102 protein-coding genes (2 of these 102 cut by a window edge) are annotated in these 112,971 nt (G+C 66.3%); 61 read left to right on the top strand and 41 right to left on the bottom strand.

All coding sequences use genetic code 11. The features are described 5' to 3' along the window. The 4 genes from G9Q80_RS14660 to recO form a co-directional block, all read left to right on the top strand. Positions 1-480, top strand: the 3' portion of a protein-coding gene (locus tag G9Q80_RS14660) for a DMT family transporter (RefSeq protein WP_088714458.1). 411 nt of this gene lie to the left of the window's left edge; only the last 480 of its 891 coding nucleotides appear in the window; its start codon lies off the left edge, out of view; the stop codon is at positions 478-480. An 88-nt stretch (positions 481-568) separates the two neighbouring features. Further along, positions 569-1,477 (top strand): GTPase Era, encoded by a 909-nt coding sequence (gene era, locus G9Q80_RS14655; RefSeq protein ID WP_043142320.1) that lies wholly within the window; start codon positions 569-571, stop codon positions 1,475-1,477. Beyond that, the gene (locus G9Q80_RS14650; protein ID WP_043142323.1) at positions 1,477-1,806 is read left to right on the top strand and encodes a DUF1491 family protein; all 330 of its coding nucleotides are present in this window, start codon (positions 1,477-1,479) and stop codon (positions 1,804-1,806) included. Before era ends, G9Q80_RS14650 begins: the two co-directional genes overlap by 1 nt. 134 nt (positions 1,807-1,940) lie before the next feature. Beyond that, positions 1,941-2,666, top strand: coding sequence for a DNA repair protein RecO (recO, locus tag G9Q80_RS14645; protein WP_088714544.1), 726 nt, complete (start codon positions 1,941-1,943; stop codon positions 2,664-2,666). Here recO and G9Q80_RS14640 read toward each other — a convergent pair. After that, entirely contained in the window at positions 2,650-3,036 is a 387-nt protein-coding gene (locus G9Q80_RS14640) for an META domain-containing protein (RefSeq protein WP_157903796.1), read from the bottom strand. The genes recO and G9Q80_RS14640 overlap by 17 nt on opposite strands. Before the next feature lie 92 nt (positions 3,037-3,128). Here G9Q80_RS14640 and pgsA point away from each other — a divergent pair, with 92 nt between their 5' ends. From pgsA to G9Q80_RS14620, 4 genes are read left to right on the top strand one after another with little or no spacing between them, the layout of a single operon-like run. Next, a complete protein-coding gene (gene pgsA, locus G9Q80_RS14635) occupies positions 3,129-3,794 on the top strand; it encodes a CDP-diacylglycerol--glycerol-3-phosphate 3-phosphatidyltransferase (RefSeq protein ID WP_043142325.1) in 666 nt (221 codons plus the stop codon). Next, positions 3,794-4,039 carry a molybdopterin converting factor subunit 1 gene (gene moaD / locus G9Q80_RS14630; protein WP_043142327.1) on the top strand — a complete coding sequence of 82 codons (246 nt, stop codon included), beginning with the start codon at positions 3,794-3,796 and terminating at the stop codon, positions 4,037-4,039. Before pgsA ends, moaD begins: the two co-directional genes overlap by 1 nt. Before the next feature lie 5 nt (positions 4,040-4,044). Next, complete coding sequence (locus G9Q80_RS14625; RefSeq protein WP_069207966.1) at positions 4,045-4,488, top strand: molybdenum cofactor biosynthesis protein MoaE; 444 nt, start codon at positions 4,045-4,047, stop codon at positions 4,486-4,488. 49 nt (positions 4,489-4,537) lie between these two features. Next, on the top strand, positions 4,538-5,308 hold the full coding sequence (locus tag G9Q80_RS14620) for an FCD domain-containing protein (RefSeq protein WP_069207965.1): 771 nt from the start codon (positions 4,538-4,540) through the stop codon (positions 5,306-5,308). 153 nt (positions 5,309-5,461) lie between these two features. On the opposite strand, the gene G9Q80_RS14615 is transcribed toward G9Q80_RS14620, so the two are convergent. From G9Q80_RS14615 to G9Q80_RS14605, 3 genes are all read right to left on the bottom strand, one after another. Further along, the gene (locus G9Q80_RS14615; protein ID WP_043142333.1) at positions 5,462-5,935 is read right to left on the bottom strand and encodes a hypothetical protein; all 474 of its coding nucleotides are present in this window, start codon (positions 5,933-5,935) and stop codon (positions 5,462-5,464) included. Between the two features lie 184 nt (positions 5,936-6,119). Next, positions 6,120-7,454 carry an ammonium transporter gene (locus tag G9Q80_RS14610; RefSeq protein WP_074622329.1) on the bottom strand — a complete coding sequence of 445 codons (1,335 nt, stop codon included), beginning with the start codon at positions 7,452-7,454 and terminating at the stop codon, positions 6,120-6,122. 30 nt (positions 7,455-7,484) lie between these two features. Next, entirely contained in the window at positions 7,485-7,823 is a 339-nt protein-coding gene (locus G9Q80_RS14605) for a P-II family nitrogen regulator (protein WP_043142336.1), read from the bottom strand. A gap of 253 nt (positions 7,824-8,076) precedes the next feature. Here G9Q80_RS14605 and G9Q80_RS14600 point away from each other — a divergent pair, with 253 nt between their 5' ends. Continuing rightward, positions 8,077-10,230 (top strand): transglycosylase domain-containing protein, encoded by a 2,154-nt coding sequence (locus G9Q80_RS14600; protein WP_088714456.1) that lies wholly within the window; start codon positions 8,077-8,079, stop codon positions 10,228-10,230. A gap of 241 nt (positions 10,231-10,471) precedes the next feature. Further along, complete coding sequence (locus G9Q80_RS14595; RefSeq protein WP_157903795.1) at positions 10,472-11,263, top strand: abortive infection family protein; 792 nt, start codon at positions 10,472-10,474, stop codon at positions 11,261-11,263. Positions 11,264-11,495: 232 nt separating this feature from the next. Here G9Q80_RS14595 and G9Q80_RS14590 read toward each other — a convergent pair whose 3' ends face one another. Together G9Q80_RS14590 and G9Q80_RS14585 are read right to left on the bottom strand one after the other, a co-directional pair. Continuing rightward, complete coding sequence (locus G9Q80_RS14590; RefSeq protein WP_043142341.1) at positions 11,496-12,083, bottom strand: MlaC/ttg2D family ABC transporter substrate-binding protein; 588 nt, start codon at positions 12,081-12,083, stop codon at positions 11,496-11,498. A gap of 13 nt (positions 12,084-12,096) precedes the next feature. Beyond that, the gene (locus tag G9Q80_RS14585) at positions 12,097-12,912 is read right to left on the bottom strand and encodes an MlaA family lipoprotein (RefSeq protein WP_232786269.1); all 816 of its coding nucleotides are present in this window, start codon (positions 12,910-12,912) and stop codon (positions 12,097-12,099) included. Between the two features lie 127 nt (positions 12,913-13,039). Between G9Q80_RS14585 and G9Q80_RS14580 the strand changes: the two genes are divergently transcribed. The 6 genes from G9Q80_RS14580 (at position 13,040) to G9Q80_RS14555 (ending at position 18,960) form a co-directional block, all read left to right on the top strand. Then, the gene (locus G9Q80_RS14580) at positions 13,040-14,770 is read left to right on the top strand and encodes a type I secretion system permease/ATPase (protein WP_074622325.1); all 1,731 of its coding nucleotides are present in this window, start codon (positions 13,040-13,042) and stop codon (positions 14,768-14,770) included. Beyond that, positions 14,767-16,071, top strand: a complete 1,305-nt coding sequence (locus G9Q80_RS14575; RefSeq protein ID WP_043142348.1) for an HlyD family type I secretion periplasmic adaptor subunit — start codon at positions 14,767-14,769, stop codon at positions 16,069-16,071. Before G9Q80_RS14580 ends, G9Q80_RS14575 begins: the two co-directional genes overlap by 4 nt. Positions 16,072-16,225: 154 nt before the next feature. Beyond that, positions 16,226-16,690, top strand: a complete 465-nt coding sequence (locus G9Q80_RS14570; protein ID WP_088714543.1) for a RidA family protein — start codon at positions 16,226-16,228, stop codon at positions 16,688-16,690. Further along, on the top strand, positions 16,690-17,439 hold the full coding sequence (locus G9Q80_RS14565) for a glycerophosphodiester phosphodiesterase family protein (RefSeq protein WP_088714455.1): 750 nt from the start codon (positions 16,690-16,692) through the stop codon (positions 17,437-17,439). The genes G9Q80_RS14570 and G9Q80_RS14565 overlap by 1 nt, the downstream gene beginning before the upstream one ends. Positions 17,440-17,473: 34 nt before the next feature. Further along, complete coding sequence (locus tag G9Q80_RS14560) at positions 17,474-18,673, top strand: GNAT family N-acetyltransferase (protein ID WP_088714542.1); 1,200 nt, start codon at positions 17,474-17,476, stop codon at positions 18,671-18,673. Further along, a complete protein-coding gene (locus tag G9Q80_RS14555) occupies positions 18,670-18,960 on the top strand; it encodes a 4a-hydroxytetrahydrobiopterin dehydratase (RefSeq protein WP_088714454.1) in 291 nt (96 codons plus the stop codon). Before G9Q80_RS14560 ends, G9Q80_RS14555 begins: the two co-directional genes overlap by 4 nt. Before the next feature lie 48 nt (positions 18,961-19,008). Here the strand turns inward: G9Q80_RS14555 and G9Q80_RS14550 are convergent, their stop codons facing one another. Then, complete coding sequence (locus G9Q80_RS14550) at positions 19,009-19,494, bottom strand: peroxiredoxin (protein WP_043142356.1); 486 nt, start codon at positions 19,492-19,494, stop codon at positions 19,009-19,011. Between the two features lie 83 nt (positions 19,495-19,577). Between G9Q80_RS14550 and G9Q80_RS14545 the strand changes: the two genes are divergently transcribed. The 3 genes from G9Q80_RS14545 (at position 19,578) to G9Q80_RS14535 (ending at position 22,447) form a co-directional block, all read left to right on the top strand. Then, the gene (locus G9Q80_RS14545) at positions 19,578-20,783 is read left to right on the top strand and encodes an NAD(P)/FAD-dependent oxidoreductase (protein ID WP_088714453.1); all 1,206 of its coding nucleotides are present in this window, start codon (positions 19,578-19,580) and stop codon (positions 20,781-20,783) included. Further along, complete coding sequence (gene rsmD, locus G9Q80_RS14540; RefSeq protein ID WP_088714452.1) at positions 20,780-21,346, top strand: 16S rRNA (guanine(966)-N(2))-methyltransferase RsmD; 567 nt, start codon at positions 20,780-20,782, stop codon at positions 21,344-21,346. The genes G9Q80_RS14545 and rsmD overlap by 4 nt, the downstream gene beginning before the upstream one ends. Positions 21,347-21,466: 120 nt before the next feature. After that, positions 21,467-22,447 (top strand): MBL fold metallo-hydrolase, encoded by a 981-nt coding sequence (locus G9Q80_RS14535; RefSeq protein ID WP_088714451.1) that lies wholly within the window; start codon positions 21,467-21,469, stop codon positions 22,445-22,447. Positions 22,448-22,539: 92 nt separating this feature from the next. Here G9Q80_RS14535 and G9Q80_RS14530 read toward each other — a convergent pair whose 3' ends face one another. Both G9Q80_RS14530 and map read right to left on the bottom strand, forming a co-directional pair. Next, positions 22,540-22,908 (bottom strand): thiol-activated cytolysin C-terminal domain-containing protein, encoded by a 369-nt coding sequence (locus tag G9Q80_RS14530; RefSeq protein ID WP_043142367.1) that lies wholly within the window; start codon positions 22,906-22,908, stop codon positions 22,540-22,542. 233 nt (positions 22,909-23,141) lie between these two features. Further along, positions 23,142-23,951: a type I methionyl aminopeptidase gene (map, locus tag G9Q80_RS14525; protein ID WP_043142370.1), complete on the bottom strand. Its 810-nt coding sequence runs from the start codon at positions 23,949-23,951 to the stop codon at positions 23,142-23,144. 222 nt (positions 23,952-24,173) lie between these two features. Here map and G9Q80_RS14520 point away from each other — a divergent pair, with 222 nt between their 5' ends. The 4 genes from G9Q80_RS14520 (at position 24,174) to G9Q80_RS14505 (ending at position 27,536) form a co-directional block, all read left to right on the top strand. Next, complete coding sequence (locus G9Q80_RS14520; protein ID WP_088714450.1) at positions 24,174-24,833, top strand: histidine phosphatase family protein; 660 nt, start codon at positions 24,174-24,176, stop codon at positions 24,831-24,833. 74 nt (positions 24,834-24,907) lie between these two features. Further along, on the top strand, positions 24,908-25,963 hold the full coding sequence (locus G9Q80_RS14515) for a saccharopine dehydrogenase (protein WP_088669273.1): 1,056 nt from the start codon (positions 24,908-24,910) through the stop codon (positions 25,961-25,963). Further along, complete coding sequence (locus G9Q80_RS14510) at positions 25,960-27,090, top strand: saccharopine dehydrogenase family protein (RefSeq protein ID WP_074622316.1); 1,131 nt, start codon at positions 25,960-25,962, stop codon at positions 27,088-27,090. The genes G9Q80_RS14515 and G9Q80_RS14510 overlap by 4 nt, the downstream gene beginning before the upstream one ends. After that, positions 27,087-27,536, top strand: coding sequence for a hypothetical protein (locus G9Q80_RS14505; RefSeq protein ID WP_088714449.1), 450 nt, complete (start codon positions 27,087-27,089; stop codon positions 27,534-27,536). Before G9Q80_RS14510 ends, G9Q80_RS14505 begins: the two co-directional genes overlap by 4 nt. Positions 27,537-27,677: 141 nt before the next feature. Here the strand turns inward: G9Q80_RS14505 and G9Q80_RS14500 are convergent, their stop codons facing one another. Genes G9Q80_RS14500 through G9Q80_RS14490 form a run of 3 tightly spaced genes read right to left on the bottom strand, consistent with a single transcriptional unit; the run spans position 27,678 to position 30,025 of the window. Continuing rightward, positions 27,678-28,805 (bottom strand): CaiB/BaiF CoA transferase family protein, encoded by a 1,128-nt coding sequence (locus G9Q80_RS14500; RefSeq protein ID WP_088714448.1) that lies wholly within the window; start codon positions 28,803-28,805, stop codon positions 27,678-27,680. Then, complete coding sequence (locus G9Q80_RS14495; RefSeq protein WP_043142386.1) at positions 28,802-29,476, bottom strand: DsbA family protein; 675 nt, start codon at positions 29,474-29,476, stop codon at positions 28,802-28,804. The genes G9Q80_RS14500 and G9Q80_RS14495 overlap by 4 nt, the downstream gene beginning before the upstream one ends. 36 nt (positions 29,477-29,512) lie before the next feature. Continuing rightward, positions 29,513-30,025, bottom strand: a complete 513-nt coding sequence (locus G9Q80_RS14490) for a DUF721 domain-containing protein (RefSeq protein ID WP_043142389.1) — start codon at positions 30,023-30,025, stop codon at positions 29,513-29,515. 94 nt (positions 30,026-30,119) lie between these two features. Here G9Q80_RS14490 and mutY point away from each other — a divergent pair, with 94 nt between their 5' ends. From mutY to G9Q80_RS14475, 3 genes are all read left to right on the top strand, one after another. Continuing rightward, on the top strand, positions 30,120-31,166 hold the full coding sequence (gene mutY / locus G9Q80_RS14485) for an A/G-specific adenine glycosylase (RefSeq protein WP_088714447.1): 1,047 nt from the start codon (positions 30,120-30,122) through the stop codon (positions 31,164-31,166). Between the two features lie 54 nt (positions 31,167-31,220). Continuing rightward, entirely contained in the window at positions 31,221-32,354 is a 1,134-nt protein-coding gene (locus G9Q80_RS14480; RefSeq protein ID WP_088714446.1) for an alkane 1-monooxygenase, read from the top strand. Between the two features lie 279 nt (positions 32,355-32,633). Next, positions 32,634-33,554 (top strand): manganese-dependent inorganic pyrophosphatase, encoded by a 921-nt coding sequence (locus G9Q80_RS14475; protein ID WP_088714445.1) that lies wholly within the window; start codon positions 32,634-32,636, stop codon positions 33,552-33,554. Between the two features lie 110 nt (positions 33,555-33,664). Here G9Q80_RS14475 and sfsA read toward each other — a convergent pair whose 3' ends face one another. Beyond that, on the bottom strand, positions 33,665-34,387 hold the full coding sequence (sfsA, locus tag G9Q80_RS14470; RefSeq protein ID WP_088714444.1) for a DNA/RNA nuclease SfsA: 723 nt from the start codon (positions 34,385-34,387) through the stop codon (positions 33,665-33,667). 48 nt (positions 34,388-34,435) lie between these two features. On the opposite strand from sfsA, the gene G9Q80_RS14465 reads away from it, so the two are divergent. The 4 genes from G9Q80_RS14465 to G9Q80_RS14450 all read left to right on the top strand — a co-directional run bounded on the left by G9Q80_RS14465 (position 34,436) and on the right by G9Q80_RS14450 (position 37,473). After that, positions 34,436-35,170: a competence/damage-inducible protein A gene (locus tag G9Q80_RS14465; protein ID WP_088714443.1), complete on the top strand. Its 735-nt coding sequence runs from the start codon at positions 34,436-34,438 to the stop codon at positions 35,168-35,170. A gap of 86 nt (positions 35,171-35,256) precedes the next feature. After that, positions 35,257-35,994 carry a GNAT family N-acetyltransferase gene (locus G9Q80_RS14460; protein WP_088669281.1) on the top strand — a complete coding sequence of 246 codons (738 nt, stop codon included), beginning with the start codon at positions 35,257-35,259 and terminating at the stop codon, positions 35,992-35,994. Beyond that, positions 35,991-36,560 (top strand): peroxidase-related enzyme, encoded by a 570-nt coding sequence (locus tag G9Q80_RS14455; protein WP_069207949.1) that lies wholly within the window; start codon positions 35,991-35,993, stop codon positions 36,558-36,560. The genes G9Q80_RS14460 and G9Q80_RS14455 overlap by 4 nt, the downstream gene beginning before the upstream one ends. After that, complete coding sequence (locus G9Q80_RS14450) at positions 36,532-37,473, top strand: OmpA family protein (protein ID WP_088714442.1); 942 nt, start codon at positions 36,532-36,534, stop codon at positions 37,471-37,473. Before G9Q80_RS14455 ends, G9Q80_RS14450 begins: the two co-directional genes overlap by 29 nt. Before the next feature lie 9 nt (positions 37,474-37,482). Here G9Q80_RS14450 and G9Q80_RS14445 read toward each other — a convergent pair whose 3' ends face one another. After that, positions 37,483-38,388 (bottom strand): LysR family transcriptional regulator, encoded by a 906-nt coding sequence (locus G9Q80_RS14445; protein WP_043142413.1) that lies wholly within the window; start codon positions 38,386-38,388, stop codon positions 37,483-37,485. Positions 38,389-38,596: 208 nt separating this feature from the next. Here G9Q80_RS14445 and G9Q80_RS14440 point away from each other — a divergent pair, with 208 nt between their 5' ends. Next, positions 38,597-39,037 carry a DUF4399 domain-containing protein gene (locus tag G9Q80_RS14440; protein WP_088714441.1) on the top strand — a complete coding sequence of 147 codons (441 nt, stop codon included), beginning with the start codon at positions 38,597-38,599 and terminating at the stop codon, positions 39,035-39,037. 75 nt (positions 39,038-39,112) lie between these two features. Here the strand turns inward: G9Q80_RS14440 and G9Q80_RS14435 are convergent, their stop codons facing one another. Together G9Q80_RS14435 and G9Q80_RS14430 are read right to left on the bottom strand one after the other, a co-directional pair. Further along, complete coding sequence (locus tag G9Q80_RS14435; protein WP_088714440.1) at positions 39,113-39,673, bottom strand: type 1 glutamine amidotransferase domain-containing protein; 561 nt, start codon at positions 39,671-39,673, stop codon at positions 39,113-39,115. A 77-nt stretch (positions 39,674-39,750) separates the two neighbouring features. After that, positions 39,751-41,775 carry an NADPH-dependent 2,4-dienoyl-CoA reductase gene (locus tag G9Q80_RS14430; protein ID WP_088714541.1) on the bottom strand — a complete coding sequence of 675 codons (2,025 nt, stop codon included), beginning with the start codon at positions 41,773-41,775 and terminating at the stop codon, positions 39,751-39,753. 147 nt (positions 41,776-41,922) lie between these two features. Between G9Q80_RS14430 and G9Q80_RS14425 the strand changes: the two genes are divergently transcribed. From G9Q80_RS14425 to G9Q80_RS14405, 5 genes are read left to right on the top strand one after another with little or no spacing between them, the layout of a single operon-like run. Continuing rightward, the gene (locus G9Q80_RS14425; protein WP_088714439.1) at positions 41,923-43,014 is read left to right on the top strand and encodes a hypothetical protein; all 1,092 of its coding nucleotides are present in this window, start codon (positions 41,923-41,925) and stop codon (positions 43,012-43,014) included. A 50-nt stretch (positions 43,015-43,064) separates the two neighbouring features. Further along, positions 43,065-44,060 (top strand): deoxyribose-phosphate aldolase, encoded by a 996-nt coding sequence (deoC, locus tag G9Q80_RS14420; protein WP_088714438.1) that lies wholly within the window; start codon positions 43,065-43,067, stop codon positions 44,058-44,060. Between the two features lie 4 nt (positions 44,061-44,064). Next, positions 44,065-44,355 (top strand): hypothetical protein, encoded by a 291-nt coding sequence (locus G9Q80_RS14415; RefSeq protein WP_069207943.1) that lies wholly within the window; start codon positions 44,065-44,067, stop codon positions 44,353-44,355. Next, positions 44,352-44,711, top strand: a complete 360-nt coding sequence (locus tag G9Q80_RS14410; RefSeq protein ID WP_088669286.1) for a hypothetical protein — start codon at positions 44,352-44,354, stop codon at positions 44,709-44,711. Before G9Q80_RS14415 ends, G9Q80_RS14410 begins: the two co-directional genes overlap by 4 nt. Further along, complete coding sequence (locus G9Q80_RS14405) at positions 44,708-47,041, top strand: aldehyde dehydrogenase family protein (RefSeq protein WP_088714437.1); 2,334 nt, start codon at positions 44,708-44,710, stop codon at positions 47,039-47,041. The genes G9Q80_RS14410 and G9Q80_RS14405 overlap by 4 nt, the downstream gene beginning before the upstream one ends. Positions 47,042-47,066: 25 nt before the next feature. Here G9Q80_RS14405 and G9Q80_RS14400 read toward each other — a convergent pair whose 3' ends face one another. Together G9Q80_RS14400 and G9Q80_RS14395 are read right to left on the bottom strand one after the other, a co-directional pair. Beyond that, positions 47,067-47,282 (bottom strand): helix-turn-helix domain-containing protein, encoded by a 216-nt coding sequence (locus tag G9Q80_RS14400; protein WP_074622298.1) that lies wholly within the window; start codon positions 47,280-47,282, stop codon positions 47,067-47,069. Then, entirely contained in the window at positions 47,282-47,824 is a 543-nt protein-coding gene (locus tag G9Q80_RS14395; RefSeq protein ID WP_088714436.1) for a DUF2975 domain-containing protein, read from the bottom strand. Before G9Q80_RS14395 ends, G9Q80_RS14400 begins: the two co-directional genes overlap by 1 nt. 79 nt (positions 47,825-47,903) lie before the next feature. Here G9Q80_RS14395 and G9Q80_RS14390 point away from each other — a divergent pair, with 79 nt between their 5' ends. From G9Q80_RS14390 to rlmH, 3 genes are all read left to right on the top strand, one after another. Then, complete coding sequence (locus G9Q80_RS14390) at positions 47,904-48,452, top strand: hypothetical protein (RefSeq protein WP_088714435.1); 549 nt, start codon at positions 47,904-47,906, stop codon at positions 48,450-48,452. Between the two features lie 142 nt (positions 48,453-48,594). Then, positions 48,595-48,948, top strand: a complete 354-nt coding sequence (rsfS, locus tag G9Q80_RS14385; protein WP_088714540.1) for a ribosome silencing factor — start codon at positions 48,595-48,597, stop codon at positions 48,946-48,948. A gap of 3 nt (positions 48,949-48,951) precedes the next feature. Further along, positions 48,952-49,422, top strand: coding sequence for a 23S rRNA (pseudouridine(1915)-N(3))-methyltransferase RlmH (gene rlmH, locus G9Q80_RS14380; RefSeq protein WP_088714434.1), 471 nt, complete (start codon positions 48,952-48,954; stop codon positions 49,420-49,422). Positions 49,423-49,425: 3 nt separating this feature from the next. On the opposite strand, the gene G9Q80_RS14375 is transcribed toward rlmH, so the two are convergent. Further along, the gene (locus G9Q80_RS14375; protein ID WP_088714433.1) at positions 49,426-50,229 is read right to left on the bottom strand and encodes an undecaprenyl-diphosphate phosphatase; all 804 of its coding nucleotides are present in this window, start codon (positions 50,227-50,229) and stop codon (positions 49,426-49,428) included. A 227-nt stretch (positions 50,230-50,456) separates the two neighbouring features. On the opposite strand from G9Q80_RS14375, the gene G9Q80_RS14370 reads away from it, so the two are divergent. From G9Q80_RS14370 to mtgA, 5 genes are all read left to right on the top strand, one after another. Continuing rightward, positions 50,457-51,893, top strand: a complete 1,437-nt coding sequence (locus G9Q80_RS14370) for an NAD(P)-dependent oxidoreductase (protein ID WP_069207938.1) — start codon at positions 50,457-50,459, stop codon at positions 51,891-51,893. A 134-nt stretch (positions 51,894-52,027) separates the two neighbouring features. After that, positions 52,028-52,795: a hypothetical protein gene (locus tag G9Q80_RS14365; protein ID WP_133066373.1), complete on the top strand. Its 768-nt coding sequence runs from the start codon at positions 52,028-52,030 to the stop codon at positions 52,793-52,795. Further along, positions 52,792-53,241 (top strand): GFA family protein, encoded by a 450-nt coding sequence (locus G9Q80_RS14360; RefSeq protein ID WP_232788160.1) that lies wholly within the window; start codon positions 52,792-52,794, stop codon positions 53,239-53,241. The genes G9Q80_RS14365 and G9Q80_RS14360 overlap by 4 nt, the downstream gene beginning before the upstream one ends. Before the next feature lie 91 nt (positions 53,242-53,332). Beyond that, positions 53,333-57,868, top strand: a complete 4,536-nt coding sequence (gltB, locus tag G9Q80_RS14355; protein ID WP_088714431.1) for a glutamate synthase large subunit — start codon at positions 53,333-53,335, stop codon at positions 57,866-57,868. A 250-nt stretch (positions 57,869-58,118) separates the two neighbouring features. Further along, positions 58,119-58,856: a monofunctional biosynthetic peptidoglycan transglycosylase gene (gene mtgA, locus G9Q80_RS14350; protein ID WP_088714430.1), complete on the top strand. Its 738-nt coding sequence runs from the start codon at positions 58,119-58,121 to the stop codon at positions 58,854-58,856. A gap of 63 nt (positions 58,857-58,919) precedes the next feature. Here mtgA and G9Q80_RS14345 read toward each other — a convergent pair whose 3' ends face one another. The 5 genes from G9Q80_RS14345 to G9Q80_RS14325 all read right to left on the bottom strand — a co-directional run bounded on the left by G9Q80_RS14345 (position 58,920) and on the right by G9Q80_RS14325 (position 75,887). Then, entirely contained in the window at positions 58,920-70,268 is an 11,349-nt protein-coding gene (locus tag G9Q80_RS14345; protein WP_088714429.1) for a DUF7933 domain-containing protein, read from the bottom strand. A gap of 317 nt (positions 70,269-70,585) precedes the next feature. Further along, entirely contained in the window at positions 70,586-71,794 is a 1,209-nt protein-coding gene (locus tag G9Q80_RS14340; protein WP_168246491.1) for a type II secretion system F family protein, read from the bottom strand. Beyond that, positions 71,791-73,275 carry a GspE/PulE family protein gene (locus G9Q80_RS14335; RefSeq protein WP_232788159.1) on the bottom strand — a complete coding sequence of 495 codons (1,485 nt, stop codon included), beginning with the start codon at positions 73,273-73,275 and terminating at the stop codon, positions 71,791-71,793. Before G9Q80_RS14335 ends, G9Q80_RS14340 begins: the two co-directional genes overlap by 4 nt. Positions 73,276-73,362: 87 nt before the next feature. Further along, positions 73,363-75,258, bottom strand: coding sequence for a type II secretion system secretin GspD (gspD, locus tag G9Q80_RS14330; RefSeq protein WP_043142460.1), 1,896 nt, complete (start codon positions 75,256-75,258; stop codon positions 73,363-73,365). Positions 75,259-75,413: 155 nt separating this feature from the next. Next, positions 75,414-75,887, bottom strand: a complete 474-nt coding sequence (locus tag G9Q80_RS14325; protein WP_088714427.1) for a type II secretion system protein N — start codon at positions 75,885-75,887, stop codon at positions 75,414-75,416. A 116-nt stretch (positions 75,888-76,003) separates the two neighbouring features. Between G9Q80_RS14325 and G9Q80_RS14320 the strand changes: the two genes are divergently transcribed. After that, on the top strand, positions 76,004-76,516 hold the full coding sequence (locus tag G9Q80_RS14320) for an outer membrane protein assembly factor BamD (RefSeq protein WP_074622289.1): 513 nt from the start codon (positions 76,004-76,006) through the stop codon (positions 76,514-76,516). A 7-nt stretch (positions 76,517-76,523) separates the two neighbouring features. Here G9Q80_RS14320 and G9Q80_RS14315 read toward each other — a convergent pair whose 3' ends face one another. Further along, complete coding sequence (locus G9Q80_RS14315; RefSeq protein WP_184757121.1) at positions 76,524-77,510, bottom strand: DMT family transporter; 987 nt, start codon at positions 77,508-77,510, stop codon at positions 76,524-76,526. A 133-nt stretch (positions 77,511-77,643) separates the two neighbouring features. Between G9Q80_RS14315 and G9Q80_RS14310 the strand changes: the two genes are divergently transcribed. Together G9Q80_RS14310 and G9Q80_RS14305 are read left to right on the top strand one after the other, a co-directional pair. Then, the gene (locus tag G9Q80_RS14310; RefSeq protein WP_088714426.1) at positions 77,644-78,582 is read left to right on the top strand and encodes an ABC transporter ATP-binding protein; all 939 of its coding nucleotides are present in this window, start codon (positions 77,644-77,646) and stop codon (positions 78,580-78,582) included. Next, positions 78,579-79,340, top strand: a complete 762-nt coding sequence (locus G9Q80_RS14305) for an ABC transporter permease (protein ID WP_043142467.1) — start codon at positions 78,579-78,581, stop codon at positions 79,338-79,340. The genes G9Q80_RS14310 and G9Q80_RS14305 overlap by 4 nt, the downstream gene beginning before the upstream one ends. A gap of 12 nt (positions 79,341-79,352) precedes the next feature. Here G9Q80_RS14305 and G9Q80_RS14300 read toward each other — a convergent pair whose 3' ends face one another. Both G9Q80_RS14300 and G9Q80_RS14295 read right to left on the bottom strand, forming a co-directional pair. After that, positions 79,353-80,153 (bottom strand): alpha/beta fold hydrolase, encoded by an 801-nt coding sequence (locus G9Q80_RS14300; RefSeq protein WP_088714425.1) that lies wholly within the window; start codon positions 80,151-80,153, stop codon positions 79,353-79,355. Beyond that, positions 80,153-80,752 carry a 2-hydroxychromene-2-carboxylate isomerase gene (locus G9Q80_RS14295; protein ID WP_088669299.1) on the bottom strand — a complete coding sequence of 200 codons (600 nt, stop codon included), beginning with the start codon at positions 80,750-80,752 and terminating at the stop codon, positions 80,153-80,155. Before G9Q80_RS14295 ends, G9Q80_RS14300 begins: the two co-directional genes overlap by 1 nt. Before the next feature lie 99 nt (positions 80,753-80,851). On the opposite strand from G9Q80_RS14295, the gene G9Q80_RS14290 reads away from it, so the two are divergent. Together G9Q80_RS14290 and G9Q80_RS14285 are read left to right on the top strand one after the other, a co-directional pair. Continuing rightward, positions 80,852-81,859 (top strand): ribose-phosphate pyrophosphokinase, encoded by a 1,008-nt coding sequence (locus G9Q80_RS14290; protein WP_043142475.1) that lies wholly within the window; start codon positions 80,852-80,854, stop codon positions 81,857-81,859. 16 nt (positions 81,860-81,875) lie between these two features. Then, a complete protein-coding gene (locus tag G9Q80_RS14285; RefSeq protein WP_088714424.1) occupies positions 81,876-82,367 on the top strand; it encodes a hypothetical protein in 492 nt (163 codons plus the stop codon). Positions 82,368-82,382: 15 nt separating this feature from the next. Here G9Q80_RS14285 and G9Q80_RS14280 read toward each other — a convergent pair whose 3' ends face one another. The 9 genes from G9Q80_RS14280 to G9Q80_RS14240 all read right to left on the bottom strand — a co-directional run bounded on the left by G9Q80_RS14280 (position 82,383) and on the right by G9Q80_RS14240 (position 90,921). Next, positions 82,383-82,730 (bottom strand): H-type lectin domain-containing protein, encoded by a 348-nt coding sequence (locus G9Q80_RS14280; protein WP_088714423.1) that lies wholly within the window; start codon positions 82,728-82,730, stop codon positions 82,383-82,385. 70 nt (positions 82,731-82,800) lie between these two features. Continuing rightward, the gene (locus tag G9Q80_RS14275; protein ID WP_069207926.1) at positions 82,801-83,451 is read right to left on the bottom strand and encodes a MarC family protein; all 651 of its coding nucleotides are present in this window, start codon (positions 83,449-83,451) and stop codon (positions 82,801-82,803) included. 98 nt (positions 83,452-83,549) lie between these two features. Continuing rightward, positions 83,550-84,773 carry an MFS transporter gene (locus G9Q80_RS14270; RefSeq protein ID WP_088714422.1) on the bottom strand — a complete coding sequence of 408 codons (1,224 nt, stop codon included), beginning with the start codon at positions 84,771-84,773 and terminating at the stop codon, positions 83,550-83,552. 99 nt (positions 84,774-84,872) lie between these two features. Next, positions 84,873-85,304, bottom strand: coding sequence for a F0F1 ATP synthase subunit epsilon (locus tag G9Q80_RS14265; RefSeq protein WP_043142492.1), 432 nt, complete (start codon positions 85,302-85,304; stop codon positions 84,873-84,875). A 55-nt stretch (positions 85,305-85,359) separates the two neighbouring features. Next, positions 85,360-86,784, bottom strand: a complete 1,425-nt coding sequence (gene atpD / locus G9Q80_RS14260; protein ID WP_088714421.1) for a F0F1 ATP synthase subunit beta — start codon at positions 86,782-86,784, stop codon at positions 85,360-85,362. 19 nt (positions 86,785-86,803) lie between these two features. After that, complete coding sequence (locus G9Q80_RS14255; RefSeq protein ID WP_043142497.1) at positions 86,804-87,685, bottom strand: F0F1 ATP synthase subunit gamma; 882 nt, start codon at positions 87,683-87,685, stop codon at positions 86,804-86,806. Positions 87,686-87,697: 12 nt separating this feature from the next. Further along, positions 87,698-89,233 (bottom strand): F0F1 ATP synthase subunit alpha, encoded by a 1,536-nt coding sequence (gene atpA / locus G9Q80_RS14250; RefSeq protein WP_043142500.1) that lies wholly within the window; start codon positions 89,231-89,233, stop codon positions 87,698-87,700. Beyond that, entirely contained in the window at positions 89,234-89,800 is a 567-nt protein-coding gene (locus G9Q80_RS14245; protein WP_043142504.1) for a F0F1 ATP synthase subunit delta, read from the bottom strand. It lies immediately after the preceding gene. A gap of 380 nt (positions 89,801-90,180) precedes the next feature. After that, positions 90,181-90,921, bottom strand: coding sequence for a methyltransferase domain-containing protein (locus tag G9Q80_RS14240; protein WP_043142507.1), 741 nt, complete (start codon positions 90,919-90,921; stop codon positions 90,181-90,183). A 68-nt stretch (positions 90,922-90,989) separates the two neighbouring features. Here G9Q80_RS14240 and gloB point away from each other — a divergent pair, with 68 nt between their 5' ends. From gloB to G9Q80_RS14225, 3 genes are all read left to right on the top strand, one after another. After that, complete coding sequence (gene gloB / locus G9Q80_RS14235) at positions 90,990-91,751, top strand: hydroxyacylglutathione hydrolase (RefSeq protein WP_043142508.1); 762 nt, start codon at positions 90,990-90,992, stop codon at positions 91,749-91,751. Between the two features lie 149 nt (positions 91,752-91,900). Then, on the top strand, positions 91,901-94,231 hold the full coding sequence (gene clpA, locus G9Q80_RS14230; protein WP_043142511.1) for an ATP-dependent Clp protease ATP-binding subunit ClpA: 2,331 nt from the start codon (positions 91,901-91,903) through the stop codon (positions 94,229-94,231). Further along, complete coding sequence (locus G9Q80_RS14225; protein WP_088714420.1) at positions 94,228-95,202, top strand: M23 family metallopeptidase; 975 nt, start codon at positions 94,228-94,230, stop codon at positions 95,200-95,202. Before clpA ends, G9Q80_RS14225 begins: the two co-directional genes overlap by 4 nt. A gap of 41 nt (positions 95,203-95,243) precedes the next feature. Here G9Q80_RS14225 and G9Q80_RS14220 read toward each other — a convergent pair whose 3' ends face one another. From G9Q80_RS14220 to G9Q80_RS14210, 3 genes are all read right to left on the bottom strand, one after another. Continuing rightward, positions 95,244-98,705: a peptidoglycan -binding protein gene (locus G9Q80_RS14220; RefSeq protein WP_088714419.1), complete on the bottom strand. Its 3,462-nt coding sequence runs from the start codon at positions 98,703-98,705 to the stop codon at positions 95,244-95,246. Between the two features lie 3 nt (positions 98,706-98,708). Then, on the bottom strand, positions 98,709-99,884 hold the full coding sequence (locus G9Q80_RS14215) for a biopolymer transporter ExbB (protein WP_043142514.1): 1,176 nt from the start codon (positions 99,882-99,884) through the stop codon (positions 98,709-98,711). Between the two features lie 175 nt (positions 99,885-100,059). Further along, entirely contained in the window at positions 100,060-100,593 is a 534-nt protein-coding gene (locus G9Q80_RS14210; RefSeq protein ID WP_043142651.1) for a gamma-glutamylcyclotransferase, read from the bottom strand. A gap of 66 nt (positions 100,594-100,659) precedes the next feature. Between G9Q80_RS14210 and G9Q80_RS14205 the strand changes: the two genes are divergently transcribed. Both G9Q80_RS14205 and G9Q80_RS14200 read left to right on the top strand, forming a co-directional pair. Further along, positions 100,660-101,571: a DUF2125 domain-containing protein gene (locus G9Q80_RS14205; protein WP_157903794.1), complete on the top strand. Its 912-nt coding sequence runs from the start codon at positions 100,660-100,662 to the stop codon at positions 101,569-101,571. Positions 101,572-101,623: 52 nt separating this feature from the next. Beyond that, positions 101,624-102,895, top strand: a complete 1,272-nt coding sequence (locus G9Q80_RS14200) for an acetylornithine deacetylase/succinyl-diaminopimelate desuccinylase family protein (RefSeq protein WP_088714417.1) — start codon at positions 101,624-101,626, stop codon at positions 102,893-102,895. Positions 102,896-102,965: 70 nt separating this feature from the next. Here the strand turns inward: G9Q80_RS14200 and panC are convergent, their stop codons facing one another. Together panC and panB are read right to left on the bottom strand one after the other, a co-directional pair. After that, on the bottom strand, positions 102,966-103,808 hold the full coding sequence (panC, locus tag G9Q80_RS14195) for a pantoate--beta-alanine ligase (RefSeq protein WP_088714416.1): 843 nt from the start codon (positions 103,806-103,808) through the stop codon (positions 102,966-102,968). Further along, positions 103,805-104,638 carry a 3-methyl-2-oxobutanoate hydroxymethyltransferase gene (gene panB / locus G9Q80_RS14190; RefSeq protein WP_088714415.1) on the bottom strand — a complete coding sequence of 278 codons (834 nt, stop codon included), beginning with the start codon at positions 104,636-104,638 and terminating at the stop codon, positions 103,805-103,807. Before panB ends, panC begins: the two co-directional genes overlap by 4 nt. Before the next feature lie 183 nt (positions 104,639-104,821). On the opposite strand from panB, the gene G9Q80_RS14185 reads away from it, so the two are divergent. From G9Q80_RS14185 to G9Q80_RS14155, 7 genes are all read left to right on the top strand, one after another. Then, positions 104,822-106,291 (top strand): ABC transporter substrate-binding protein, encoded by a 1,470-nt coding sequence (locus tag G9Q80_RS14185; protein ID WP_069207918.1) that lies wholly within the window; start codon positions 104,822-104,824, stop codon positions 106,289-106,291. A 266-nt stretch (positions 106,292-106,557) separates the two neighbouring features. Further along, positions 106,558-107,952, top strand: a complete 1,395-nt coding sequence (locus G9Q80_RS14180; RefSeq protein WP_088714414.1) for a hypothetical protein — start codon at positions 106,558-106,560, stop codon at positions 107,950-107,952. 5 nt (positions 107,953-107,957) lie between these two features. Then, the gene (locus G9Q80_RS14175; RefSeq protein ID WP_088714413.1) at positions 107,958-108,842 is read left to right on the top strand and encodes an alpha/beta fold hydrolase; all 885 of its coding nucleotides are present in this window, start codon (positions 107,958-107,960) and stop codon (positions 108,840-108,842) included. 51 nt (positions 108,843-108,893) lie between these two features. Continuing rightward, positions 108,894-109,835 carry an ABC transporter permease gene (locus G9Q80_RS14170; RefSeq protein WP_069207915.1) on the top strand — a complete coding sequence of 314 codons (942 nt, stop codon included), beginning with the start codon at positions 108,894-108,896 and terminating at the stop codon, positions 109,833-109,835. Then, complete coding sequence (locus G9Q80_RS14165; RefSeq protein WP_088714412.1) at positions 109,832-110,647, top strand: ABC transporter permease; 816 nt, start codon at positions 109,832-109,834, stop codon at positions 110,645-110,647. The genes G9Q80_RS14170 and G9Q80_RS14165 overlap by 4 nt, the downstream gene beginning before the upstream one ends. Further along, complete coding sequence (locus G9Q80_RS14160) at positions 110,644-112,284, top strand: ABC transporter ATP-binding protein (protein WP_088714411.1); 1,641 nt, start codon at positions 110,644-110,646, stop codon at positions 112,282-112,284. The genes G9Q80_RS14165 and G9Q80_RS14160 overlap by 4 nt, the downstream gene beginning before the upstream one ends. A 195-nt stretch (positions 112,285-112,479) precedes the next feature. After that, positions 112,480-112,971, top strand: partial view of an SDR family NAD(P)-dependent oxidoreductase gene (locus G9Q80_RS14155; protein ID WP_069207913.1) — the 5' portion only. It continues 240 nt past the right edge of the window; 492 of the gene's 732 nt are visible here — the first part of the coding sequence; the start codon lies at positions 112,480-112,482; the stop codon falls past the right edge of the window.

Here is a 112,971-nt window from a genome sequence, read left to right as displayed (position 1 = left end):
CTGATCATCCGCCCCTCGCCCTCGGGGATCGAACCCAACGCCGTCTTTGCCCTGCTCGGCATGATCGGTTTCGCGGGCCGCGACGTGGCCACCCGCACCGCGCCCGCCCATATCCGCCAGTCGCAACTGGGTGTGCTCGGCTTTGCCGTGGTCACCTTCGCGGGCCTCGTCATAATGGCCTTCGAACCTGCGCCCAGCCTGCCGACCCTGCCCGCCACGGCGATGATCTGCGGCACGGCCGTGGCCGGGGTGATCGGCTATACCGCGCTCACCACCGCCATGCGCACCGGCGAAGTCTCTGTCGTGGCCCCCTTCCGCTATTCCCGCCTGCTGGTGGCGCTGGTCCTGGCCTACACGGTCTTCGGCGAACGCCCCGACACGATGACCCTGAGTGGCGCGGCGCTGATCGTCGCCTCGGGCATCTACTCGCTCTGGCGCGACGGGCGGAAACGGGCCACCATCAGCCGCGCAGCTCCCTGAGACCGCCCGCCACATGCGAATCCTCTGGCCTTGACGCCTCATCTGGCCTAGGGGAGGCACTTCGAAATCGCATTCGGACAGATCTGTCATGACCACACGCGCCGGCTTCATCGCCCTGATCGGAGAGCCCAACGCAGGCAAATCCACCCTCACCAACGCGATGGTGGGGGCCAAGGTCAGCATCGTGACCCACAAGGTCCAGACCACCCGCGCCCGCATCCGTGGCGTCGCGATGGAGGGCGACAGCCAGCTGGTCTTCGTCGATACACCGGGCCTGTTCAAACCGCGCCGCCGGCTGGACCGCGCGATGGTGGCCGCCGCCTGGGGCGGCGCGGCGGATGCCGATGTCATCGTGCTGCTGATCGAGGCGCACCGCGGCATCACCGAAGGCGTCGAGAGCATCCTCGAAGGCCTGAAGGACCTGCCCCGGAACCGCACCGTTGCCCTCGCCATCAACAAGATCGACCGCGTCGAGGCGCCTGCCCTCCTGGCCCTGACCCAGGCCATGAACGAGCGATACGAATTTGCCCGGACCTTCATGATCTCCGCCGAAAAGGGCTACGGGATCGAGGACCTGCGGCACTGGCTCGCCGACGAAATGCCCGAAAGCCCCTGGCTCTACCCCGAAGACCAGATCGCCGACCTGCCGATGCGCATGATCGCCGCCGAGATCACGCGCGAGAAGCTGACACTGCGCCTGCACCAGGAACTGCCCTACCAGCTGACCGTCGAGACCGAGAACTGGGAAGAGCGCAAGGACGGCTCCGCCCGCATCGACCAGGTGATCTATGTCGCCCGCGATGGCCACAAGGGCATCGTCCTGGGCCACAAGGGCGAGACGATCAAGGCCATCTCCAAGGCCGCCCGCGAGGAACTGACCGAGTTCCTCGGTCGTCCCATCCACCTCTTCCTGCAGGTCAAGGTCCGCGAGAACTGGCTCGAAGAGGCGGAGCGCTACTCGGAAATGGGGCTCGACTTCCGCGACGGCAACGCCTGATGGCGCGGCTGACCGCGCGGTTCTGGGTGGATGCCTACCTGGCGCGCCTGCGCCTGATGGACATCCCCGCCTTCGTCACCGCCCACGGCGACGACACCGCCGGCGCCGTCCTGGTCAAGCTCAACACGCTCGACGGTCAGGCCCGCGCCTTCACCCGCGGCTTCGACCTCGCCAGCGGCGACCGCAAGTGGACCGACCTCACCTCCGGCCAAGAAGCAGAGGTCGACGAGACGATCACCCGCCAGCGCCGTTTCGATCCAGACCTCTGGGTGATCGAGGTCGAGGACCGCCTTGGCCGCCACCTGCTCGACGATCCCACCCTGGCCTGACCAGCAGGCTTCTTCTTGGCAGAAATACCCCTGCCCGAGGCCCCGCAAAGGGGCCGAGACACCCTGCGCAGCCGCAGGCTGCACATTTGGATCACGGCTTGCCAATCGGCGCGCGCGGGCCGATCTTTCACGACATGGACTGGCGCGACACGGGCATTCTTCTCAACACGCGGAAACACGGCGAGACCTCACTGATCCTCGAGGTCTTCACGCCGCATCATGGTCGCCATGCTGGCGTTTTGCGGGGCGGCACCTCGCGCAAGCTGGCGCCGCATCTGCAACCCGGCGCCCAACTCGACCTGTCGTGGCGGGCGCGGCTCGAGGATCACATCGGCAGTTTCACCGCCGAGCCCGAACGCTCGCGCGCCGCCGCCGCGCTGGGGGACCGGCTGGCGCTGGCCGGACTCAACGCGGTCACCGCGCTGCTGGCCTTTTGCCTGCCCGAACGTGAACCACACCCCGCGCTTTACGACAGGTCCGAAAAACTACTGGATCTGCTGGATCGCCCGGATCTCTGGCCGCTGGCCTACCTGCAATGGGAACTGGCGCTGCTAGAGGAACTGGGCTTCGGCCTCGACCTGACGCAATGCGCGGTCACCGGCGCGATCGAGGGGCTGGACTATGTCTCGCCCCGGTCGGGAAGGGCTGTCACCGCCCTGGGCGCCGGGGAATGGGCCGACCGGCTGCTGCCCCTGCCGCCGGTCCTGCGGGGCGAGGGCGAGGCCGGGGATGAAGAAATCCTGACCGCCTTGGAAACGACCGGGTTCTTCATGGAAAACCGGCTGGCGGCGGAATTGCGGGACAAACCTCTGCCACCCGCGCGGGCCGCCCTGATCGCCCGGCTCAAGGCGCGGGGCTGAACACCAGCTCGCCGCCCGCCGCGTCGCGCAATACCAGTTGGTCGTCGCGCAATTCGGCCTGCGTCACCTGCTGCAGCGCCATGACAAAGGCGTTTTCCTGTGCCAGTTCGGGGCAGGCCCGGCGGGTCATCCGCAACGGGCCAAAACTCAGATCGGGCCATGCCCCTTCGACCTTGCCGCCAAAACTGTTGCAGGGCGCCTTGCCGTTCACCGTGCCCGGCGTGGTCAGGTCCAGCGAGGCGTCGAAATCCACCGACGCGCCACCCATGCTCTGCAGCACCCAGCGCGCATTTTCAGGATGCAGGGTCATGCCCGCCCAGGCGCCCGGGACAAGCGCCGAAAGAAGTCCCGCAAGGATGAGTCCACGCATGTTGCCCCCGCTTTGCCTCACCCAAAGGTGGGGTGTCGGGACAGTGCCTGCAAGCCTTCCCCCTTCCCCGAGAACCGGATAGAGAGACTGCGATGAAACTGACATTGCCCAACCTTCTCACCATCCTGCGCCTGCTCGCCGCGCCCGGCGTTGCGGTGATGTTCCTGTATTTCTCACGCCCCCTGGCGGACTGGGCCGCGCTGATCCTCTTCCTGGGGGCCGCGGTGACGGACTGGCTGGACGGCCACCTGGCGCGCAGCTGGCAACAGGAAACCAAGCTGGGCGCCATGCTGGACCCGATCGCGGACAAGGCGATGGTGGTCATCGCGCTGATGGTGATCGTCGGGTTTTCCTCCTGGTCGCCCTGGCTGGTCCTGCCGGCCACCGTGATCCTCTTCCGCGAGGTCTTTGTCTCGGGCCTGCGGGAATACCTGGGCGACACCGCCGGAACGCTGAAAGTCACCAAGCTGGCCAAGTGGAAGACCACCGCGCAGATGGTGGCCATCGCGGTGCTCTTTGCACAGGGCGTGTTTGAGCACTACCTTGTCATGTCGAGCATGGGCATGGATGACCAGATTATCGGCCAGATTCTCGACGGTGAGATCGAGGACGAGATGGGCCTGCGCTGGAAACTGCAGGGCATGATCTGGTCCGGAAAAGGCGGGCTGACCCTGCTCTGGATTGCCGCCGCGCTGACGCTGATCACGGGGTGGGACTATTTCCGCAAGGCCTTGCCCTTTCTTAAGGAGGATCGCTGATGGACGTGCTGTATTTTGCCTGGGTGCGCGAAAGGATCGGTCTGCCCCGCGAAAAGGTCGAGACCGAGGCCGCGACCGTGGCCGCGCTGGTCGAGGAACTGCGCGCGCGCGAAGACCGCTATGCCGCCGCCTTCGAAGACCTGAGCGCCCTGCGCGTGGCCGTCGACCAGGAACTGACGGATTTCGATGCCCCGCTGGCGGGGGTGCGCGAAGTGGCCTTCTTTCCGCCGATGACCGGGGGCTGAGGGCCATGCGTGTCGTTGTTCAGGAGGCCCCGTTCGATTTCGGCGCCGAGGCGGCGGGCTTTGCCGCGGGTCGGCACGACATGGGCGCGGTCGTCACCTTCACCGGCATCGTCCGAGACCTGCAGGGCGGCGGGCTGGAGGCGATGGAGATCGAGCACTATCCCGGCATGACCGAGAAAGCCCTTGAAAAGATTGCCAAAGAGGCGGTCGAGCGTTGGGCGCTGGGGGATGTGCTGGTGATCCACCGTCATGGCCGGATGGAACCCGGTGAACAGATCATGATGGTCGCGACGGCGGCGCCGCACCGCAAGGATGCCTTCGAGGCGGCGGAGTTCCTGATGGACTACCTGAAGTCGCGGGCGCCGTTCTGGAAAAAAGAATTCAGCGCGGAATCAAAGGCTTGGGTCGCGGCGCGGGACGAGGATGAGGACGCGTTGCGGCGGTGGTAACAACCGGTCGGTTTTGGTAACTTCTCCTGACCAGCGGAAGGAACGCGCGATGCCCTTCGAAAAAGTCCAGGCCGAGAAGCTCTCGAAGACCGTTGTCCGGCAGATCGAACTGCTGATCCTACGCGGTGTGCTGCGCCCCGGCGAGCGCCTGCCCTCGGAACGCGACCTGTCGGAACAGCTCGGCGTCTCGCGGCCCTCGCTGCGCGAGGCAGTGTCGGAACTGCAGGCGCGCGGGTTGCTGACCTCCAAGGCCAGCGCGGGCATCTTTGTCACCGGCGTCCTGGGGTCGGCCTTTTCCGAACCGCTGATCCAGCTTTTCGCCAATCACGACGAGGCGGTCTTTGACTACCTGTCGTTCCGGCGCGACCTGGAAGGACTGGCCGCGGAACGCGCCGCGATTCACGGCACCGACAGCGATCTTGCCGTGATCGCAGCGGTTTTCGCCAAGATGGAGGCGGCCCACGTCAAGCGGAACCCGGCCGAGGAGGCCGGGCTGGACGCCGAGTTTCACCTGGCGATCATCGAGGCCAGCCATAACGTCATCATGCTGCACATGATGCGGTCGATGTACCAGTTGCTGCGCGAGGGCGTGTTCTACAACCGCCAGGTCATGTTCAAGCAACGCACCACAAGGGCCAGCCTGCTGGATCAGCACCGCGCCATCAACGACGCGCTGCAGGTGCGCGACGCCGCCGGGGCGCGGGCGGCAGTCGAGGCACATCTGGACTACGTCGAGGCGGCGCTGAGCGCGGACAGGACCGCCGAAAAGAACGAGGCCATCGCCCGCCAGCGGCTACGCCGGGAAAGCGAGCGCCGCTAGGCTGCGGCGCGGGGAGCGGTCAGGAAGACTGACCATCGGGCGCGCCCTATCCCCAAGGCCGCCACAGAGCCACAGATCGGGACGCGGCCAGCGCATCATGTACGTTTTGTACAAAACGTACATCGTTTTCAGCATTTTGTACAAAACACCCGCTCAGGTTGTTTCGCAGGACTCTTCGCCCGGCACACGGAGCAGGAAGCGCCGCACGGCATCCTGATGTTCGGTCGCAATCCCGGCGCGGGCAATGACCCATTCCGCCGCTTCGGAGATGTCCAGCGTCACGATCGTGTTCTCTTGTTTGCGCACACCGGACAGTTCGAAATAGGTGGCCGACATCCGCATCATGCCAAAGTTGGTGTCATTGCTGACGACATAGGCGGCCAGGGACCCGGTCTCTCCGAAGCCCAGCGCCTTGAGCCGCGCGGAATAGCGGCGCATGTCTTCGCCGGTGAACCGCGCCATATCAGTCTTGCGCATGTCGAAGACCACCGGACGGGTCATGTCCGCGGCAAGACCGCCGGCAGCCCGGACCGCGACAAAGGCCTCGATCGACTCGTCCAGATCGACCTCGCCCGACAGGTGCCAGTACCGGATGCCCGGCACCTCCAGAAAGTCGTGAGATATCATCGGGCCTCTCTGATCGCCGACCGGGTTTCCCCAAGGGAAATCAGAATTTCAGGGCCTCTGCCCGGATGCAAGCCCGCCAGGGGGAAATCCGGAAACAAAGGCAGGTTTCCGATACCCCTTGACGAAAAAACCCGGGCGCGAGCGCCCGGGCCAGTGGTCACAAAAGCTGAGAGGAAGGAGAACCTCAGCCCTTGGAGAACTCGGGGTATGCCTCCATACCCAGCTCGGCCATGTCGAGACCGGTGATCTCTTCCTCTTCCGAGACACGGATGCCCATGACGGCCTTGAGGATGACCCAGACGATCAACGATGCGACGAAGGTGAACACACCGTAGCCGATGATGCCGATGATCTGCGTCGAGAGGCTGGCGTCACCGTTGTAGAAGACCACGGCAATGGTGCCCCAGATGCCGGCGCAGAGGTGCACCGGGATGGCGCCGACCACGTCGTCAATCTTGAACTTGTCCAGCATCGGCACGGCGAAGACCACGATGACACCGCCGATGGCACCGATCCAGAGCGAGCCGAAGAGCGTCGGCGCAAGCGGTTCCGCGGTGATCGAGACCAGGCCCGCCAGGGCGCCGTTCAGGACCATCGTCAGGTCGACCTTCTTGTACATGATCTGGGTCAGGATCATCGCGGCGATGGCACCGGCTGCGGCGGCCATGTTGGTGTTGGCGAAGATGCGCGACACGTCCGACACGTCACCCACGGTGCCCATTGCCAGCTGCGAGCCGCCGTTGAAGCCGAACCAGCCCAGCCACAGGATGAACGTCCCCAGGGTTGCCAGCGCCAGGTTGGAACCCGGGATCGGGTGCACCTTGCCGTCCTTGCCGAACTTGCCGATCCGCGGGCCAAGTACGATGGCACCTGCGAGCGCGGCCCAGCCACCGACCGAGTGCACGACCGTCGAGCCGGCGAAGTCGGAGAAGCCCATTTCGGACAGCCAGCCGCCGCCCCACTGCCAGGAGCCGGAGATCGGGTACATGACACCGGTCAGCACCACGACGAAGACCAGGAAGGGCCACAGCTTGATCCGCTCGGCCAGCGCGCCCGACACGATCGAGGCGGTGGCGGCGACAAAGACCAGCTGGAAGAAGAAGTCCGAACCGATCGAGGCGTAGTCAAGCGCCGCGTCTGCGGCAGCCACGCCAACTGGGTCCAGCACGGTCGGGCTGAAGAACGGGCCGATATAGCCGGTCATGATCCAGCCGTCGCCCGGGTACATCAGGTTGAAACCGATGAGCCAGTACATGATCGCGGCAACCGAGTAGAGCGCGATGTTCTTGGTCATCTGCATGGTGACGTTCTTGGACCGCACCAGGCCGCCTTCGAGCATGGCAAAGCCCGCGGCCATGAAGAACACCAGGAAACCCGCCATGCAGAACAGCAGGGTCGTCATGATGTAGGGGCCGATCTCGTCGAAACCGGGCGCTGCGGCCTCGGCGTCCTGTGCCAGGCCCATGCTCGGCAGGGCCAGCAGAAGCGCGGCCGGCGCAAGCGTCTTGAGAAGTTTCATGTCGTTATCCCTCATGATGAACTGCGCGCCTCAGAGCGCGTCTGCGTCGGTTTCGCCGGTGCGCACGCGCACGGCTTGCTGAACGTCGAGCACGAAGATCTTGCCGTCACCGATCTTGCCGGTCTGCGCGGTGGTCTTGATGGTCTCGATCACCTGGTCGGCCATCGACGACGACACGACGATTTCAAGCTTGATTTTCGGCACGAAATTCACGGCGTATTCTGCGCCGCGGTAGATTTCGGTATGGCCGGACTGAGAGCCGAAGCCCTTGATTTCCGTTACCATCATGCCGCGCACGCCGATGCCGGTCAGGGCTTCGCGCACCTCTTCCAGCTTGAACGGCTTGATCGTTGCAATGATCAGTTTCACCTTGGTCCCCTTCGGTCTGGCAGGGTCGCCCCTGCATTGCACCCGCAGCAAAACTGGTCCGGGACCTCGAAATGAAGGGATCGGCCCGAAATTCGGGCGAACTTTCGGGCCAAAGAGTCTAATTTTTAGGCGATCAGTATTCGACGCACATTATTTAATCGAAAAATAAACCCGCCTGACGTTCAGCGATGGTCAACATTCCCGGCCGGGACAGGTAGAGTCGGGGCCAAAGAAGAGTGACGGGCAGATCTTGATGAGTTCCTCGAAGGGCAAATCCGGCCGCTTGGTGGCCGATCGGCGCTATCCGCGCAAGGCCGGGCAATCCGCCGCAAAGCCGGCGCAAGGCCGCAAGACCAAAACGCGGCGCAAACCCGCCCGGCGGCAGCGGCGCGGCGGCATCCTGGGCTTTTTCGGCGCTATCCTGCGCTGGATCCTGCGGCTGGTCTGGCGGGTGACGTTGTCGGCGACGGTGGTCGTGGCGCTGATCCTGGGATCGGCGGTGCTGTATGTCTACAGCGGGCTGCCCGAACTGTCGGAGGTGACGGACGGGCGCGCGCGGGGCTCGGTGACGCTGCTGGACCGGGACGGCAAGGTCTTTGCCCTGCGCGGCGACCAGTTCGGCGGCGCGGTGACCGCGGACACCGTGTCCGAGCACCTCAAGAACGCCGTGGTGGCGACAGAGGACCGGCGGTTCTACTGGCACTTCGGTGTCAGCCCGCGCGGCGTGGCCAGCGCCATCCGCATCAACCTGCGCGAGGGGCGCGGGCCGCTCTCGGGGCACGGCGGCTCGACGATCACGCAACAGACCGCGAAACTGCTGTGCCTGGGCGTGCAGTACGACCCCGACGAGTGGGAGTCAGAGGCCGACTACGTCGCCGACTGCCGTCGCGGCTCGTTGTCGCGCAAGGCGCAGGAGGCGATCTATGCCATCGCGATGGAGGCCAAGTACACCAAGGACGAGATCCTTTCGATCTACCTCAACCGCGCCTACATGGGCGGCGGCGCCTATGGCGCCGAGGCCGCCGCACAGCGCTATTTCGCCAAGCCGGCGGCGGCGCTGAACCCGGCAGAGGCGGCGATGCTGGCGGGGCTGCTCACCGCGCCCTCGACGCTGGCGCCCACCTCCAACCTGCAGCGCAGCCAGGACCGCGCGGCCACGGTGCTGCGGCTGATGTACGACCAAGGTTATCTTGGCGAAGAGGACATGCGCCACTACCAGGAGAACCCGGCAGTGCTGGCGCAGGGCGCGCGCAACCTGGGCGGCGGCTATTTCGCCGACTGGATCATGTCGTCGGACATGGACTACCTGATCGGCGACACGACAGAGGACGTGATCATCGAAACCACGCTGGACCAGCGCATCCAGCGCGCCACCGCCAGCGCGGTCGACAAGATCTTTGCCGAAAAGGTCCGCGAGGGATCGAAGGCGCAGGTGGCGGTGATCGTCATGTCGGCGGACGGCGCGGTGCGCGGCATGGTCGGCGGACGCGACACCGATGCCACCGGCCTGTTCAACCGCGCCACGCAGGCGGTGCGCCAGACCGGATCGGCCTTCAAGCCCTTCGTCTACGCCACGGCGCTGGAACTGGGCTATTCGCCGCTGGATACGGTTGTCGACGAACCCTATTGCCTGAACATCCCCGGCTCGGGCCAGTGGTGCCCCGAGAACTATTCGCGCCGGCATTACGGCCGGGTGAGCCTGGCCGAGGCGCTGGAGAAGTCACTGAACATCCCGGCGGTCAAGGTCTCGGAAACCGTGGGCCGTGACCTGGTGCTGCGGGTGGCGCGCGATTTCGGCATCTACCGCGAACTGGCGGACACGCCGGCGCTGGCGCTGGGTGCCGCCGAGGCGACCCTGCTGGAGATGACCGGCGCCTATGCGGGCATCCTGAACGGCGGGTCGTCGGTGCGGCCCTACGGCCAGGAACTGATCCGCTACAAGGGTGCCACCGATCCGCTGATGGAGGCCAGCGGCGGCATGGGCGAACGGGTGATCCGCGAAGAGGCCGCCCGCCAGCTGGTCTGGATGATGCGCCGGGTGGTGGCCCAGGGCACCGGTGGCCGCGCCGCCCTGCCCGACCGCCAGGTCGCCGGCAAGACCGGCACCAGCCAGGAGGCACGCGACGCCTGGTTCGTGGGCTTTACCGCCGATTACGTCGCCGGGGTCTGGATGGGCTATGACGACAACACGCCCCTGACTGGCGTCACCGGCAGCGGCCTGCCCGCGGAAATCTGGCACGAGGTCATGCTGCGGGTCCACGACGGTCTGCCGGTGAGCCCGCTGCCGATGATGGAACCGGTGCCGCCCAAGGTCCCCGAGCCGGAGCCCCAGCCGGTTCCCCGGCAGCCTCAGCGGCGCGATTCCATCCTGGAACAGGTGTTGCGGGACATCCTGGGCGGCAACTGAGGCCATCTGCCCGCACATCGGAAAAGCAACGGGGTGGCCCCAGGGCGGCCAGCTCTTTGGAGGAGATGGTGCGCGTGAGACCCCGCAGTGGGGCCGGAGCGCAATAACCGCTTTGAGTCCCCTTTGACCGATGCAGCCGTTTCCTCGAATGTCCGGTGTCCGGATGGTTCAAACAATCGAGACCTTGCGCGTGGGTCACCACTTGGTCCACATTCGGACATCCTTTTTTCGAGGAAAGCTAATGACCTATGGCGATTTCGGTGAACCTGAGATTCCTGAGGACCTTTTTGAATGTGCACTTTTTCTAAGAAACAACATCATTGGTCTGACGACTAAAGGGGGGTCGGAGACCGCGTACAAATTAGCCAGAATAAGGCTAATGGAAGACCCGGCGAGCAAGCGGCTTCTGCCGAACTTTGTGCGATTCTCAAATGATGCCGCTTCTGTGCAGTCAGCATTATCGAGCGTCGCAAGTGGTTCAGGTTCGTGGGCTATTCGCCGAGGCCACGTTACTGACGCCTTCATACCGGTATTGACCTTCCTCGAGTCAGGTGGCGGTGCGGCAGACGCCACGATCACAGACGGTCTTGATGTCTATGATGCTCCTGCTGTCCAAGCTTTTTGGGCGAAGGCTTTGGAGAGGCGAACAACGGACCCTGATGGCGCCGTGACCGCCGCTAGTACGCTCCTTGAAGAAGTCTGCAAACACATCATCGAGGACAGCGGTGCAAAGTGGGAGGCAAAATGGAATGTGCCAAAACTCTATTCTGAAGCCGCAAAAGTTTTAAAGCTCGCACCATCGCAGCACCAAGAAGAAGTGTTCAAAACGATTCTGGGAAACTGCCAGAGCGTCGTTCAAAGTATTGGTTCTTTGCGCAACAAAGGTGGTGATGCCCATGCTGGGGGGCGCTCACGAGTTCCATTCAAGCCGCGTCATGCCGCTTTGACGGTTAACCTTTCTGGGTCCATGGCCCTGTTTCTGATTGAAACTTGGCAAGCGAGAGTTGAGGAACAACGGAGCAGCGATCAATAGTGGCGGCAGATTCCTGCAGCAGACATTAGCGCAGCCTCAGTGAATGACCGCTCCGTCCCGCACACCTGACATTCATCGCAACCCTCTCCCGCGTTTTTTTTCGGGAGAGGGTTTCCTGTCATCGGGCTGTCCTGAAAGGCTCTGAGCTCCGCACTGCATCAATTGATGCAGAGGACCAGCCCCAGGGGGACCGGCCCGTTTCCATTCGGTGGGCAGGACGCGTGGGCGCGGCTCAGCCAGCCCGGCGCAGGTCGGCGATCAGCTGGTCGATGTTGCCACGGCGGGCATCCAGCATGGCGCCGATCTCTTCCTTTTCGGATAGCAGCATGTCGGCGCCTTCCACGAAGAGGTTGTAGAACCGGTTCGAGTCGGACACGCGGAAGGCGGTTTCCAGCGTCTTGGACCCGCTCATGTGGGCCACGCAGCGCACCTCGTAACCGCGGCTGATCGCATGGACCGACTGCACCTCGATGCGCCCGCCCTGGAACTCGCGGAACCGCTTGCCGTACTTGCGCGCGATGTAGCCGGTGAAGGCCTCGGTAAAGGCCTTGCGCTGCGCGTTGCTGGCGCTGCGCCCGGCAACCCCCAGCACGTTGGCGGCGATCAGCGGCGTGTCACCGTATTTCTTGAACAGCCGCTCGAACTCACGGTACATCGACGCTTCGGACTTGCCCGAGGCGATGACCGTATTGATCTCGTTCACGAGGTTGTGCACGAGGTTCGCGGCCTGCTGCCCGGTCAGGGCAAGAGCGGGCATGGCTGGCATCGCGGCGAGGGCTGCGCCCGCCGCGATGAAATGGCGACGGTTGAGATGGGTCATCACGGGACTCCTCCTAGAAACCTTCAGTGTCGACGGCGAAGGGATCGAAATCCGCCCCCGGCGCCTCTTCGCCCAGTTCGTAGCGGCGCTGTTGCAGGTAGATCAACCGCAACTGGGTATAGCTGTCGGCGCTGTCGTAGAGAACCGAATCGACGGTGCCGCTGAACTGGCTGCGTTCACCGAACTTGTCGATGGCCTTTGCGACCGTGCCGATATACCGATCTGGAGTCGGAACCACGTATTTCAATGGATCGGTGAACAGGTCGACCACGTCACCGGCGGCATCCCGCTCGGTCGACGGCCCCAGCAGGGGCACTTCGAGGTAGGCGCCCTCTGGCACGCCCCAGACCGCCAGGGTTTCGCCGAAATCGGTCTCGTCGGGCTTGAGGCCCCATTCATTGGCCACGTCGAACAGGCCGCCGACACCGATGGTCGCGTTCAGCGTAAAGCGCATGGTGTTGCTGGTCGCGCGCAGCAGGCGCCCCTGAAGCAGTTGGTTGACCACGGTCTGCGGCAGCGACACCGTGTCGGCAAAACTGGAAACGCGATCCTGCACGAAGGGCGGCACGGTCTCGGCGTAGCCCGGTCCATCGCCGCTGAAGAAGGTCTTGTCGACCTTCTTGTTGAAGTCGTGCACCTTGCGGTTCTGCGTCTCGTAGGGGTCGTGGATGCCCCCCGGCGCGCCCTCGGGCCCCGGGACGGAACAGCCCGCGATGCCCAGAACGACGGTCAGAACCACAACCGGCCTTACATTCACCATCAACCCCCAGTCCTCTTCAAACCCCTTGGGAAAGCCGCGCGCCTTCCGTAAAAGGGTAGGTAATTTCATCTCCGCCCCTTCCCAACGAAGGATCCCGGAATCCCCGGCCATGTGGCACAATAGCGACATGAGACGGGACAGGGTTTCACTGTCACCGATTCCGGCCCAAGACACAACGAAGGGCTGATACAGGCATATGAGCATGGCACAGAAAGACACCGGCCGCGACGAATTGCGGGCAGCCCGCAGGCAAAGCCGGCCCTATTACTGGTTCGTCGGCATCTTCAGCTTTTTCGTCAACATGCTGATGCTGACCGGGCCGATGTACATGCTGCAGGTCTATGACCGCGTGCTTGGGTCCCGGTCCGAGGCGACGCTGATCGCGCTGTCGGTGCTGGTGGTCTTCCTTTATTCGATGATGGGCCTGCTGGACTACGTCCGGGGCCGTATCATGGGACGGGTTGCCGCGCGCTTCCAGGCGGCGCTGGACCTGCGGGTCTTCGACGCCGTGCTGCGGCGCGCGGCAGTGCAGAACGACGAACTGGCCCAGACCGGGCTGCGGGACCTGGAATCGGTGCAGCGGCTGATGTCCTCGCCGGTGCTGATGGCCTTCTTCGACATTCCCTGGACGCCCTTCTTCATCTTCGCGATCTTCATCTTCCATCCATGGATGGGCTTTCTGGCGATCTGCGGCGGCCTGTTCCTGATCGCCGTGACGCTGATCAACCAGACGGTCAGCAAGAACCCGACGCAGAAATCCAACATCGCCGTGATGCAGGCGGAACGCACCTCGGACCAGATCCGCGCCGAGGCCGAGATGGTGCAGGCGCTGGGGATGCGCGGCGATGCCTTTACCCGCTGGATGCAGGCGCGGTCGCAGGCGCTGTCGGGACAGATCCATTCCGCCGACCTGACCGGCACCTTCACCACGATCACCAAGACCTTCCGGATGCTGCTGCAATCGGCGATGCTGGGCCTGGGTGCCTACCTCGTCCTGCAAGGAGAGCTGACACCGGGCGCGATGATCGCCGGGTCGATCCTGATGGGCCGGGCGCTGGCGCCGATCGAACTGCTGATCGGGCAATGGGTGCTGGTGCAGCGCGCGCGCAAGGGCTGGGACAACCTGGCCCAGCTTCTGACCGAGGTGCCCGAGGCCGGAACCCCCACCGCCCTGCCGAAACCCAAGGCCAAGCTGGACGTCCAGCAGTTGACCGTCGTCGCCCCGGGCGAACAGCAGGCGGCGCTGCGGCTGGTGTCCTTCAGCGTCGGGCCGGGCCAGGCCTGTGGCGTGATCGGGCCGTCGGGCGCGGGCAAGTCGACGCTGGCGCGTGCCCTGACCGGGGTATGGCGCCCGGCAGGCGGCAAGATCCGGCTGGATGGGGCATCCCTGGACCAATACGGCGCCGAGACGCTGGGCAAGCACATCGGCTACCTGCCGCAGCGGGTGACGCTGTTCGATGGCACCATCGCCGAGAACATCGCCCGCCTGTCGCCCCAGCCCGATGCCGAAAAGGTCGTCGAGGCGGCGATGAAGGCCGACGCGCACGAGATGATCCTGAAATTGCCGCAGGGGTATGATACAAGGGTCTCGGCCGCCGGCGGACGGCTGTCGGGCGGCCAGATGCAACGCATCGGGCTGGCCCGTGCAATGTACGGCGACCCGGTGGTGCTGGTCCTCGACGAACCGAACTCGAACCTCGACAACGAGGGGTCCGAGGCCGTCAACAAGGCGATCAAGACCTTCAAGGCAGAGGGTAAGATCGTTCTGATCATGGCCCACCGCCCCGCCGCCATCAAGGAATGCGACCTGCTTCTGATGCTTGAAAACGGCGGGCGCGCGGCCTTCGGGCCCAAGGACGAGGTGTTGCAGGCCATGGTCAAGAACCACCAGCAATTGCAGAAAGCCGGACCGGGAGGCGTCAGATGAGCCCCGAAAAACAGTTTTCCCTGCGCATGCCGATGATCTTCGGGATCATCGGCCTGACGATCCTGGTGGGAGGCTTCGGCACCTGGGCGGCGACGACGAATATCTCGGGCGCCATCGTGGCCTCCGGCCAGATCGAGGTCGACCAGAACAGGCAGGTCGTGCAGCACCCCGACGGCGGCGTGGTCGCCAAGATCCTGGTCGACGAGGGCGACACCGTGACGGAAGGCCAGGTGCTGATCCGGCTGGACCCTACCCTGTTGCTCTCCGAGCTGAACATCATCGAGGGCCAGCTGTACGAGATCATGTCGCGGCGCGCCCGCCTGCAGGCGGAACGGGACGCCAAGGACGAGATCGTCTTTGCCGAGGAAGTGCTGAACCGCGCCGTCACCGACCCGGAGGTTGCCGAACTGGTCGAAGGTCAGCGCAACCTCTTCTTTGCCCGACGCGACTCCGTCGAAGGCGAGATCGGGCAGCTTCGCAAACGCTCAGACCAGATCGCCGACCAGGTGATCGGCATCCTCGCCCAGCAGGAGGCGCTGGCGCGCCAGCTGGAGCTGATCAAGGAAGAGCTGGTCAACAAGGAGGAACTGCGTGCGCAGGGCCTGGTGCGGGCGCCGGAAATCCTGGCCCTGCAGCGCGAGGAAGCGCGGCTGGCCGGATCGGTGGGGGAACTCAAGGCCTCGAAGGCACAGGCCGAGGGCCGCATCACCGAAATCGACATCCAGATCCTGAGCCTGCAGACCAAGCGCCGCGAAGAGGCGATCACCACTCTGCGTGACCTGCAGTTCCGTGAACGCGAACTGGCGGAAAAACGGCTTGCCATCCGTGAGCGGCTGAACCGGCTGGACATCACCGCGCCGGTGGGCGGGGTGATCTACGGGCTGACGATCTTCACCCCGCGGTCGGTCATCCGTCCGGCGGACCCGGTGCTGTTCATCGTGCCGCAGGACCGCCCGCTGGTGATTGCCGCGCAGGTCGAACCGATCCACATCGACAAGCTTTTCGTCGACCAGGAGGTGAGTTTGCGCTTTTCCTCGCTCGACCAGCGACAGACGCCGGAACTGTTCGGCCGGGTCGTGCAGATCTCTGCCGATGCCTTCGAGGACCAGAATTCGCGTGTGCGCTATTACCGGGCCGAGATCGTGCTGAACGAGGGCGAGATCGACCGCCTGCCCGAGGGCGCGGCGCTGATCCCCGGCATGCCGGTCGAGGCCTTCATCCGCACCGAGGACCGCACGCCGCTGGCCTACCTGGTCAAACCCTTCACGGATTATTTCGCCAAGGCCTTCCGCGAAAGCTGAGGGGCCCGTTGAAGCGGTTTGGACACCGCTTCAACGCCTTTGCAAAGGCGTTGGGCAAGGCTCTTTCCAAGAGCCTTGCGGCGCGCGGTCTCGGCGCTTGCGCCCGCATTCCGGCGCCGTTAGCGTGGCCGCGAAATCCGACGAGGAACGCATCATGACCAACGCCATCGACGCCCGCCTGGCCGAGCTGGGCCTGACCCTGCCCGACGCACCGGCCCCCGCCGCCAACTACGTGCCCTACGTCCTGTCGGGCAACCTGGTCTTTGTCTCGGGACAGATCAGCATGAACGCGGACGGGCTGATCACCGGCAAGCTGGGCGCCGGCCTGAGCGTCGAAGAGGGCGCCGCCGCGGCTCGTGCCTGCGCGCTGAGCCTCCTGGCTCAGGTCAAGGCGGCCTGCGGTGGCGACCTCAGCCGCCTCAAGCATGTGGTCAAGCTGACCGGCTTCGTCAATTCGACAGATGATTTCACCGACCAGCCCAAGGTCATCAACGGCGCCAGCGACACGCTGGTCGAGATCCTGGGGGATGCCGGCCGGCACTCGCGCTCGGCGGTTTCGGCCGCCGCGCTGCCGCTGGGTGTCGCCGTCGAGATCGAAGGCATCTTCGAGATCGCGTGATGGTGCCCCTGCCCGCGGCCTTTCTGGACCGCCCGATTGCCCACCGGGCCCTGCACGGGCCCGGGCGGCCCGAAAACTCGCGCGCGGCGATCCACGCGGCGATGGACGCGGGCTATGGCATCGAGATCGACCTGCAACTGTCGAAAGACGGACAGGCGATGGTCTTTCACGACTATGCGCTGACCCGGCTGACCGGGGCCAGCGGGCCGATCCAGCAACGCAGCGCAGCCGACCTGTCGGGGCTGACCCTGCTGGGCGGGGACGAGGGCGTGCCGCGTTTCGCCGAGGTGCTGGAGATCGTCGGCGGCGCCGTGCCGCTACTGGTCGAACTCAAGGACCAGGACGGGCGGATGGGGCCGAACGTGGGGCGGCTGGAACGTGCCGCCGCCGAGGCCGCACAGGGTTATCGAGGCCCGCTGGCCTTCATGTCCTTCAACCCGCATTCGGCGGCCGAGATGGCGCGGCTCTGTCCCGATCTCCCGCGTGGGCTGACCACCTGCGCCTGCACGCCCGAGGATCACCCGACACTGAGGGCCGAGGCCCGCGCAGAGCTGCGCGAGATGCCGGGGATCGAGGAGATGGGCGCCGGGTTCATCAGCCACGACCACCACGATCTGAACAGCCCGCAGGTGGCCCGGCAAAAGGCGCGCGGGCTGAACGTGCTCTGCTGGACGATCCGATCGCCCGAAGAGGAGGCGCAGGCGCGGCAGGTCGCCGAGAATGTGACCTTCGAGGGGTACATGGCTTGATCGGCGCGCAAGGGATGCCAGATTGAGCGATGTCATGACGGATCAAAGCCAGACCCCCACCCTGACCGTCGAAGTGCTGTCTTCGCTGGACCAGATCGCCGCCGCGACCTGGGACGCCTGCGCCTGTCCCGAGGCTGCGGACGGCGGGCGCCCCAACGATCCCTTCACCACGCACCGCTTTCTCAAGGCGCTGGAGGACAGCGGTTCAGTCGGGGCGGGCACCGGTTGGGACCCGCGTTACCTTGTGGTCCGCGACGGGGAAGAGACGATTGCCGTGGCGCCGATGTACGGCAAAAGTCACAGCCAGGGCGAATACATCTTCGATTTCAACTGGGCCCATGCCTACGAGGGCGCGGGCGGGCGGTACTATCCGAAACTTCAGATCGCCGTGCCCTTTACCCCCGCCACGGGGCGGCGGTTCCTGACCAAGCCCGGGCACGAGGTTGCGGGCATGTCGGCGCTGGTGCAGGGCGCGGTGCAACTGGGGGCCGAAAACCGCCTGTCTTCGATGCACGTTACCTTCTGCACCGAGGCAGAAGCCATCGCGGGCGAGGAAATGGGGCTGCTGCGCCGCACCACGCAGCAGTTCCACTGGCAGAACCACGGCTACGCGGATTTCGACGCCTTCCTGGCCTCGCTGAGTTCGCGCAAGCGCAAGAACATCCGCAAGGAACGCGCCCGCGCGCAGGATTTCGGCGGCGAGATCGAGATGCTGACCGGCGACCAGATCCGCCCCGAGCACTGGGACGCCTTCTGGGTCTTTTACCAGGACACCGGCAGCCGCAAATGGGGCACCCCCTACCTGACGCGGGCCTTCTTCGAGGCGGCGCATGAGACCCTGCGCGACGACATCGCGCTGGTCATGTGCACGCGTGACGGGCGGCCCGTGGCCGGGGCGCTGAACTTCATCGGGCGCGATGCGCTTTACGGGCGTTATTGGGGCTGTGTCGAAGATCACCCCTGCCTGCACTTCGAGGCGTGCTATTATCAGGCCATCGACCTTGCCATCGCACTGGGGCTGGCCACGGTCGAGGCCGGGGCGCAGGGCGAACACAAACTGGCGCGCGGCTACCTGCCGCGCCAGTGCCATTCGCTGCACTGGATCGCCGACCAGGGCTTTGCCGATGCGGTGGGGCGCTACCTCGACGCGGAGCGGCGCGCGGTGGACGAGGACATCGAGGTGCTGACCGCTTACGGCCCCTTCCGCAAGGACAGACAGGAGGACCACGAATGACTGAGAAACTGTCGGACACCGCCCGCAAGACCGTGCTGGAACCGCTGCTGGAGTCGGGCTGGGAGATGGTCGAGGGGCGCGACGCGATCGCCAAGACCTACCAGTTCAAGGATTTCACCGAGGCCTTTGCCTGGATGACCCGCGCGGCGCTCTGGGCGGAAAAATGGAACCACCACCCGGAATGGTTCAACGTCTACAAGACCGTGCAGGTGACCCTGTCGACGCATGACGTGGGCGGGTTGTCCTCGCTGGACGCCAAGCTGGCGCGCAAGCTCGACACCCTGTGACAGGTGGCCTGACGGCCCGGCAGGAACGCCGGGCCAATGGGTCGGGGATCAGATCGCCTCGACCAGCGCCTCACCGGAGGAATTGGTGCAGCCGCGCGTATCCTCGACGTTCAGAACCGTCACCTTGCCGTCCTCGACCAGCATGGTGAGACGTTTCAGTCGGTCGTAGAACCCGATCTCGGGCACCGAAAAATCCATGCCAATGCTCTTGGCAAAAGAGGCATCGAGATCGCCGAGCATGGTGATCCCGGCCTCTTCAGCGCCGCTGGACTTTGCCCAGGCCGCCATGACGAAAACATCGTTCACCGCAACGCCGATGATCTCTTCGACACCTTTCGCCGCCAGCTGATCCTTGACCCGGATGATGCTGGGCAGATGCGCCTGGTCGCAGGTGCCGCTGAAGGCGCCCGGAAAGCCCACGATTGCCACTTTGCGCCCCTTGGTCAGGTCGCTCAGCTTGACCTGTTCGGGGCCCTCGTCGCCCATACGGGACAGAGTTGCCTCGGGGAGGCTGTCACCTGCGGAAATTGCCATTATCCTGTCGCTCCTGCGAATTGCGTTTCTCTGATGCAGGACTATAGGGTGACGCGGGCAAAGGAAAACCGGAGGGCGGAAATATGAGCGATGTCGTGGTGATCGGCGCAGGACAGGCGGCGGCCTCTCTGGTGGCGCGGCTGCGGTCGAAGGGGCACGAGGGCAAGATCACCCTGATCGGCGAAGAGCCGGTGCCGCCCTACCAGCGCCCGCCGCTGTCCAAGGATTACCTGCTGGGCAAGATGGAGCTGGAACGGCTGTTCCTGCGGCCCGAGACCTTTTACGCCGAGAACGGCATCGAGTTGCGGACCTCTGACACGGTGGTGTCCATCGACCGGGCCGACAAGACCGTGATCGCCGGCGGAGAGGCGATTTCCTACGACCATTGCGTGCTGTGCACCGGATCGGTACCGCGCCGCCTGCCGGGCGCCATCGGTGGCGAGCTGGAAGGCGTGCATGTCGTCCGCACGTTGCACGACGTGGACAGGATGGCCCCCGACTGCACCGAGGGCAAGCGCGTGCTGGTCGTCGGTGGCGGCTATATCGGGCTGGAGGCCGCGGCGGTCTGCACCAAGCTGGGGCTGACAGTGACGCTGGTCGAGGCTGCGGACCGCATCCTGCAACGGGTCGCCGCGCCGGAAACTTCTGCCTGGTTCCGCGAATTGCACCAGGCGCGGGGCGTGGACCTGCGCGAGGGCGTGGGCCTGAAACGGCTGATCGGAGAGACCCGCGTGACCGGCGCCGAGCTGGCCGATGGCACCGTTCTGGACGTGGATTTCGTGATTGTCGGCGTCGGCATCACCCCCGCCACCACTCTGGCCGAGGCTTGCGGGCTGGAGATCGACAACGGCATCGCGGTCAATGCGCATGGCCAGACCAGCGATCCGGCGATCTGGGCGGCGGGCGATTGCGCCTCCTTCCCGCAGAACGGCCAGCGGATGCGGCTGGAGTCGGTGGGCAATGCGATCGACATGGGCGAACTGGTGGCCGACAACATCATGGGCGCCGGGCGCGATTACGTCGCCAAGCCCTGGTTCTGGTCGGATCAATACGACGTCAAGCTGCAGATCGCCGGGCTGAACGCCGGCTATGACCGGATCGTGGTCCGCGAGGATGGCGAGGCCCGCGCGCATTGGTACTATGCCGGTGACACGCTGCTGGCGGTCGACGCGATGAACGACAGCCGATCCTACATGGTCGGTAAACGGCTGATCGAGGCGGACAAGAGCCCCGACCCGGCAGCGATTGCCGACCCGGAAACGAACCTCAAGGCATTGCTGAAGGCGTGAGGATCGTCGCGGGTGACTGGCGCGGGCGGCGGCTGGCCGCCCTGGGCAAGGGCGATGCGGGCGCGCATCTGCGCCCCACCACAGACCGCGTGCGCGAGGCGCTGTTCAACATGCTGGGCGGCGGGCGTTTCGGAGATCCGTTCGACAGGACCCGCGTGCTGGACCTCTTTGCCGGGACCGGCGCGCTGGGGCTGGAGGCCCTGTCACGCGGAGCCGAGAGCGCGGTTTTTGTCGATGACGGGCGCGTGGCGGGCAAGTTGATCCGCGAGAACATCCGAACGCTGGGCTGTGGCGACCGCGCCCGGCTGATCGGCCACAATGCAACGCGACTGCCCCTAGCGGATGCACCCTGCGACCTGGTCTTTCTCGACCCGCCCTATGGCAAGGCGCTGGGAGAAAAGGCGCTGGCCTCGGCCCGGGCGCAGGGCTGGATCGCGCCGGGCGCGCTGGTGGTCTGGGAAGAGAAGGCGGCGCAGGCGGCGCCCGAGGGGTTCGACCTGTTGGACACGCGGCGCTATGGCGACACGCATGTGACGCTGTTGCGGGCAACGGCGCAGGCGTGAGCCGAAGCCCTGGCGCGGGGTCAGCGGAACGGATGAGCATCGTCTCTTGCCAAGCCGCTGGAAGTTTCGCGTCTTGATGGTATCTTCCCATTCAAATGCATGAATGATTGGGAGGTATCCATGTCCATCTTTCGCCCTTCGCGCCGTGACCTGCTGAACATCGCGGCCCTGTCCCCGGCGCTGGCGCTGCCGGCTCTGGCGGCCTCGCCCGCCCGCGCGCAGACCCTGGGCGCGCCCGCCGGGGCCAACCCGGCGCATTTCCGGTTCCAGCTGGGCGAGGCGGTGCTGACCGTCGTTTCGGACGGGCACCTTGAAATCCCCGCCAACGGTCTGGGCGTGAACGCCGACCCCGAAGAAGTAAAGGCTTTCCTCGAAAGCTATTTCCTGTCGACCGAGACCAATTATTCGCACACCAACCACCTGGTGATCGAGCTGGGCGAGGCCAAGGTGTTGGTCGATGTCGGTTCGGGCAACCGGTTCCTGCCGACGGCGGGCAAGCTGATGGAGAACCTCGGCGCGGCGGGGATCGACGCCAGCGAGATCACCCATGTGGTCATCACCCACGCCCACCCGGATCACGTCTGGGGCATCCGCGACGATTTCGACGAGGCAATTCTGCCGGACGCCCAGTTCTTCATCGGCGGGACCGAGCGCGACTTCTGGTTGCAGGACGGTCTGGTCAACAGCGTGCCCACCGAGATGCAGCAATTCGTCGTCGGCGCGGTGAATTCGTTGAACGTGGACGGTGCGGAGTGGACCGTGGTCGGCGACGAGGCGGAAATCGCGCCGGGCATCCGGGTCATCGACACGGCCGGCCACACCATCGGGCACATGTCGGTGGTGGTCGAATCCGGCGGCAAGCAGTTGATCGCCCTGGGCGACAGCATGAACCACGCCTGGATGAGCACCGTGCGCCCCGAGTGGGTCAGCAATTTCGACATGGACGGTGAACAGACCGTGGCCACGCGCAAGCGCCTGCTGGACATGGCGGCCACGGACAGGATGGCGGTGCTGGGTTATCACTTCCCCTTCCCCGGCGTGGGGCACATCGCCGCCGAGGGTGACGCCTATCGCTTTGTTCCGGCGCTGTGGCAGTGGTGAGAGTGTCCCAACGCAAACAGGATGTCTGAGAAAACAAAGCCGGGGCCCGGAACGGGACCCCGGCAGCCTGCATCACGCATCGGCCCAAGCGGTCACATGCCCGAGCATTTCGCGTTCAGCGTCGTTCCCGACAAGGTCAGGTTGAGGTCTTCCGGTCCGTCAAAGCCCTTCTCGCAGACCGTGCTCCACGACGCGATGAACCATTCCTCTTGCGCCGACACGAACATGTTGGTCGAGTCCTCCGGCACGCGGATGCATTTCTGGGTGCCTGCGGTGAAATTGCCCGAATGGGTGTGAACCCGTCTCCCTCCCTCATCGTAATCCACCTCGAACCGGGCGACGAAGGCGCCATCGTTCTTGACGCAAACGCGAGAGTCGGCGGCCTGCGCAACATCGGGAACAAAAAGCGAAAAGGCAAAGGCCATCGGGGCGGCAACCGCCACCTTGCAAAAATCGAACATTCAGAGATCTCCCTTGAGATTATGGTTGGTCAACAGACAAAACCACGACATTCCGTCGAAACAACTTATGCCGGAATGCGCCACAAGAGATACCACCTTACGTAGCGTCACGCAATCAGTTCGGGAAAAGCTCGGTCAGCATTCGCCTTTGCAAGCCCAAAGCCAAAGGCAAAGGACAGCCCCGGAACAACGCCAAAGCGACGCCCCTATTCGGCATTGGGCAAATTTTCGGGTCAGTAGGTCGGGTGGAACAGCCCTGCGGGCGAGAGGGTAAAGATCTCGACCCCGTCTGCGGTCACGCCCACCGAATGTTCGAACTGGGCGGAAAGCGACTTGTCCCGGGTGACGGCGGTCCATTCGTCGGCCAGCACCTTGGTTTCGGGGCGGCCGAGGTTCACCATCGGTTCGATGGTGAAGAACATGCCCTCTTCCAGTACCGGCCCGGTGCCGGGGCGCCCATAGTGCAGCACGTTGGGCGGCGCGTGGAACACCTGCCCCAGACCGTGACCGCAGAAATCGCGCACGACGGACATGCGGTTGGCCTCCACAAAGGTCTGGATTGCATGACCGATGTCACCGAAGGTGTTGCCGGGCTTGACTGCCTCGATCCCCGTCAGCAGGGAATCATGCGTGACCTGGATCAGGCGTTCCGCTTTGCGGCTGAGCTTGCCCGCGACATACATCCGGCTGGTGTCGCCGTACCAGCCGTCGACGATCACGGTCACGTCGATGTTCAGGATGTCGCCGTCTTTCAGCTTCTTGTCGCCGGGGATGCCGTGGCAAACGACGTGGTTGACGCTGATGCAGGTGGCGTGCTGGTAGCCTTTGTATCCGATGGTCGCCGAGGTGGCGCCCTCTTCGGTCACGCGGCGTTCGATGTAGGCGTCGATAGCGCCGGTGGTCTGGCCCGGTTCGACCAGTTCCGCCACCTCGTCCAGCAGCTGCGCGGCCAGCCGTCCGGCCACGCGCATTCCTTCGAAATCCGCCTGGGTATGGATGCGGATGCCGTCGCGGGTCAGTCGATGTCCAGCCTTGTCTTTCACGTCGCGTCCTCTGCTTTTGCCCCTATCTAACGGGCGAAGACGGGATTTGCCAGTAGGGGCGCGGTGCAACGGGCGGCCAACAATGGTCAAAGCCGCATTTGACGGCGCCCGGACCGGGGGCGCCCCTGCGCTGCCCCGACGATTTCCCCCACCCCGCCCGGGTAGGCCTTTCGCTTCGCGTCGGCGCGGCGTATCAGCCGGGCAAAAGAGCGGAGTTTCTCCATGTCCTTCATTACCCTGGTCCGCCACGGGCAGGCCAATTCCAACGCCCGGGACGAAGGCAGCTATGACCGGCTGAGCGAACTGGGCTGGCAGCAGGCCCGCTGGCTGGGCGGCTATTTCGAGCAGACGGGCGAGAAATTCGCCCGCGTCTACTCGGGCACGCTGCGCCGTCATCGGGAAACCGTCGAGGGCATCTCACCCGAGAGCCTCGCCGCGCCGGTGCAGGACGCCCGACTGAACGAACTGGCCTATTTCGACATGACGCAACTGATCGAGGCCCAGCACGGCATCGCCATTCCCGGCGACCGGGAGGAATTCATCCGCCACATGCCCCGGCTGCTGGCGCTCTGGCGCGATGGCGCCATCGAAGGGGCTCCGGAAAGCTGGGAGGCTTTCGAGACCCGCGTGACCGAAGCCCTGACCGAGATCGCGGACGGCGAGGGCTGCGCATTGGTGGTGACCTCGGGCGGGCTGATCGGCATGGCCATGCGGGTCATCATGCAACTGGAGCTGAAGGCGATGGCACATCTGTGCCTGGCCATCGAGAACAGCTCTCTGCACCGCATCCAGCCGCTGGCCACCGGCCTGGCCATGACCCAATTCAACGCCCTGCCCCATCTCGACAGCGCAGAACGACAGCACGCCCGCAGCCACCTGTAAGGTGCGAGCAGAGGAAAATCCTTGCACCCCGGCCCGCGCGCAGGTTCTCTGCCCGGCAAACATCAGGAACGCACATGACACATCTGTGGATCCGGGCGGAAAGCCGCCCCAACGAGGAACGCACCGGCATCACCCCCGCAGGCATCACCGCCCTGCGCGACAAGGGGATCCGCGTCACCGTCGAGGACAGTCCGACCCGCATCCTGCCGATCGACGATTTCGCCTCGGCCGGGGCCACCATCGTGCCCGAGGGCAGCTGGCCCGAGGCTCCGCGCGACGCGATCATCTTTGGCCTCAAGGAACTGCCCGAGGCGGACACGCCGCTGGTGCACCGCCACATCATGTTCGGCCACGCCTACAAAGGGCAATCGGCTGGCGCGCGCCTTTTGAAACGCTTTGCTGCCGGGGGCGGCGCGCTTTACGATCTGGAATACCTGGTGGATGAAAACGGCCGCCGGGTTGCGGCCTTCGGATACTGGGCCGGCTACGCGGGCGCGGCGGTGTCCCTGTTGGCCTGGGCCGCGCAGGCGGATGGCAAGACCTGCCCCCCGGTCCACACATGGAACGATGCGAACATGCTGCAGGACGATCTGCGCGCGGCGCTGGACATTGCGCCCTGCGGCTCGGCCATCGTGATCGGCGCCCTGGGCCGCGTCGGCAGCGGGGCGCGGGATCTCTGCGCGCAGATGGATGTGCCCGTCACCTGCTGGGACATGGCAGAAACCGCTCACGGCGGCCCCTTTCCGGAAATCCTGGATCACGGGGTGTTCCTGAACTGCATCCTGGCGACCGAGGGCGTGCCGGTCTTTGTCCCGCGCGATTCCGTTGACAGCCCCCGCGCTCTGCGCGTGATCGGCGATATCGCCTGCGACCCGGACAGCCCCTTCAACCCGATCCCGATCTACGACGCGGCGACAAGCTGGGCCGCGCCCGTGACCCGCGTCTGCGAGGCGCCGCCGCTGGACGTGATGGCGATCGACAACCTGCCCTCGCTTCTGCCGCGCGAATCCTCGCTGGATTTCGCGGAACAACTGCTGCCCCACCTGCTGACGCTGGATGCCATCGACACGGGCGTCTGGGGACGGGCGCATGAGACCTACCTGAAACACAAACCGGAGGAACGCACATGACCATCCATTGGTGCGGCACCGGCCTGTCGGCCGTGCCCGGCCTGCGCCGCCTGATCGAAAACGGCCACCCCGTGACCGTCTGGAACCGGACAGAGGCCAAGGCCCGCGAGGCCGTGGGCGACCTGACCGATGACATCCGCGCCTTCGACATCGCGGCCCTGGGCGCGGTGCTGCAAAAGGGCGACGTGATCGTGTCGATGCTGCCCGGCGACTGGCATGTGCCGCTGGCGGAACTGGCGCTGGAAAAAGGCGCCGATTTCGTCTCGTCCAGCTATATCGCGCCCGAGATGCGCGCCCTGGATGAACGCGCGAAACAGGCTGACGCCAGGCTGGTGAACGAGGTCGGCCTTGACCCGGGCATCGACCACCTGATGGCGCATTGGCTGATGGCCGACTACCGCGCCTCGGAGGCCTTCGATCCGGACAACGCGCTGTCCTTTACCTCCTACTGCGGCGGCGTCCCCAAGATCCCCAACGCCTTCCGCTACAAGTTCAGCTGGGCACCGGTGGGTGTCCTGAAGGCGCTGCGCTCGCCCTCGCGCTCGATCCGGCAATTCTCCGAACTGAACGTGAACCGGCCCTGGGACGCGCTGTCGCGCTATGATGCACCGCTGCCCACACCCGAAAGCTTCGAGGTCTATCCGAACCGCGACAGCCTGCCATTCATGGCGGAATACGGCTTCGAGCAAGGCTGGAAGGTCAAGGACTTCGTCCGCGGCACCCTGCGCCTGAACGGCTGGGCCGAGGCCTGGGCCGACATCTTTGCCGAGGCCGGCACCGCGACGGATGACCGCCTGCAGGAAATCGCGGACAAGCTGCTGCAGGAAAACGCCTACGACGAGGGCGAACCCGACCGCGTGGTGCTCTGCGTCGCGCTGGAGGCCGCGAAGGACGGCGTGCCGGTCTATCACAAGACCTATGTCATGGATGCCTGGGGCGATGAGCGCAGTTCCGCAATGGCGCGACTGGTCTCTGTCCCGGTGTCGCTGGCGGTGGAATCGGTGCTCAACCGCGAGGTTCCGGCCGGTGTCAGCGCGGCGCCCTCGGACCCGAAACTGGTCGAGCGCTACATGGGTGCGGTGCAGACGCTGGCCCAGCACCTGGACGTGGTGGATCACCTGGCATGAAACGGCTTGCCCTGATCGCCGCCCTGATCGCCGGCCCCGCCTGGGCCGGGGATGTCTGTCATGACATCGACGCCAGGCTGGGCTGGCAGGATGCCGATTTCCCGGCGGGGCTTGTTCAGGACGTCCGGTCCACCGGCTTCTGGTCGGTGGAACCGGGATTGACCCCGGCGGGAACTCAGGGTCACGGCGGTCTGGACGCCAAGGCCCTGGCCGCGCGTCCCGAGGCGCGCCCGCAGGTCAGCGCCTCTCACGGCGCGCTGCTGGTCCGCTTCGAGGTGGCCGGCGCCGCGCAGGAAATGGAGTGGAAGCGCTTTCACGGCGCCATCCAACAGGCCGGGGCCTTCAACATGAACGTCGACAGTATCGCCTTTCGCATCAACGAGGACGACGCGGACCTGGCGGACAACGACGGCGTGCTGACCGTCTGTTTCCGCTACATCGACTGAACGCCTGACACTCCGGCGCCGCCGTCCAGGGCGCCCGGCCCATGTTTCTTTGGGCCCCAAATACCTCTGGGGGTGAATGCGCGGCACGCGCAGAGGGGGCAAAGCCCCCTGCCCCGCGCTCAACCGTCGCGGCGGTGCGGGTTAGCTGCCCGCATCCCCCAGCTTTGGCGCCGGATGGTCCAGGACCAGCTCCGCGTCCGAGAACCGGAAGGGCGCGCGCACGCCCGGTACGCCCTCGGGCGCGATCTGCAATCCCCGTGCCACGACCTGCGGATCGGCAAAGACCTCTGCCATGTCGTTGATCGGACCGGCAGGCACGCCCTGCGCCTCGCAGGCGGCCAGCAGGTCGTCCCGCGTGCGCTGGCGCGTGGCCGCCATCAGGCGGTCGATCATCGCCTCGCGGTTGGCGACCCGGTCGGCATTGCTGGCAAATTCCGGTGCCTCGGCCATATCGTCCAGTCCCAGCAGGCGGCAGAGCCGTTGGTACTGCGCGTCGTTGCCGGTGGCGATGATGATATGGCCATCAGCGCAGTCAAAGACCTGGTAGGGCGTCAGGTTGGGGTGATAGTTGCCCGTGCGGCCCGGCGGCGTACCCGTGCTGAGATAGTTCAGCGCCTGGTTCGCCATCGCCGCAACCGCACAATCCAGCAGCGCCATGTCGACGTGCTGGCCCTTGCCGGTGCGTTCACGCTGATGCAGGGCGGCAAGGATGCCGGACACCGAGTAGAGCCCGGTGAACAGGTCGGTGATCGCAACGCCCGCGCGCTGTGGCTGGCCGTCCGGATCGCCGGTGATCGACATGAAACCGGACATGCCCTGGATGATGTAGTCATAGCCCGCGCGATGCGCGTAAGGCCCGTCCTGCCCGAACCCGGTAATCGAGCAGTAGATCAGGCGCGGGTTGACGGCGCTCAGGCTGGCATAATCCATCCCGTATTTCGCCAGCCCGCCGACCTTGAAATTCTCGATCAGGATATCGGCGCCGGCGACCAGGTCGCGCATGCGCGCCTGGCCCTCGGCGCTGGTCAGGTCGACCACCTCGGACCGCTTGCCCCGGTTGCAGGAATGGAAATAGGCCGCCGAGGTATCGCCGTCACGCTCGATGAAGGGCGGACCCCAGTTGCGCGTGTCGTCGCCCTGGGGCGCCTCGATCTTGATGACCTCTGCGCCCAGATCGGCCAGCGTCTGGCCGGCCCAGGGGCCGGCCAGGATGCGTGCCAGTTCGATGACCCTTACGCCTTCGAGGGGGCCGCGTGGTGCCGATGTCATTCGCCCAGCTTGTCGTCCAGGATCTCGGCGAACTCGTCGTAGCTCATGTTCGTGTACTTCTTGCCGTCGATCACGAAGCTGGGCGTCGAGTTGATGCCATGCTCAGAGGCGTTCTTCTGGTACCAGGCCACCAGGGTCGAGATCTGGGCGGTATCGTTCAGACAGGCCTCGATCTGGTCGCCTTCCATGCCGGCCAGGCGCCCGATCTTGCGCAGCTCGTCGACCACCGCGGCCTCCGAGCCCTTGCGCGCCCAGTCCTGCTGGCCCTTGTAGATCAGGTCGGTGATGCCAAAGAACTTTTCCTCGCCGCCGCAGCGGGCGATCAGCGAAGCCCAGACGCCGACCTTGTCGAAATAGACTTCGCGGTAGATGAATTTCACCTTGCCGGTGTCGATATAGTTCTCTTCCAGCTTGGGGATCAGGTTGGCATGGGCCGAGGCGCAGTGCGGGCAGGTGTAGGAGGCGTATTCGATCACCTCGATCGGCGCATCCGCATCGCCCTTGACCATCTCGACGACGGTCGAGGTGTCCACGTCCGGCGACTGCGCTTGGGCGGCACCGGGCAGGCGCACGTCGGCAGCCCCGGTCTGTCCGGTCCCCTGGGTCATGTACCACGCACCACCGGCGATCATTGCCAGCGCCACGGCGCCCGCGGGAAGAATGGATTTCATGTCGTAAGCCTCTTTCCTGTCGGTCCTGGGGCCAGGTCAGTCCCGGCCCGTCCTCGATATGACGTTTGCCGCCAGACGTTCAAGCGCCGCGCGCAAATCCGCGTCGCCCACCTGTTCGGCCTCTGCGCGGGCCCGGGCCTGCACCTCGGGTGAGGGCATCGCGCCCGCGCTGTCCTTCTTGCGGTATTGGAAATCGACCTGCCCTTCGGCAAAGCCGGTGGCCGCGGTCTGCGTCACCCGCACCCGCGAAATCGCGTTGTATCCATAGACCGCGTTGATCCGCGCGCGGATTTCTTCCTTGCGCATCTCGACCATCGGGGCGCGTGCTCCGGTGGTCAGCAAGGTCAGCGTGCCGCCGAAGCCGCCCTTGGAATAGCTGACTTCCACCGGGCGGGCGATTCCGGCCAGATCGGCGCCGGCAATCTCCTCCCAGTGGGTCAGCACGCGGGTCTGGGCGAATCCCCGCCCTTCCGCCGCCTGGCGGATGCGCCCCTGCAAAAGCTTGGAGGCGCTTGAAAACCCGTATGTGGTGGTCTTGCGTCCGGCCACGTTTGACTCCCTTTACCGCGCGCTATTCTAGTGGCACGGCAGGGCGGCGCCAGCCCCCTTCCCACACGGAGTTTCACCCTTGCGTGATGAGCCCATGCCCCGACCCGACCCACAGGCGCTGCTTGACTGGTACGACCGGCACGCGCGCGCCCTGCCCTGGCGCGTCGGCCCCGCCGCCCGCCTGCGCGGCGAGCGTCCCGACCCCTACCGGGTCTGGCTGTCCGAGATCATGCTGCAACAGACGACCGTGGCCGCAGTACGGGATTATTTCCACGCCTTCACCACGCGCTGGCCGACGGTGCAGGCGCTGGCGGCGGCGCAGGATGCGGATGTCATGGCCGCCTGGGCCGGGCTGGGCTATTACGCCCGGGCCCGCAACCTGCTGAAATGCGCCAGGGTGGTGACGGATGTGCACGACGGCATCTTTCCCGCCGATCATGCCACGCTGCTGACCCTGCCCGGTGTCGGCCCCTATACCGCCGCCGCCATCGCGGCGATCGCCTTTGACGATCCGCAGACCGTGGTCGACGGCAACGTGGAACGTGTCATGGCACGGCTCTTCGACGAACACACGCCCCTGCCCGCCGCCAAACCAATCCTGACCGATCACGCTGCCCGGCTCACCCCGCGGGACCGCCCGGGATGCTACGCTCAGGGGGTCATGGACCTTGGCGCCACGATCTGCACCCCCAAACGACCGGCCTGCGGGCTGTGCCCCTGGCGCAAGTCCTGCGCCGCCTGGGCGGAGGGGACCGCCGCCGAACTGCCCAAGAAGGCGCCCAAGAAACGCAAGCCCACCCGCCTGGGCATCGCCTACCTGGCGCGCCGGATCGACGGCGCCTGGCTGCTGGAACGCCGCCCGGACAAGGGCTTGCTGGGCGGGATGCTGGGCTGGCCCGGCTCGGACTGGGGCGAAGAGGCCCCGCAGGACAATCCGCCGATCCGCGCCGAATGGAAGACCCTGAACGCCGAGGCGCGCCACACCTTCACCCATTTCCACCTGCGCCTGACGGTAAAGACCGCCCTGGTGCCGCTGGATCGCCGACCGCTTCGCGGAGAATTCATCGAATTGCCCGATTTTAGCCCTGCCGATCTGCCAACGGTGATGCGCAAGGCCTTTGACCTTGCGCAAGGACAGTGATCGCCCGCGCATGGCAAATCGGGCATAATCGGTGAGAGAAACCGGAGCAGTGACATGATCCCCGCCGCCCAGGTCGCGAAATTCTCCGCAGCGCTGCCCTTTTGCCTGTCCTTCATCCTGATCCCGCTGGTCTGGACCGGCGCCGTACTGGGCGGCTGGTGGATCGCGCTGACGCCGCTTTGTGCGTGGTATCTCTTTTCCGCAATCGACATCGCCGTGGGCCTGAACACGGAAAACGCCGACCTGGACACCACCGAGGACCAGCTGTTCTGGTATCGGCTGCTGACCCAGGTCTGGGTGCCGCTGCAGGCGCTGACGCTTTTCGGCCTCGTGGCCTTTGTCAGCAGGGCCACTCATCTGAACGGGCTGGAGAAATTCGGCGTGATGTTCGGCACCGGCGTGATGACGGGTACGGTGGGCATCGTCTATGCACATGAACTGCTGCATCAGCGCAACCGCCTGGAACGCTGGCTGGGGGATATCCTGCTGGCGATGGTGCTCTACTCGCATTTCCGCTCGGAACACCTGCTGGTGCACCACCGCTACGTCGGCACGCCGCGCGACCCGGTGACGGCGCGCTACAACGAGGGGTTTCACCGCTTCTATCCGCGCGTCCTGCGGCAAAGCCTGCTGTCCTCCTTCCGGGCCGAGACAGCCATGCTGGCGCGCAGGAAATTGCCCTGGCATCACCGCTCCAACCCCTTCTGGCGCTACTGGGCACTTCAGGGCGCGATGCTGGCGCTGGCGCTGGGTCTGGGCGGCTGGACCGGGCTGGTCCTCTTCCTGGTGCAGGCGGGCGTGGCCATCTGGCAGCTGGAAGTCGTCAATTACGTCGAACACTACGGCCTGACCCGCAAACACCTGGGCGAGGGCAGATACGAACATGTCCTGCCGCGCCACTCCTGGAACGCGGAACACCGGGCGACGAACTGGCTGATGATCAACCTGCAGCGCCACTCCGATCATCACTACAAGCCCGACCGGCGCTTTCCCCTGCTGCAGACCTACCCCGAACACGAGGCGCCGCAACTGCCCTACGGCTACCCGGTCATGGCCATCGCCGCGATGATCCCGCCGCTCTGGCGCCGGATCATGAACCCGCGGGTGCGGGCCTGGCGGAAACGCTATTACCCGGAGATTACCGACTGGAAGCCCTACAACCGGGCGAGGACGCCGCTGCCCCGTTGACCCTCGCCCCCCGCACCCCCATGTCCCTGAGCTTGTTTGCTGGTGACTCCTGAAGCCTTTTGCCCTTCACCGTCCTGCGACGCCTCCGGGATACCGGCGCCAGTCGAGGGGTGGCGGGCGGGCGATGGGCCCGAAGGGGCCGAGTCCCGTCCGGCCCCCACCTAATCGGCAGATGAGGGAGGGTTCCCAAGGTCGCACCCCATTCGTCCGGGGTGACATCTTGCTGCGTCGCGGCTATGAGGCGGCCAAAATCGACGTTTCCACGGAAAGAGGATTCCCATGACCACGCAGGTTTTCGGCCACAAGTCCCCCGACACCGACAGCACCGGCAGCCCGATCATCTGGGCCTGGTATCTCAACGAAGTCAAAGGCGAGGCCGCCAAGCCGGTCCTGCTGGGCGAGCCCAACACAGAGGCCGCCTTCATGCTGAGCCACTGGAACCTCGACAAGCCCGAGATCATCTCGGACGTCGCCGCCGACGCGCCGGTCGTCATCGTGGACACCAACAACCCCGCGGAACTGCCTGCCTCGATCAACTCGGCCGACATTCGCGCCATCATCGACCACCACAAGCTGGTCGGCGGCCTGGAAACCAAGGGGCCGATCGACATCACCGTGCGCCCGCTGGCCTGCACCGCCACCATCATGGTCGACCTGATGGGCGACGATGCCGCCAAGATGCCCAAAGAGATCAAGGGCGCGGCGCTGACCTGCATCCTCTCGGACACGATGGAATTCCGCTCGCCCACCACCACCGACCATGACCGCGCCGTGGCCGAGAAGCTGGCCGCCGACCTGGGCATCGATGTCTCGGATTATGCGGCACAGATGTTCGCCGCCAAGTCCGACGTCTCGGCCTTTTCCGATGCCGAGCTGATCCGCATGGACAGCAAGGAATACGAGGTCGACGGCGTGAAATTCCGCGTCTCGGTGCTGGAAACCACCGCGCCCGAGATCCCGCTGGACCGCAAGGCCAGCCTGATGGAGACCATGAAGACCGTCTGCGCCGAGGACGGCGTCGATGACGTCCTGCTCTTCGTCGTGGACATCCTCAAGGAAGAGGCCACCCTGCTGGTCCCCAACGACCGCGTGAAAGGCGTGGCCGAAAAGAGCTTTGGCGCCAGCGTCGCGGGTGACAGCGTTGTCCTGCCCGGCATCATGAGCCGCAAGAAACAGATCATCCCGAACCTCAAGGTCTGAGGATCGGCGCCCGTTGCGGGCGATCCGGATCTGAATATTGGACGGGGGCCTGCGCCCCCGTTCTTCTTTTTCGGATGGGGGCTCTGCCCCCATACCCCCGGAGGTATTTTTCAGCCCAAAGAAACGGCGGGGTTCAAAAAGGGCATTGGCGCGCCGAGCGTGACCCCCTCTGGCGAGATTTGGCAGCCCAGCGCCAACACCTCGATACCCGCCTCCCGCGCGCCGGCAAAGGCCGCCGCATAGTCCGGGTCGATATCCGCCGCCAGGGTGACCCGGGTGCAATCCGTGCGCTGGACGAGATAAAGCATCACCGCGCGGTGCCCCTGCCCCACCATCGCCGCCAGTTCACCAAGGTGTTTCGTACCGCGCGCCGTGACGCTGTCGGGAAACTCGGCAAGGCCGGGCGTGCGCGAGAGCGTCACGGATTTCACCTCGACATAGCAATCGGGGCGGCCCGCGCCGCTCAGCAGAAAGTCGATACGGCTATTCTCGCCGTATTTCACCTCTGGCCGGACAAGCTCGTATGCATCCAGGCCTTCGACCTCGCCCGCCATCAGGGCGGTCTTCAGCACACGGTTGGGCACGCCGGTATCGACGCCTGTGAAATGGCCTCCGGCGTGTTCGACCAGGCGCCAGGCCCATTTCAGTTTCTTTTTCGGATCGTCATTGGGTTCCAGCCAGATGCGCTGGCCCTCGTCCTTCAGTCCCAGCATGCTGCCGGGGTTGGCGACATGGGCCGTTACCTCTCGCCCGTCCTCCAACAGGCAGTCGGCGAGAAAGCGTTTGTAGCGGCGGATCAGGGTCGCGGGGACCAGGGGGGTTTGAAAGCGCATGGCTGCCGCCTATACCCTCTGGAACACACCGCGCCAAGGAGCTTGCCCATGCCCAATCCCACCGCCGCCATGCTGGTCATCGGGGACGAGATCCTGTCGGGGCGCACCCGCGATGCCAACATGCATCACCTGGCACAGGAATTCGCCAAGCACGGCATCGACCTGAAAGAGGTCCGCATCGTGTCTGACGACCGCGACGCGATCGTGGCGGCGCTGAACGCGCTGCGGCAGGGGTATGACCATGTCGTGACCTCGGGCGGGATCGGCCCGACCCACGACGACATCACCGCACCCTGCGTGGCCGAGGCATTCGGCGCGGCGATCAGCGTCCGCGACGATGCACGTGCGATCCTGCAGGAACATTACGACCGGCAAGGATCGGAGCTGAACGAAGCGCGGTTGCGCATGGCGCGCATTCCCGATGGCGCCACCCTGATCGAAAACCCGGTTTCGGCGGCGCCGGGGTTCACGCTGGGCAACGTGCATGTCATGGCGGGCGTGCCGGCGGTGTTCCAGGCGATGGTGTCCAGCGTGCTGCCCAAGATGACCGGCGGACAGCCCCTGTTGTCCCAGACCCTGCGGATCGAACGTGGCGAAGGCGACATCGCCGGGCCACTGAGCGCCCTGGCGGAACGGTTCACGGACCTCTCCATCGGGTCCTACCCCTACCAGCGCAACGGCGTCTACGGCGCCAACGTGGTGATCCGGGGCCCCGATGGCGGGCGGATCGACGCCGCCATGTCCGAGCTGAGCGCGCTGTTCCCCGAGGCGGTCGCCCACTAGGTGCCGCACGAAAGGCGCGCACGCCGCATGGACAGCCCAACCGGCAGCGGCCATAACGGGATAAACCTCAATTTCGGGCCGCCGCAATGACCGACGACCTTTCCGATTACTTCGAGGCACTTGATGCCACCTGGCCCGCGGCATCGCGGGTCGAGGCCGGGCCGTGGCTGTTGCGCGAAGGGCGTGGCGGCGGCAAGCGCGTATCCGCCGCAACCGCGCATGGATCATGGGATGGCGACGACCTCTCAGCGGCAGAGGACGCCATGCGCCTCATGGGACAGGCCCCGCTGTTCATGGTCCGCCCCGAAGACGCCGCACTGGACACAGCCCTGGCGGCGCGAGGCTATGAAAGGATCGACCCGGTGCAGCTGTGGTCGGCACCGATCGAGCTTTTGACCGACCTCAGGTTGCCGCGCGTCACCGCCTTTGCGATCTGGGAGCCGCTGGCCATCATGCGCGAGATCTGGGAGGCGGGCGGCATCGGCGCCGAACGCCAGCGGGTGATGGACCGCGCGCCCCTGCCCAAGACCGGGTTGTTCGGCCGCGTGTCGGACAAGCCCGCGGGCGCCGGGTTTTGCGCGATCCATGACCGCACCGCGATGGTCCACGCCTTGGAAATCGCGCCCGAGCACCGGCAGAAGGGGCTGGGCGGCTGGATGATGCGCTGTGCCGCGCTTTGGGCGGCACGGAACGGGGCGACCCGCATCGCCGTGGCCGCGACCGAGGAAAACACCGGCGCCAATGCGCTTTATGCAGCCTTGAAGATGGAGGTCGTGGGGCACTACCATTACCGCATCCTGAACGGCGACTGCGAGGAAATGTGACCGACGCCCTGCCCACCGCGCTCAACCTGCCTATGGTCGATCCCCTACCGGAGGCCACGCAGAAATATTTCGATGTCTGCCAGGACAAGCTGGGCCTCGTGCCCAATGTCCTCAAGGCCTATGCCTTCGACATCGACAAGCTCAACGTCTTTACCGCCATGTACAACGACCTGATGCTGGCGGACAGCGGGCTGACCAAGCTGGAACGCGAGATGATCGCGGTTGTCGTCTCCTCGGTGAACAAGTGCTTTTACTGCCTGACCGCGCATGGCGCCGCCGTGCGAGAGCTGTCGGGCGATCCTAAGCTGGGCGAGATGCTGGTGATGAACTGGCGGGTGGCGGACCTGAACCACCGCCAGCGCGCCATGCTGGGGTTTGCCGAGAAGATGACCAAGGCCAGCGCCGAGATCGCCGAATGGGATCGCGAGGCCCTGCGCGATGCCGGTTTCTCGGAACGCGACATCTGGGACATCGCCAACGTGGCGGGGTTCTTCAACATGACCAACCGGGTTGCCAGCGCCACCGACATGCGTCCGAATGACGAGTACCACGCGCAGGCGCGCTAAGGCGCTGGCACTGGGCCTGGTGCTGGTGGCGGGCAGTGCGGCGGCGGTCGAACTGACCTTGCCGCGCGGTGCGCAACAGAGTTTCGGCACCGTCCAGTCGCCTGGGGCCTATTCAATGCCGACCGGTCCGTGGAAAAACGGCTACCTGCCCGTGGAACGGGTCGAAGGCCGGATCGAGGTCGCCGCCTGGCATCTGCCCGACAGTGACGAGACGCCCTTTCAACTGGCACAGCCGCTGCGTGACAGTCTGGTCGAGGAAGGCTTTGAAATCCTGCTGGATTGCCGGGCGCGGGCCTGTGGCGGCTTCGACTTCCGTTTTGCCACGCTGGTTCTGCCTGCGCCGGAAATGTTCGTGGACCTGAGCGACTATCATTTCATTTCCGCGATTTCGGACAAGGAAGGCGCGGTCTCGATCCTGACAAGCCGCGATGCGCGCGCCGGGTACATCCAGATCATCCGCGCCGGCGGCAGCGTCGGAGAAATCCGGCCCAGCGCACCGGTGGACCCGGTGCCAGTCGTGCCCGCGCGGCCGCGCGAGGACATCATACAATCGCTGGAGAGCAGCGGCCACGTGATCCTGCGGGACCTGCTGTTCCGCTCGGGGTCCACCGCGCTGGGAGAGGGGCGCATCGCCTCGCTGGATGCCATCGCCGCCTATCTGGCGGCGAACCCGTCTCGGCAGATCCTGTTCGTCGGGCACACGGATGCGACGGGGTCGCTGGAGGCGAACAGGCGGGTGTCGTTGCGCAGGGCCGAGGCGGCGATGAGCTACCTGCGCGACCGGCACGGCACGCGGGCGGCGCAGATCGGTGCGGAGGGGGTTGGATACCTGGCCCCGGTCGCGTCGAACCTCACGCCCGAGGGGCGCGAGGCAAACCGCCGGGTCGAGGCGGTCCTGATCTCGACGGAGTGACGCGCGGGCCTACCAGGCCTGCGGTCCCTTTTCGGCAAAGGCATGTACCAGGAAGTCGATGAAGGCGCGGACCTTGGGCTGGGTAAACCGACCCGGAGGATAAACCGCGTAGATGCCCTGCGTTTCCACCGGCAGATCAGGGATCGCGTCCTCGACCAGACCGGCCTCCATCGCTTCGTGATAGAGGTAGGAGGGCAGGTAGGCGATGCCCAGGCCCGCGATGCAGGCGTTCAGCAGAGACTGGCCATCGTTGACCGTCAGCCATCCGGCCGTGCGCACCTGGCGCTTTTCGCCCGAGGGCGCGGTCAGCTTCCAGACATTGCCAGAGGACTGGTTGGAATAGTGCAACAGTTTGTGTTCGTTCAGGTCGTCGATCCGCTGCGGGCGGCCGAACTTCTGGAAATAGGACGGCGAGGCGATCATGCGCTTTGTGGTATCGGTCAACTTGCGCGCACGCAGCGTCGAATCCTCCAGCTCGCCGATCCGGACCGCCATGTCGAAGCCTTCCGAGATCAGCTCGACGTAGCGGTTGTTCAGCACCATGTTGACGGTGATGTCGGGAAACTCGGCCAGGAATTCGCCCAGCACTGGACTAAGGTGATTGACCCCGAAATCCGTCGCCACGGAAATGCGCAGCAACCCAGAGGGCGCGGATTGCATGGAGGTGACCAGCGCATCCGCTTCTCCGGCATCGTTCAACACCCGGCGCGCGCGGTCGTAGTAGGCCAGGCCGATCTCGGTGGGCGAGACCCGGCGCGTCGTGCGGTTCAAAAGGCGCGCGCCAAGCCGCGCCTCCAGGCTGGACACATGTTTTGACACGGCAGACTTGGAGATGCCCATCTTCTTGGCCGCATCGGTGAAACCGCCCTGGTCCACGACAGTGGCAAAGGCCTCCATTTCGGTCAGACGGTCCATTCAGGTCTCCATTCCAAGGTCTTTCGTTCTGCAAGCAATGCTTTTGAACTGGGGCGCAACTTGGGCAAGGAGGGGACAATTGAGGGGTATTGCGTTGCGCTGTCTGCGACGGGGAAACACAAAAAGCCTGACCGGAATCGCGCAAAAGTGTAGCCTGAGCCCCTGAAGGCAACTTCGACAGAACTGATTTTCAGGGAGGATCCACCCCATGTTTCGTTCAATGCTCTGCGCCGCCGCCCTGGCGGTGGCACCCTTGGCCCTCATGGCCGACGGTGTGCCCGCGCCAGAGGGCGCCAAGGTCTATTTCATCAACATCGCCGACGGCGACACGGTGCAAAGCCCCGTCACGGTCCGGTTCGGCCTATCCGGCATGGGCGTGGCCCCCGCCGGGATCGACAAGGACAACACCGGCCACCATCACATCCTGATCGACCGCGCCCCCTTTGGCGAAGGGGCCGAGGATGGCGAATTTGCCAACTACGGCATCCCCGGCGACGACAACCACCGCCACTTCGGCGGCGGCCAGACCGAGGTCATGCTGGGGCTGGACCCGGGCACGCATACGCTGCAGCTGGTGCTGGGGGACATGAACCATATCCCGCACGACCCGCCGGTCGTCTCGGACCAGATCACCATCACGGTGGAGTAACCGTTTTCCGCAAGGACGAAGGGCGCGCCGCGACTGCGACGCGCCCTTTTTCAGGGTCCGGTCAAAAGATCCGCATCAGGCCGCCTTGCGGCTATGATGACCCTCTTCGACTTCTTCCACGATCTTGGCGACGAAGGCGTCGAGGTCCCCCGGATTGCGGCTGGTGACGATGCCGCTGTCCGCGATCACCGGTTCATCCATGACCCGCGCACCCGCGTTCTTCAGGTCGGTCCGGATCGAGGGGTAGGCCGTCATTTCACGGCCTGCCACGATATCGGCCTCGATCAGCACCCAAGGCGCGTGACAGATCGCGGCGATCACTTTGCCCTGCTTGGCAAAGGCCCGCACCAGCGCCGTCACAGGCGCCTCGACGCGCAGCAGATCCGGGTTGATCTGCCCGCCGGGGATCACCAGCGCATCGTATTGCGTGGCGTCGGCATCGGCGATGCGCAGGTCGGCGCCCGTCGGGCGCCCCCAGTCGCTGCCTTGCCATCCTGTCGCGGCCTCGCCGTCGAGCGTGGCGACATGGACCGTCGCGCCCTTGGCACGCAGCTGGTCGCGGGGAACTTCGAGCTCTGACTGTTCAAAGCCGTGCGTGGTGACGATGAGGATCTTTGCGTTGCCGATATCGGCCATGACAAACCTCCTTGCTTGCGTTTCGGTTACAGGAGGAACGCCTGCAACCGGCGCATGTTCCAAGAAGGCCCTTGCCGTCAGAGTGCGGCAGCCAGCCGCGTGCCCTGGTCGATGGCGCGCTTGGCATCCAGTTCGGCGGCCACGTCTGCGCCACCGATCACATGGGTCTCGATGCCCTTCGCCTCCAGCGCATCGGCCAGCGTCCGTTCGCTGACCTGCCCGGCACAAAGAACGATGGTATCGCAGGCGATCACCTCGGGCCGTTCGCGCGCCTCGCCATAGCTGACATGCAGGCCCGCGTCGTCGATGCGCTCATAGTTCACCCCGCTGCGCATCTCGACGCCCTTCATCTTCAGCGCGGCCCGGTGAATCCAGCCGGTTGTCTTGCCAAGACGCTTGCCCGGGCGTTCCGCCTTGCGCTGCAACAGCACGACCGCGCGTTCGGCGGGATCGGGCTGCGGCCCTTCGGGAGCCAGGCCCGACCGCGCCTCGGCCGGGTCCGTCACGCCCCATTCGCGCATCCAGTCGGGCAGGCTTTCTGTCGGGCTGTCCCCGGTCACGAGGAATTCAGCCACGTCGAAACCGATCCCGCCCGCGCCGATGATCGCCACCCGCTTGCCGACCTCTGCACCATCGCGCAGCACGTCGACATAACCCCTGACCGAGGGATGGTCCTGCCCCGGTATCTGCGGATCGCGCGGCAGGACGCCGGTGGCCACGATCACGGCGTCAAAACCTGCCAGGGTGTCGACTGTTGCCTCTGTGCCAAGGCGCACTTCGACGCCCGTGGCCGAGGTCATGGCAGAGAACCAGTCGACCAGGCCGTCGAACTCCTCCTTGCCGGGGATCTTGCGGGCCATGTTCAGCTGTCCGCCCAGGGTATCCGCCTTGTCGAACAGAACCACCTTGTGCCCGCGCTCCGCCGCCGTGATCGCAGCAGACAGGCCGGCAGGACCGGCCCCCACGACCGCGACATGACGGGGTGCCTCGGCCGGTTCAACCACCAGCTCCGTCTCGAACGCCGCCTTCGGGTTCACGAGGCAGGTCGAGACCTTGCCGGCGAAGGTATGGTCAAGGCAGGCCTGGTTGCAGGCGATACAGGGCGCGATGAGGTGGGATTGCCCCGCTGCCGCCTTGGCCACGAAATCAGGATCGGCGAGGAAGGGCCGCGCGAGGCTGACCATGTCGGCACAGCCCTCGGCCAGCACCTGTTCCGCCACCTCTGGCGTGTTGATCCGGTTCGAGGTGATCAGCGGCACGCCGACCTTGCCCATGAGCTTCTGCGTCACCCAGGCAAAGGCGCGGCGCGGCACGCTGGTGGCGATGGTGGGCACCCGCGCCTCGTGCCAGCCGATGCCTGTGTTGATGATATTGGCGCCCGCCGCCTCGACCGCCTGCGCCAGTTGCACGACCTCGTCATGGGTCGAGCCATTGGGGATCAGGTCGATCATCGAAAGACGGAAGATAAGTATGAAATCCTCGCCCACCGCCGCGCGCACCCGGCGCACCACCTCGATGGGCAGGCGCATCCGGTTCTCATAGCTGCCGCCCCAGCCATCGGTGCGCTTGTTGGTATGTGTGACAAGGAACTGGTTGAGGAAATACCCCTCGGACCCCATGATCTCGACCCCGTCATAGCCTGCCTCGCGGGCGCGGGCAGCAGAGGTCGCGATATCCGCGATCTGTTTCTCGATGCCCACCTCGTCCAGCTCATGCGGCGGGAAGGGAGAGATCGGCGATTTCACCGGCGAAGGCGCGACGCAGTCGGGGCCGTAGGCATAGCGCCCCGCGTGCAGGATCTGCATGGCAATCTTGCCGTCCGCCGCGTGCACACGGTCGGTGATCATGCGGTGGTTGGCGATGTCCTCGGGCGTGAACAGGCCCGCCGCGCCCGGAAAGACCCCACCCTCGCGGTTGGGCGCCATCCCCCCCGTCACCATCAGGCCGACCCCGCCGCGCGCCCGCGTGGCATAGAATTCCGCGACCCGGTTCCAGTCGCCCCGTTCTTCGAGGTTGGTGTGCATCGACCCCATCAGCACGCGGTTCTTCAGCGTGGTGAAACCAAGATCGAGCGGGCGCAGCAGGTGCGGATAATCTGTCATCATGTCCTCCCGGGGTCCTCGCGGCCACCTCACATGATGCACCTGACGCTGTCACGATCAACGTCACGTCATGGCCGCCGCGCGAAGACCGCTTTACCCCATGCCGCCGCTGCGCTAGCGCAAAGAGGCGCAGCACTGGAAGACCCGATGAGCGATTTCGCCACCCTCAGCCTCGACGGCAGCGGCCTGTCCCGCCTCCCGCGCGTGCGGGTCGCGAAACGGGCCGAGGACTACCTCGAACGCTTCGACGCGACGACGCTGTGGCTGGAGGCTGTCTGGCACGATGGCGCGGTTGTCCTGATCTGCCCGCGGCTCAACAACCTGGACCGCACGGTGGCGCGGGCCCGGTTCACCCTGGACGGCACAGAGGTGCGCCCGCGCTTCAAACGCTATTACCGCCATACCCTGATCCGCCTGCCCGCCAGCGCCCAGCCGGAGCGTGTCGCGGTCGAGATCGGCGACTGGCGCGGCGAAACGCCCGTCAATGGCCCCGACAGCACGCTGGACGGGCGCAACGTGCTGATGACCCTGTCCAAGGACAACCACCCGGACTGGATCGAGGATTGGGCGCGCTTCCACATCGCGCATCACGGCGCAGACGCTGTGCTTTTCGTGGACAATGGATCGAAAACCTGGGGCATCGACCAGATCCGTCCGGCGCTGGAACGGGCGGGCTTTGCCAAGATCATCATCCTGTCGACGTCCCTGCGTTACGGGCCGCGCGGGTTGCCGCCTTTCATCAACGCGGAACTGTTCCTGCAGACCGGCGTCCTGAATGCGCTGCAATTCCGGTTCCTGCAGGGCGCGCGCGCGGTCCTGAATTGCGACGTGGACGAACTGGTGATGACGCCGGGCCGGACGGTCTTCGATGCCGCTGTGCAAAGCCGCGCGGGGTTTGTCCACTTTCCGGGGCGCTGGGTGCATCCCGCGCCGGAGGCAGAGGGTTGGTCGTGGCACGCCCGGCACAGCCACCGGGACGAGCCGGTCAAGACATGCCCGCCAAAATGGTGCGTGGTGCCCGGCGGCCCCCTGCGTGGCTATCAATGGCGCGCGCATGAACTGGAACGGCTGCCCTTTGCACGGCGCTTCCAGCTTGACAACGCCTGGTTCTACCACTGCCGGAACATCACCAACGGCTGGAAATCGCTGAAACGCACGCAGGTGCGCGGCGACACCGTGCCGGACCCGGGATTGCAGGAGGCGCTGGCCGCAGCGGGCCTGCCTCAGCGTTCCGCTTGAAAACCCCTGCCGCCGGGGGCAGGCTGACCGCGAACCAGTTTGGAGGGCGCATGACACCCGTCACCGCCAAAGGCGACAAGACCGCGCAACTGCCGCAGCTTCAGGATGCGCGAAACCCCGGCATGTTGCTGGACATGGATTGGGTCCGCGCCGCCCGCGCCAACCGTTCGGCCATCGAACGGCGCGCGGCCACCCTGCCGGGCCGCCGCTCGGTCAAGAAGGAGTATCAGGCCGCCTGGCTGGCCCGCGCGGCCTCCTGCATCGACCTGACGACGCTGGCGGGGGACGACACGCCGGGCCGTGTCGCCCGGCTTTGCGCCAAGGCCCGCCATCCGGTGCGCGCCGATCTGCTGGAGGCGCTGGGGCTGGAGGGGCTGACCGTGGGCGCGGTCTGTGTCTACCACGACATGATCGGCCCGGCGCTGGCGGCCCTGCAGGGCTCCGGCATCCCGGTGGCCGCCGTGTCGACCGGCTTTCCGGCGGGGCTGTCGCCCTTTTGCCTGCGCGTGGCCGAGATCGAGGAAAGCGTGCAGGCCGGGGCGCAGGAGATCGACATCGTCATCTCGCGCCGCAAGGTCCTGACCGGCGACTGGCAGGGGCTCTATGACGAGATGCGCACCTTCCGCGCCGCCTGTGGCGAGGCGCATGTCAAGGCGATCCTTGCGACCGGCGAACTGGGCACGCTGCAGAATGTCGCCCGCGCCAGCCTCGTCTGCATGATGGCGGGGGCCGATTTCATCAAGACATCGACCGGCAAGGAAAGCGTCAACGCCACCCTGCCCGTCAGCCTAGTGATGATGCGGGCGATCCGCGCCTATCACGAGGCCACGGGCTATCGTGTCGGCTACAAGCCCGCGGGCGGGATTTCCAAGGCCAAGGATGCGGTGACCTATCTGGCATTGGTCAAGGAGGAACTGGGCGACCGCTGGCTGCGTCCCGACCTCTTCCGCTTTGGCGCCTCGTCGCTCCTGGGCGACATCGAACGGCAGCTGGAACACCATGTCACCGGGGCCTATTCGGCTTCGTGGCGGCACGCGGCGGGGTGAGGCCATGCAGATGACACCGCAATGGTCGCTGATGATGGTCGCCGTCTTCCTCGTGATGGGGGTCAGCAACTGGCGGCGCCGGCGCCTGAAGCGCGCGGCGCGGGACCTGCCGACACGGCTATTCCGCCAGCTGGGGCCGGAACCGGAATTCGACTTACCCGACAGCCCGCCAGAGGGGCTTGAAGACTTCGCCGCCCTGCAAAGGCGCAGCCTGCGCGTACAGCACTGGGTCTGGGGGCTGGCGCTGCTCTGGCTGGTCTATGTCATCTACCTGGCAATGGGGGCCACGCAATGAAGCCCGCTCCTATCGCCCTTGCCGCGCTGGGCCTTGCGACACCCGCTCTGGGCCAAAGCTATGCCTGCGCGCCCTGGGGCGCGGCGTCGGACAAGGCCCCGATAGCCGCGATCACCGTCAGCCAGCGGATGATCACCATCGAGCAGGGCGGGTTGAAGACCACGGCACGCATGGCGCAGGCTACGTTGAAACGCCGGGTTTTCCTTGCCGAGGATGCGGCGCTGGTCGTCTACGGAGATGCGGTTCTGAACGCCGGGCAACCGCCCGCCTTCGGGGATCGCGTCACCCTTCAGCACCTGCGTTACGACGCCACGGCACCGAACCTGGCGCAAACCGCCTGCGAGAGGCTGAAATGAGCATCAAAGAGATCTTCGAAAGCATGGACTACGGCCCCGCCCCCGAAAGCGCCGGGGATGCGCTGGCCTGGATCGTCGACCAGGGATCGCGGTTCGGCCATTTCATCAATGGGGCCTTTACCGAGGCGGGCGAGGGGTTCGACAGCCGCAACCCGGCAACGGGAGAGGTACTGGCGACGCTGACCCAGGCGACACAGGATGACGTGGACGCCGCCGTCGCCGCCGCCCGCGCGGCCCAACCTGCGTGGGAAGCGCTGGGGGGACCGGGCCGCGCGCGCTATCTCTACGCGCTGGCGCGGCTCTTGCAGAAGCACGCGCGGCTGTTCGCGGTACTGGAAACGCTGGACAACGGCAAGCCGATCCGCGAAAGCCGCGACATCGACATTCCGCTGGCCCAGCGGCATTTCTACTATCACGCGGGCATGGCACAGCTGATGGACAGCGAGCTGCCCGACCGGCAGGCGCTGGGGGTTTGCGGGCAGATCGTGCCGTGGAACTTTCCGCTGCTGATGCTGTCGTGGAAGATCGCCCCGGCGTTGGCCACCGGCAACACGGTGGTGCTGAAACCCGCCGAATGGACCTCGCTGACCGCGCTTTTGTTCGCCGACATCTGCCAGCAGGCCGGGCTGCCAAGGGGCGTGGTCAACATCGTCACCGGCGACGGCCGCGTGGGTGAGATGATTTGCGACGCGGACGTGGACAAGATCGCCTTTACCGGCTCCACCGAAGTGGGGCGCAAGATCCGCCAGGCGACGGCGGGGCGCGGCATCGGCCTGACACTGGAGCTGGGGGGGAAATCGCCCTACGTGGTCTTCGAGGATGCCGACCTCGACAGCGCCATCGAGGGGCTGGTGGATGCGATCTGGTTCAACCAGGGACAGGTCTGCTGCGCCGGGTCGCGGCTGCTGGTGCAAGAGGGTGTGTCTGACGCTTTCCACGACCGGCTGCGCGCGCGGATGGACAAGCTGCGCATCGGCAACCCGCTGGACAAATGCATCGACGTGGGCGCCATCGTCGACCCCGAACAGCTGCGCCGGATCGAGGGCATGGTGTCGGGCGCCGAGGGCACGGTCTATCGCGCCAACTGCCCCCTGCCCGAGGGCTGTTACTACCCGCCCACGCTGGTCTCGGGGCTGTCGCCCGCCTCGCCGTTGATGCAGGAAGAGATCTTTGGCCCGGTGCTGGTCTCTTCGACATTCCGCACGCCTGCCGAGGCGGCCGCGCTGGCCAATAACACGCGCTATGGCCTTGCTGCCAGCGTCTGGTCCGAGAACATCAACACCGCGCTAGACGTGGCGCCGCAACTGGCGGCGGGGGTCGTCTGGGTCAACGGGACCAACATGTTCGACGCCGCCGCAGGCTTCGGCGGTGTCCGTGAAAGCGGCTTTGGCCGAGAAGGCGGCTGGGAGGGCCTGCGCGCCTATACCCGCGCCCGGGGCGAACCCGGGACCTTGTCCCCGGTCGAGGCCTATGCCGGCGACAGCGCCGAACCGCAGCCGGTCGACCGCACCGCCAAGCTCTATGTTGGTGGCAAGCAGGCGCGTCCCGACGGCGGCTATGCCCGCAGCATCTACGACGCGGCGGGCAAGCTGATCGGCCAGGCGCCGATCGCCAACCGCAAGGACATCCGCAACGCCGTCGAGGCCGCGCGCGGCGCGGGCGGCTGGGCCAAGGCCACGGCCCATAACCGTGCACAGGTCTTGTATTACATCGGTGAGAACCTCTCGGCCCGGGCGGGGGAGTTCGCGGCCCTGATCGACCGGCTGACCGGCAGCGACGGCGGCGCGGCAGAGGTCGAGGCCAGCGTGAACCGGCTGTTCACCGCGGCCGCCTGGGCAGACAAGTTTGACGGCGGCGTGCGCAGCGTCCCCATGCGTGGCGTGGCCCTTGCGATGAACGAACCCTGCGGGGTTATCGGCGCGCTCTGTGCGGACGAGGCCCCGCTCCTGGGGCTGGTCTCGGTCATGGCCCCCGCCATCGCGATGGGGAATCGGGTGGTGCTGGTCGCCTCCGACCCCTTCCCGCTGGCGGCATTGGAGTTCACTCAGGTTCTGGAAACCTCGGACGTGCCCGGGGGCGTGGTGAACATCCTGACCGGATCACATGCAGAGCTGGCCCCGGTGCTGGCGTCGCATATGGACGTCGAGGCGGTCTGGTCCTTCTCCTCCAGCGATCTGTCGGAGGTGATCGAGAGCGCCTCGGCGGGTAATCTGAAACGGACCTGGGTCAACGACGGGCGCGCTCGCGACTGGCTGAACGCCGGGGACGCACGCGATTTCCTCGAGCAGGCGACCGAGGTCAAGACCGTCTGGGTGCCCTACGGCGCATGAGCGGTGTGGCGGGGCAAACCCCGCCCTACGCCTCACCTTCTGGCAGGGCCTCCAGCAGGTCGCCGGGCTGACAGTCGAGAACCTCGCAGATCTTTGCCAGCGTCTCGAAACGGATGCCCTTGACCTTGCCGGATTTCAGCAGGGAAATGTTCTGCTCGGTGATGCCCACACGCTCGGCCAGCTCGCGCGAGCGCATCTTGCGCCGCGCCAGCATCACGTCCAGCCGCACGACGATCTGCATCAGACGAATCCCTCGTTCTCGGACCGGAGCGCCACCGCCTGGCTGGTGACCAGCCCGACGATCAGCATCATGCCCCCCGCAAGGACAAAGCCCAGGTCAGCCGAGGACACGGCAAGCGAGACCATCCTTTGCCCTGCGGGCGCCCCCAGGGTCAGCAAGAGTGTTTCGACCGGATGGCCCAGAAGACCCACCGCCGCCTGCGCGAGAAAGCCCAGACCGATGTGCCGCAGCGCGTGAGCCGCCGTTGGGGTCAGCGCGGCGTCACCCGCGTAGCAGGCAAAAAGCCGGCTCATGTGCCAAAGGGTGTAAGACACGGCACCCAACGCAATCCAGGCTCCGGCCACCAGCGCCATCCGGCTCGCCAAGCCGAGGGTGCGCCCGCCCATGTCCAGCCCAAGCGCGTCGGCACGATTGGACACAAGGAACGCCGGATCGGCGGCAACCCATGCCACAAGCCCGAGGAGCACCGTCATCGCGATGAAGGACAGCCCGCGCAGAACCTGGGCGGCGCGGCGCGTGGCACGGGGAAGTTGGTAGGTCATATCGAGGTCCAGCTTGCTATTTAATCAACATTACTTAATGTAAAACGATAAAAATTGATTCCACAAGAGGAGATTCTTCGTGCTTCGCCTTATCCCCATCCTCGCCCTACTGAGCGCCTGCACGGCGCTCGTACCGCAGACCCTGCAAGACTTGCGCAAAGTCGATCCGCTGACCGCCGACCCGGTGGATTTCCAGATCCATCTGCACCTGCCGGAGGGCCTGGATCTTCTCCCTGACTCGGCGCGGCTGACCCTCACGGCGGTTTCGGCCCGGGGCGCGTTCGACGAGAGCTTTGTCCTGCGACGCCGGGACATGCGGGACGGATCGCTGATTCTTACCGTCGCGCCCGCCGACCTCGACGGCCTGCGTGCAGCACAAGCCCGCGCCCGCACATGGAAAACCGAGGCGCCAGAACGCACCTCCGGCTCGCTGGAGATGTCCTTTGGCCTTTGCCTGCACGGCTCGGGGCCAGACATGGATGCGCCCGTTTCCGCCGATATCGTCCTGGAAAACGGTGGTCAGGCGCGACCCCTGTTGCGCCCGCAACCCGTTGGCCGCTACCTGAAAACGCTGAAGGCACGGGCAGATACGCCCCCTGTCCCCTGCCCCTCTGCCACGCGACATTGAGAATTTACATTTCCGATGCTATCTTTAAAGCATGCCCATGCGCCCGGGCTTGGGGGGGCGCGTAGCGACACAGGAGGACATTGTCCTGTCTTCGACGACACTTGCGGCGCATGCCGCTGATCAAGGCCGGGGCATTTCGGCCATGACACAGAGCGAAACGACCGCCGAGAGCATTCTCGCGGCAGTGCTCGAAACACTCTCCGACAACAAGGCAGAGGATATCGTGCAGATCGACCTGCACGGCAAATCCTCGGTGTGCGATTACATGGTCATCGCCACCGGCCGCTCGTCGCGCCAGGTCGCGGCGCTGTCGGAAAAGCTGTCAGATGAACTCAAGCAGCGCTTCGGTGTTCTCTCCACGATGGAGGGCAAGGATACCGGGGACTGGGTGCTCATCGACGCGGGGGACGTGGTTGTCCATCTCTTCCGCCCCGAAGTGCGTGAGTTCTACCAGCTGGAAAAGATGTGGGCTCCGGTGGCAGGCAACCAGGCCTGAACGGTGCGCATACATCTTTGCGTGGTTGGCCGGCTCCGGAAGGGGCCGGAAAAGGCGCTTGTCGATGATTACCTGACACGTTTCGACCGCACGGGCCGGGCGCTGGGCCTTGGTCCGGCGCAAGTGATCGAGGTCGAGGACCGCAAGGGCGGCGGCATGGCGGGTGAGGCCGCTCTGTTGCGCCGCGCGATCCCCTCGGGTGCACGGATCTGCGCGCTGGATGAGCGCGGCCACATCTGGTCCTCGCCCGAGTTTTCCGGAAAACTGGCAGACTGGCGTGATGGTGGCGCGCAGGACCTGGCCCTTGTCATCGGTGGCGCCGACGGAATCGACCCCGCCCTGCGGGCCGAGGCGCAGGACCTGATGTCCTTTGGTCGGATGGTCTGGCCACACATGCTGGTGCGGGTCATGCTGGCCGAACAGCTATACCGCGCCGCCTCGATCCAGGCGGGGGCGCCTTATCACCGGGTGTGACGTTCAGGCGTAGGCGATCCAGAGCAGGATCAGCCCCAGGATCACCCGGTAGATGACATAGGGTGTAAAGCTGACAGAGCGCAGGAGCCGCATCATCAGCCAGAGCGCCCCCAGCGCAGACAGAAACGCCAGAGCCGCCGCAATCGCACCATCACGCGCGGCCTCGGCATCGGCGGTCGCGATGACCTCGGCCCCCAGCAACGCGGCTGACGCCATGATCGTCGGGATCGACATCAACATGGCCAGCTTGGCGCCGTCGTGCCGGTTATAGCCCAGGTGGCGCGCCGCGGTGATGGTGATGCCGGACCGCGAGGTGCCCGGGATCAAGGCCACGGCCTGCCACAGCCCCATGATGATGGCATCCCGCAGGTTCCAGTCGCTGTCCGCCTTGTCCTGCGCCCCTTTCATGTCCGCCCAGTAGAGGACAAGACCGAAGACAAGCATGGTCCACCCGATCACCGCCGTCGAGCGCAGCATGTCGTCCAGCCCCGAGAGCTTGAGCGCCAGTCCGAAGAGGATCACCGGGATGGTGGCCACAAGCAGCAGGAAGGCGAGGCGCGCGCCCGGCGTGTCCATGCGCCCCGTCATGAGCCGCAGCGTGCCCTTGGCTGCATCCTTAACGTCGGCTCGGAAGTAGAGGATGACAGCCAGCAAGGTTCCCACGTGAACGGCCACGTCGATCACCTGGCCCTGGTCCTGCATCCCCGTCAGGTTCGGCAAGAGAATCAGGTGGCCCGAGGACGAGATCGGAAGGAATTCGGTAACCCCCTGTATCAGGGCGAGAATCAGCAGTTGCGTGAAAGCCATTGTCGGGGTCCAATCAAAGCTACGCGCCTTGGTATAACTCCTTGTTTCAGAGCCGAAAGTGGCAATTTAGGTCCGATTTGGACCTATTTTTGGCAGCCGCATGTGGTTTTGAGACGTCAAAAACGGGAATATTCTGGATATAGGTCAGCATAACTGACTTTCATTCCAAGCCAAGCTTCTGTAAGGAGGCGCGGACGATCTAGGGATTACCTGCAAAGGGTGGATGAATGGCGAAGCAGCCGATGCTGAAATTTGTGTCCGTGGGGCGGGAGATGCCGGTCAAGCGGGAGGCCGCGGAGCGCCGGACGGATTTCGACGAGATCTATGCGGAATACGCCGATGCGAAGGCCAAGGAACAGGCCGCGCGCTGCAGCCAGTGCGGCGTGCCCTATTGCCAGAGCCACTGCCCGCTGCACAACAATATCCCCGACTGGTTGCGCCTGACCGCCACGGGCCGCCTTCAGGAGGCCTATGAGGTCAGCCAGGCCACCAACACCTTCCCCGAGATCTGCGGCCGCATCTGCCCCCAGGACCGCCTCTGCGAAGGCAACTGCGTGATCGAACAATCGGGTCACGGCACGGTGACCATCGGCTCGGTCGAGAAGTACATCACCGATACCGCCTGGGAAGAAGGCTGGGTCAAGCCCGTGACCCCGGCACAGGAACGCTCCGAAAGCGTCGGCATCATCGGCGCCGGCCCCGGCGGGCTGGCCGCAGCCGACATGCTGCGCCGCGCCGGCGTGCAGGTCACCGTCTACGACCGCTACGACCGCTCGGGCGGGCTGCTGACCTATGGCATCCCCGGCTTCAAGCTGGAGAAAGACATCGTGATGCGCCGCAACAAGCAGCTCGAAGAGGGCGGCGTGCGCTTTGTGATGAACTGCAACGTGGGCGAAGACCTGTCGTTCGAGGAAATTCGCGCACAACATGATGCGGTCATCATCGCAACCGGCGTCTACAAGTCGCGTGACCTGGGCGGCCCGGGCGCGGGTGCCAAGGGCATCGTCAAGGCGATCGACTACCTGACCGCCTCGAACCGCGCGTCGAACTTTGGCGACAGCGTGCCGGAATTCGAAAGCGGCGAGCTGAACGCAAAGGGCAAGAAGGTTGTCGTGATCGGCGGCGGCGACACGGCGATGGACTGTGTCCGCACCGCGATCCGCCAGGGCGCCACCAGCGTCAAATGCCTGTATCGCCGCGACCGCGCCAACATGCCAGGGAGCCAGCGCGAGACGCAGAACGCCGAGGAAGAAGGTGTGGTCTTCGAATGGCTGACCGCGCCCAAGGGCTTCAAGGGTGAGCCGGTCAATGCCGTGATGGTCGAGAAGATGCGCCTGGGCGCACCGGACGCCACCGGCCGCCAGCGCCCCGAGGTGATCGAGGGATCGGACTACGACGAGCCCGCAGACCTGGTCATCAAGGCGCTCGGCTTCGAGCCCGAGGAACTGCCGACGCTCTGGGGCTGCCCCGAGCTGGAAGTGACCCGCTGGGGCACCATCAAGGCAGAGTTCACCAGCGGCCGCACCGCCCTGCCCGGCGTCTATGCCATCGGCGACATCGTGCGCGGCGCAAGCCTGGTGGTCTGGGCGATCCGCGACGGTCGCGACTGTGTCGAGGCCGTGTTGCAGGACCTGAACTCCAAGGGAGCTGTCGCCGCGGAATGACCGGGACGGTCTGTACGTTTTGTACAAAACGTACAGCGTTTCCAGCATTTTGTACAAACAGGCAAGGGTTGGTTAACCAAGGCGCAGGCGGCGCCGGAATGGGTCAGAAAGGCTGTCTCATGTGGCTCGAAAGATTGACCAAGGGTAAAGTCTCGACCGCGCTTTGCGCCGGTCTGGCGGCGCTTGCGCTGCTGGGCGGAGCCGGCGCGGTCCAGGCCCAGGGCGGGCTGTTCACCCCGCCCGAGGGCTGCGAGACCTACCTGACGGTGCAATCCCGCAGCTGCGTCGTGACCAACCACTATGTCTGCCCGCAGATCGACCCGGATCACAGGTTCCGCACCGATTTCGGCGAGGCCGGTCCCTATTTCACCAGCCGCATCGACGATGACGGCCAGTGGATCGAAAGCGGCCCGCCCGACGATCCGACCCGCACCCGGACGGTGCGCCCGATCCCCGATCCCGGCAGCATCTCCGAGCTGGTCGAAAACGGCATCGACAGTTTCGATTTCACCCAGCGGTCGACGCTCGACGGGCCGACCCGTGTCACCGGGTTCGACCGGATCATCGGCGAAATCGAGATCGACGGCGAAAAGCTGTACCGGACCGAGTTCGAGATGACGCGCCGCGATGCCTCGGGGCGGGTGATCGAACATGTCCGGGGGCGCGAATACGTCTCGGACAAGCACAAGCGGTTCTTTGCGGGCTTTGCCGCCGACGTCACGGAGGACGAGCGCCAGGCCAACGCACGCGACCGCAGCCCGGTGGAGTTCATCTATCCCGGCGAACAGGGGTTCCGTGGCATCTATCCGCGCCACGACTGCGACCTGATGAGCGGCCTGGAGGGGGTTGAGCCGGGTTGGGGTCACCCGCTTGGCACCAGCACAGCGGAGGACCGGGCATGAGCGCGCGCAGCGGGGGCTGCATGTGCGGCGCGGTCCGGTTCACCGCGCGCGATGTGCCGGCGCAGGCCGGGGCCTGTCACTGCGAGATGTGCCGCCGCTGGACCGGCTCGGCGCTGATCGGCGTGACCGTGCCGCTGGAAAACGTGACCTGGGAGGATGAAACCCACCTGGGCCGCATCCAGTCCAGCGACTGGGCGGAACGCGGGTTCTGCATGCGCTGTGGCTCGGGGATGTTTTTCCGGGTGACGATGGAATCCGCCTACTCCGGCGACCTGGAACTGCCCATCGGCGTCTTTGACGAGGCCGACGGTTTCGAGATGACGAACGAGATCTACATCGACGTGAAACCCGACAGCTTTGCCTACGAGGGCCAGGCCGGGCGCAAGTTGATGACGCGGGCCGAGTGCCACGCGAAATTCGGCGTTCTTGCCGAACAGACGGACTGAAAGACTTTCGGCCCGCCCCCGTCACCGGGACGCAGGCCATCACAGCGATGCCGGGCCGCGACGTGCGGTCCATGAACGGAGGGCTTGAGCCATGACCAAATACGATGCCGACTGGGTGCGGGCCGAGGAAGCCAAGCGCAAGTGGATGAGCGAAAACGGCATGTACCACGAGAGCGAAGAGCACAGCTCTTGCGGCGTGGGCCTTGTCGTGAACCTGGACGGGAAACCGTCGCGGCGCGTCGTCGAGGCGGGGATCACCGCGCTCAAGGCGATCTGGCACCGGGGTGCCGTGGACGCCGATGGCAAGACCGGCGACGGCGCGGGCATCCACGTCCAGATCCCGGCTCCCTTCTTTTACGACCAGGTGCTGCGCACCGGCCACACGCCGCGCCGCGACGAGATGATGGCCGTGGGCCAGGTCTTTCTGCCGCGCACCAACTTCGGCGCGCAGGAAGCCTGCCGGACGATCGTGGAGACCGAGGTCCTGCGCATGGGCCACTACATCTATGGCTGGCGCCACGTCCCGGTGAACGTCGAGTGCCTGGGTGAAAAGGCCAACGCGACCCGCCCCGAGATCGAGCAGATCATCATCTCGAACGCCAAGGGCGTGGACGAGGAGACCTTTGAGCGCGAGCTTTACGTGATCCGGCGCCGGATCGAGAAGGCGGCGGCAGCGGCGGGGATCACCCAGCTGTACATCGCCTCGCTGTCCTGCCGGTCGATCATCTACAAGGGCATGATGCTGGCCGAGCAGGTCGCGGAATTCTATCCCGATCTGCAGGACGAGCGGTTTGAATCGGCCTTCGCGATCTACCACCAGCGCTATTCGACCAACACCTTCCCGCAGTGGTGGCTGGCGCAGCCGTTCCGGATGCTGGCCCACAACGGCGAGATCAACACGCTCAAGGGCAACACCAACTGGATGAAGAGCCACGAGATCCGGATGGCCTCGGGCGCCTTCGGGGACATGGCCGAGGACATCAAGCCGATCGTGCCCAATGGCTCGTCGGACTCGGCGGCGCTGGACGCGGTGTTCGAGGTGCTGGTGCGCGCCGGGCGCAATGCGCCGATGGCCAAGACGATGCTGGTGCCGGAAAGCTGGTCCAAGCAGGCGGTGGAACTGCCGCAGGCCTGGCGTGACATGTATTCCTACTGCAACTCGGTGATGGAGCCCTGGGACGGCCCCGCGGCACTGGCGATGACCGATGGCCGCTGGGTCTGTGGCGGGCTGGACCGCAACGGTCTGCGCCCGATGCGCTATGTCGTGACCGGCGACGGGATGCTGATCGCAGGCTCGGAAATCGGCATGGTGCCGACGGACGAGGCGACGGCGCGCGAAAAGGGCGCGCTGGGACCGGGCCAGTTGATCGCCGTCGACATGAAAGAGGGCAAGCTCTACCACGACGTCGAGATCAAGGACAAACTGGCCGCCGCGCAGCCTTTTGGCGACTGGGTCGGCAAGATCACCGAACTGGACGAGCCGCTGGCCGCCGTTACGGAAAAGTCGCTTTTCGAGGGCGCCGAATTGCGCCGCCGCCAGATCGCGGCAGGTTACACCGTCGAGGAGCTGGAACAGATCCTGGCGCCCATGGCCGAGGACGCCAAGGAAACGCTGGCCTCGATGGGCGATGACACGCCCTCGGCGGTCCTGTCCAAGAAGTACCGGCCGCTGAGCCACTACTTCCGCCAGAACTTCAGCCAGGTGACGAACCCGCCGATCGACAGCTTGCGCGAATTCCGGGTCATGAGCCTCAAGACCCGCTTCGGCAACCTCAAGAACGTGCTGGACGAGGACAGCAGCCAGACCGAGATCCTGGTGCTGGACAGCCCCTTTGTCGGCAACGCGCAGTTCGACGAGTTGAAGAACCATTTCAACGCGCCCTGCACAGAGATCGACTGTACCTTTGCCGCCGGTGAAGGCGCCCTGCGCGAGGGCCTGGCCCGCATCCGGGCCGAGGCCGAGGACGCGGTGCGCTCGGGCTCGGGCCACCTGATCCTGACCGACGAGCACAGCGGTCCGGGCCGGGTCGCGATGCCGATGATCCTGGCCACCAGCGCGGTACACAGCCACCTGACGCGCAAGGGGCTGCGGACCTTCTGCTCGCTCAACGTGCGCTCGGCAGAATGCATCGACCCGCATTACTTCGCGGTGCTGATCGGGGCCGGCGCCACCATCGTCAACGCCTACCTGGCCGAGGACAGCCTGGCGGACCGCATCAACCGCGGCCTTCTGGACATGACCCTGACCGAGGCGGTGGCCCGCTACCGCGAGGCCATCGACCAGGGCCTGCTGAAAATCATGTCAAAGATGGGCATCTCGGTCATCTCTTCCTATCGCGGCGGCCTGAACTTCGAGGCCGTGGGGCTGAGCCGTGCCATGTGCGCGGAGTACTTCCCCGGCATGATCTCGCGCATCTCGGGCATCGGGGTCAGCGGCATCCAGCACAAGGCGGAGCAGATCCACGCGCTGGCCTTTGAGCGCGGCCAGGACGTGCTGCCCATCGGCGGTTTCTACAAGGCGCGGAAATCCGGCGAGACCCACGCCTGGGGCGCGCAGACCATGCACTTGATGCAGGCCGCCTGTGACCGCGCCTCTTACGAGATGTGGAAGCAGTATTCGAACGCGATGCAGTCGAACCCGCCGATCCACCTGCGCGACCTGCTGGCGATCAAGCCGCTGGGCAAGGCGCTGCCGATCGAAGAGGTCGAAAGCATCACCTCGATCCGCAAGCGGTTCGTGACGCCGGGCATGTCTCTGGGCGCGCTGAGCCCCGAGGCGCACAAGACGCTGAACGTGGCCATGAACCGCATCGGCGCCAAGTCGGACAGCGGCGAAGGCGGCGAAGATCCGGCGCATTTCGTGCCCGAGCCCAACGGCGACAACCCCAGCGCCAAGATCAAGCAGGTGGCATCGGGCCGCTTTGGCGTCACCGCCGAGTACCTGAACCACTGCGAAGAGCTTGAAATCAAGGTGGCCCAGGGCGCCAAGCCCGGTGAGGGTGGCCAGCTGCCCGGCATGAAGGTCACCGACCTGATCGCGCGGCTGCGGCATTCGACAAAGGGCGTGACGCTGATCTCGCCCCCGCCGCACCACGATATCTATTCCATCGAGGACCTTGCGCAGCTGATCTACGACCTCAAGCAGATCAACCCGCGCTGCAAGGTGACGGTCAAGCTGGTTGCGTCGTCGGGCGTGGGCACCATTGCCGCCGGCGTGGCCAAGGCCGAGGCCGACGTGATCCTGATCTCGGGGCACAACGGCGGCACGGGCGCCAGCCCTGCCACCTCGATCAAATATGCCGGCCTGCCCTGGGAAATGGGTCTGACCGAGGCGCACCAGGTGCTGGCGATGAACAACCTGCGCGAGCGGATCACGCTGCGCACGGACGGCGGCCTGCGGACCGGCCGGGACATCGTCATGGCCGCCATGATGGGCGCCGAGGAATACGGCATCGGCACCGCCGCGCTGATCGCGATGGGCTGTATCATGGTGCGCCAGTGCCAGTCGAACACCTGCCCGGTGGGCGTCTGCACCCAGGACGAATCCCTGCGCGCCAAGTTCACCGGCAATGCCGACAAGGTGGTGAACCTGATCACCTTCTACGCGCAGGAAGTGCGGGAAATCCTCGCCGAGATCGGCGCACGTTCGCTGGACGAGGTGATCGGCCGGGCCGACCTGTTGAGCCAGGTCAGCCGCGGGTCGGACCACCTGGACGACCTGGACCTGAACCCGCTGCTGATCCGTGTCGACGGGTCGGATGACATCGTCTACGACCGCAACAAGCCCCGCAACCCGGTGCGCGACACGCTGGACGCGGAAATCGTGCGGGACGGCCAGCGCTTCCTGGAAGACGGCGAAAAAATGCAGCTGTCCTACGCGGTGATGAACACGCACCGCACCGTGGGCACCCGCGTCAGCAGCCACATCGTTCAGAAATTCGGGATGCGCAACGCACTGCAGCCGAACCACCTGCACGTCAAGCTGACTGGCAGCGCCGGCCAGTCGCTGGGCGCCTTCGCGGCGCCGGGCCTCAAGATCGAGGTTTCGGGCGATGCCAACGACTATGTCGGCAAGGGCCTGTCGGGCGGTCTGATCGTCGTGCGTCCGCCGCTGGTCTCGCCGCTGAACGCGGCCGAGAACACGATCATCGGCAACACGGTGCTTTACGGCGCCACCGACGGACACCTCTTCGCGGCGGGCCGCGCGGGCGAACGTTTCGCGGTGCGCAACTCGGGCGCCAAGGTGGTGATCGAGGGCTGCGGCTCGAACGGCTGTGAATACATGACCGGCGGCGTCGCGGTGATCCTGGGCAGCATCGGCGCCAACTTCGGCGCCGGGATGACCGGGGGCATGGCCTATATCTACGACCCCGAGGGCACGGCGCGGCAGATGATGAACATGGAAAGCCTCGTCACCTGCCCGGTCACCGTGACCGCCTGGGAAGACCAGCTGAAAGGCCTTATCGAGCGCCACGTCGAGGAAACCGCGAGCCGCAAGGGCAAGGACATCCTGCAGAACTGGGACCTGGAAAAGGATCATTTCGTGCAGGTCTGCCCGAAGGAGATGCTGAACAAGATCTCTCATCCGCTGGGGATCGAGGGCGACCTCGCGGTGCCGGCGGAATAAGGCGACAGCGGAACGGTCACGAAGGGGCCCGGTCACATCGACCGGGCCCTTTTGCGTCTTGGCAAGGTCGGACCGGGGGCGCTGCCCCCGGACCCCCGAGGTACTTGGAAAACCAAAGAAGGGCAGGAGGTGCGCCCGGGCTTCTTTGGTTTCGAAAATACCTCGGGGGAGTCGCGCCCTGGCGCGACGGGGGCAGAGCCCCCGTTTTCCGGAGATTGGCGCCGCCGCGCCGCTGGGGTAGAGATCAGGCATGGCGACCAAGGCGAAGAAACCGGCGCGCAAGCGCAAGACGAAGGGCAAGGCGGTGCAACGCCCCCGCCCGCTGGCCTTTCTGCGGCGCTGGCTCTTGCGGGCGTTGCTGGGCGCGGCGGTGCTCGCGGTGCTGGTGGTGCTGCTTTTCCGGGTCATCAACCCGCCCGTCACCCATACCATCTGGTCCGAGGCGCGGCGTCTGGGCGGGGTGGAACGCAGCTGGGTCGAGGTGGACGGAATCGCGCCGGTGATGCTGCGCTCTGCCGTGGCGGCGGAGGACGCGAATTTCTGCACCCACTGGGGGTTCGACATGGGCGCCATCCGTGCCGCGATCGAGGACGGCGCCCGGCGCGGCGGCAGCACGATTTCCCAGCAGGTGGTCAAGAACGTCTACCTCTGGCAGGCGCGCAGTTATCTCCGCAAGGCGCTGGAGGCTCTGATGACCCCGCTGGTCGAGGCGCTCTGGCCCAAGCGGCGTATCCTCGAGGTCTACCTGAACGTGGCCGAGTTCGACGAGGGGGTCTTTGGCGTGGACGCGGCGGCGCGGCACTATTTCGGCGTGGCGCCAAGGGACCTGAGCCCGCGGCAGGCGGCCCTTCTGGCCGCTGTCCTGCCGAACCCCAAGGCGCGCGCGGCGGATCGGCCCAGTGCCGCGCTCAACCGGCGTGCACAGGCGATCATGGACGGTGCCGCGCTGATCGCGCAGGACGGCCGCGCCACCTGTTTCGAGAACTGAAAACGGCCCGGCGATGACCGCCGGGCCGTTTCCTGATCGGGTCGCTGATCGGACCGTCCTTCCTCAGAAGTCCAGCTGCAGCCCGTGTTCCAGTTGCAGGGTCTGCTGCGCCGGCATCGAGAGCCGCGTCACCACCGAGCCGAGACCATTGGCAATCGGGCGCTCGCGCTTGATGTTGAAGGTGAACCGGCGGGTTTCGTCGATCTTCTCGACGTCCACCTCCAGCCCCCAGGTCATGCCGCTGGCGATGTCCCGGCGCTCCCAGGCCAGGGCCAGGCCCAGGCCACAGTCCGCCTCGTCCTCGTAGGAGGACAGGGTACAGGACAGGCGCGGCGTGAAGGCGGTGCGCATCTGGTCGGCCAGGGCCTCGGCCCCGCCGGGCGCGCCCAGGCTTTCGAATCGGATTTCCGCCGTGGCGCGGGCGCCCTGGAAGTCATCCAGCCGGATCGCGCCGGTGTGGGTCAGGCCCATCTGGCGGGCCGTCACGTCCGCGTCCCCTGCCCGGGCATAGGCCAGGTCGAGGCCGACGCGCGGTTTCATCACGAAGCCGTCGAATTCGCGCTGCCCCGAGATGCCGATACCCGCGAAGCCGGCCAGGTAGCTGTAGTCGCCGGTTGCGTTGATCGGCGCAGTGGCCGCGTCAAAGTCGATGTCGAAGCTGTGCCGCCCGGCGGCCCCGGCCATGTAGTAGTCCAGGAAGAGGCCCTGTCCAAAGCCGCGGGCACCGTAGACACCGCCGTTGACTCCGAACCCGTCGATCGAGCCGTCCCCCAGCCCGCTGACATCCGTCCGGCTGTAGTAGCCACCCAGGAAGTAGCCCGCGATGGAGGTGTCGCTGGTGAAGCGTTCCTTCTGCCAGGCGAACTGCAGCAGAGCCTGCACGCCCGTGTCCTCGGTCTTGTTCAGCGAGAAGGTCCCGTCGAGGATCTCTCGGCTGCCGGAGGCGCAGTTGTAGCGATCGCTGCCGAAGGTGCCGTGCGCGTTGCCGGTGGCATCCTGGATCTGGATGCTGCCGTCGACGTCAAAGGCCTGAAGCGTGCCACAGGGCAGGTCACGGCCCGCCTGCAGCCGATCCAGAGCGCCTTTTGCCATGCGGCTGAAGGCCCGCGACTGGGTGTCGATGGTTTCTGACAGGTCATCCTCGAGGATTTCCGTCAGCGGTTCGCGGATCTGGTCGACAAGGTCGTCGGTGATGGTCACGGCGGCCAGCGGCAGAGGCGCACCGTCATAGCGCGTATCCACCGAGGCCACGGTGGCCGTGGGCTGACAACTGTGCGTCCCTTCGACCTTTTCGTCGTCGATGGCCCGGATCGTCAGCGCCTGCGGCGTGGCGTAGTTGGCCGCGGTGAAGGTGATCGTGGCCGGGGCGACCGTACACTGGTTGTCGCCCGCAAAGCTGAGCGTGACCGGCGCGGTCGGCGCCCCCAGCAGGACGAAGGTCATGGTGGCATCGTCGCCGCCGCCCTCGTTGGTGGTGAGATCGACATTGGTCACGGCGATATCCGCAAAGTCATCGTCGGCGATGGTCGCGGTCTGGGTCAGCGTGCTGCCCAGCAGGGTCGTCAGGTCGCCCGAGACCAGGCCGTTGACCGTCAGGACAACGGTTTCCGGGCCTTCAATGTCGCCGTCTTCCAGCACCGGAACTGTGATGGTGACCGAGAGGGCACCCGCCGGGATCGTCGCCGTTCCCGACAGCGCGGTGAAATCCGCGCCCGAGGTGGCGGTTCCGCCGACGCTGTAGCTGACCACCGTGTCCTGGGTCGAGACACGCGCCTGCGTCAGGGTGAAGGTCACGTCGGTGGGGGTGCCGGTATTGGCCTCTGCACCATCGGTGGCCGCGCTCAGCGTGACCGCGTTTTCGGCGCATTGGGTCATCGGGATGTTGTTGCCGATGACATAGGGATCCCCCGGTTCGATCACGAAGCTGGTGTAGAACGCCGGGTTAGCCGCCAGCGAGGTGTCCGCCAGGAAGCCGGTCGCGCCGTCCTCGGACGAGCCGATGACCCCGGGGTTCGACGGCAAGAGCGACGTCAGGTCCAGCGTGCCCGAAGAGGTGCGCGTGGTGCTGGGGATACCGACGGCGGTCGGATAGACCAGCGACATGCTATAGGTGCCGGGGCGCAGCGCGAACCACTGGAGTTCGCCTGTCGATCCGTCCCGGGTGATGTTGATGAAGTTCGTGGTGCCCAGCGTGCTGTTGGACCCCGATGGCCCGGTGACGGTGAACCCGCCGCCCGGGATGATGCGGCCGTCATCCTCGCAGTAGAAATAGCCCTGCGGGTCGAAGTCCTGGTCATCGGGGATGCCGTCGCCGTCACGGTCGCCGGTTTCGAACAGGTCCGGGATGCCGTCGCCATCCGCATCGGGCAGCGGGGTCGGGTTCGGTGTGCCGGTCAGGTCGGCGGTCACGGTGATCGGCGCGGCCGCGGTGGCGAGGTTGCCCGCCGCATCCGCCGCGGCGCCCGCATCGACCGAGATTTCCACCGGGCCGTCGTGGTCCGGCGTGACGGTAAAGCCGTAATCCGCACCGCTGCCGGTCAGCAGAGACGCCGTGCCGTTGGTGATCTGGACCGAAGTCAAGGCAAAGCCCGTCACGTCCTCGGAGAAGGTCAGCGTAACCGGGAAGGGATCGGCTTGTGCCTCCAGCGGTCCGGCCAGGGTGGCGGTCGGGATCTGGGCGTCCTTGACAGCGGTATCCGTGGCGTCGAGGCCGGTGTTGCCCGCCGGATCGGTCAGGGCGACGGTCAGGGTCAGGGTGCCGTCGTTCAGCCCGCTGAGGTCCAGCCCGGCGACCTGGTCCGTCGCCGTGGCGATGGCACCGCCGCCGGTGACATCCGTGCCGCCGCCGTCCGAGGTGATGGCATAGGTGAAGGTGGCGCCCACTTCGGCCCCGGCGAAGGTAAAGCCGACAGCCGCCTGGTTGGTGTTGTTCACCGGGTCCTGGTCGAAGGTCACGGCATAGCCGGCGGGCGCGGTGGCGTCCTTGGTGGCCGTGGCCGTGGCCTGCGGCGCCGGGTTGCCGGCGGCGTCCGAGGCATCTGCCGTAAGGGTCAGGCCCCCGTCGGAGAGGCCGGAAAGATCCAGCGTCACGGTCCAGGTGCCGGCACTTATGGTTGCGGTGCCGGTGACGCTGGTGCCGCCATCGCCGACCGCGACCGAAACCGGCGCGCCATCGGCCAGCCCGGTCGAGGTGCCCGAGACGACAACCGCGCCGGCCTCTGCCGCGTTGATCACGCCGTCAGCCGTCAGCGGGATGTCGATGGTCAGTTCGGGCGCGGTGGCATCCTTGAGCGCCTCGTCCGTGGCGTCGAGGCCGGTGTTGCCCGCCGGGTCGGTCAGGGCGACGGTCAGGGTCAGGATGCCGTCGCTCAGCCCGCTGAGATCCAGCCCGGTGACCTGGTCCGTCGCCGTGGCGATGGTGCCGGTGCCGGTGACAGGCGCGCCGCCGCCGTCCGAGGTGATGGTGAAGGCATAGGTTGCCCCGACCTCGGCCCCGGCGAAGGTAAAGCCGGTAGCGGTCTCGTTGGCGACATTGACCGGATCGTCATCCAGCGTGGCGGTGTAGCCCGAGGGCGCGACCGTGTCCTTGGACGCGCTGGCGGTGGCCTGCGGCGCCGGGTTGCCCGCCGGGTCGGTGGCGTCGGCGGTGACGCTGAGCGCGCCATCGGCGAGGCCGGTCAGGTCCAGCGTCAGGGACCATGTGCCGCCGGTGACGCTGGCCGTACCGGTGATGCTGCCGCTGGCGGCATCGGCGACCGCGATGGCCACGTCGGCGCCGTCGGGAAGGTCGCTGGAGGTGCCGGAGATCACGACCGTTGCCGCCTCGGCGGCGTTGATCACGTCATCGCCCTCGATCGGGGTGTCGATGGCCAGGATCGGGGCATTGGTATCCTTGGTCGCGGTTGCCGTCGCGGACCCGCCGGTGTTGCCCTTGAAGTCGGTCAGCGTGACGCTCAGCGTCAGGGTACCGTCGGCCAGGCCGGAGAGGTCAAGGCCCGTCACCTGCTGGGTCGCGCTGGTGATCGTGCCGGACCCGGTGACCGGCGTGCCGCCGCCATCGGAGGTGATGGTGTAGTCAAAGGTGACATCCGTCCCGGTCACGCCCGGCCCGACCTCTGCATCGGCAAAGGTAAAGCCGATGGCGGCCTGGTTGGCGATGTTCACCGGGTCCTGGTCAAAGCTCGCGGAATAGCCCGCCGGGGCGGTCGTATCCTTGAGGAAGACGGTCGTCGCCGAAGAACTGTTGCCAGAGCTGTCGGTGACCTCGGCGGTCAGGGTGATGGTGCCGTCCGCCAGCCCGGAAAGGTCGAGCGCGCCGGACCAGCTGTGGAAGGCGCCGGGACCGGCGGTCAGGCCGGTGGTGACGGAGACGGAGCCCGCCGCGCCATCGGTGGCGGTGATGACCACCTGCACCGCGTCCGCCGCGTTCAGGGCGACGCCGGAGGCGGTGAATGCCGCCGCCTCGGCGGCGTTCACGGCGTTGGCATAGAGGCTGTCGGCCACGGTGGGATCGGGGTCCTGGATCTCGATCGAGGGGGCCAGCCCGTCCTTGGTGATCGTGGTCACGGCAGGAACCGCCGGGTTGCCCGCCGCGTCCGTGACATCGGCGGAGAGGTCATAGTCGCCGTCGGCCAGGGCCGAGATGTCGAAGCTCAGGCTGTAGGTGCCGCCGTTGACCGCAGCCTCGCGGTAGTAAACCGCCGCGCCGCCGGTATCGCGCAGGATCAGGCGCACGATGGTGCCGTCGACCACGCCCGTCGCCGTGCCCGAGACGGTGAAGGCCCCTGCCTCGGCGGTGTTGACGACGTCATCGCCCGCGATGGGCGTGTCGATGGTGACGGTCGGAATGCCCGTGTCCTTGCTGGCCGAGATGGAGGCCTGGGGCGCCGGGTTGCCTGCCGGGTCGGAGGCGTCCGCGGTCACGGTCAGCGGTCCGTCCGCCAGCCCTGAAAGATCCAGCGTGAGGGACCAGGCAGTGCCCGTGATGGTCGCGGTTCCCGAGACGACGCCCGCGGCGCCATCGGAGACGGCGACGCTGACGACGGTGCCGTTCGGCAGATCGACCGACCCGCCGGAGACCGTCACCGAGGCGGCCTCGGCCGCGTTGACCACACCGTCACCGGCCAGCGGCGTGTCGATGGCGAGGGCGGTGGGCGCGGTTGCGTCCTTGGTCGTCGTGTCGGTGGCATCGGGGCCGACATTGGTGGCCGCGTCGGTCAGGACCACGGTCAGGGTCAGCGTGCCGTCCGGCAGGCTGCTGACGTCGATGCCGGTGATCGTGTCGGTCGCCGATACGATTGTGCCGCTGCCGGTCACGCTGCCTGCGCCGCCATCGGAGGTGATGGTATAGGCGTAGTCCGCCCCCACTTCGGCCGCCGCGAAGCTAAAGCTGACCGCCGCCTGGTTGGCAATGTTCACCGGGTCCTGATCGAAGGCCACGGTATAGCCGGTGGGTGCCGTAACGTCCTGCGCGGTGCCCGAGACGGTGATGTCATAGGGCGCCTCGTCCACGTCGTCATTGCCCAGCGAGAGGTCAAAGCCGAACGGCAGCGTCGTGGTCGGATCGGTCTGGATCGCCGTGGCGGGCGTGTAGAGAATGGTGATCGTGGTATCGCCGCCGATCGGCACGGTGGTTGCAAGCGGCCCGGTGATGCTGTCCACCACCACGTTGGTTTCGCCCGAGATCACAGGCGCGGCGGCCAGCGTAAGGGCATCGGTGCCGGTGTTCGAGACGGTCAGGACAAGGCTCTGCTGCGTGCCCGCGTCCAGCGTGCCCTGGTCAAGGGTGCCGCCGTCGGCCACGGCGCCGCCGATGGAGCCGCTCAGCCCGATCTCGGGGGTGATCACGGTCAGCGTGTCGGCGGCGGTGCCGGAGTTGCCCAGCACCGAGGTCAGGTCGCCCGTGGTGTTCACGAAGTCCCCGGCGGTCGCGGGGGTCACGTCGACGCTGATGGTACAGGTGGTCGGCGCCGGTGCGCTGCCGCCGGTGTAGCTAATGCTGGAGGCCCCGGCATTCGCGGTCAGCGTGCCGCCGGTACAGGTGGTCGAGGCATTGGGCGTCGCCGCCACCACCAGGTCCGTCGGCAGCGGATCGGTGAAATCGAGCCCGCTGGCGTCAAGGATGGAACCGCTGTTGTCGATGGTGAAGGTCAGGGTCGCGGACTGGCCCAGGTTGATCGTGTCGGGGGCAAAGACCTTGGTGAAGACGGGCTGCGGCACGACGGTCAGTGTCGCGTTCGCGGTGCCCGAGTTGCCCAGCGAGGAGGTCAGGTCACCGCTGGTGTTCACCTGGGCGCCCACTGCCGTGCCGGTCACGTTCACCGCGACGGTACAGGTGGCCCCGGCGGCAATGGATCCGCCGCTGTAGCTGATCGTGCCCGCGCCGCCCGTGGCGGTGATGGTGCCGCCGGTACAGGTGGTCGAGGCCGCCGGCGTCGCCGCGACCTGCACGCCCGCGGGCAGGTTGTCGGTGAAATCCAGCGCCGTGGCGTCGATGATCGAGGGGCTGTTGTCGATGGTGAAGGTCAGCGTGGTTTCAAAGCCCAGCGCGATGGCGGGGTCGGCAAAGCTCTTGGCAAAGCCGGGTTGCGGCATCACGAAGAGGACATCGGTCGCCGGGCCGGAATTGCCCATCGAAGAGGTCAGGTCGCCGCTGGTGTTGGTGTAGTTGCCGGCCGCGGCCGCAACCACGTCGACCGCGATGGTACAGGCACCGCCCGCCAGCTGCTGGCCGCCGGTCAGCGAAATCGACCCGCTGCCCGCGTTGGCGGTCACGGTGCCAGAACAATTGTTCACGACATTCGGGCTGGAGGCGACGACCATACCCGCCGGAAGGTTGTCGGTGAAGGCCAGGCCGGTGGCGTCCAGCGTCGCCGGGCGGTCATTGTCGATGGTGAAGGTCAGCGTGCTGACCTGGCCCGCACCCAGGGTGTCCGGTGCAAAGACCTTGGTAAAGGCGGGCGGCGGCACGACGGCCAGCGCGTCCGAGGCACTACCCGAGTTGCCCAGGCTGGAGGTGAGATCCCCCGAGGTGTTGTTCAGCAGGCCGGTGGTGGTCGCGGTCACATCCACCTGGACCGTACAGATCGACGAGGCGGCGACCGTGCCGCCGGTATAGGAGATGGTCCCGCTGCCGCCGGTGGCGGTAATCGTGCCACCGGTACAGGTGGTCGAGGCATTGGGCGTCGCCGCGACCTCGGACCCGGCGGGCAGGTTGTCGGTGAAGTCCAGCGCCGTGGCGGCCAGGATCGACTGGCTGTTGTCGATCTCGAAGACCAGCGTGGTCGAGAAACCGTCGGCGATCAGGCCAGGGGTGAATTCCTTGTCGAAACCGGGCTGCGGCACGATGGTCAGGTTTGCACCCGCGTTGCCGGAATTGCCGGCCGAAGAGGTCAGGTCGCCGGTCACATTCGCGACAGAACCAACCGCGGTGGCCAGCACGTCGACCGTGACGGTACAGGTGGCCCCGCCGGCGACGGTGCCACCGGAATAGCTGACCGTGCCCGTCCCTTGCGTGGCGGTGAGGGTGCCGCCGGTACAGGTGGTCGCGGCATTGGCGGGCACGGCAACCAGCATCCCCGCGGGGAGGTTGTCGGTGACGTCCAGGCCGGTCGCCGCCAGCGATGCGCCGCTGTTGTCGATGGTCAGGGTCATCGTCGTGGTCTGGCTCAGCGCGATGGCGCTGGCGGCAAAGCTCTTGTCAAAGAGGGGCTGCGGCTCGGCCGTCAGCGTGTCCGACGCGGGGCCGGAATTGCCGCTGCTGGAGGTCAGGTCGCCGCTGGTGTTGACATGCGCGCCCGCCGTCGTGGGCGCTACGTCGACAGAGACGGTACAGGTCGCGCCAGCGGAAACGGTGCCGCCGGTATAGGTGATCGTCCCGCTGCCGCCGGTGGCGGTCAGCGTGCCACCGGTACAGGTGGTCGCGGCATTGGGCGTGGCGGCCACCACGAGCCCGGCGGGCAGGTTGTCGGTGAAGTCGAGGCTGCTTGCCGCGAGGGTCGAGGCGCTGTTGTCGATGGTGAAGGTCAGCGTCGAGGCTTGCGACACGAAAACCGTGTCCGGTGCAAAGGACTTGGCAAAGGTCGGGGCGGGCTGAACGTCGAGATCTGCCGAGGCGGGCAGCGACGTGGCGATGCCGCCGACAAAAAGCTGGCTGGAGGTGTTGGTATAGGTGCCGGGCGCGGCCGCCGCGGGCACGTTGATGGTGGCGGTCAGGGTACAGGTCTGCCCCGCATCGATGCTGCCCCCCGAGAAGGTCAGGATCGAGGTGCCGGTGAAACTGCCGCTGCCGCAAGCGGCGCTGGCCGACAGCCCGGTCGCCGTCGCGCCGGACAGCATGGCGTCGAGGTCATCCGAGAACGAGACGTTGGACGCGCCGACCGCGCTGCTGTTGACGATGTCGAAGGTCAGGACCGCGCTGCCGCCTGCAACGGTGTCATCGTCGAAGGACTTGGCAAAGCCCAGCGCCAGCCCGGCACCGATGCTCAGCGTGTCGGTGGCCGCCGCGCCGGTGACGCCCAGGCCCGCGATCGTGCCGGTGACGCCGCTGGTGGTGTTGACCGCCGTGCTCAGCGGTGTGGCCGCCGCGGGCACGGTGACCGCCAGTCCGATGGTGCAGCTGGACCCGGCGGCGAGCGAAATGTCCGATACATCGACCAGCGAGGTGCCCGTGCCGGTCAGGGTGGCGCCGCAGGTGTTGGACAGTGTGCTGTCATAAAGCGTCCCGGTGAGCATCGCGCCAAGGTCGTCGGTAAAGGCGACCGAGCTGGCGACGCGCGTCGTATCGAGGTTCGTCACGGTAAATTCCAGCGTGACCTGTTCGCCGGGGGCAACCGGATCGTCGGTAAAGCTCTTGGCCAGGCCGATCCGCTCGTTCTGCACCTCGAGCTGGGTGGCTGCGATGCCGGTCACGCCGAGGCTCGACACCAGGTTGTCGGTCACGGCGTTGTAGCTGCCGTCAGCGGTGCCTGCGGGGACCAGTACGTCCAGTTCGATCGTGCAGGTGGCGCCCGCCGCCACGGTGCCATTGCTGTAGCTGAGGACGGTTGCCGATCCCGCCAGTGTGCCGCCGCAGGTGTCGCTGACCGGGGTCAAGTTGGCCGTCACGTCCGGCGATCCGGGCAGGATAACGGCAAGGTTGTGGCCGAAGGCGATGGAGGTGACATCGCCTGCCGGGCTGGTGACGTTGGGGTTGGTGATCGTGTACCGCAAGGTGACGGTTTCACCCGCGATGGCCGGACCGTCCGGAAAGGCGACCTCGAAAAGCGGCAGCTGGCTGTCCGCGCCGGTCACGTCGATGCTGTCCGAAGCCGGGGTGTTCAGCAGAAGGGCCGCACCGGCGCCGTCGATGTTCGCGGTCAGGTCGCTGGTGGTGTTGGTATAGGTCCCGTCCGCCCCGGCCCCCAGGGTCACGGCGATGGTGGTGGTACAGCTGTCGTTGATCGCGACGGACCCGCCGGTAAAGGTGACGGTCGAGGTGCCGTTGACCGAGCTGAACCCGCAGCCATTGCTGATCACCGAGGAAAAGGTGGTGCCGGACAGGAAGGCATCCAGATCGTCGGTAAAGCTGATGTCGGTGGCGGTCTGTTCACCGTTGGTCAGGGTGAAGTCGATGTTGACGACCGCGCCGGTCACGGCGGTGTCGTCCTGGAACACCTTGGAGAGCGAAAGCTGCACGTCACCCGCGCCCCAGGTAAAGGAGGCCTGCGCCGGGTCGCCAGCGGCTGCCTCGTTCGACAGGATCTCCATGCTCGGCGCGGAATAGGTGCCATTGCTCAGCGCGGAGCCGGTGTTGTAGGTGATCGTGAAGGAACAGCTTGCCCCGGCGGCAAGGCTGCCGCCGGTGTAGACGAAACCCGCAGAGGGCAGAGCCGGAAACGGCGGCGAAGGCAGGGTCGAATTCGGGATCGAGCTGAGCTGTCCGGTGCAATCGCCCGGAACCGCGAGTCCGGCGCCCAGAATCCCGACCGCATTGCCCAGGCCGATGGCCTGTGCCGGCTCCGAGTTCAGCAGGTTGCTGTTGTCATCCGTGAATCCCAGGCCGCTGAGCGCGCTGCCGCCGTTGGGGTTGGTCAAGGTGTAGACCACATCGACCGTGGAATTCGGCAGCAGCGGGTCGCTCTGGAAAACCTTGGTCAGGACCGGGGGCAGCACCGCAGGGAGCGCCTCGACCGTCAGCGTGTCCTCGCCGAGCGCCGTGCCGACGCTGGGGACGCCGCCGATCGACGCGGTCGCCGCGCTGGTGGTGTTCACATAGGTGCCCGGCGCCGCCCCGCCCGGCACGTCCACCGTGACACTGAAACTGCAGGAGGCACCGGGGGCCAGCGTGCCGCCGGTGAGGGTCAGCAGGCCACTGCCGCTGAACGACGACCCGGCGCCACAGGGCGCCGTGGGCAGGCCGGAGGCGACTGCGCCGCTCAGCATCGCGTCGAGGTCATCGGTGAAGGTGATGCCGGTGGCGGTGTCGAAGCGGTCATAGTTGGTCAGCGTGAAGTCCAGGGTGGTGCTGCCGCCGGGGACCACCGGGTCGACGGCGAAAGACTTGACCACACCCACGCCCGCGGGCGCGGTCACTGTCAGGATATCGTGGCTGAAACCCGCGCTGAAGGAGCTGAAACCGCTAGAGTAGGTCAGTTCGCTTGACCTCAGTTCGAATTCGCCGGCGCCGGTTGCCAGCAGATCTACGGTCACGGTACAGGTGGAATTCGCTCCCACGCTGCCCGTGCTCAGGGCGATGCTGCCGCTCCCCGACGATGCCGTGACCAATGGGGGGCTGGCGGCGTTGCAGGTCGATGTTGCATTGGCCGGGTAGGCGACCTCGAGTCCCGACGGAAGCGTCTCGTTGAAAGCCATGAACGACAGCGCGGCGGCGTTCAAGCTGTTGTCGATCGTATAGGTGACAGTCGTGGTCTGGCCGATGTCCACCGCGCTGGGCGACAGGCTTTTGCTGAAGCCGGGGCGCGCGCTGTCGACCGTCAGGTCGGTCGCCAGCGACATCGAGCTGCCAACCGAGGAGGACAGGGTGATGGCCGGAAGCGTGTGTGCGCCCGGGACGCTGGACGTGACGCTGACGGTGATCGTGCAGCTGGCAAAGGTGCCGATGGAGGTATCCGAAAGCGAGACCGTCCCGCCTCCGTCCGGCGCGCTCAGCATTCCGATGGCACAGGTGCCATCGTCAGAGGCAGAGCCGACAAGCGTCACCGAGGCCGGAAGAACGGCGGTGAAGGCGAGGTCGGTCACCGGCGTTGCGCCGCCGTTGGTGATCGTGAATGTCAGGTCCGAAACACCGCCGGGACCGATGGTCGAGGGCGAAAACTCGGTGTCGAATGTCGGTTGTGCCTGCGCCGCCGCTGGCGCCAGGGCCGCCATGAGCCAGAGCAGACCTACCCCAAGAACCCGCTGAATCGCCGACATACCGTGTTTCCCCTCGTCTCGTATCGGCCTTGCCAGTGCCAGGCGCCCGGAGCAGGGCGCAGCTTGGATCACGGCTGACCGATCTGTTCTGACACTTGCGTAGCCGAGCGGATTACGTCGGGAAAGGCTGCCGTACTGGCGACCGGGTGGATTCCGGCAAGCGAAGCGCGATGTGCGACTTTCTGGCGACACAAGCAGAGGCGAATCCACCCCAGCCCCGACAACCGATGATCAAAAGGTTAACCACACCAGCCTGTTGTGCCGAAGAGTTTAGGCATCACCCAAAGGGCATTTCAGCAACAACCGTGGATCCGGGCTCACGGGGCGACCAGGGTCTGCAGATCGAAGATGGGCAGGAGAACCGACAGGACGATCACCAGCACCATTGCCCCCACCACCATCATAAGCGCCGGTTCCATCAGCGCCGCGATCCTCTTGCGCCGGGTCGACAGGCCGTTTTCGACCAAGGCCGCCGCACGCCCCGCCATCCGCGCCAGCCGGGCCGAGACCTCTCCGGCGCCGATCAGCTGGCGTGCAACGGGTGGCACGAAACTGAGCGCCGCAAGCGCATCGGACAGGGTCTCCCCGGCACGGACGGCCGTGGCGACCTGGTCCGCCTCGATGCGGAACCGGGTGATGGTCAGGACCGATCCGGCGCTGTCCACCGCGATGGGCACCGTGTGGCGTGCCTCCAACACCAGCGCCAGCGTGCGCAGGTATTGCACCGCCGCCGCCTGCCGGATCAGCCCGCCCACCAGCGGCAGGCGCAGCAACAACCTGTCCCGCCTCTCTCGGAGGGCGGCGATGCGCCCACTCATCAGCGCCAGCCCCAAAATCCCCAGCGCAACGGCGGTCAGCAGCGGCCACTGCCCTTCGACCCAGCGGGCAAAGCCCATCATGACACGCGTCAGGTCGGGCAACGGGCGGCCCGAGGTTTCAAAGAGCGCCACGATCTCGGGCGCGACGGTCACGAAAAGCACCCCGGCCACCAAAACGGAGACAACAGCCACAAAGGCCGGGTAGACAAGGGCCGATCCCAACTGCGCCCGGTCGCTGCGGGCGGTCTCAAGGTGGTCGGCCAGGCTGTTGAAGACGCTGGACAATTCCCCTGCCCTTTCACCTGCCTGCACGGCGGCGAGGTAATAGCGGGGAAAGCCCGCGCCGCTGTGCTCCAGCGCCCGCGACAGCGGCTCTCCTTCCAGCAGGGCGGCCTGCGCGCGCGCCACCACCAGGTCCAGCGCCGCCGTGCTGCCGGCGCTTTTCAGCGTGCCCAGCGCCGCGTCCACGGCCATTTCGGCCCCAAGCAGAACCGCCATCTGGCGGGTGAACACCGCCTGCAGGTCGCGCGACAGCCGCGCCCGGCCCAGCAACGGCCCCCGCGCACCGCGTGTCCGCGCCGTCAGTTCGGAAACATAAAGCCCCTGCGCCTTGAGCTGGTCTGAGGCATGAGCCTCTGTCTCTGCCACCAGCGTGCCGGACTTGCGCCGCCCCTCGGCCGTGTAGGCGGTATAGGCAAAGGCCCTCACGCGCCGTCCCCGACCACGCGCAGCGCCTCGGCCAGGCTGGTTTGCCCGGCGGATACGGCGCGCAAGGCCTGACCAATCAATCTGTCACGCGGGGGCAGCGCCTGTTGCCAGAGCGCGCCTTCCCCCGCGCCGTGATTGATCGCCTCGCGCAGGTCCTCGCCCACTTCGAGGATTTCGAAGATGCCAAGGCGCCCGGCGTAGCCGGTGCCGTTGCAGGCGTCGCAGCCCTGCGCATCGTGCAAAGCCGTGGGCAGGGGCAGGTCCGCGCGGTCGAACTGTGCCGCCTCGCTGGAGGACGGCGCGTGCGACTTGCGGCAGTCGGGGCAGAGCCGGCGCAAGAGCCGCTGCGCAATGACCCCGCGCAGGGTGGCGGCGATCAGGAAGTTTTCCAGCCCCAGGTCGCGCAGCCGCACCACGGCGGCCACGGAACTGTTGGCGTGCAGCGATGAAAACACCAGGTGCCCGGTCAGCGCCGCCTGCGCGGCCGTGCTGGCGGTTTCGGTGTCGCGGATCTCGCCCACCAGGATCACGTCCGGGTCCTGCCGCAACGTGGCGCGCAGCCCGGCGGCGAAGCTCATGCCGATTTCGGCATTGATCTGGGTCTGGCTGATGCCGGTCAGGTCGTATTCGATCGGGTCCTCGACCGTGACGATATTGCGTTCCTCGCGGTCGGCCAGTTTCAGCAGGGAATAAAGCGTTGTCGTCTTGCCCGCGCCCGTCGGCCCGGTGGCCAGGATGATCCCGTTGGGCGTGGCGGCCAGCCGTTCCAGCAAGGCGATCTGACCCGCGTCCAGCCCTAATCGGTCCAGCGGCATCAGCCCCGCCGCCCGGTCGAGGATCCGCAGAACGATGCGTTCGCCGTAGTTGCCGGGCAGTGAACTGACCCGCGTGTCGATCATCCGCCCGCCCAGGCGCAGCGGGATGCGCCCGTCCTGCGGCAGGCGGGTTTCGGCAATGTCCAGCCCTGCCATGACCTTGAGCCGCGAGACCACCCGTTTCACAGGCACGTCGGCGCGGTCCATGACCGTTTTCAAGAACCCGTCCAGGCGCATCCGCGCGCGCAACCCGCCCTCGTGCGGCTCGATATGCAGGTCGGAAGCGCCGTCCAGCACGGCCTGCCGCAAGAGCTGGTTGACCAGCTGGATCACAGGCGCTTCCTCGGCATCCTCCAGAAGGTCGCGGCCGCGCTTATCGGTGGCGGTATCGACAAGATCGAAGGTCACGCCTTGCACCTCGCCCTCGCGGGCGCCGGAATGGTAGAGCCGCGCCAGCACCGCCTCGAAGCCCGTTGCATCCTCTCGGTCAAGCGGCGCGTTCAGTCCCGCGCGGCGCTGCGCCTCGCGCAAGCCCATCACCGAGGCCCCCGGCCCCGCAACCACGCGCCCGCCATCCAGCGCCACGCCATGATCGCGGGCAAAGGCATAGGGCAGCGGGGCTGGCAGGTCGGAAAGCGAGTGATCTTCGGGCATTGCGAGGGCCATGTTCTGCGGGTCCGCCACCTTTGTGCCTGCAATGCAACCGGCACCGCAAGAGGCGGGGTCAAACGTGGGCTCCAAACCGCGACCGGCCTAATATTTTCCGTTGAACTTCAGTCGACTGGGCAGCGGCGGATAGTTCTTGCTCCGCGCTGCCTTGTCGATGAAGGTCTCGTCGAAGGGCTGGTTCAGGTCGGCGCCGTCAAAGGGCAGCGCGCCCAGTGGGGTCTGGGGAAAGCGCGTGCTGTCCTCGGGCTGGATCGCCAGGCTGGCCCGTTGCGCCTCGCGCGCCAGTTCACGGGTCAGGCGCGTCGCCTCGCGGTCGGAACTGACGATCCGGGGCCGCAGCATGACCAGCAGGACACGCTGGTTCTTGGACCCGGACTTGCCCCGGAACAGCCCGCCCACGATGGGCAGCTTGGACACGCCCGGCACCCGCTGCGCGTTGGAGCCAAAGCCGTTTTCCAACAGCCCGCCCAGCATGATCACGTTGCCGTCGCGCACCAGGACGGTGGTGGACAGCGCGCGTTTGGCTGTGATCTCTCCGCCCGCCGAGGAGGTGGCATTGGTCAGGTTCGACACCTCCTGCTTGATCACCAGCCGCACGGTGCCGTCGGCGTTGATCTGCGGGGTCACGTTCAGGGTCAGGCCCACGTCCTGGCGTTCGATGGTCTGGAACGGCTCCTGAACGGCGCCCTGCCCCACCTGGGTGAACTGGCCGGTGACAAAGGGCACGTTCTGGGCCACCACGATCTCGGCCTCCTGCCCGTTCAGGGTCAGGATCGAGGGGGTGGAGAGCAGCCGCGTACTGCGGGTTTCGGCGATGGCGGTCAGCAGGCCCGCGATGCCGGTGCGGGAATCCCCGGCCCGGCCACCGATCACGCCGCCGTTGCCCGGATTGGGCGCGTCGCCGTTCAGGACCGTGGACACGAGGCTGGTCAGGCTGGGCCTGCCTTCCAGCGCGAATTGAACGCCGCCGACGATGGCGTCGTTCAGGATCGCGCCGAACTGGACCGAAAGGTCGGCAAAGCCATCGACCGACATTTCAAAGATCACCGCCTCGACCAGCACCTGGGTCGGGCGGCGATCGAGGTGCTGCACCATCGCGACGATTTCATGCATCCGGTCGGCAGGGGCGGAAATCAGCAGAGAGTTGGTGCCCGGTTCCGGCACGATGCGGATCTGCCCGCCGGAGCCGTCGCCCTGGAAACTGCGCAACACGACATCGGCCAAGCTGGCCGCCTGGGCATAGTTGACCTGCACCACCCGGCTTTGCTGGCTGTTGCGCTGCGCGTCCAGCCGTCCGGCAAGCACCCGCACCTGTTCGCGCAGCGACTGCGGCCCCAGCACCAGAAGCGCGTTGGACCGCGCATCGACGCTGACGCTGGCACCATCGGGGACGATGCCCATCGACTGGATCACCTGCAACACCTCGCGCGCGTCGGCATTGCGCAGGCGGATCATCTCGATCGGCTCCGAGCGGGGCTGGTCGAGTTCCGAGATCAGCGCCTGGATGCGGCGATGGTTGCCGGCACGGTCGGACAGGATGATCAACCGCGCGTCGGGCACGGTGGAAATCACCGCCTCGGAAGGCAGCAGGGGGCGCACCACGTCCACCACCTCTGACACCGGGATGTGATTGACCCGGATCACCCGGGTTTCATAGACACCGGACCCGGCGACACCGGGCGACAGCTCGCGCGCGGTGGTCAGCGGGACGATGCGGTCTGCATCGACACCCTTGACGATGGTCAGGCGGTTGACCTCGAGCACGTTGAGAAAGATCTCATACAGGGCGGCGGGGGTGACGTTTTCCGGCGCCAGCACGGTGACGGTGCCGCGCACGCCCGGGTCGATGACGAAATTGCGGTTCGTGGCCTCGGACACGATTTCCACGAAACTGCGCAGGTCCGCATCCCGCAGGTCAAGCGCGCCCTGCGCGCGGGTCAGCCCGGGGACCGTCACCAGGATTGCTAGGAGTAGCGCCACGCACCACGACCGGACCCACCCGGGGCCGGCCCTGTCGACCGAAGTTCCTGCCCGCACTTTCGTGCCCTCTCGATTATGTTCTTGCCGCGTGTTTCGCGGTCATTTCGGGCAACATACCGCGAAACACGCGGCTTGTCTCCCCCCGGGTGGCGGGCTCAGTCGGTGAAGGCCAGGAAGGCGGGCGCGCCGTGATTGTCCAGCCTTATGCCCCCCGCCTCGATTGCGGTGACCGTGATGCCGTCGGCCAGGGTATCGCCCACGCGCATCAGCCTTTCTCCGGTGGGATGCGAGACGATGGCCCAGCTGCTGTCGCCGTTGCTGACCACGCCTTTCAGCGCAAAGCCGAGGCTGTCGATGGGGGGCGCGGGCGGCTGCGGTTCGTCCATGACGGGCGGTGAGGGCGGCTTCGGCGGCTGCGGTTCCGGAGGCTTGTAGCTGCCAAACAGCGAGGGCCAGCGCATCGGCGGCTGCGGCTGTGGCAGGTCCAGCGCCAGCCCCGTGTCCGGCGTGGCCGAGGGCGCCGCGCGGGGAGCGGGCAGCGGGTCCTGCAGCGTGCTGTACAGGGTGTTCCCGGCCCAGATCGCGGCGGCCAGGGTCAGCGGAGTCAGGAGCCAGGCCAGCCAGCGCATCACGGTTTTCCATCCATCCCACGGGCGGGCTTGGGTTTTCGTGGACGCCGCCCCCGGTCAGGTGGTATCATGACCGTCGATCAAGGCAAACCTTGGCGACGTTGAGGACAGAGCAGATGATGATGGGACGGGTGATGCCGGCGCTGATGGCGCTTGGCGTGATGTTGCCGCTGGCGGCCTGTGACACCGCAGAGGGCAACGCTTCGGGCTTTCGCAAGAATTATTTCGTGGCGCGCTCGGCGCTTGAAGAGGGCGACTACGGCCAGGCCAACCGACAGTATGCCAGGCTGATGAGCAGCGCGGGGCCCTTCCTGCCGCGGATTCAGCTGGAATACGCGCACAGCCTCTTGCGTGCCGGAGACTATGCCCAGGCCGCCGATCTGGCCGAGGGCATGGCCATGAGCAGCGAGGGCGCGGCCAGTGCCGCGGCGCTGGCGGTCGCGGCCACGGCCCGGCACGAACTGGGGCTGGCGGCACTGGCACAGGGCGACCGGCAGGGCGGCAAGGCCCAGCTGGAGCGCGCGCAGGTGGCGATGACACAGGTGCTGGACACCCACCCCGAGCTTGATCCGCTGGGATCGCTCGCCGGGAGGCAGGCCAGCATCGCGGTACGGCTGCGGGCGCTCTGAACGGTTGTCAGCGGCGCCCCCAGCGGGCGCGGCGCCCCGGCGTGGGTCGGGCCTTGGCCTGTTCGCGCAGGAAGACGAAGACACCCGCGCCGATGATCAGCACGCAACCGGCCCAGGTGGCCGCGACCGGCCATTCCCCGAAGATCATCCAGCCCCAGAGGATCGCCAGCGGCAGGCCGATGTATTCGAAGGGCGCGATGGTCGCCGCGTCGGCCAACCGGTAGGCCGCGCTGAGGCAATAGCCCACCACGCCCGAACAGATCCCCAGCCCCAGGAACACCAGCCAGTCGTCCGGCGAGGGCCAGACCCAGGCCCGCAACAGGAAGATGAGGCTTTCGTTTGTCACGCCCTCGGCATAGCGCCCGTCGCCCGCGACAAGGTAGAACACCGCCGAGACCATCAGGAAGGTGCCCTGGATATAGACCGCCAGCGCCGAGGCGCGCGTGGTCATGCCCAGCCGCCGGGTCAGCACCTGCATCAGTGCGTAGAAACCCGCCGCGATCACCGGCAGCAGCATGACAAGGCGTGACACCGACAGGCCGGCCTTCCACGGTTCCTGCATGATGATCACCCCGGCAAAGCCCACCACGACCGCGCCGATCCGCAGCGGCCCCACCTTTTCCCCCAGGATCGGGATCGACAGCAGCGTTATCATCAACGGCGCGACAAAGAACAGCGCCGTCGCCTGCCCCAGCGGCAGCACCGCCAGCGCGCAGAAATAGGTCATGTTGGCACAGACGACGAGCAGCCCACGCAAGAGGTGCAGCCCCGGCGTCGCGGTCCTGAGCAGGCCCAGCCCGCCCTCGGCAAAGACGAACCCGAAGGTAAAGACCAACCCGATGGCAGAGCGGGTAAAGACCATCTGGTGCAGCGGATAGCCGCCCGACAGGACCTTGATCAGCATGTCGTTGACGGAAATCGCGAGGATTCCGAGACAGATATAGAAGATGCCCAGCGCGGGGCGGTTGATCGCGGCGGTCGTGATGGAGGTCATGCAAAGGGCTTAGAACGCGGGGACCGGGGGTGCCAGTCTGTTTGCGACATGCATGTGCCCTATGCATTTCTGCTCAATTGCGCATCACGTCATGACGTTTAGGTTGCAGGCGTGCGAACAAGGAGGGCGGACCATGCCCACGGTAGAAATCCGCGACGTGCGGAAACGGTACGATGGCGGGTTTGAGGCGCTCAAGGGCGTCTCGCTCGACATCGAGGAAGGCGAAATCCTGGCCCTGCTCGGCCCCAACGGCGCGGGCAAGACCACGCTGATCTCGGCGATCTGCGGGATCACCCGCATCACCGATGGCAGCATTCGGGTCGGCGGACATGACGTTGTGACAGATTTCCGCGCGGCGCGCAGCCTTGTCGGGCTGGTGCCGCAGGAAATGAACCTGGAACCCTTTCAGACGGTCATCGCAGGGGTGCGGTTTTCGCGCGGGCTGTTCGGCAAGCGTCCGGACGAGGCGTTGATCGAACGCATCCTGCGGCGGCTGTCGCTCTGGGACAAGCGCAACGCCAAGGTGATGGAACTGTCCGGCGGCATGAAACGCCGGGTGCTGATCGCCAAGGCGCTGGCACATGAACCGCGCGTTCTGTTCCTGGACGAGCCGACGGCAGGCGTGGACGTGGAACTGCGCCGGGACATGTGGGACACGGTGGCCGAGCTGAAGCGCGACGGCGTGACCATCATCCTGACCACCCACTACATCGAAGAGGCCGAGGCCATTGCCGACCGGGTGGGCGTCATCAACAAGGGCGAGATCCTGCTGGTCGAGGACAAGGCCAGCCTGATGACCCGCATGGGCCAGAAGGAGCTGACCATCGAGTTGACCGACCCGGTCGACAGCGTGCCCCCTGCCCTCTCGGATTACGACCTGCGGCTGAGCGAGGACGGCGGCAGCCTGACCTACCGCTACGACACCGGGGCAGACCGCACCGGTATCGGGCGGCTGATGGGCCTTCTGGCCGAGGCAGGATGCCAGGTGCGCGACGTGCACACGGCGCAGAACTCGCTCGAAGATATTTTCGTCGGGCTGGTGGCCCGGCAGGAAGAGGAGACCGCAGCATGAACCTTCCCGCGATCTGGGCCATCTACAAGTTCGAGATGGCCCGTTTCTTTCGCAGCATCCTGCAAAGCTTCGTCTCGCCCGTTATCTCGACCTCGCTGTATTTCGTGGTCTTCGGCGCGGCCATCGGGTCACGCATCGACCAGGTGGAGGGCGTCAGCTATGGCGCCTTCATCGTGCCGGGGTTGATCATGCTGTCAGTCATGACACAGGCGATTTCCAACGCCAGTTTCGGCATCTACTTCCCGAAATTCATCGGCACCATCTACGAGCTGCTCTCGGCCCCGGTGAATTTCCTCGAAATCGTGCTGGGCTTTGTCGGGGCGGCGGCGACAAAGGCGCTGTTCATCGGCGTGGTGATCCTGGGCACGGCGGCGTTTTTCGTCGACCTGCAGATCATGCATCCGGTGGCGATGGTCATCTTCCTTCTCCTGACCTGCATGAGCTTTTCACTCTTGGGGTTCATCATCGGGATCTGGGCCAGGAATTTTGAACAGCTGCAGCTGGTGCCCCTGCTGGTGGTGACGCCTCTGGTCTTCCTGGGCGGCAGTTTCTACTCGATCTCGATGCTGCCCCCGGCCTGGCAGACGGTCGCCTATTTCAACCCGGTGGTCTACCTGGTCTCGGGGTTCCGGTGGTCCTTCTTTGGCCTTGCCGATGTGCCGATCGCCGTCAGCCTGCTGGCGATTGCGGGGTTCACCGCGATCTGCCTTGCTGCGGTCTGGTGGATCTTCAAGACCGGCTGGCGCATCCGCACCTGACCGGGCGGCAGGTCAGGGCAGCGCGCCAAGCTGCTCTGACAGCGCCTGCGTCACGGCCTGCGGATGCGACATCAGGACCATGTGAGCGGCCCCGCCGACCACCATTTCAGAGGCCATCGGCAGGCGCGCCATCAGGCCGCGATGCACCTGGGCAATGACCGGAACGGTATCCGCCCCCCGCAACAGCGTGACCGGAAAGTTCAGCTTTTCCAGCCCGCCGGGCGCCAGCATCCCGGCGCGGTCCTGCCAGAGAGCCGGCTCTGTCGCGCGGACAAAGGGCATCTGGGCGGCCATGCCTCTCTGCACCTTTTCGGGGAAACTGGCCCAGGGCACACCCCCGCCCCACAGGCGGTTGAAACCGCGCGCGGCCTCCAGAAGGTTCCCGGTGTCGACGTCGGCGTATAGCGCATCCTCGGCGGATTTGTGGTCACGCTTCAGCGCGCTGTCAGGGGCCGCGGCAAAGAAAACAGGCTCGATCAGCAGGAGCGAGGCGATGCGCCCGGGCGCCTCCAGCGCCAGCCGCAGCGCAAGCGTGGCGCCAAAGCTGTGGCCCGCGAGATGTATGCCGTCGGTCAGATGCGGGCGGAGCGCGGCGCAGGCGGTGTCATGAACGTCTTCTCCCTCGGGAAAGGACGGGCTGCGTCCGTGGCCTGGCAGATCCGGGGCGCGGAAATGGCACCGGCCCTCCAGCGCCTGCGCCACCGCTTTCCACATGCCGCCCTGTCCAAGACCGCAGTGCAGGGCCAGCACCTTTGCTGGCCCCTGCCCCCAGTCCCGCCAATGCAGCCCCGTCTCGGGGCCCGCGTCGCGCATCAGAGCTTGCCCGCCAGATGCGCGTCCAGGTCGTCCAGCCGGTCATTGCCCCAGAAGACCTGACCGCTGTCGACGACATAGGTCGGCGCGCCAAAGACGCCCTTTTCCACCGCCTCTTCGAGGTTGGCGGGATAGGTCTCGGCCCCGGCCAGCAGGCCGGTGTCCGCCAGAGACGGGTCGAAACCGGCTTCGGAGAGACAGGCCTTGATCACCGCGTCCTCGGCGATGTCCTTGTCCTGCGCCCAGCAGGCCGCCAGCAGCCCGTGCACCAGCCTGCCCATGTCGCCGCCGCCCGCCTTCTGGGCGGCGATCACCGCATAGGAGGAGGGCGCCGGGTTGGTCGGGAAATGCGCCGGCTTGATGTTCACCGGCAGGCCGGTCTTCTTCGCGGCGCGCTCTATCTCCTGCAGGCGATAGGCCTGCCGGTTGGGATGACGTTCCGCCGGCGTCACACCCCCGGTGCGACCAAAGAGGGCGATGATATCGAAGGGCTTGTAGGCGATACTGGCGCCATGTTTCGCAGCGATCTCTTCCAATCGCGTGCCCGCAAAATAGGAAAAGGGCGAAATCGTGGAGAAGAAGTAGTCGATATGAGCCATGCTGTCGCCTTCCGGTGCCTGTGCTGGCGCCGACCGTAGGCCCATGCTAACGGGACCGCAACATCGTCACGAATCCGTCATCCGCCGAGGACGCATCACATGCCCACCGTCATCGAACCCAAACTGATCGCCGGCAACGCCAACAAGCCGCTGGCACAGGCCATCGCCCGCCGCATGTCTCTGTACCGCGGCATGACCGTCGGCCTCGTGGATGCCCGCGTTGAGCGGTTCAACGACCAGGAGATCTTTGTCGAGGTCTTCGAGAACGTCCGCGGCGAGGACATGTTCATCCTGCAGAGCACCTCGAACCCGGCCAACGACAACCTGATGGAACTGCTGATCATGTCGGACGCGCTGCGCCGGTCGTCAGCGGCACGCATCACCGCCGTGATCCCCTATTTCGGCTATGCCCGCCAGGACCGCCGCACCAAGGCCCGCACGCCGATCACCGCCAAACTGGTGGCCAACATGATCGCCGAGGCCGGGATCGAGCGGGTGCTGACGATGGACCTGCACGCCGCGCAGATCCAGGGCTTTTTCGACATCCCGGTGGACAACCTCTATGCCTCGCCGATCTTCGCGCTGGACATCAAGAAACAGTTCGACGACCTGAGCGACGTGATGGTGATTTCGCCGGACGTCGGCGGCGTGGCCCGCGCGCGGGAACTGGCCAAGCGGATCGAGGCGCCGCTGTCGATCGTGGACAAGCGCCGCGAGAAACCCGGCGAAGTCGCCGAGATGACGGTGATCGGCAACGTCACGGGCAAGCGCTGCATCATCGTCGATGACATGTGCGACACCGCCGGAACGCTCTGCAAGGCCGCCGAGGTGCTGATGGAACACGGCGCGACTGAGGTCCACGCCTATATCAGCCACGGCGTCATGTCCGGCCCGGCTGTCGAGCGCGTCACCAAATCGGTGATGAAATCGCTGGTTCTGACCGACTCGATCCAGCCGACCGCCGCCGTTGCCGGGGCTCCGAACATTCGCATCCTGCCGACCGCCCCGATGTTTGCGCAGTCGATTCTGAACATCTGGAACGGCACTTCTGTCTCGTCCCTGTTCGAGACCGAAACCCTTGGCCCGATCTACGAAGGCATCCTCTGACCGTCAGGAGGCGGCAATGGCAAGACAACACTGGCTCACTGCGTTTGCCTTTCTCGGTGCGCTGTCGGGCGCGCCGGGACAAGCGCAGGAGATCGACGCACATGCGGTCTACGAACGTGCCTGCGCCGGTTGCCATTCCGCGCATGCGGGCGATTTCGTCTTTGAAAGCCTGATCGCCAGCGGCGAGGGCCTGGTCGGCAAGAAAACCGGGAGGCCTGTCGCCGCCATGCTGTCCGCAGGGCACGGCAGGCTGACCGCCGAGGAAGCCGAGGCGCTGGCCGCGCAGTTCATCGCCATCCACGAAGGCGGGCGCCTGTTCCAGCGCAAATGCTATGTCTGCCACCAGCGCGCCGTCGTCCTGTCGCGGTTGAAACTGATCGAACAGGACGGGCGCCTTGTGGGCCGCTACACGGGCCGCGATATCGAGAGCTTTCTGGTCGAGCACGGCCGCTTGACGCCCGACGAGGTGCCGCTGATGCTGGATCGGCTGAGCGCGCAACTCAAGTAACGCCGGACCGCACGCTCACAGGTCCCAGTCGTCGTCGCTCTTGACCTCGCCGATGGCGAGCCAGCTCATGCGCACGCGGGCGACACGCGTATCGCCCCAGGTGCGAAAGACAAGATCGCAGCCGCTGCGCGTGACGTTTTCCGCGGTGACATCGGCCCGAATGTTTGCGCGCTGGTCGATATCCCAGAGCGACATGGCCACCTGAACCGTTGGCGGTGTCCGGAAAGGTTCCGAGAAGCTGACGGCCTTGCGGCGCTCGCGGCTGCCCTCTCCCGTCCACATGTCGCCGCCGTTGGCAAACTCGGAAAAGACTTCCTCGTCTCCCTGGTCGATTCCGACCCGGCTGCCGGTCAGTTTCTTCATGTCCTGCCTTTCTCCATCTCTGCGAAGATAGTTCTGCAATCGGGCGGAATTGTGAAGGCCGATCATCCGCTTACAGCGGACCCGTCCCCCCTTGCAGGTCCAGAACGCCAACCTCTGCCAGGCCACCCAGCACGGCATCCACCGCCACGGTCGCCAGGATGATCCCCATGACACGGGAAATCACCAGCGCGCCGGAATTGCCGAGCAGCTTTTTCAGCAGCGTCCCCAACAGAAGCAAAAGCAGCGTCAGGAGCAGGACAACCGTCAACAGGACCGCCGTGGCGATCTGATCGGGGATCGAGTTCTGATGATTGTCCGTCAGCACGACAACCGCCAGCATCGCGCCGGGCGAGGCGATGGAAGGCATCGCCAGCGGAAAGATCGCGCCGGACAGGTCACTGCGCCCGGCCTCCTCGATCTCCCGCTCCGGTTTGGATTCGCCAAAGATCATGGTCAGCGCAAAAAGGAACAGGACGATCCCGCCCGCGATCTGGAAGGAGCCGAACCGCAGCCCCAGGCCCTCCAGCAGGAGTTGCCCGACGACGAGGAAGGCCATCAGGACGATCCAGGCCACCAGCACCGCGCGCAGGGCGAAACGCCAATGCAGTGCTGCCGGCACGGCAGCCGTGGCGAAATAGAACACCGGGAGCGAACCGATCGGGTCGATCACCACCAGCAACGTGATGAATTCGCGCAACAAGGCGCTGGGGTCGTACACCATGACAGAAATTTCCGTGCGCGCCGTCCCACAGGCGGGCCGGTCATCGGCCTCCTGTCAGATCGCGCCTTTTCATGCAAGGCGACAGGCCTTTTTGACGGTCAGGCGGCGGGCGCCTGCTGCCGTCCCGGGCGCAGAGGCCAGAAGACAAGCGCACTGAGAATGAGCAAGAGGGCTGTCATCAGGAAAGGCGCCCCGGGCAGGTAGACCCCGGCGTCCGGCGCGGCAAAGGTCCGGAACAGAGGGGTCACGATCAGCGGCGCGGTGATGGCCGCAACGGCGCTGAGGCTGGCAATGACACCCTGCAACACCCCCTGCCGGTCCTCGTCCACGAGGTTTGAGGCGATGCCGGTGGCATTCGGCGGTGCCATGTCGGACAGGCAGGCAAACGGCAGGAAGGCCCAGACCAGCCAAGCCGCCGAGATGAACCCGTAGGCGACAGAGGCAATGACGCCGGCAGCCACCGCCACCATCAGCGTGCGCCATTCACCGATGCGCGGGATCATCACGCGCATCAACCCGCCTTGGGTGATGACGACCCCCACGCCATAGGCCGCCAACGACAGGCCGATCAGATGCGAGGGCCAGCCAAAGGCCTCGCGCGTCCAGAAGGCCCAGAGCACCGGATAGACCATGTTGGCGAACTCGAAGAGGAACAGGCCGAACAGCGGCAGGCCAAGCCCCGGCAGTCGCGCGGCCGCCAGGATACTGCCGAAGGGGTTGAGATCCTTGCGGTCGAACCCGCGACGTTTCTCGACCGCAAGGCTTTCGGGCAGGACAAAGAGACCAAACAGGAAATTCGCAGCCGCCAGTCCCGCCGCCGCCCAGAAGGGCGCGGTGACATGGATACCGGCCAGCAGGCCGCCCAGGGCAGGACCAAAGATGAACCCGACACCAAAGGCCGCGCCGATCAGGCCAAAGTTCGCGGCCCTGTCCTTGGGTGCGGAAATATCGGCCAGGTAAGCCGAGGCGGTAATGTAGGTGGCGCCAGCGATCCCGGCCAGGAAACGGCCCACCAGCAACAGCCAGAACGTCCCCGCCAGCGCCATGATGACATAGTCCACTGCCAGCGCCGCCAGCGTGACCAGAAGCACCGGCTTGCGCCCCAGGGCATCGGAAATGCCCCCCATTGCGGGCGAGAAGATGAACTGCGCGCCGGCATAGGTCGCCAGCAGGACACCGCCCCAGAAGGCCCCGGTGGCCGTGTCCCCGGCGCCGACGCGTGCCATCAGGTCCGGCATGATGGGAAAGATCAGCCCGATGCCGATGGCATCGAGCAGGATCGTGGCGAGGATGAACCAGACGGCGCCGCGTTTCGTTTCCATGTCGTCAGTCCCGGAGTCGCCGCACAAAACCGGCGGGTCACAAAAAATGAAAGGCCCCGCCGGGTGGCAGGGCCTTGTCAGAATAGTCTGTCCGGTGCCTCAGATCGAGGGCTGTTTCGGGTCCAGACCGATATGCGTGCCGACAGCCACCATGTCCTGCAGCAGCTTGACCGCGTCGTCCACCAGACCCGGATGCTCAGCAGTTTCCTTGGTCTGCTGGTAGATGCGGTGAGCCTCGTCCACCAGGGCCTCGTAGGTGGCCTGGTCGACGTCCGCGCGCGGCAGGGCCTTTTCGGCCAGCACCGAAAGGCTCTCGCCGATCTCGGCGAACCCGCCGGTCACGACGAACTGCTCGGTGCCCTTGGCGGTCTCGACCGTCAGGATGCCGGGGCGCAGCGTGGTGATCAGCGGCGCGTGGTTCGGCATGGCGGTCAGGTCGCCGTCGGCGCCCGGGATCTGAACCGAGGTCGCCTCGGTCGACAGCAGGCGGCGCTCGGGCGACACCAGGTCGAATTGCATCGTATCTGCCATGTTGTCCTCCGTTCAGGCCGGGGGCGCGGCAGGCGCCCCCGAGCGGTGGATTGGATCAGGCAGCCTCGGCGGCCAGTTTCTCGGCCTTGGCGAGCACCTCGTCGATGCCGCCAACCATGTAGAAGGCCGCCTCGGGCAGGTGGTCGTATTCACCGGCAACAACCGCCTTGAACGACTTGATCGTGTCTTCCAGCGGAACCTGCACACCGTCGGAACCGGTAAAGACCTTCGCCACGTCGAAGGGCTGCGACAGGAAGCGCTGGATCTTGCGGGCACGGGCCACGGTCAGCTTGTCCTCTTCGGACAGTTCGTCCATCCCGAGGATGGCGATGATGTCCTGGAGCGACTTGTAACGCTGCAGGATACCCTGAACGTCACGCGCAACCGAGTAGTGCTCTTCGCCCACGATCTGCGGGTCCATCAGGCGCGAGTTCGAGTCGAGCGGGTCCACGGCGGGATAGATGCCGAGTTCCGAGATCGCACGGTTGAGAACCGTGGTCGCGTCGAGGTGCGCAAAGGTGGTTGCAGGTGCGGGGTCGGTAAGGTCGTCCGCGGGAACGTAGACGGCCTGGATCGAGGTGATCGAACCCGACTTGGTCGAGGTGATGCGTTCCTGCATGGCGCCCATGTCGGTGGCCAGCGTCGGCTGGTAGCCCACGGCCGAGGGGATACGGCCGAGCAGAGCCGACACCTCGGAGCCCGCCTGGGTGAAGCGGAAGATGTTGTCCACGAAGAACAGAACGTCGGTCCCGGACTGGTCACGGAACTGCTCGGCCAGGGTCAGGCCGGTCAGGGCGACGCGGGCACGGGCCCCCGGAGGCTCGTTCATCTGACCGTAAACCAGGGCCACCTGCGATTCCGACAGGTTGTCGGGCTTGATGACGTTGGATTCGATCATCTCGTGATACAGGTCGTTGCCCTCACGGGTCCGTTCACCAACACCGGCGAACACGGAGAAGCCCGAGTGCACCTTTGCGATGTTGTTGATCAGTTCCATGATGAGAACGGTCTTGCCCACACCGGCACCGCCGAAGAGACCAATCTTGCCGCCCTTCGAGTAGGGCGCCAGCAGGTCGATGACCTTGATGCCGGTGACGAGGATTTCCGATTCCGTCGACTGCTCCTGGAAGGCCGGGGCCTCGGCGTGGATCGGGCGGTATTCGTCGGCGTTGATCGGCTCGCCTTCGTCGACCGGCTCGCCGATGACGTTCAGGATGCGGCCGAGGGTTGCGTTGCCGACCGGCACCGAGATCGGCGCGTCCGTGTCGGTCACGATCTGGCCGCGAACCAGACCTTCGGTTGCGTCCATCGCGATGGTGCGGACGGTGTTTTCACCAAGGTGCTGGGCCACTTCCAGCACCAGCTTCTTGCCGTTGTTGTCGGTGGTCAGCGCGTTCAGGATTGCCGGCAGGTGGTCGTCGAACTGAACGTCGACCACGGCGCCAATCACCTGGGTGACCTTGCCTTGTGCGTTTGCCATGTTTCGTCTCCGGGTGTCTTTAGAGCGCCTCGGCGCCCGAGATGATTTCGATCAGTTCGTTGGTGATGACGGCCTGACGCGAGCGGTTGTATTCGATGGTCAGCTTGTCGATCATCTCGCCTGCGTTGCGGGTCGCGTTGTCCATTGCGGACATCCGTGCACCCTGTTCCGACGCGCCGTTTTCCAGCAGAGCCGCGAAGATCTGCGTCGCGACACCACGCGGCAGCAGGTCGGCGAGGATCGCCTCTTCGTCGGGCTCGTAGTCGTAGAGCGTGCTTTCGCCCGCATCGTCCGACCCTTCGCTTTCATAGGCGGCGGGGATGATCTGCTGGGCGGTCGGGATCTGCGCGATGACAGACCGGAACTGCGCGTAGAAGATCGTCGCCACGTCGAATTCGCCACCGTCGAACCGGGCCAGCACATCGCGGGCGATGTCCTGGGCATTGCCGTAGCCGATGCGCTTGACCTCGGAGAGGTCAACATGTCCCACGAAGAGATTGCCGTAGTCACGCTTCAGCTGCTCGCGGCCCTTTTTGCCGACGGTCAGGATCTTGACCGTCTTGCCTTCGGCCTGGAGCTTTTCGGCATGGGTCTTTGCCAGCTTCACAATGTTGGTGTTGAAGCCGCCGCAGAGCCCCCGCTCGGAGGTCATGACCACCAGCAGTTGCACGTCCGACTTGCCGGTCCCCGCCAGAAGGCGGGGAGCTGCATCACTGTCACCGACCGAGGCCGCGAGCGACGCCATCACACCATTGAAGCGTTCCGCGTAGGGGCGGGCCGCCTCGGCCGCGTCCTGGGCGCGGCGCAGTTTTGCTGCCGCGACCATCTGCATGGCCTTGGTGATCTTGCGCGTCGACTTGACGCTCTCGATCCTGTTTTTTAGGTCCTTCAGGCTGGGCATCTGATGATCCCCTTACGAGAAGTCGGCGGCGTATTCGTCGAGAACCGCTTTGATCTTGGCTTCGTTGTCACCCTTGATCTTGGGATCTTCGTTGGTGATCCAATCCAGCAGATCCTGGTGCTTGCCACGGACATGGGCCAGCAGGCCCTTCTCGAAACGGCCCACGTCAGAGACCTTGACCTTGTCGAGGTAGCCCAGCGTACCGGCGCAGATGACGACGACGATCTCGGCGTTGGTCAGCGGCGAGTACTGCGGCTGCTTCATCAGCTCGGTCAGGCGCGAACCACGGTTCAGCAGCTGCTGGGTGGCGGCGTCGAGGTCGGAGCCGAACTGCGCGAAGGCGGCCATCTCGCGGTACTGGGCGAGCGACAGCTTGATCGGGCCGGCAACCGATTTCATCGAGTTGGTCTGAGCCGACGAACCCACGCGCGACACCGACAGACCGGTGTTCACGGCGGGGCGGATGCCCTGGTAGAACAGCTCGGTTTCGAGGAAGATCTGGCCGTCGGTGATCGAGATCACGTTGGTCGGGATAAAGGCCGACACGTCGCCGCCCTGGGTTTCGATGATCGGCAGCGCGGTCAGCGAGCCGGCACCGTTGTCCTCGTTCAGCTTTGCCGAACGCTCCAGCAGGCGCGAGTGGAGGTAGAAAACGTCGCCCGGGTAAGCTTCGCGGCCCGGCGGGCGGCGCAGCAGCAGGGACATCTGGCGGTAGGACACGGCCTGCTTGGACAGGTCATCGTAGATGATCAGCGCGTGCTTGCCGTTGTCGCGGAAGTACTCGGCCATCGCGGTCGCGGCGTAGGGCGCCAGGAACTGCATCGGGGCCGGGTCGGAGGCGGTGGCGGCCACGACGATCGAGTAGTCGATGGCGCCGGTCTCTTCCAGCTTCTTCACCAGCTGGGCCACGGTCGAGCGCTTCTGCCCGACGGCGACGTAGACGCAGTACAGCTTTTCCGAGTCGTCCTTGGCCGCGTCGTTGTACGACTTCTGGTTCAGGATCGCGTCGAGGGCGACAGCGGTCTTGCCGGTCTGACGGTCGCCGATGATCAGCTCGCGCTGGCCACGACCGATCGGGATCATGGCGTCGACGGCCTTGAGGCCGGTTGCCATCGGTTCGTGCACCGATTTACGCGGGATGATGCCCGGCGCCTTGACGTCCGCGACGCGGCGCTCGGACGCCTCGATCGGGCCCTTGCCGTCCAGCGGGTTGCCCAGACCGTCGACAACGCGGCCCAGCAGGGCCTCGCCGGCGGGCACGTCCACGATGGAGTTGGTGCGCTTGACGGTGTCGCCTTCCTTGATGTCCCGGTCGGAGCCGAAGATCACGATACCGACGTTGTCGGTTTCCAGGTTCAGCGCCATGCCCATGATGCCGCCGGGGAACTCGACCATTTCACCCGCCTGGATGTTGTCGAGGCCGTAGACACGGGCGATACCGTCACCGACCGAGAGCACGCGACCGATCTCGGCAACTTCGGCGTCCTGGCCGAAGTTCTTGATCTGGTCCTTCAGGATCGCAGAAATCTCTGCAGCTTGGATACCCATTTATCCGACCTCTTTCATTGCATTCTGGAGGGAGTTGAGCTTCGCACGGATCGACGTGTCGATCATCTTCGAGCCCACCTTGACGACAAGACCGCCGATGAGGCTTTCATCGACGGTCGCATTGATCTTTACATCCTTGCCGACCTTTGCCTTCAGCGCGTCCGCCAGCTGGGCCGCCTGGGCATCGGTCAGGGCCTGGGCAGAGGTCACTTCTGCAGTGACTTCGCCTTTTTCCTTTGCGATCATCTCGCGCAGGAGGGTGACCATCTGCGGGACCACGAAGAGGCGGCGCTTGGAGGCCATCAGCCCCAGCACGTTGGTCATGGCCGGCATCAGGCCCATCTTCGAGGCGACGGCCTTGATGGCGGCGCCCTGCGCATCGCGCGAGTAGACGGGGTTCACCAGGAGATCCCGCAGGTCAGCGCTTTCATCCAGCGCGGCAGAGAGATCATCCAGGTTGCCTTCGAGCGTGGGAAGCTCGCCGGCCTCCTTCACGATCTCGAAGACGGCGGTGGCATAGCGCTCTGCGATGCCGGAGGAAATCGATGCTGAGTCAGACACGTCCACCCTTCCGATAGTAAGCCGCCATGTTACGCGCGCCCCGGGTCCGGGGCGGCGTCTGGCAGCGTTTCCATACCTTGACCTGCGTCAAAGCAATCAAATCGTGGCGGATGTAGCAGAGCCTCCCCCACCTCGCAACATGCTTAGGAAAGATAAACGCTTGCGCTAAATGTATTGTTTTCAATGGCTTGGCAAAAACGCCCCTTTTAGTGCGACCTTTCGTGCTCTGCCAAGGTGCCTCAAAGCCACAGTTTTTGCTGCAAATGCACGATTCCCGGGCAGTTTTGGGCGCCTCTGACCGCATTTGCCGCAGGTCACAGAGCCTTTTGGCCCCGGATTTGCCCGCACAGGGCAGAATCCGGTCCCTTGGCGCCTCCGGGGCGGGCTCAGATCGGCTTGGCCTTGCCCGCCGGACTGAGCACCTCCAGCGGATTGAGAACCTTGGCGGCCTCGCCCACCCCGCGGCGCGACGGCGGGTGCCGCTTGGAGGCCTCGACCATCATGACACCGCCCGCCGTCACGGGCACCGCGCGGCCCATGCGTTCCCAGACCGGGCCGGTCTTCATCCAGAACCGGCGGGTCGATGGCGGCTGGTACAGCACCGAGACATGCGCCTCGGGGACGAAGTCATGCCGTTTCAGTTGCGCCTCGAGCTGGCCCAGCGAATAGGGCCGCCCATAGCCGAAAGGCGTGTGATCCGCCCGCGCCCAGATCCCCGCCCGGTTCGGCAGGATGAACAGCGCCCTGCCCCCCGGCCCCAGCACGCGGTACGCCTCGTCCAGCAGGTCCGACGGCCGTTCCGAGGTTTCCAGCCCGTGCATCAGAATCAAGCGGTCGGTATGGCCCGTCTCCAGCGGCCAGAGCGTTTCTTCGCTGAGCACCGAGACATTGGGCATACCGGCGGGCCAGGTCATGACCCCCTGCGGCGCGGGCATCAGGGCAACAACCCTGCGCGCCTCTTTCAGGTAGGGGCGCAGCATGGGCACGGCAAAGCCATAGCCCACCACCGTCTGGCCCTTCGTCTCGGGCCAGAAACGCTGAACCTGAGTGCGCAGGATCTTTTGCGCCGCGCGCCCCAGCGCACTGCGGTAGTAGAAATCGCGCAACACCTGCACATCCAGATGCATTGATACCCCAGCCCCGATGCGCCACTCTGACGATGTGCGCATCCTGACAAAGCCGCGAAGGAAAGACCATGCCCCTCGAGATCGTGACCGTCCCCTGCCTCTCGGACAACTACGCCTACCTTGTCCACGGCCCCGACGGCGTGGCGCTGATCGACGCCCCCGAGGCCGGGCCGATCATCGAGGCGCTGGAGGCCCGTGGCTGGTCGCTGGGCGTCATCATGATCACGCACCACCATCACGACCACGTCGGCGGTGTCGCCGAGCTGCGCGAGAAATACGGCTGCCCTGTCATGGGACCGAAGGCCGAAGTGGACAAGCTGCCGAAACTGGACATGGCGCTGGACCCGGGGTTTTCCGGCGGCACCGGGGATGGCCTCTGCGAGGTGATCGCCGTTCCGGGCCATACGCTGGGCCATATCGCGTATTACTACCCCCGCGGCGGCGCTGTCTTTACCGCCGACAGCCTGATGGCCCTGGGATGCGGGCGCATCTTCGAGGGCACGCCTCAGATGATGTGGGATAGTCTGGAAAAGCTGGCCTCTCTGCCCCCGGAAACCGTGGTATACTCGGGACATGAATACACAACGGCGAATGCCGCATTTGCCCTGACCATTGAACCGGAGAACCAAGCGCTTATCTCTCGCAAGCGGGAGATCGACGCAGCCCGCGCCGAGGGGCGGCCCACCGCACAGGTGCCGCTTTCGGTCGAACTTGAAACAAATCCCTTCCTCCGAGCCACCACCGACAGCGTGAAACGGGCCGTCGGCCTGCCGGGCGGAACGGATGCAGAGGTCTTTGCAGAGGTGCGCGCGCGCAAGGACCGGTTCTGATCACGCACACGGCAGGTTTCGCCCGTTTGTCCAAAAGTGATGCAGGAACCTTGAGAAAAAACTTGAAGAGTGGCCGCAATCGACCAAACTTTAATACTATGAGGCAATGCTGATCCTCACGGATCGGCGCAGACAAGAGGAGCACTCCCGTGCCTTCATTCTCGAACACACTTGAGCAGGCAATTCATTCGGCGCTGGCGTTGGCGAACTCTCGCAGCCATGAATTCGCCACGCTTGAACACCTTCTTCTTGCGCTGATCGACGAACCGGATGCCTCCCGCGTGATGAAAGCCTGCTCGGTCGACACCGAGGAGCTGCGCACCACGCTGGTCGAATTCATCGACGACGATCTGTCGAACCTCGTGACCGATGTCGAAGGGTCCGAGGCGGTGCCGACCGCTGCGTTCCAGCGCGTGATCCAGCGCGCGGCGATCCACGTCCAGTCCTCGGGCCGGACCGAGGTGACGGGCGCAAACGTCCTGGTCGCCATCTTCGCCGAACGCGAATCGAATGCCGCCTACTTCCTGCAGGAACAGGACATGACGCGCTACGACGCGGTGAATTTCATCGCGCATGGCGTCGCCAAGAACCCCGCCTACGGCGAGGCGCGGCCTGTCCAGGGCGCAACCGAGGCCGAGGAAGAGGCGCAGCAGGCCGAGGCCGCCGCCCCCGGTTCGGACAAGGAATCGGCACTGGCGAAATACTGTGTCGATCTCAACGCCAAGTCGCGTGACGGCGACGTCGATCCGCTGATCGGCCGCAATGCCGAGGTCGAGCGCTGCATCCAGGTGCTCTGCCGCCGCCGCAAGAACAACCCGCTTCTGGTGGGTGATCCCGGCGTGGGCAAGACCGCCATCGCCGAAGGGCTGGCACGCAAGATCGTCGCTGGCGAAACCCCCGAGGTGCTGGCGAACACCACCATCTACTCGCTCGACATGGGTGCGCTGCTGGCCGGCACGCGCTATCGCGGCGACTTCGAGGAGCGGCTCAAGGCCGTGGTGCAGGAGCTTGAGGAACACCCCGACGCGGTGCTCTTCATCGACGAGATCCACACCGTGATCGGCGCCGGGGCCACCTCTGGCGGGGCAATGGATGCCTCCAACCTGCTGAAGCCCGCGCTGCAGGGCGGCAAGCTGCGCACGATGGGGTCGACCACCTACAAGGAATTCCGCCAGCACTTCGAAAAGGATCGCGCCCTGTCCCGCCGGTTCCAGAAGATCGACGTGAACGAGCCGTCGGTCGAGGACACCGTGAAGATCCTCAAGGGCCTGAAGCCCTATTTCGAGGAGCACCACAGCGTCAAATACACTGGCGACGCCATCAAGACCGCCGTGGAGCTTTCGGCGCGCTACATCAATGACCGCAAGCTGCCCGACAAGGCCATCGACGTGATCGACGAGGCCGGCGCGGCGCAGCACCTTGTGGTCGCCTCCAAGCGGCGCAAGTCCATCGGCACCAAGGAGATCGAGGAGGTCGTGGCCAAGATCGCCCGCATCCCCCCGAAAAACGTCTCCAAGGACGACGCAGAGGTGCTCAAGGACCTGGAAAACACCCTCAAGCGCGTGGTCTTTGGCCAGGACAAGGCGATCGAGGCCCTCAGCTCGGCGATCAAGCTGGCCCGTGCCGGCCTGCGCGAACCGGAAAAGCCCATCGGCAACTATCTGTTCGCAGGCCCGACCGGCGTCGGCAAGACCGAGGTTGCCAAGCAATTGGCGGACAGCCTTGGCGTGGAACTGCTGCGCTTCGACATGTCCGAGTACATGGAGAAACACGCGGTCTCTCGCCTGATCGGCGCGCCTCCGGGATATGTCGGCTTTGACCAGGGCGGCCAGTTGACCGACGGCGTCGACCAGCACCCGCACTGCGTGCTGCTGCTGGACGAGATCGAGAAGGCGCACCCGGATGTCTACAACATCCTGCTGCAGGTCATGGACCACGGCTCGCTGACCGATCACAACGGTCGCACGGTGGACTTCCGCAACGTGATCCTGATCATGACCTCGAACGCCGGGGCGACCGAACAGGCCAAGTCGGCCATCGGCTTTGGCCGCGACCGCCGCGAGGGCGAGGACACGGCGGCCATCGAGCGGACCTTCACGCCGGAATTCCGCAACCGCCTGGACGCGGTGATCAGCTTTGCACCGCTGCCCAAGGACACCATCCTGCAGGTTGTCGAAAAGTTCGTACTGCAGCTTGAAGCGCAGCTCATGGATCGCAACGTGACCATCGAGCTGACCAAGCCCGCTGCCGAATGGCTGGCGGACAAGGGCTACGATGACAAGATGGGCGCCCGCCCGCTGGGGCGCGTGATCCAGGAGCACATCAAGAAGCCGCTGGCCGAGGAACTGCTCTTCGGCAAGCTGGCCAAGGGCGGTGTGGTCAAGGTTTCGGTCCGCGATGGCGAGCTGTTCCTCGACCTCAGCGGCCCGGACAACCCGCGCCTCGGTTCCAAGAAGCCGCCGCTTTTGACCGCGGAATGACGCACGCGCGCGCCGCCCTTGCGGCCGCGCTGGCCCTGATCTCCTCCGTCCCGCCTGCCGGGGCGGAGGATTTTCGCCTTTCGGTGCCGCTGGATTGCACCCTGGGCGAGACCTGTTTCATCGAGGATTACGTCGACAACGACCCCACGCAGGGCCGACACAGGGATTTCGCCTGCGGCATCAATTCCCGCGACGGGCACAAGGGCACGGATTTTGCCCTGCTCGACTTTGGTGCCATCGGTGAGGGTGTGACGGTTCTGGCCGCCGCGCCCGGCGTGGTCAAACGCACCCGGGATTCGATGCCCGATGACCGGTTGATGCGGGGCGTCACCTCGGAAAATGCCTGCGGAAACGCGGTGCTGATCGATCACGGCGGGGGCTGGCAGACGCTCTATTGCCACTTGCGGCTCGGCTCTGTCTCGGTCGCGCCTGGCGACCTGGTTCAACCCGGTGATCCGCTGGGCCTTGTCGGCCTCTCGGGGCAGACGAACCACCCCCATGTGCACCTGACGCTCCTGCGCGACGGCCAGGTGGTCGACCCTTTCCGCCCCGAGGCCACGGGCACCTGCGGCGATCCCGGCCCGTCTCTCTGGACCGAACCGCCCGCCTATACAAGGACGGGCCTCGTCACCGCCGGGTTCTCGGATGCGGTGCCGACACTGCAGGCGGTGGGCGACGGCTCTGCCCGGCGTCCAACCCTGGGCCCGGACGAGGCGATGGTCGTCTATGCCCACCTGGGCTACGCCCAGCCCGGCGACGTCCTGACGCTTTCAGCGGAAAGCCCTGCCGGGACCGACCTGTTTCGCCGCGCCATCACGTTGGACAGCGACCAGGCCAGCCAGATGCGGGCCGTGGGTCGCAAGGCCCCTCCCTCGGGCTGGCCTGCCGGGGAATACCTGGGCCGTGCCAGGCTGACCCGCGACGGCAAGGTCATCGCCCATCGCTTCGCACATGTGACCGTCTCGAACTGAGCGCGACGCAAGCGCGTTGCAACGCACTTGCCGCCCGGAGATCAGCGTTCCGTCAGTTTCAACTCGATGCGCCGGTTCCGCGCCCGCGCCTCCGGCGTGTCCGCGGGATCGATCGGCTGGAACTCGCCAAACCCGTTGGCGGACAGCCGGTTGGGCGGAATGTCGTAGTTGTCGATCATGTCGCGCACCACGGACAATGCCCGCGCCTGGCTGAGCTCCCAGTTGTCGGCAAAATCTCCGCCCGGACGAATCTTCTGGCTGTCGGTATGACCGTCCACCCGGATCACCCAATCTATGCCCTGAGGAATGTCCCCGGAAATGTCGCGCAGGATCTGCGAGACCTTCTCGATCTCGCGCCGACCTGCCGCCGAAAGATCGGCCGACCCCACCTCGAACAGCACCTCTGACGAGAACACGAAACGGTCACCCTCGATCCGGATGCCTTCGCGGTCGCCCACGACCGCGCGCAGCTTGCCAAAGAACTCGGAGCGATAGCTCTCCAGGTCCTTCTTCTCGGCCTCCAGCCTTTTGGCCCTTTCTTCCTCAAGCTTGCGCTTTTCCTCTTCAGCCTTGCGGCGCGCCTCTTCGGCCAGGCGGCGGCGCCGTTCTTCCTGCGCCACACGCGCGATCGCCGCGTTCAGTTCCGACCCGAGGTTCTGCAGCCGGACCTCGGCCGCCGCGTCGCGGGCCTTGGAATCATCCAGAAGCGCCTGCAGCTCGCTCAGTTGCCGGCGCAACTCGGCCACGTTCTGGTTCAGCGCCTCGACCTGCAGTTCGGCCTTGGTCGCGCGTTCCTCCGTCAGGGCCAGCTTTTCACGCGCCGTGTTGAGCAGGATCTGCCGCTCCTCGACCTCGTCCAGCCGCGCGTCCAGTTTCAGTTCCGCCGCCTCCTGCGCGGCAAGGGCCGCGGCAAGCCGGTCGCGTGTTTCATCAACCGTCGTCTCCGCGGCCATGCGCGCGGCCAATGCGGCGGCCAGCTTTTCCTCCAGCGTGCGGGTGTCGTCGCTCTGTTCGGCGGCCCGGGCCTCGGCCTCGGCCAATTGCTGGCGCAACTCGGCGATCACCGCATCGCGCCGCGCATCACGGGACCGCAAGGCATCCAGCTCCGAGGCAATCCGGTCGATCCGGGCCTTGAGCAGGTCCAGTTCCGCGTCCTTGGCCGCCCCCCGGCCATCCGCCTCGGCCAGCCGGCGGCCAAGGTCCGCGTTCTCGGCTTCCAACGAGATGACACGGGTCAGGCCCTGTGCCGCGCGCGCCTGCGAGGCCTCGAGCCGGGTGCGCAGCTGCGCCAGTTCACCGCGAAGCACCTCCAGCTCGGCGGCCTCGGCGGTGCGGTCCTCGGCCCGGGCCTCGGCCTGCGCCAGCTCCTGCTGCAGGCGGGCCATCTGGGCGTCGCGCTCGCTCGCGCGGGCGCGGGCCGCATCGAGGTCCGCCGACAAGCGCGTGTTCGTCGCCCGCAGCGCGGCAACCGCGGCATCCTGCTGCGCCGCCTCACCGCCCAGCCGGGCCAGGCGCGCCGACAGATCGGCATTCTCGCTTTGCAGACGGTCGATCCGGTCGCCGCGATCCTCGACCCGTTTCAGGGCCGAATCCAGCTGCGCCTGGACCTGGGCCACCTGCCCGCGCAGGCCTTCGATCAGTTCCGTCCGCTCGGTCACACGTCCCTGAGCCTGGGCCAGTTGCGCCTCCAGCGCGGCCACCTGGTCCTGCAACGAGGCCACGGCGCCGCGCGCATCGCCCACGTCCCCCCGCGCGCGCGTCAGCGCGGCGTCCAGCCGGTCCCGTTCTGCCCGCAGTTCGGCCAGCGCCGCGGCGCGATCATCAGCCTGCCCCTCGGCCGCCGACAGGTCCGAGACCAGCGCTTCGTTGCGCGCCCGCAGCGCCTCCAACTCGGTCCGGAGCGCCTCTGCCTCGGCCAGCCGGGCCAGCGCCTGGGCCAGTTGCGCGGAAAGATCCGTCAGCCGCGAGGCGCGCGCCGCGGCCTCGGCCTGCGCGTCCTTCAGGGCACGTTCGGCCAGGGTGCGTGCCGCCGTTTCCCGCGCCAGCGCCTGTTCGGCGTCGCGCTGCGCCTTCAGGGCCTCGGTCAGGTCGCCGCGCAGCTCCGCAAGGCGGCTGTCGGTCTGCGCCCCCTGCGCCCGTGCATCGGCCAGCGTTTCCTCAAGCTCCGAGATCCGGGCCAGCGCCGCGTCGATGCGGCTTTGCAGGGCGCGCGCCTCGCGCTCGCCATCGGCAAGCGCCACGGCCAGTTCCTCGTTCAGCCTGGCCTCGTCCTGCCGTGCCAGCGACAGGGCCGCCTCCAGCTCGGTGATGCGGGCCAGCGCCGCATCCACCTGCGTCTGCAGCGTTGCGGGCGGTGCCTCGGTCGGGCCAAGCCCGGCGGTCAGTTTCTCACCGGCCTTTGCGGCCGCGTCCAGGTCCGCCTCCAGCCGGGCGATGCGCGCCGTCGCGTCGTCGATCCGGGCCTTGAGCCGCTGCGCCTCCAGCGCGCTTTCATCCCGCAGGTCGGCCAGTTGCGCGGTCAGGCGGGTTTCGTTCCGCCGCGCCTCGGCCAATTGCGCCTCCAGCGCGTCGATGCGCGCTTGCAGGTCGTCACCTTGCTGTTGCCGGGCAAGCAACGCCGCCGCCAGTTGCGCGTTCAGGTCCTTTTCCGCCTCTCGGGCCGCCGCCAGCAGGGTCAGCGTCTCCTCGGCCCGGGCGCGCTCCTGTTCCAGGGCCAGCGTCATGGCGGTCAGCTCCGCATCCGCCTCTTCCAGCCGCTTGCGAAGGGCGGCAGCCGCCTCTGCCTCGGCCAGCTTGGCCTGTTCCTCTGCGGTCAGGGCTTTTTCGGCCTCGTCGAGATCGGCGGACAGCGCGGCGATGCGCGCGTCACGGTCCGCGTTACGGGTGCGCAGATCGGTGATCAGCGCCTCCATCGCCTCGCGCCGGGCGGCGGCCAGCCTGGCGGCTTCCGCCTGTTCGTCGATCTCGCTTCGGGCCGTGGCAAGCGCGGCGGTCAGCGCATCGCGTTCGTCGGTCAGTTCGTCGCGTTCTTCGGCCAGGGCGTCGCGGGCGACGGTCAGGTCCTGAACCTCGTCGCGCGCCGTGTCCCGCTCCAGCAACAGGGTGGCCACGCGCTCTTCGAAGGTCGCGATGCGGGCGGCAGCGGCGGCAAGCTGATCCGCCTGCCTGTCGCGGGTGGCGGTCAGGCTGTCGATGATGGTCTGCTGTTCGGCCAGTTGCAGGTCACGGTCGCTCAGCGTCGAGGTCATGCGGCCCAGTTCTGTTTCCAGCCGCGTTGCGCGGGTGCGTTCCACGCCCAGCGCCTTGGACAGGGCCGTGATCTCGGCGCTGAGCGTGTCCAGTTCGCTTTCCTGCCCCGAGATCGTCTCGTTCAGCACGAACTGCATGACCATGAAGATCGACAGGACAAAGGTCAGCACCAGCAGAAGGCCGGTCATCGCATCCACGAAACCCGGCCAGATCGAGGCCTGAAAGCGCGCACCTGTGCGTCGCGACAGGGCCATGCGTCACCCGTCCCCGCGGGGCCGGCTATTGCGGGTCGTGCCCAGCGACCGCGACAGCGCCGCAAGGTCGGTCCGCAGTTCGGCCATGCTTTCCTGCCGGCCCGCGCTGATTTCCTCGAGGATGCGCAGCATCTGCACGTCGATGGACCTCAGCCGCATTCGGCTTTCGGCATCCAGCCCCTCGTCACTTTCCTTTTCCCGGATCGCCTGCGCCAGCAGCTCCTGCCCCTCGGCGATCCGCGCCAGCGACGAGGCAGAAGGCGATGTCGCCTCGATCCGCTCGGTCAGGCGCTCGACGCTGTCGGCCAGTTGCGCCAGCCGCGTATCCACTTCGGACCGGCCCTGTTCCGCCTCGGCGAAGAGGTACTGAAGGCGGTCCATCTGCTCGGCCATCTGGTCCAGCACCAGCCCCGCCGGGCCAAGGTCCGGCCCCTCGCCATCGTGGGAAAAGCCCAGCCGGGTGATCGACGACAGCCATTCCTCAAGCTCGCGGTAAAAGCGGTTCTGGCCGTGGCCCGCGAACAGCTCCAGCAGGCCGACGACCAGCGAACAGGCCAGGCCCAGCAGCGAGCTGGCAAAGGCCACGCCCATGCCACCCAGCTGCCCCTCCAGCCCCGACATCAGGCGGGCAAAGGCGGCGGTGCCGGTTTCGCCCTCCTGCGGGGCAAGGCTCTGGATGGTTTCGACCAGCGCGGGCACCACGGTGGCCAGCCCGTAGAAGGTGCCCAGCAGGCCCAGGAAGATCAGCAGGGACACGATGTAACGCGTGATCTCGCGCGCCTCGTCGATCCGCTGCGCCACGGAGTCGAGGATCGACCGGGTCGAGGTCGCCGTGATCTGCATCCGCTTGTCCCGGCGCGACCGCAAGAGCGCGGCCAGCGGTGCCAGCAGGCGCGGCGGCGTGGCCCGCACGCCCTGGTCGCCCCGCGCGGTGAACCGCTCGATCCACTGGACCGAGACCATCAGCTGCGCCACCTGCCAGAAACAGGCCAGCACACCGACCACAAAAACGATCAGGATGAAACCGTTGAGATAGGGGTTCGACTGGAACACCGGCAGAACGCGCGGCAGGGCCAGAAAGCCGCCAAAGCCCGACAGGCCCAACACCGCCAGCATGAGGACCACCTGGCGGAAGGGCTGGCTGAAATGTGGCTCGGCCTCGCGGTCGGGCTGGTCCATCGGACACCTGACACTTGTTCTCTCGTGCTATACCTAGGGGTTTAAGGCCACAGAGCCAAGAAGTTATGAACAATTCCGCCGTCGCGCCGGGAAAAGCGGCGCTTTGCGCAACAGTTGTCCCGAGGCCGTCAAAGCTGCGTTCACAGCGGCCCGACCAAGTGACCGCCTGCCTCCGCTAGTTGTCCCGCGACAGCGCCTTCACCTCGCGCACCAGCCAGTGCAGATCGGCGTCCGGGACGCCGATCTCGTCCAGGTGGGCGGCGGTATTGTACAGGTATTCCGTGTTCGGCCCGCGCCCGCCATGCGCCCGCGCGATCAGCCGCGCCTGTTCTTCCAGCGGCAGGTGGCAATACTGGACGTGATGCGGGTCGATCACATAGGCCACCGCCTCGACATGGCGCCCGTCGGTCAGGCTGAGTTCCAGCCGTTTTTCCAGGTAGGCCGAGGACACCAGTTCACGTTCGCGCAGGTAGGCCAGCGTCTCTTCCTCGCTGCCCGGTGCGGCGCGCAGGGCCAGCCCGTCGCAACTGGCGCCGTCCTGCTCGTCCAGGGCCAGCACCAGCCCCGGCTTTTCCTCGGTGCCGCGATGGTGGATCGAATACATGCAGAAACTGCGCGCATAGCCATAGAGCCGCGCCTGCACCCGTTCCGCCACCGGAAACCCCGGGTTCCAAAGAAGTGAGGCGTATCCGAACACCCAAAGCGTCATCATTCTGGTCCTTCCCGCTGGGCGCCTGTAAACACGATCGGGTGCGGCAGGAAAAGGGGGGCACGCGTGGCACGTTGGATCTTTGCCGTGACCTTGGCGCTGGGGCTGGCCTGGTCGGGGCTCTGGCTGACCTCCTCCCGGGCCCTGAAAGCGGACATTGCCGACTGGTTCGAGGCACGGCGTGCCGAGGGCTGGCAGGCAGAGTATTCCTCGCTGACCGTGCGCGGCTTTCCCAGCCGGCTGGACGCCACGCTGAACGATGTCGTGCTGATGGACACCGCAGGCGGCATCGGCTGGCAGGGGGACTTCTTTCAGGTGCTGGGGCTGACCTACCGGCCCGGACACCGCATCCTGGTCTGGCCCGACAGCCAGACCGTGACCCTGCCCTCCGGCCCGGTCACGGTGCAAAGCGCCGGCCTGCGTGCCTCGCTGATCCACGATGCCGAGGACGTGATCCTGCGCGCCAACCTCGAGGCGGACACGTTTCGGCAGGGCAACATCTCGCTGGCCGACCTGCGCATCGGGCTGCTGGACGTGGCGGGAACGCCGGGTCTCTACCGCCTGGGAATGAGCGCCGGATTCGCGGGAACGCCGGCGGACAACGGGCTTGCCCTGAGGGCCGAGATCACCTTTGACCGGGATTGGCAGCTCGACAGTCTTGCCGGGGCCATGCCGAAACCGGCAAGGATCGACCTGCGTCAGGGCAGCTATACGACCGGCGGGGCCCAGCTGGACGCCACCGGCCTGCTGGAGATCGACGCGCAGGGACGCGCCAAGGGCAAACTGGCGCTCACCGCAACACAGTGGCCCGCCCTGGTGGACAGCGCCCGCCGGTCCGGCCTCATCCCCGCCACGCTGGCGGACACACTTGAGCATGCCAGCGAAGGCCGTCGCGACCTGCCCCTGGTCTTCGACGCGGGTCAGGTCACGCTGGGGGATACCCCCTTGGGCAAGGCACCCCGCCTGCACCTGCCCTGAGCGCGCGCCGCGCCCCCTTGCGCCGCCGCGCCAAGCGGCAGAGACTTCGCGCATGACAGATTCCCTTTTCGCGCGGATCGACGCCGCACGCGACGACCTGATCGCGCTGACCCAGGCCCTTGTCCGCCTGCCCACGCTGAACCCGCCGGGCCGGCACTACCGCGAGATCTGCGAGCTCTTGCAACAACGCCTTGCGCCATCGGGGTTCACCTGCGAGCTGATCCGGGCAGAGGGCGCGCCCGGCGACAGCGACCGCTACCCGCGCTGGAACGTGATCGCCCGCCGCGAGGGAACGCGCCCCGGCCAATGCGTGCATTTCAACAGCCATATCGACGTGGTCGAGGTCGGCAACGGCTGGACCCGCGATCCCTTTGGCGCCGAACTGGACGGCGACCGGATCTATGGCCGGGGCACCTGCGACATGAAGGGCGGGCTGGCCGCCTCGATCATCGCCGCCGAATGCTTCATCGCCGAATATCCCGAGTATGTCGGCGCCATCGAGATTTCCGGCACCGCGGACGAGGAAACCGGCGGCTACGGCGGCGTCGCGCACCTGGCCCAGCTTGGTTATTTCTCGCCCGACCGGGTGCAGCACGTCATCATCCCCGAACCGCTGAACAAGGACCGCATCTGCCTCGGCCATCGCGGCGCCTGGTGGGCCGAGATCGAGACCAAGGGAGAGATCGCGCATGGCTCGATGCCCTTTCTCGGTGATTGCGCCGTGCGCCACATGGGCGCGGTGATGCAGGCCTTCGAGGACCGGCTGTTCCCCGCCCTGACCACACGCGAAACCGCCATGCCCGTCACGCCAGAGGCCGCGCGGCAGTCGACGCTCAACATCAACTCGGTCCACGGGGGCGAGCCGGAACTGGAAGATTTCACCGGCCTGCCCGCGCCCAACGTCCCCGACAGCTGCCGCATGGTGATCGACCGCCGGTTCCTGGTCGAAGAGGCCTATGACGAGGTGCGCGGCGAGGTCATTGCCCTGCTCGAAGACCTCAAGGCACGCCGCCCCCGGTTCGATTACGCGATCCGCGACATCAACCGCATCGACCCTTCGATGACGGCGCAGGACGCCCCGGTGGTGACAACCGTGGCCGAGGCCATCGCCGACGTGCTGGGGCAGGCGCCGGATTACGTCGCCTCGCCCGGGTCCTACGACCAGAAGCACATCGACCGGATCGGGCGCTTGCAGAACTGCATCGCCTACGGGCCGGGGGTGCTGGAACTGGCGCACAAACCCGATGAATGGGTCGGCGTCACGGATATGTTGGACAGCGCCAAGGTCATGGGCCGCACGCTGGAAAAACTGCTGTTGCCCTGAGGCGCAACGCGAATGGGACGGTGGGCGGGGCGCCTTTCGCGCAAAGCGCGAAACAGCGTCCGCCCGCCGGTCACACCGCGATATTGTCGATCAGACGCACCCCGGCCAACCAGGCCGCGACCAGCAAGCGCGCGGGCCGCTCGGGACGCTCCAGCAGCGACAGGTCGTCATTGGCCCGCAGGTCCAGGTATTCCACCTCAGTAAAGCCCGCCGCCGACAGCCGCGCCTCTGCCGCCGGGCGCAGATCCTGTGCCGTGCGTCCGCCACGCAGCCCCTCGGCCATCTCTTCCAAAGCCTCGTTCAGGGCCGCCGCCCGCGCCCGTGCCATGTCCGACAACAGCAGGTTGCGCGAGGACATGGCCAGCCCGTCGATCTCGCGGATCGTCGGGCAGCCCACGATCTCGGCGGGAATGTTCAGATCGGCCACCAGCCGCCGCACCACCTGCAATTGCTGCCAGTCCTTCTCGCCGAAAAAGGCCCGGTCAGCGGCGGTCTGCAACAACAGCTTGGTGACAACGGTCGCCACCCCGTCGAAATGCCCGGGCCGGTGCGCGCCGCACAACACGTCGGTCAGGCCGGACACGGAAACACCCGTCGCAAACCCCTGCGGGTACATCTCGTCCCCGTCAGGCACAAAGATCGCATCGACGGCAAAGCGCTCCAGCTTGCGGGCATCGTCATGTTCGGTACGGGGGTATTTCTCGTAATCCTCGCGGCTGTTGAACTGCCGTGGATTGACGAAAATCGTCACGATCACCCGGTCGCAGCGTTCCTTGGCCGCCGCGACAAGGCTCAGGTGGCCGTCGTGCAGCGCGCCCATCGTCGGCACCGCGCCGATGGTGTCGCCCGCGCGATGCCAGCCGTCGGTCAGCTGGCGCAGCTCGGCGACGCTGCGGATGATCGGCGCGATCATGCCTTGCCCTCCGGCGCGTCGTCGCCAAAGACATGTTCCGGCGCGGGGAAGCTCCGCGCGCGCACCTCGCGCGCATAGTCGGCAATCGCCGCCTCGCCGTCCGCGCCCAGGGTCGCATAGCGTTTCACGAATTTCGCCTTGAAGGCCGTGAACAGCCCCAGCATGTCGTCCACCACGAGGATCTGCCCGTCACAGCCGGCGCCCGCGCCGATGCCGATGGTCGGGATCGGCACCGCCTGCGTCACCGCATCGGCCAGCGAGGCCGGCACCTTTTCCAGAACCACGGAAAAGGCCCCCGCCTCGGCCACCGCACGCGCGTCGGCCATCAGGGCCTCGCCCGCCGTGCCGCGCCCCTGCACCTTGTAGCCGCCCAGCGTGTTGATCGACTGCGGCGTCAGCCCGATGTGGGCCATGACCGGGATGCCCCGTTTCACCAGGAAGGCAATTGTCGGCGCCATCTCTACCCCACCTTCCAGCTTGACCGCGCCCGCGCCGGTTTCGGCCATCAGCCGCGCGGCGTTGCGGAACGCCTGCTGGGGGCTTCCCTCGTAGGATCCAAAGGGCATGTCGATCACCATCATGGCGCTCGATAGGCCCCGCGCCACCGCCTGGCCGTGCAGGATCATCATCTCCATCGTCACGCCCAGGGTCGAGGGCAGCCCGTGCAGCACCATGCCGACGCTGTCGCCCACCAGCACGAAATCGCAATGCGCGTCCATCATCTGCGCCATCGGCGTGGTATAGGCCGTCAGGCTGACCAGCGGTTCGCCGCCTTTGCGGGCGCGGATATCCTCCGCCATCGGCGCTGTCTTCTTCGCGGTTGCACTCATCGCCTGGGCCTCCTCCCTGAGCGTGGCGCAAGGACCGGGCAAGGCCCGGCGCCCCTCGCGCAACAAAGTTGCGCACCCACCTATCATTTGCTGCAACGCAGAACCAGAGGCCATTTGCAGCCCGTGCTTGAACCGCGCCCGGCAAAGCGCAACACTCGGGTCCAAAGCAACAGGGGAAACGACATGACCTTCCGCCTCACCCTCGCCGCCGCCCTTCTGGGCGGGACCGCGGCGCTCGCCCAGCAGACCGACCTGACCATCGCGATCCAGCTGGAACCGCCGCACCTTGACCCGACCTCTGCCGCGGCCGGGGCGATCGACAGCGTGCTCTATTCCAATGTCTTCGAAGGTCTGACCCGGTTCACCGGCGATGGCGCCATCGTGCCGGCGCTGGCCCGCTCATGGGAGATTTCGGACGACGGGCTGACCTATACCTTCCACCTCGCCGAGGGTGTCGTCTTTCACGACGGCACCACCTTTGACGCCGAGGACGTCAAGTTCAGCCTCGACCGCGCCCGGGCCGAGGACAGCACCAATGCGCAAAAGGCCCTCTTCTCCGACATTGCCCAGGTCACGGTGATCGACCCGGCCACGGTCGAGCTGTCGCTGAACGCGCCCAACGGCAACCTGCTGTTCAACCTGGCCTGGGGTGATGCGGTCATGGTGGCCCCCGAAAGCATCGAGGACATCCAGCAAACCCCCATCGGCACCGGCCCGTTCAAGTTCGCGGAATGGCGCAAGGGCGACAGCGTGCGCCTGGTCCAGAATGCCGACTACTGGGGGGATGCCCCCTACCTGACAGAGGCCACGTTCAAGTTCATCTCGGACCCGACCGCTGCCTTCGCCGCCATGATGGCGCAGGACATCGACGTGTTTTCCGGCTACCCCGCGCCCGAGAACCTGCCCCAGTTCCAGGCCGACCCGCGTTTCCAGGTGCTGCTGGGCTCGTCCGAGGGCGAAACCATCCTGGCAATGAACAACAAGCAGCCGCCCTTCGACAATCCGAAGGTACGCGAAGCGGTGGCCCATGCCATCGACCGGCAGGCGATCATTGACGGCGCCATGTTCGGCCTGGGCACGCCCATCGGCACGCATTTCGCGCCGCACAACCCCGACTATGTCGACCTCACCGGCCTGTCGCCGCATGACCCCGACCGCGCGCGCATGTTGCTGGTGGACGCGGGCTATGCCGAGGGGTTCAAGACCACGCTGAAACTGCCGCCGCCCTCCTACGCGCGCCGCGGCGGAGAGATCATCGCCGCGCAGCTGCGCAATGTCGGGATCGAGGCCGAGATCACCAACCTGGAATGGGCGCAATGGCTGGAGGAAGTGTTCAAGGGCAAGGGCTTCGGACTGACCATCGTCAGCCATACCGAACCGCTCGACATCGGCATCTACGCCCGGCCCGACTATTACTTCCAGTATGACAGCGAAGAGTTCCAGGCCCTGATGACGACCCTGAACGCCACCACCGACCCGTCGGCACGGTCGGACATGCTGGCCGAGGCGCAGACGCTGATCGCCCGGGACTACGTCAACGGTTTTCTGTTCCAGCTGGCCTTCCCCACCGTGGCCGATGCCCGGATCGAGGGCCTGTGGATCAACCAGCCGACCCAGGCCAACCCACTGGCGCAGGTGCGCTGGACGCAGTGACCCCGGGGCGCGCCTTGTCGGTGACAGGGCGCGCGCCTTCGGGGCATCGTGAAACGGCAAGGTTCCGGCCTTTCCGACGATGGATTTCCCCGATGCCGATTTTCAGATTTCTCTGCCTGCTCCTGCTTGCCCAACCCGCGTTTGCCACAACGATCACGCCGGATCGCGGACCGACCTGCCGCGACTGATCTGCAACAGCCTGGTTCGCAGCCCGCCGTGCCGCATGTTAGGCTGAACCGATTTCCCTGCATCCGGACCCATTGCCAATGCCCGCCACCCGCCATTTCCTCCGCCTCACGGCCCTTTTGGCCCTTGCCCTGCTGGCCTGCACCCTGTCCCCCGCCGCCCGCGCGGCCACGGTCGCCGTGGGCAGCACCCCCTGCACCTTCACCCTCGACGGGCAGATCACCGGCGGCGAGTACGAAACCCTCGTGGAGTTTCGCGGCGAGGAATACAGCTGGCTCGCCGCGGGGTTCGACATCGACCCCGTGCTCTGCCTGAACAGCGAGGGTGGCAGCCTGACCGAGGGCATAAAAGTCGCCCGGTTCGTCTATGACCAGGGCGTCCAGACGCGGATCGGCGACGGCGCGCGCTGCTATTCCATCTGCGCGATCATCTTCATGATGGGCAACAAACACGCCGGCCCCACCTCGATCGAGGAAAACCGCATCCTGCATGTCGGCGGCGACCTGGCCTTTCACAGCCCTTCCATCACCATCGACGACGGCGGGCAATACAGCTCGGACCAGATCAAGCGCGCCTACACGCTGGGCATCGAAAGCATCCTGAGCCTTGTCGAACTGGCCAATTCCCCGCGCGTCTTCGAGGCCGGCGCCATGATGCACCCGGACCTGATCGGCAACCTGCTGGCCACGCCGGGGACCGAGCTGTTCCACCTGCGCACCATCGAACAGGCGCTGATCTGGGACATCGGGCTGGAAGGGCTGGACGGCCCCCTGCCGCAACTGGCCGTGCAACGTCAGATGGCCTGCGAAACCGGCCTGCTGCGCGGCTTCCGCCAGCCCAGCCGGATCTACGACGGCCACGGCGGCGGCAGCGTCAAGGTCATGTCGGAAACCGTCTTCGACCTCGCGCCGCTGCCCGACACGGACACGGACCGCATCCTGTGGGACTACGACGCCGCCGATGGCCAGGACACCGTCTACGGCTTTCGCTACAGCGCCCTGCCGATGGAATGCCGGGTCCGCATCGACGGGAACCGGGTCGAGGTCTGCGGCTATGACAGCAACTATCGCATCACCGTCGGCGACTGCGAGGATGACATCTTTGTCACCCTGCCCCCCTACGCCCGCTATCACCCGGTGAGCGAGATCAAGGCGATCAGCACCAGCGGGCTGCAGGCAGACGCCCTGCGCAGCGCCCGCTGCACGCTGCGCGACACCTCGGGCGCCGTGCTGCGGGACGCACCCTGCACCCAGGCCGTCGACCTGGTCGACAACCCCGACCGCGACACCAGCCTGCACCGGCTCTACTGGCCCGGCGGCGCCCCCACCCGGGTCGAGATCGCGGTGCACCAGGTCTACGAGGACGGGCCGGACATCTACCGTGTCGACGGCGCGCTGGCCGAACCCCACGGCGACGACAACACCTGCCTGCTGATCCCCGGCCGGGCAGAGATCCTCTGCGTGACCGGGGGCTAGGCGCCATGCTCCGCAACGACATCCCCGGTTTCACCGCAGACAGCGCCGCGCTTGACGGCACGCGAATCGCCTATGAACGCGGCGGCAGCGGACCACCGCTGCTGATGCTGCACGGGTTTCCCCAGACCCGCGCCATGTGGGCCGAAGTCGCCCCCGCCCTCGCCCGTGATTTCACCGTCATCTGCCCCGATCTGCGCGGCTACGGTGAAAGCGACAAGCCCCCAGGCGTCGCCAGCTACAGCTTTCGCAACATGGCGCGCGACCAACTGGCCCTGATGCGCCACCTCGGCCATGAGAGCTTTCACCTGGTCGGGCACGATCGCGGCGCACGCACCGCGCATCGCCTCGCGCTCGACGCGCCCGGGGCGGTGCGCTCGCTGACGGTCATGGACATCGTGCCCACCCACCACCTGCTGACCGAACTGACGCACGATGTCGCCAAGGGCTATTACCACTGGTTCTTCCTGGCCCAGCCAGAACCCTTTCCGGAAACCATGATCGCCGCCGACCCCGAAGGCTTCTACACCCGCTGCCTGCTGGGCTTCGGCAAGGCCGACCTGTCGGATTTCGCTCCTGCCCAGCTGGACGCCTATCGCACCGCCTGGGCCGATCCGCAGTGCCGCCGCGCCATGAACGACGACTACCGCGCCGCGATCGAGATCGACCTGCACGACGACGCCGAGGACCTCGACCGCCGCGTGACCTGCCCGGCGCTGGTGCTCTATGGCGCCGAGGGGGCAATGGCGCGGGCCTACGACGTGCCCGCCACCTGGGCCACCCGGCTGGAGAACATGGCCGCCCGCACGATCCCCGGCGGGCATTTCTTCATCGACCAGTCCCCGGCCGAGACGACAGAGGCGCTGCAGACCTTCCTGTCCTCGCTGGACTAGGCGGCCCTCAACCCTCTGGACGCCGCCCCGGGCCGCTCATACGGTGCCCGCATGCTGGCCTATCTCACCCGACGCCTGATCTCGCTGGTCCTCAGCCTTGCCGTCGCCTCGGCGGTGATCTTCCTGGTGGTCGAAGTGGCCCCGGGCGATCCGGCCAGCTACATGCTGGGCATCAACGCCCAGCCCGAAACCCTGGCCGCCCTGCGCCAGGAACTGGGCCTCGACCTGCCGAAATGGCAACGCTACCTCGCCTGGACAACCGGCATGCTGACCGGCGATTTCGGCACCTCCTACACCTACCGCGCGCCGGTGGCCGAGATCATCGGCGAAAGGCTCTGGATCTCGCTGCCGCTGGCGCTTTTCGCGCTGACACTGGCGGTGCTGCTGGCCTTCCCGGCGGGGCTAATCGCCGCCGCCACGCGAGGCCGCGCACCGGACCTGGGCGTCATGGCGTTCTCGCAACTGGGCGTCGCGATCCCCAACTTCTGGTTCGCCATGTTGCTGGTGCTGGGCTTTGCCATCTCCTGGCGGATCTTCCCCTCCGGCGGCTTTCCCGGCTGGCAGGACCCGCTACTGGCCCTCCGCGCCCTGACCCTGCCCGCCGTGGCGCTGGCCCTGCCGCAGGCCGCCATCCTCGCCCGCGTCCTGCGCTCCTCGCTCATCGACGCGCTGGGAGAGGACTATATCCGAACCGCCCGCGCCAAGGGCCTGACCCGCACCCAGACGCTCTGGCGGCACGGGGTTCGCAACGCGCTGATCCCGGTGCTGACAATCATCGGGCTGCAATTCTCCTTTCTCATCGCCGGGGGCATCATCATCGAACAGGTCTTCTACCTGCCCGGCCTCGGACGACTGATCTTCCAGGCCATCTCGCAACGGGACCTGATCGTGGTGGAAAGCACGGTCATGCTGCTGGTCTTCGCCGTGATCCTCGTGAACTTCCTCACCGACCTCGCCTATGCGCTGGCCGACCCCAGGCTGCGCCGGGCATGAGCCGCAGCCTGATCCTCGGCGGGCTGCTCACCGCGCTCTTCCTGGGCGCCGCGGCCCTGTCCTTTGCCTGGACGCCGGACGACGTCACCGCCATGAACATCCCCGGTCGCCTCCTGCCGCCGGGCAGCGATCACCTGCTGGGGACCGATCACTTCGGCCGCGACATCCTCAGCATGCTGATGGTCGGCGCGCGCACCTCCATCGCCGTGGCGCTGGTCGCCGTTGGCATCGGCCTGACGCTCGGCGTCCCCCTTGGCCTCGCCGCCGCCGCTTACCGCGGCGGCTGGCTGGACGAGTTCATCTCGCGTACCTCCGACCTCATCTTCGCCTTCCCCAGCCTCGTGATCGCCATCCTGATCACCGCCGTCTTCGGCCCCGGCGCCATCAACGCCATCCTCGCCATCGGCATCTTCAACATCCCCGTCTTCGCCCGCCTCGCACGCGGCGCGGCGCTGTCGCTCTGGACGCGCGAGTTCATCCTCGCCGCCCGCGTCGCCGGCAAGTCCACGCTCCGGATCAGTGCCGAACACATCCTGCCCAACATCGCCAACCTGCTGATCGTGCAAAGCACCATCCAGTTCTCCCTGGGCATCCTCGCAGAGGCCGGCCTCAGCTATGTCGGCCTCGGCGCCCAGCCGCCCGTGCCGTCCTGGGGCCGGATGCTCGCCGATGCCCAGACGCTGGTCTCGCTGGCGCCGCATGTGGCCGTGATCCCGGGCCTCGCGATCGTCTTCATGGTTCTGGGCCTGAACCTGCTGGGCGACGGGCTGCGCGACGCGCTGGACCCGCGGCTGAAGGTCCTGCGCACATGAGGGCTTCTTCTTGGCAAAAATCCCCCGGGGGAGGCCGCAGGCCGGGGGCAGAGCCCCCTCTTCTCGACATCGACGCCCTCACAGTCGAAATCCAGGGCACGCGCATCCTCGACGCCGTATCGCTGACGATCGCCCCCGGTGAAATCCTCGCCCTGACCGGCGAATCCGGCTCCGGCAAGTCCATGACGGCGCTGGCGGCGATGGGTCTCCTGCCGCAGGGCGCGGTCGCCTCGGGGCGGATCACGCTGGACGGCACCGATCTCCTGTCGCTCCCGGAGCGCAGGCTCTGCGACATCCGGGGCCGCGACATCGGCATGGTCTTCCAGGAACCGATGACCGCGCTCAACCCGGTGCAAAGCATCGGCGCGCAGGTCTCCGAAACCATCCTGCAACACGCCCCCCGCACCCCGCGGGCCGAGGCGCGCGCAAGGGCAAGGGAGGCCCTGCACCGCTGCGGCCTCGACCTGCCGCTCTCGCGCTACCCGCATGAGCTGTCCGGCGGCCAGCGCCAGCGCGTGGTCATCGCGATGGCCATCGCGCTGCGCCCCCGGCTGCTGATCGCCGACGAACCCACGACCGCGCTCGACGTCACCACCCAGGCGCAGATCCTCGAGTTGCTGCGGGACCTCACGCGAACCGAGGGCATGGCGCTGATGATGATCACCCATGACCTCGCCGTGGTCGCCGGCATGGCCCATCGCATCGCCGTCATGCAAAAGGGCCGCATCGTTGAAAGCGCGCCCACCGGACAGCTCATCGCAAGACGCGACCACCCCTATACCCGCGCCCTCTTCGAGGCCTCGGGCCACCAGCCGCACCTGCCCCCCCGGCCCGACAGCGGCGCCCTGCTGCAGGCACAGGGCGTGACCTGCACCTACCCGCTGCCCCGTCCGCATCCCTTTGCCGCCCACCCCCGCTTCACCGCCGTCGACGATGTCAGCTTTGCCATCGGTCGCGGCGAACGCGTCGGCCTCGTGGGGGAATCCGGCTGCGGCAAGTCCACCCTCACCCGCGCCCTGCTGGGCCTGACACCCATCGCAGCCGGGGGGATCACGCTCGACGGCACGCCGGTCTTCACGCATCACCGCCCCAACCCGCAGGTCCGGCGCAAGGTCCAGGTGGTCTTCCAGGACCCCTACGGCAGCTTCAACCCCCGCCACCGGGTCGCGCGGCTGATCTCGGAACCCTTCCACCTGCTGCCCGACCCGCCGCGCGGCGCCGCGCGCGCCGAGGCCATCGCCGAGGCGCTCACGGCTGTCGGCCTCTCACCCGATGACGCGCAGAAACACATCCACGCCTTTTCCGGCGGCCAGCGCCAGCGCCTGGCCATCGCCCGCGCGCTCATCATCCGGCCAGAGCTGATCGTCTTCGACGAGGCGGTCTCGGCGCTCGACGTCCGGGTGCGGGCGCAGATCCTCGACCTGATCGCGGACCTCAGCGGCAGTTACGGGCTGGCCTATCTCTTCATCAGCCACGATCTTTCGGTTGTGCGGGGGATCACCGACCGGGTCATGGTCATGCAAAAGGGCCGCATCGTCGAGGCTGGGCCGACCGGGCGGATCCTCTCCGCGCCGGATCATCCCTATACCCGAACGCTGCTCGATGCCGCCCCGCGGCTGCCGGATCTCGTCCCCTGACGCCCGACCGACGGCAGGTCCCGGTGCCCAGCCTGTTCCTCGAAAGACCTGACACGCACAGCGTTTCCCAAGGGTCGGCGGGCGGGCGTCTTTGCGGCGCCAGCCGCAAACAGAGTCGCCCCGCCGACCACACGCAAGCCTCTGGACCTTCGCCCTGCGACACCCCAACATGCCGGGCAAAAGGGAGGATCATCAATGCGCTTCGAAAACCGCCACGCGGTGGTGACCGGCGGCGCCTCGGGCATCGGCGCGGCGATTTCGCGCCGTCTTGCCGCCGAGGGCGCCACGGTCACAGTCTGGGACATTTCCGCCGACAATCTCGACGCGATCGAGGGTGAGGCCAACATCCGCACCCGCGCCATCGACGTCACCGATCCACAGGCCGTCACCCGCGCGATGGCAGAGGACCAGACCGCGATGGGCGGGCTGGACACGCTGGTCTGCTCTGCCGGGATCACCGGCCCCAACACCACCGTCATCGAATACCCGACCGAGGCCTGGAAACAGGTGTTCGAACTCAACACGCATGGGCTGTTCTACTGCAACCGCGCCGCCGCCGCGCTGATGCGGCCCGGGGGCTTTGGCCGGATCGTCAACATGGCCTCGGTCGCAGGGAAAGAGGGCAACCCCAACGCCTCGGCCTATTCCGCCTCCAAGGCCGCCGTCATCGGGCTGACCAAATCGCTG

This window comes from Mameliella sp. LZ-28, from assembly GCF_012274245.1.
Taxonomy (GTDB): domain Bacteria; phylum Pseudomonadota; class Alphaproteobacteria; order Rhodobacterales; family Rhodobacteraceae; genus Antarctobacter; species Antarctobacter albus.
The sequence above is the reverse complement of the archived record's forward strand: the minus strand, read 5'-3'. Positions and strand labels throughout refer to the sequence as shown.

What these genes read in the sequence shown, in the direction of transcription:
- G9Q80_RS14445 (WP_043142413.1), bottom strand. Translation starts at nt 38,388, where the DNA reads ATGGACCGTCTGACCGAAATGGAGGCCTTTGCCACTGTCGTGGACCAG.
- G9Q80_RS14310 (WP_088714426.1), top strand. Translation starts at nt 77,644, where the DNA reads ATGCCCACGGTAGAAATCCGCGACGTGCGGAAACGGTACGATGGCGGG.
- G9Q80_RS14520 (WP_088714450.1), top strand. Translation starts at nt 24,174, where the DNA reads ATGTCCTTCATTACCCTGGTCCGCCACGGGCAGGCCAATTCCAACGCC.
- G9Q80_RS14185 (WP_069207918.1), top strand. Translation starts at nt 104,822, where the DNA reads ATGACCTTCCGCCTCACCCTCGCCGCCGCCCTTCTGGGCGGGACCGCG.
- G9Q80_RS14255 (WP_043142497.1), bottom strand. Translation starts at nt 87,685, where the DNA reads ATGCCCAGCCTGAAGGACCTAAAAAACAGGATCGAGAGCGTCAAGTCG.
- G9Q80_RS14440 (WP_088714441.1), top strand. Translation starts at nt 38,597, where the DNA reads ATGTTTCGTTCAATGCTCTGCGCCGCCGCCCTGGCGGTGGCACCCTTG.
- G9Q80_RS14370 (WP_069207938.1), top strand. Translation starts at nt 50,457, where the DNA reads ATGGCGAAGCAGCCGATGCTGAAATTTGTGTCCGTGGGGCGGGAGATG.
- G9Q80_RS14210 (WP_043142651.1), bottom strand. Translation starts at nt 100,593, where the DNA reads ATGACGCTTTGGGTGTTCGGATACGCCTCACTTCTTTGGAACCCGGGG.
- G9Q80_RS14375 (WP_088714433.1), bottom strand. Translation starts at nt 50,229, where the DNA reads ATGGCTTTCACGCAACTGCTGATTCTCGCCCTGATACAGGGGGTTACC.
- G9Q80_RS14495 (WP_043142386.1), bottom strand. Translation starts at nt 29,476, where the DNA reads ATGAAATCCATTCTTCCCGCGGGCGCCGTGGCGCTGGCAATGATCGCC.
- G9Q80_RS14515 (WP_088669273.1), top strand. Translation starts at nt 24,908, where the DNA reads ATGACACATCTGTGGATCCGGGCGGAAAGCCGCCCCAACGAGGAACGC.
- G9Q80_RS14405 (WP_088714437.1), top strand. Translation starts at nt 44,708, where the DNA reads ATGAGCATCAAAGAGATCTTCGAAAGCATGGACTACGGCCCCGCCCCC.
- G9Q80_RS14395 (WP_088714436.1), bottom strand. Translation starts at nt 47,824, where the DNA reads ATGACCTACCAACTTCCCCGTGCCACGCGCCGCGCCGCCCAGGTTCTG.
- G9Q80_RS14435 (WP_088714440.1), bottom strand. Translation starts at nt 39,673, where the DNA reads ATGGCCGATATCGGCAACGCAAAGATCCTCATCGTCACCACGCACGGC.
- recO (WP_088714544.1), top strand. Translation starts at nt 1,941, where the DNA reads ATGGACTGGCGCGACACGGGCATTCTTCTCAACACGCGGAAACACGGC.
- G9Q80_RS14360 (WP_232788160.1), top strand. Translation starts at nt 52,792, where the DNA reads ATGAGCGCGCGCAGCGGGGGCTGCATGTGCGGCGCGGTCCGGTTCACC.
- G9Q80_RS14500 (WP_088714448.1), bottom strand. Translation starts at nt 28,805, where the DNA reads ATGACATCGGCACCACGCGGCCCCCTCGAAGGCGTAAGGGTCATCGAA.
- G9Q80_RS14510 (WP_074622316.1), top strand. Translation starts at nt 25,960, where the DNA reads ATGACCATCCATTGGTGCGGCACCGGCCTGTCGGCCGTGCCCGGCCTG.
- G9Q80_RS14590 (WP_043142341.1), bottom strand. Translation starts at nt 12,083, where the DNA reads ATGACCCATCTCAACCGTCGCCATTTCATCGCGGCGGGCGCAGCCCTC.
- G9Q80_RS14335 (WP_232788159.1), bottom strand. Translation starts at nt 73,275, where the DNA reads ATGGCCCTCGCAATGCCCGAAGATCACTCGCTTTCCGACCTGCCAGCC.
- rsfS (WP_088714540.1), top strand. Translation starts at nt 48,595, where the DNA reads ATGACACAGAGCGAAACGACCGCCGAGAGCATTCTCGCGGCAGTGCTC.
- atpD (WP_088714421.1), bottom strand. Translation starts at nt 86,784, where the DNA reads ATGGCAAACGCACAAGGCAAGGTCACCCAGGTGATTGGCGCCGTGGTC.
- deoC (WP_088714438.1), top strand. Translation starts at nt 43,065, where the DNA reads ATGACACCCGTCACCGCCAAAGGCGACAAGACCGCGCAACTGCCGCAG.
- G9Q80_RS14290 (WP_043142475.1), top strand. Translation starts at nt 80,852, where the DNA reads ATGCCCACCGTCATCGAACCCAAACTGATCGCCGGCAACGCCAACAAG.
- G9Q80_RS14275 (WP_069207926.1), bottom strand. Translation starts at nt 83,451, where the DNA reads ATGGTGTACGACCCCAGCGCCTTGTTGCGCGAATTCATCACGTTGCTG.
- G9Q80_RS14305 (WP_043142467.1), top strand. Translation starts at nt 78,579, where the DNA reads ATGAACCTTCCCGCGATCTGGGCCATCTACAAGTTCGAGATGGCCCGT.
- atpA (WP_043142500.1), bottom strand. Translation starts at nt 89,233, where the DNA reads ATGGGTATCCAAGCTGCAGAGATTTCTGCGATCCTGAAGGACCAGATC.
- G9Q80_RS14160 (WP_088714411.1), top strand. Translation starts at nt 110,644, where the DNA reads ATGAGGGCTTCTTCTTGGCAAAAATCCCCCGGGGGAGGCCGCAGGCCG.
- G9Q80_RS14620 (WP_069207965.1), top strand. Translation starts at nt 4,538, where the DNA reads ATGCCCTTCGAAAAAGTCCAGGCCGAGAAGCTCTCGAAGACCGTTGTC.
- G9Q80_RS14280 (WP_088714423.1), bottom strand. Translation starts at nt 82,730, where the DNA reads ATGAAGAAACTGACCGGCAGCCGGGTCGGAATCGACCAGGGAGACGAG.
- G9Q80_RS14285 (WP_088714424.1), top strand. Translation starts at nt 81,876, where the DNA reads ATGGCAAGACAACACTGGCTCACTGCGTTTGCCTTTCTCGGTGCGCTG.
- G9Q80_RS14535 (WP_088714451.1), top strand. Translation starts at nt 21,467, where the DNA reads ATGTCCATCTTTCGCCCTTCGCGCCGTGACCTGCTGAACATCGCGGCC.
- G9Q80_RS14165 (WP_088714412.1), top strand. Translation starts at nt 109,832, where the DNA reads ATGAGCCGCAGCCTGATCCTCGGCGGGCTGCTCACCGCGCTCTTCCTG.
- G9Q80_RS14650 (WP_043142323.1), top strand. Translation starts at nt 1,477, where the DNA reads ATGGCGCGGCTGACCGCGCGGTTCTGGGTGGATGCCTACCTGGCGCGC.
- G9Q80_RS14595 (WP_157903795.1), top strand. Translation starts at nt 10,472, where the DNA reads ATGACCTATGGCGATTTCGGTGAACCTGAGATTCCTGAGGACCTTTTT.
- moaD (WP_043142327.1), top strand. Translation starts at nt 3,794, where the DNA reads ATGGACGTGCTGTATTTTGCCTGGGTGCGCGAAAGGATCGGTCTGCCC.
- panB (WP_088714415.1), bottom strand. Translation starts at nt 104,638, where the DNA reads ATGAGTGCAACCGCGAAGAAGACAGCGCCGATGGCGGAGGATATCCGC.
- G9Q80_RS14505 (WP_088714449.1), top strand. Translation starts at nt 27,087, where the DNA reads ATGAAACGGCTTGCCCTGATCGCCGCCCTGATCGCCGGCCCCGCCTGG.
- G9Q80_RS14345 (WP_088714429.1), bottom strand. Translation starts at nt 70,268, where the DNA reads ATGTCGGCGATTCAGCGGGTTCTTGGGGTAGGTCTGCTCTGGCTCATG.
- G9Q80_RS14200 (WP_088714417.1), top strand. Translation starts at nt 101,624, where the DNA reads ATGACAGATTCCCTTTTCGCGCGGATCGACGCCGCACGCGACGACCTG.
- G9Q80_RS14615 (WP_043142333.1), bottom strand. Translation starts at nt 5,935, where the DNA reads ATGATATCTCACGACTTTCTGGAGGTGCCGGGCATCCGGTACTGGCAC.
- G9Q80_RS14565 (WP_088714455.1), top strand. Translation starts at nt 16,690, where the DNA reads ATGGTGCCCCTGCCCGCGGCCTTTCTGGACCGCCCGATTGCCCACCGG.
- G9Q80_RS14175 (WP_088714413.1), top strand. Translation starts at nt 107,958, where the DNA reads ATGCTCCGCAACGACATCCCCGGTTTCACCGCAGACAGCGCCGCGCTT.
- G9Q80_RS14170 (WP_069207915.1), top strand. Translation starts at nt 108,894, where the DNA reads ATGCTGGCCTATCTCACCCGACGCCTGATCTCGCTGGTCCTCAGCCTT.
- G9Q80_RS14585 (WP_232786269.1), bottom strand. Translation starts at nt 12,912, where the DNA reads ATGAAATTACCTACCCTTTTACGGAAGGCGCGCGGCTTTCCCAAGGGG.
- G9Q80_RS14180 (WP_088714414.1), top strand. Translation starts at nt 106,558, where the DNA reads ATGCCCGCCACCCGCCATTTCCTCCGCCTCACGGCCCTTTTGGCCCTT.
- G9Q80_RS14450 (WP_088714442.1), top strand. Translation starts at nt 36,532, where the DNA reads ATGACGAGTACCACGCGCAGGCGCGCTAAGGCGCTGGCACTGGGCCTG.
- G9Q80_RS14600 (WP_088714456.1), top strand. Translation starts at nt 8,077, where the DNA reads ATGAGTTCCTCGAAGGGCAAATCCGGCCGCTTGGTGGCCGATCGGCGC.
- G9Q80_RS14570 (WP_088714543.1), top strand. Translation starts at nt 16,226, where the DNA reads ATGACCAACGCCATCGACGCCCGCCTGGCCGAGCTGGGCCTGACCCTG.
- G9Q80_RS14625 (WP_069207966.1), top strand. Translation starts at nt 4,045, where the DNA reads ATGCGTGTCGTTGTTCAGGAGGCCCCGTTCGATTTCGGCGCCGAGGCG.
- G9Q80_RS14530 (WP_043142367.1), bottom strand. Translation starts at nt 22,908, where the DNA reads ATGTTCGATTTTTGCAAGGTGGCGGTTGCCGCCCCGATGGCCTTTGCC.
- G9Q80_RS14610 (WP_074622329.1), bottom strand. Translation starts at nt 7,454, where the DNA reads ATGAAACTTCTCAAGACGCTTGCGCCGGCCGCGCTTCTGCTGGCCCTG.
- G9Q80_RS14460 (WP_088669281.1), top strand. Translation starts at nt 35,257, where the DNA reads ATGACCGACGACCTTTCCGATTACTTCGAGGCACTTGATGCCACCTGG.
- G9Q80_RS14240 (WP_043142507.1), bottom strand. Translation starts at nt 90,921, where the DNA reads ATGCATCTGGATGTGCAGGTGTTGCGCGATTTCTACTACCGCAGTGCG.
- G9Q80_RS14560 (WP_088714542.1), top strand. Translation starts at nt 17,474, where the DNA reads ATGACGGATCAAAGCCAGACCCCCACCCTGACCGTCGAAGTGCTGTCT.
- G9Q80_RS14265 (WP_043142492.1), bottom strand. Translation starts at nt 85,304, where the DNA reads ATGGCAGATACGATGCAATTCGACCTGGTGTCGCCCGAGCGCCGCCTG.
- G9Q80_RS14320 (WP_074622289.1), top strand. Translation starts at nt 76,004, where the DNA reads ATGATGATGGGACGGGTGATGCCGGCGCTGATGGCGCTTGGCGTGATG.
- G9Q80_RS14220 (WP_088714419.1), bottom strand. Translation starts at nt 98,705, where the DNA reads ATGGCCCTGTCGCGACGCACAGGTGCGCGCTTTCAGGCCTCGATCTGG.
- G9Q80_RS14415 (WP_069207943.1), top strand. Translation starts at nt 44,065, where the DNA reads ATGCAGATGACACCGCAATGGTCGCTGATGATGGTCGCCGTCTTCCTC.
- G9Q80_RS14550 (WP_043142356.1), bottom strand. Translation starts at nt 19,494, where the DNA reads ATGGCAATTTCCGCAGGTGACAGCCTCCCCGAGGCAACTCTGTCCCGT.
- mtgA (WP_088714430.1), top strand. Translation starts at nt 58,119, where the DNA reads ATGGCGACCAAGGCGAAGAAACCGGCGCGCAAGCGCAAGACGAAGGGC.
- G9Q80_RS14300 (WP_088714425.1), bottom strand. Translation starts at nt 80,153, where the DNA reads ATGCGCGACGCGGGCCCCGAGACGGGGCTGCATTGGCGGGACTGGGGG.
- sfsA (WP_088714444.1), bottom strand. Translation starts at nt 34,387, where the DNA reads ATGCGCTTTCAAACCCCCCTGGTCCCCGCGACCCTGATCCGCCGCTAC.
- G9Q80_RS14640 (WP_157903796.1), bottom strand. Translation starts at nt 3,036, where the DNA reads ATGCGTGGACTCATCCTTGCGGGACTTCTTTCGGCGCTTGTCCCGGGC.
- gloB (WP_043142508.1), top strand. Translation starts at nt 90,990, where the DNA reads ATGCCCCTCGAGATCGTGACCGTCCCCTGCCTCTCGGACAACTACGCC.
- G9Q80_RS14575 (WP_043142348.1), top strand. Translation starts at nt 14,767, where the DNA reads ATGAGCCCCGAAAAACAGTTTTCCCTGCGCATGCCGATGATCTTCGGG.
- G9Q80_RS14425 (WP_088714439.1), top strand. Translation starts at nt 41,923, where the DNA reads ATGAGCGATTTCGCCACCCTCAGCCTCGACGGCAGCGGCCTGTCCCGC.
- G9Q80_RS14475 (WP_088714445.1), top strand. Translation starts at nt 32,634, where the DNA reads ATGACCACGCAGGTTTTCGGCCACAAGTCCCCCGACACCGACAGCACC.
- G9Q80_RS14480 (WP_088714446.1), top strand. Translation starts at nt 31,221, where the DNA reads ATGATCCCCGCCGCCCAGGTCGCGAAATTCTCCGCAGCGCTGCCCTTT.
- G9Q80_RS14545 (WP_088714453.1), top strand. Translation starts at nt 19,578, where the DNA reads ATGAGCGATGTCGTGGTGATCGGCGCAGGACAGGCGGCGGCCTCTCTG.
- pgsA (WP_043142325.1), top strand. Translation starts at nt 3,129, where the DNA reads ATGAAACTGACATTGCCCAACCTTCTCACCATCCTGCGCCTGCTCGCC.
- mutY (WP_088714447.1), top strand. Translation starts at nt 30,120, where the DNA reads ATGCCCCGACCCGACCCACAGGCGCTGCTTGACTGGTACGACCGGCAC.
- G9Q80_RS14325 (WP_088714427.1), bottom strand. Translation starts at nt 75,887, where the DNA reads ATGCGCTGGCTGGCCTGGCTCCTGACTCCGCTGACCCTGGCCGCCGCG.
- G9Q80_RS14295 (WP_088669299.1), bottom strand. Translation starts at nt 80,752, where the DNA reads ATGGCTCATATCGACTACTTCTTCTCCACGATTTCGCCCTTTTCCTAT.
- G9Q80_RS14555 (WP_088714454.1), top strand. Translation starts at nt 18,670, where the DNA reads ATGACTGAGAAACTGTCGGACACCGCCCGCAAGACCGTGCTGGAACCG.
- G9Q80_RS14270 (WP_088714422.1), bottom strand. Translation starts at nt 84,773, where the DNA reads ATGGAAACGAAACGCGGCGCCGTCTGGTTCATCCTCGCCACGATCCTG.
- G9Q80_RS14410 (WP_088669286.1), top strand. Translation starts at nt 44,352, where the DNA reads ATGAAGCCCGCTCCTATCGCCCTTGCCGCGCTGGGCCTTGCGACACCC.
- era (WP_043142320.1), top strand. Translation starts at nt 569, where the DNA reads ATGACCACACGCGCCGGCTTCATCGCCCTGATCGGAGAGCCCAACGCA.
- G9Q80_RS14430 (WP_088714541.1), bottom strand. Translation starts at nt 41,775, where the DNA reads ATGACAGATTATCCGCACCTGCTGCGCCCGCTCGATCTTGGTTTCACC.
- G9Q80_RS14315 (WP_184757121.1), bottom strand. Translation starts at nt 77,510, where the DNA reads ATGACCTCCATCACGACCGCCGCGATCAACCGCCCCGCGCTGGGCATC.
- G9Q80_RS14580 (WP_074622325.1), top strand. Translation starts at nt 13,040, where the DNA reads ATGAGCATGGCACAGAAAGACACCGGCCGCGACGAATTGCGGGCAGCC.
- G9Q80_RS14465 (WP_088714443.1), top strand. Translation starts at nt 34,436, where the DNA reads ATGCCCAATCCCACCGCCGCCATGCTGGTCATCGGGGACGAGATCCTG.
- G9Q80_RS14225 (WP_088714420.1), top strand. Translation starts at nt 94,228, where the DNA reads ATGACGCACGCGCGCGCCGCCCTTGCGGCCGCGCTGGCCCTGATCTCC.
- gltB (WP_088714431.1), top strand. Translation starts at nt 53,333, where the DNA reads ATGACCAAATACGATGCCGACTGGGTGCGGGCCGAGGAAGCCAAGCGC.
- G9Q80_RS14215 (WP_043142514.1), bottom strand. Translation starts at nt 99,884, where the DNA reads ATGGACCAGCCCGACCGCGAGGCCGAGCCACATTTCAGCCAGCCCTTC.
- panC (WP_088714416.1), bottom strand. Translation starts at nt 103,808, where the DNA reads ATGATCGCGCCGATCATCCGCAGCGTCGCCGAGCTGCGCCAGCTGACC.
- G9Q80_RS14400 (WP_074622298.1), bottom strand. Translation starts at nt 47,282, where the DNA reads ATGCAGATCGTCGTGCGGCTGGACGTGATGCTGGCGCGGCGCAAGATG.